This window comes from Stenotrophomonas sp. 01N47 (assembly GCF_056399165.1).
The window spans coordinates 285,091-371,056 of sequence record NZ_JBFTQU010000004.1; the positions used below are offsets into that span (position 1 = coordinate 285,091).

At 65.5% G+C, this 85,966-nt stretch carries 84 protein-coding genes and 7 tRNA genes (1 of these 91 cut by a window edge); 58 read left to right on the forward strand and 33 right to left on the reverse strand.

Annotation, left to right across the window (positions count from 1 at the left end; genetic code table 11):
- On the forward strand, positions 1 to 229 hold the 3' portion of the coding sequence (glmM, locus tag AC1DKR_RS09365) for a phosphoglucosamine mutase (protein WP_312107818.1). 1,136 nt of this gene lie to the left of the window's left edge; 229 of the gene's 1,365 nt are visible here — the last part of the coding sequence; its start codon lies beyond the left edge, outside the window; the stop codon is at positions 227 to 229.
- 72 nt (positions 230 to 301) lie between these two features.
- Here glmM and galE read toward each other — a convergent pair whose 3' ends face one another.
- The 4 genes from galE to AC1DKR_RS09385 all read right to left on the reverse strand — a co-directional run bounded on the left by galE (position 302) and on the right by AC1DKR_RS09385 (position 5,273).
- Complete coding sequence (galE, locus tag AC1DKR_RS09370; RefSeq protein ID WP_312787078.1) at positions 302 to 1,309, reverse strand: UDP-glucose 4-epimerase GalE; 1,008 nt, start codon at positions 1,307 to 1,309, stop codon at positions 302 to 304.
- 70 nt (positions 1,310 to 1,379) lie between these two features.
- Positions 1,380 to 2,237, reverse strand: coding sequence for a polysaccharide deacetylase family protein (locus AC1DKR_RS09375; RefSeq protein ID WP_312787077.1), 858 nt, complete (start codon positions 2,235 to 2,237; stop codon positions 1,380 to 1,382).
- Positions 2,230 to 3,369 carry a glycosyltransferase family 4 protein gene (locus AC1DKR_RS09380; RefSeq protein WP_478032488.1) on the reverse strand — a complete coding sequence of 380 codons (1,140 nt, stop codon included), beginning with the start codon at positions 3,367 to 3,369 and terminating at the stop codon, positions 2,230 to 2,232. Before AC1DKR_RS09380 ends, AC1DKR_RS09375 begins: the two co-directional genes overlap by 8 nt.
- A gap of 20 nt (positions 3,370 to 3,389) precedes the next feature.
- On the reverse strand, positions 3,390 to 5,273 hold the full coding sequence (locus AC1DKR_RS09385) for a sulfatase-like hydrolase/transferase (RefSeq protein WP_478032491.1): 1,884 nt from the start codon (positions 5,271 to 5,273) through the stop codon (positions 3,390 to 3,392).
- 153 nt (positions 5,274 to 5,426) lie between these two features.
- Between AC1DKR_RS09385 and AC1DKR_RS09390 the strand changes: the two genes are divergently transcribed.
- From AC1DKR_RS09390 to pnp, 27 genes are all read left to right on the forward strand, one after another.
- The gene (locus AC1DKR_RS09390; protein ID WP_394196652.1) at positions 5,427 to 6,404 is read left to right on the forward strand and encodes an isopenicillin N synthase family dioxygenase; all 978 of its coding nucleotides are present in this window, start codon (positions 5,427 to 5,429) and stop codon (positions 6,402 to 6,404) included.
- A gap of 652 nt (positions 6,405 to 7,056) precedes the next feature.
- A complete protein-coding gene (tpiA, locus tag AC1DKR_RS09395) occupies positions 7,057 to 7,812 on the forward strand; it encodes a triose-phosphate isomerase (RefSeq protein ID WP_478032495.1) in 756 nt (251 codons plus the stop codon).
- A gap of 50 nt (positions 7,813 to 7,862) precedes the next feature.
- Positions 7,863 to 8,300, forward strand: a complete 438-nt coding sequence (gene secG, locus AC1DKR_RS09400; protein WP_025876192.1) for a preprotein translocase subunit SecG — start codon at positions 7,863 to 7,865, stop codon at positions 8,298 to 8,300.
- Positions 8,301 to 8,351: 51 nt separating this feature from the next.
- Positions 8,352 to 8,436, forward strand: a tRNA-Leu gene (locus tag AC1DKR_RS09405).
- Between the two features lie 112 nt (positions 8,437 to 8,548).
- Complete coding sequence (locus tag AC1DKR_RS09410) at positions 8,549 to 8,905, forward strand: NADH-quinone oxidoreductase subunit A (protein WP_005414075.1); 357 nt, start codon at positions 8,549 to 8,551, stop codon at positions 8,903 to 8,905.
- The gene (locus AC1DKR_RS09415; protein WP_025876198.1) at positions 8,896 to 9,450 is read left to right on the forward strand and encodes a NuoB/complex I 20 kDa subunit family protein; all 555 of its coding nucleotides are present in this window, start codon (positions 8,896 to 8,898) and stop codon (positions 9,448 to 9,450) included. The genes AC1DKR_RS09410 and AC1DKR_RS09415 overlap by 10 nt, the downstream gene beginning before the upstream one ends.
- Positions 9,451 to 9,483: 33 nt before the next feature.
- Positions 9,484 to 10,230: an NADH-quinone oxidoreductase subunit C gene (locus AC1DKR_RS09420; RefSeq protein WP_312786960.1), complete on the forward strand. Its 747-nt coding sequence runs from the start codon at positions 9,484 to 9,486 to the stop codon at positions 10,228 to 10,230.
- Positions 10,227 to 11,534: an NADH-quinone oxidoreductase subunit D gene (locus AC1DKR_RS09425; RefSeq protein ID WP_025876202.1), complete on the forward strand. Its 1,308-nt coding sequence runs from the start codon at positions 10,227 to 10,229 to the stop codon at positions 11,532 to 11,534. The genes AC1DKR_RS09420 and AC1DKR_RS09425 overlap by 4 nt, the downstream gene beginning before the upstream one ends.
- A 97-nt stretch (positions 11,535 to 11,631) precedes the next feature.
- Complete coding sequence (gene nuoE / locus AC1DKR_RS09430; protein ID WP_025876204.1) at positions 11,632 to 12,159, forward strand: NADH-quinone oxidoreductase subunit NuoE; 528 nt, start codon at positions 11,632 to 11,634, stop codon at positions 12,157 to 12,159.
- Between the two features lie 4 nt (positions 12,160 to 12,163).
- Positions 12,164 to 13,504, forward strand: coding sequence for an NADH-quinone oxidoreductase subunit NuoF (nuoF, locus tag AC1DKR_RS09435; protein ID WP_025876206.1), 1,341 nt, complete (start codon positions 12,164 to 12,166; stop codon positions 13,502 to 13,504).
- Entirely contained in the window at positions 13,501 to 15,735 is a 2,235-nt protein-coding gene (nuoG, locus tag AC1DKR_RS09440) for an NADH-quinone oxidoreductase subunit NuoG (protein WP_428705130.1), read from the forward strand. The genes nuoF and nuoG overlap by 4 nt, the downstream gene beginning before the upstream one ends.
- Positions 15,732 to 16,826, forward strand: a complete 1,095-nt coding sequence (nuoH, locus tag AC1DKR_RS09445) for an NADH-quinone oxidoreductase subunit NuoH (protein ID WP_478032499.1) — start codon at positions 15,732 to 15,734, stop codon at positions 16,824 to 16,826. The genes nuoG and nuoH overlap by 4 nt, the downstream gene beginning before the upstream one ends.
- A 3-nt stretch (positions 16,827 to 16,829) precedes the next feature.
- The gene (gene nuoI / locus AC1DKR_RS09450; protein WP_005417924.1) at positions 16,830 to 17,318 is read left to right on the forward strand and encodes an NADH-quinone oxidoreductase subunit NuoI; all 489 of its coding nucleotides are present in this window, start codon (positions 16,830 to 16,832) and stop codon (positions 17,316 to 17,318) included.
- A gap of 9 nt (positions 17,319 to 17,327) precedes the next feature.
- Positions 17,328 to 17,987 carry an NADH-quinone oxidoreductase subunit J gene (locus AC1DKR_RS09455; protein WP_478032501.1) on the forward strand — a complete coding sequence of 220 codons (660 nt, stop codon included), beginning with the start codon at positions 17,328 to 17,330 and terminating at the stop codon, positions 17,985 to 17,987.
- Positions 17,984 to 18,295, forward strand: coding sequence for an NADH-quinone oxidoreductase subunit NuoK (nuoK, locus tag AC1DKR_RS09460; protein ID WP_032951897.1), 312 nt, complete (start codon positions 17,984 to 17,986; stop codon positions 18,293 to 18,295). Before AC1DKR_RS09455 ends, nuoK begins: the two co-directional genes overlap by 4 nt.
- Before the next feature lie 7 nt (positions 18,296 to 18,302).
- Positions 18,303 to 20,462 carry an NADH-quinone oxidoreductase subunit L gene (gene nuoL / locus AC1DKR_RS09465; RefSeq protein WP_140226410.1) on the forward strand — a complete coding sequence of 720 codons (2,160 nt, stop codon included), beginning with the start codon at positions 18,303 to 18,305 and terminating at the stop codon, positions 20,460 to 20,462.
- Between the two features lie 23 nt (positions 20,463 to 20,485).
- The gene (locus AC1DKR_RS09470) at positions 20,486 to 21,994 is read left to right on the forward strand and encodes an NADH-quinone oxidoreductase subunit M (protein WP_312108567.1); all 1,509 of its coding nucleotides are present in this window, start codon (positions 20,486 to 20,488) and stop codon (positions 21,992 to 21,994) included.
- 15 nt (positions 21,995 to 22,009) lie between these two features.
- Positions 22,010 to 23,470: an NADH-quinone oxidoreductase subunit NuoN gene (gene nuoN, locus AC1DKR_RS09475; protein WP_312108565.1), complete on the forward strand. Its 1,461-nt coding sequence runs from the start codon at positions 22,010 to 22,012 to the stop codon at positions 23,468 to 23,470.
- A 127-nt stretch (positions 23,471 to 23,597) separates the two neighbouring features.
- A tRNA-Met gene (locus tag AC1DKR_RS09480) sits at positions 23,598 to 23,674 on the forward strand.
- A gap of 84 nt (positions 23,675 to 23,758) precedes the next feature.
- Positions 23,759 to 23,835 (forward strand) — tRNA-Met (locus tag AC1DKR_RS09485).
- Between the two features lie 356 nt (positions 23,836 to 24,191).
- Positions 24,192 to 24,782, forward strand: a complete 591-nt coding sequence (rimP, locus tag AC1DKR_RS09490; RefSeq protein WP_025876223.1) for a ribosome maturation factor RimP — start codon at positions 24,192 to 24,194, stop codon at positions 24,780 to 24,782.
- Between the two features lie 4 nt (positions 24,783 to 24,786).
- Positions 24,787 to 26,298, forward strand: a complete 1,512-nt coding sequence (nusA, locus tag AC1DKR_RS09495; RefSeq protein WP_099819062.1) for a transcription termination factor NusA — start codon at positions 24,787 to 24,789, stop codon at positions 26,296 to 26,298.
- Between the two features lie 92 nt (positions 26,299 to 26,390).
- On the forward strand, positions 26,391 to 29,033 hold the full coding sequence (gene infB, locus AC1DKR_RS09500; RefSeq protein ID WP_313250519.1) for a translation initiation factor IF-2: 2,643 nt from the start codon (positions 26,391 to 26,393) through the stop codon (positions 29,031 to 29,033).
- Between the two features lie 82 nt (positions 29,034 to 29,115).
- A complete protein-coding gene (rbfA, locus tag AC1DKR_RS09505; protein ID WP_025876229.1) occupies positions 29,116 to 29,499 on the forward strand; it encodes a 30S ribosome-binding factor RbfA in 384 nt (127 codons plus the stop codon).
- Positions 29,500 to 29,603: 104 nt separating this feature from the next.
- The gene (gene truB, locus AC1DKR_RS09510; protein WP_312109954.1) at positions 29,604 to 30,512 is read left to right on the forward strand and encodes a tRNA pseudouridine(55) synthase TruB; all 909 of its coding nucleotides are present in this window, start codon (positions 29,604 to 29,606) and stop codon (positions 30,510 to 30,512) included.
- Positions 30,513 to 30,690: 178 nt separating this feature from the next.
- The gene (gene rpsO / locus AC1DKR_RS09515) at positions 30,691 to 30,951 is read left to right on the forward strand and encodes a 30S ribosomal protein S15 (protein WP_005410445.1); all 261 of its coding nucleotides are present in this window, start codon (positions 30,691 to 30,693) and stop codon (positions 30,949 to 30,951) included.
- A gap of 148 nt (positions 30,952 to 31,099) precedes the next feature.
- A complete protein-coding gene (gene pnp, locus AC1DKR_RS09520) occupies positions 31,100 to 33,208 on the forward strand; it encodes a polyribonucleotide nucleotidyltransferase (protein WP_025876239.1) in 2,109 nt (702 codons plus the stop codon).
- A gap of 109 nt (positions 33,209 to 33,317) precedes the next feature.
- On the opposite strand, the gene AC1DKR_RS09525 is transcribed toward pnp, so the two are convergent.
- Positions 33,318 to 34,322: a tetratricopeptide repeat protein gene (locus AC1DKR_RS09525; protein WP_478032509.1), complete on the reverse strand. Its 1,005-nt coding sequence runs from the start codon at positions 34,320 to 34,322 to the stop codon at positions 33,318 to 33,320.
- A gap of 205 nt (positions 34,323 to 34,527) precedes the next feature.
- On the opposite strand from AC1DKR_RS09525, the gene AC1DKR_RS09530 reads away from it, so the two are divergent.
- Together AC1DKR_RS09530 and AC1DKR_RS09535 are read left to right on the forward strand one after the other, a co-directional pair.
- Entirely contained in the window at positions 34,528 to 35,718 is a 1,191-nt protein-coding gene (locus AC1DKR_RS09530) for a glycoside hydrolase family 18 protein (RefSeq protein WP_478032511.1), read from the forward strand.
- A 103-nt stretch (positions 35,719 to 35,821) separates the two neighbouring features.
- Entirely contained in the window at positions 35,822 to 36,214 is a 393-nt protein-coding gene (locus AC1DKR_RS09535; RefSeq protein ID WP_478032513.1) for a VOC family protein, read from the forward strand.
- A gap of 25 nt (positions 36,215 to 36,239) precedes the next feature.
- Here the strand turns inward: AC1DKR_RS09535 and AC1DKR_RS09540 are convergent, their stop codons facing one another.
- Genes AC1DKR_RS09540 through AC1DKR_RS09550 form a run of 3 tightly spaced genes read right to left on the reverse strand, consistent with a single transcriptional unit; the run spans position 36,240 to position 38,369 of the window.
- The gene (locus AC1DKR_RS09540) at positions 36,240 to 37,799 is read right to left on the reverse strand and encodes a PepSY-associated TM helix domain-containing protein (RefSeq protein WP_346602360.1); all 1,560 of its coding nucleotides are present in this window, start codon (positions 37,797 to 37,799) and stop codon (positions 36,240 to 36,242) included.
- A gap of 10 nt (positions 37,800 to 37,809) precedes the next feature.
- Positions 37,810 to 38,073, reverse strand: a complete 264-nt coding sequence (locus AC1DKR_RS09545; protein ID WP_025876252.1) for a hypothetical protein — start codon at positions 38,071 to 38,073, stop codon at positions 37,810 to 37,812.
- Complete coding sequence (locus AC1DKR_RS09550) at positions 38,073 to 38,369, reverse strand: hypothetical protein (RefSeq protein ID WP_025876254.1); 297 nt, start codon at positions 38,367 to 38,369, stop codon at positions 38,073 to 38,075. The genes AC1DKR_RS09545 and AC1DKR_RS09550 overlap by 1 nt, the downstream gene beginning before the upstream one ends.
- A gap of 419 nt (positions 38,370 to 38,788) precedes the next feature.
- Here AC1DKR_RS09550 and thrS point away from each other — a divergent pair, with 419 nt between their 5' ends.
- The 11 genes from thrS (at position 38,789) to AC1DKR_RS09605 (ending at position 47,245) form a co-directional block, all read left to right on the forward strand.
- Complete coding sequence (gene thrS, locus AC1DKR_RS09555; protein ID WP_025876257.1) at positions 38,789 to 40,690, forward strand: threonine--tRNA ligase; 1,902 nt, start codon at positions 38,789 to 38,791, stop codon at positions 40,688 to 40,690.
- Between the two features lie 49 nt (positions 40,691 to 40,739).
- Positions 40,740 to 41,282 carry a translation initiation factor IF-3 gene (infC, locus tag AC1DKR_RS09560; protein ID WP_025876259.1) on the forward strand — a complete coding sequence of 181 codons (543 nt, stop codon included), beginning with the start codon at positions 40,740 to 40,742 and terminating at the stop codon, positions 41,280 to 41,282.
- Positions 41,283 to 41,555: 273 nt separating this feature from the next.
- Positions 41,556 to 41,753 carry a 50S ribosomal protein L35 gene (gene rpmI / locus AC1DKR_RS09565; protein ID WP_002811096.1) on the forward strand — a complete coding sequence of 66 codons (198 nt, stop codon included), beginning with the start codon at positions 41,556 to 41,558 and terminating at the stop codon, positions 41,751 to 41,753.
- Positions 41,754 to 41,763: 10 nt separating this feature from the next.
- Positions 41,764 to 42,123, forward strand: coding sequence for a 50S ribosomal protein L20 (rplT, locus tag AC1DKR_RS09570; protein ID WP_005410435.1), 360 nt, complete (start codon positions 41,764 to 41,766; stop codon positions 42,121 to 42,123).
- Between the two features lie 194 nt (positions 42,124 to 42,317).
- Positions 42,318 to 43,313 (forward strand): phenylalanine--tRNA ligase subunit alpha, encoded by a 996-nt coding sequence (gene pheS / locus AC1DKR_RS09575; RefSeq protein ID WP_089236281.1) that lies wholly within the window; start codon positions 42,318 to 42,320, stop codon positions 43,311 to 43,313.
- Positions 43,314 to 43,398: 85 nt separating this feature from the next.
- Positions 43,399 to 45,780, forward strand: a complete 2,382-nt coding sequence (gene pheT, locus AC1DKR_RS09580) for a phenylalanine--tRNA ligase subunit beta (protein WP_478032517.1) — start codon at positions 43,399 to 43,401, stop codon at positions 45,778 to 45,780.
- 27 nt (positions 45,781 to 45,807) lie between these two features.
- Positions 45,808 to 46,107: an integration host factor subunit alpha gene (locus AC1DKR_RS09585; protein WP_005410432.1), complete on the forward strand. Its 300-nt coding sequence runs from the start codon at positions 45,808 to 45,810 to the stop codon at positions 46,105 to 46,107.
- The gene (locus AC1DKR_RS09590) at positions 46,088 to 46,444 is read left to right on the forward strand and encodes a MerR family transcriptional regulator (protein WP_005410431.1); all 357 of its coding nucleotides are present in this window, start codon (positions 46,088 to 46,090) and stop codon (positions 46,442 to 46,444) included. Before AC1DKR_RS09585 ends, AC1DKR_RS09590 begins: the two co-directional genes overlap by 20 nt.
- A gap of 67 nt (positions 46,445 to 46,511) precedes the next feature.
- A tRNA-Pro gene (locus AC1DKR_RS09595) sits at positions 46,512 to 46,588 on the forward strand.
- 118 nt (positions 46,589 to 46,706) lie between these two features.
- A complete protein-coding gene (locus AC1DKR_RS09600) occupies positions 46,707 to 46,910 on the forward strand; it encodes a hypothetical protein (protein WP_312786683.1) in 204 nt (67 codons plus the stop codon).
- Positions 46,904 to 47,245 (forward strand): low molecular weight protein tyrosine phosphatase family protein, encoded by a 342-nt coding sequence (locus AC1DKR_RS09605; RefSeq protein WP_223495870.1) that lies wholly within the window; start codon positions 46,904 to 46,906, stop codon positions 47,243 to 47,245. Before AC1DKR_RS09600 ends, AC1DKR_RS09605 begins: the two co-directional genes overlap by 7 nt.
- On the opposite strand, the gene AC1DKR_RS09610 is transcribed toward AC1DKR_RS09605, so the two are convergent.
- The 3 genes from AC1DKR_RS09610 to AC1DKR_RS09620 are packed head-to-tail and all read right to left on the reverse strand — an operon-like array spanning position 47,215 to position 48,583.
- Complete coding sequence (locus tag AC1DKR_RS09610) at positions 47,215 to 47,664, reverse strand: N-acetyltransferase family protein (protein ID WP_478032522.1); 450 nt, start codon at positions 47,662 to 47,664, stop codon at positions 47,215 to 47,217. The genes AC1DKR_RS09605 and AC1DKR_RS09610 overlap by 31 nt on opposite strands.
- The gene (locus AC1DKR_RS09615) at positions 47,661 to 48,014 is read right to left on the reverse strand and encodes a DUF6713 family protein (protein WP_312786685.1); all 354 of its coding nucleotides are present in this window, start codon (positions 48,012 to 48,014) and stop codon (positions 47,661 to 47,663) included. The genes AC1DKR_RS09610 and AC1DKR_RS09615 overlap by 4 nt, the downstream gene beginning before the upstream one ends.
- Positions 48,015 to 48,073: 59 nt before the next feature.
- Positions 48,074 to 48,583, reverse strand: coding sequence for a DUF3011 domain-containing protein (locus AC1DKR_RS09620; RefSeq protein ID WP_394196633.1), 510 nt, complete (start codon positions 48,581 to 48,583; stop codon positions 48,074 to 48,076).
- Between the two features lie 273 nt (positions 48,584 to 48,856).
- Here AC1DKR_RS09620 and AC1DKR_RS09625 point away from each other — a divergent pair, with 273 nt between their 5' ends.
- A complete protein-coding gene (locus tag AC1DKR_RS09625) occupies positions 48,857 to 49,225 on the forward strand; it encodes a hypothetical protein (protein ID WP_312786687.1) in 369 nt (122 codons plus the stop codon).
- 51 nt (positions 49,226 to 49,276) lie between these two features.
- Here the strand turns inward: AC1DKR_RS09625 and AC1DKR_RS09630 are convergent, their stop codons facing one another.
- Complete coding sequence (locus AC1DKR_RS09630; protein ID WP_478032527.1) at positions 49,277 to 49,969, reverse strand: aspartate/glutamate racemase family protein; 693 nt, start codon at positions 49,967 to 49,969, stop codon at positions 49,277 to 49,279.
- 161 nt (positions 49,970 to 50,130) lie between these two features.
- Here AC1DKR_RS09630 and AC1DKR_RS09635 point away from each other — a divergent pair, with 161 nt between their 5' ends.
- From AC1DKR_RS09635 to AC1DKR_RS09645, 3 genes are all read left to right on the forward strand, one after another.
- A complete protein-coding gene (locus AC1DKR_RS09635; protein ID WP_478032529.1) occupies positions 50,131 to 50,763 on the forward strand; it encodes a cation efflux transmembrane domain-containing protein in 633 nt (210 codons plus the stop codon).
- A gap of 99 nt (positions 50,764 to 50,862) precedes the next feature.
- Positions 50,863 to 51,501 carry a LysE family translocator gene (locus tag AC1DKR_RS09640; RefSeq protein ID WP_363732491.1) on the forward strand — a complete coding sequence of 213 codons (639 nt, stop codon included), beginning with the start codon at positions 50,863 to 50,865 and terminating at the stop codon, positions 51,499 to 51,501.
- Positions 51,502 to 51,605: 104 nt separating this feature from the next.
- On the forward strand, positions 51,606 to 51,779 hold the full coding sequence (locus AC1DKR_RS09645; protein WP_025876319.1) for a DUF1328 domain-containing protein: 174 nt from the start codon (positions 51,606 to 51,608) through the stop codon (positions 51,777 to 51,779).
- A gap of 25 nt (positions 51,780 to 51,804) precedes the next feature.
- On the opposite strand, the gene AC1DKR_RS09650 is transcribed toward AC1DKR_RS09645, so the two are convergent.
- The 5 genes from AC1DKR_RS09650 to AC1DKR_RS09670 all read right to left on the reverse strand — a co-directional run bounded on the left by AC1DKR_RS09650 (position 51,805) and on the right by AC1DKR_RS09670 (position 54,132).
- Positions 51,805 to 52,137 (reverse strand): SMR family transporter, encoded by a 333-nt coding sequence (locus tag AC1DKR_RS09650; protein ID WP_025876322.1) that lies wholly within the window; start codon positions 52,135 to 52,137, stop codon positions 51,805 to 51,807.
- Between the two features lie 10 nt (positions 52,138 to 52,147).
- A complete protein-coding gene (locus AC1DKR_RS09655) occupies positions 52,148 to 52,720 on the reverse strand; it encodes a TetR/AcrR family transcriptional regulator (protein ID WP_134832865.1) in 573 nt (190 codons plus the stop codon).
- A 77-nt stretch (positions 52,721 to 52,797) separates the two neighbouring features.
- Positions 52,798 to 53,553 carry a transporter gene (locus tag AC1DKR_RS09660; protein WP_312786690.1) on the reverse strand — a complete coding sequence of 252 codons (756 nt, stop codon included), beginning with the start codon at positions 53,551 to 53,553 and terminating at the stop codon, positions 52,798 to 52,800.
- A 70-nt stretch (positions 53,554 to 53,623) separates the two neighbouring features.
- Entirely contained in the window at positions 53,624 to 53,857 is a 234-nt protein-coding gene (locus tag AC1DKR_RS09665; RefSeq protein ID WP_025876328.1) for a DUF1653 domain-containing protein, read from the reverse strand.
- Positions 53,858 to 53,868: 11 nt separating this feature from the next.
- Positions 53,869 to 54,132: a hypothetical protein gene (locus AC1DKR_RS09670; RefSeq protein WP_033831612.1), complete on the reverse strand. Its 264-nt coding sequence runs from the start codon at positions 54,130 to 54,132 to the stop codon at positions 53,869 to 53,871.
- Between the two features lie 416 nt (positions 54,133 to 54,548).
- Here AC1DKR_RS09670 and AC1DKR_RS09675 point away from each other — a divergent pair, with 416 nt between their 5' ends.
- The 3 genes from AC1DKR_RS09675 (at position 54,549) to AC1DKR_RS09685 (ending at position 55,827) form a co-directional block, all read left to right on the forward strand.
- The gene (locus AC1DKR_RS09675) at positions 54,549 to 54,755 is read left to right on the forward strand and encodes a hypothetical protein (RefSeq protein WP_223495851.1); all 207 of its coding nucleotides are present in this window, start codon (positions 54,549 to 54,551) and stop codon (positions 54,753 to 54,755) included.
- 130 nt (positions 54,756 to 54,885) lie between these two features.
- On the forward strand, positions 54,886 to 55,449 hold the full coding sequence (locus AC1DKR_RS09680) for a DUF3011 domain-containing protein (protein ID WP_099784882.1): 564 nt from the start codon (positions 54,886 to 54,888) through the stop codon (positions 55,447 to 55,449).
- 174 nt (positions 55,450 to 55,623) lie between these two features.
- Positions 55,624 to 55,827, forward strand: a complete 204-nt coding sequence (locus AC1DKR_RS09685) for a hypothetical protein (protein WP_032978640.1) — start codon at positions 55,624 to 55,626, stop codon at positions 55,825 to 55,827.
- Positions 55,828 to 55,977: 150 nt separating this feature from the next.
- Here the strand turns inward: AC1DKR_RS09685 and dxs are convergent, their stop codons facing one another.
- The 8 genes from dxs to AC1DKR_RS09725 form a co-directional block, all read right to left on the reverse strand.
- On the reverse strand, positions 55,978 to 57,885 hold the full coding sequence (gene dxs, locus AC1DKR_RS09690; protein ID WP_363732921.1) for a 1-deoxy-D-xylulose-5-phosphate synthase: 1,908 nt from the start codon (positions 57,883 to 57,885) through the stop codon (positions 55,978 to 55,980).
- 105 nt (positions 57,886 to 57,990) lie between these two features.
- Positions 57,991 to 58,656, reverse strand: coding sequence for an HNH endonuclease (locus AC1DKR_RS09695; protein ID WP_025876340.1), 666 nt, complete (start codon positions 58,654 to 58,656; stop codon positions 57,991 to 57,993).
- Positions 58,657 to 59,071: 415 nt separating this feature from the next.
- Positions 59,072 to 60,862: an acyl-CoA dehydrogenase C-terminal domain-containing protein gene (locus AC1DKR_RS09700; RefSeq protein ID WP_025876341.1), complete on the reverse strand. Its 1,791-nt coding sequence runs from the start codon at positions 60,860 to 60,862 to the stop codon at positions 59,072 to 59,074.
- A gap of 65 nt (positions 60,863 to 60,927) precedes the next feature.
- Positions 60,928 to 61,404, reverse strand: a complete 477-nt coding sequence (locus AC1DKR_RS09705; RefSeq protein ID WP_223495842.1) for an LEA/WHy family protein — start codon at positions 61,402 to 61,404, stop codon at positions 60,928 to 60,930.
- Between the two features lie 163 nt (positions 61,405 to 61,567).
- Positions 61,568 to 62,119 carry a lipocalin family protein gene (locus tag AC1DKR_RS09710; protein ID WP_223495840.1) on the reverse strand — a complete coding sequence of 184 codons (552 nt, stop codon included), beginning with the start codon at positions 62,117 to 62,119 and terminating at the stop codon, positions 61,568 to 61,570.
- A gap of 100 nt (positions 62,120 to 62,219) precedes the next feature.
- Complete coding sequence (locus AC1DKR_RS09715; RefSeq protein ID WP_312786106.1) at positions 62,220 to 62,795, reverse strand: hypothetical protein; 576 nt, start codon at positions 62,793 to 62,795, stop codon at positions 62,220 to 62,222.
- A 99-nt stretch (positions 62,796 to 62,894) separates the two neighbouring features.
- A tRNA-Phe gene (locus tag AC1DKR_RS09720) sits at positions 62,895 to 62,970 on the reverse strand.
- A 42-nt stretch (positions 62,971 to 63,012) separates the two neighbouring features.
- Positions 63,013 to 63,088 (reverse strand) — tRNA-Phe (locus AC1DKR_RS09725).
- 338 nt (positions 63,089 to 63,426) lie between these two features.
- Between AC1DKR_RS09725 and AC1DKR_RS09730 the strand changes: the two genes are divergently transcribed.
- The 5 genes from AC1DKR_RS09730 to AC1DKR_RS09750 all read left to right on the forward strand — a co-directional run bounded on the left by AC1DKR_RS09730 (position 63,427) and on the right by AC1DKR_RS09750 (position 70,708).
- Positions 63,427 to 64,446 (forward strand): NADP-dependent oxidoreductase, encoded by a 1,020-nt coding sequence (locus tag AC1DKR_RS09730; protein ID WP_447945378.1) that lies wholly within the window; start codon positions 63,427 to 63,429, stop codon positions 64,444 to 64,446.
- A 141-nt stretch (positions 64,447 to 64,587) separates the two neighbouring features.
- Positions 64,588 to 65,874 (forward strand): MFS transporter, encoded by a 1,287-nt coding sequence (locus AC1DKR_RS09735; protein WP_312786104.1) that lies wholly within the window; start codon positions 64,588 to 64,590, stop codon positions 65,872 to 65,874.
- Complete coding sequence (locus AC1DKR_RS09740; RefSeq protein WP_312786103.1) at positions 65,871 to 67,106, forward strand: TetR/AcrR family transcriptional regulator; 1,236 nt, start codon at positions 65,871 to 65,873, stop codon at positions 67,104 to 67,106. The genes AC1DKR_RS09735 and AC1DKR_RS09740 overlap by 4 nt, the downstream gene beginning before the upstream one ends.
- Positions 67,107 to 67,232: 126 nt before the next feature.
- Complete coding sequence (locus tag AC1DKR_RS09745; RefSeq protein ID WP_312786102.1) at positions 67,233 to 69,515, forward strand: TonB-dependent receptor; 2,283 nt, start codon at positions 67,233 to 67,235, stop codon at positions 69,513 to 69,515.
- Positions 69,512 to 70,708, forward strand: a complete 1,197-nt coding sequence (locus tag AC1DKR_RS09750) for a Ca2+-dependent phosphoinositide-specific phospholipase C (RefSeq protein ID WP_312786101.1) — start codon at positions 69,512 to 69,514, stop codon at positions 70,706 to 70,708. The genes AC1DKR_RS09745 and AC1DKR_RS09750 overlap by 4 nt, the downstream gene beginning before the upstream one ends.
- Before the next feature lie 78 nt (positions 70,709 to 70,786).
- Here the strand turns inward: AC1DKR_RS09750 and AC1DKR_RS09755 are convergent, their stop codons facing one another.
- On the reverse strand, positions 70,787 to 71,314 hold the full coding sequence (locus AC1DKR_RS09755) for a hypothetical protein (RefSeq protein ID WP_478032544.1): 528 nt from the start codon (positions 71,312 to 71,314) through the stop codon (positions 70,787 to 70,789).
- 117 nt (positions 71,315 to 71,431) lie between these two features.
- Here AC1DKR_RS09755 and AC1DKR_RS09760 point away from each other — a divergent pair, with 117 nt between their 5' ends.
- Entirely contained in the window at positions 71,432 to 71,605 is a 174-nt protein-coding gene (locus AC1DKR_RS09760; RefSeq protein ID WP_478032546.1) for a hypothetical protein, read from the forward strand.
- A gap of 54 nt (positions 71,606 to 71,659) precedes the next feature.
- On the opposite strand, the gene AC1DKR_RS09765 is transcribed toward AC1DKR_RS09760, so the two are convergent.
- From AC1DKR_RS09765 to AC1DKR_RS09780, 4 genes are all read right to left on the reverse strand, one after another.
- Positions 71,660 to 71,735, reverse strand: a tRNA-Ala gene (locus tag AC1DKR_RS09765).
- Positions 71,736 to 71,869: 134 nt separating this feature from the next.
- Positions 71,870 to 72,784 (reverse strand): alpha/beta hydrolase, encoded by a 915-nt coding sequence (locus AC1DKR_RS09770; protein ID WP_478032550.1) that lies wholly within the window; start codon positions 72,782 to 72,784, stop codon positions 71,870 to 71,872.
- Positions 72,774 to 73,667 (reverse strand): alpha/beta fold hydrolase, encoded by an 894-nt coding sequence (locus tag AC1DKR_RS09775; RefSeq protein WP_478032552.1) that lies wholly within the window; start codon positions 73,665 to 73,667, stop codon positions 72,774 to 72,776. The genes AC1DKR_RS09770 and AC1DKR_RS09775 overlap by 11 nt, the downstream gene beginning before the upstream one ends.
- Positions 73,668 to 73,687: 20 nt before the next feature.
- Positions 73,688 to 74,743 carry a sugar phosphate isomerase/epimerase family protein gene (locus AC1DKR_RS09780; RefSeq protein WP_478032554.1) on the reverse strand — a complete coding sequence of 352 codons (1,056 nt, stop codon included), beginning with the start codon at positions 74,741 to 74,743 and terminating at the stop codon, positions 73,688 to 73,690.
- A gap of 101 nt (positions 74,744 to 74,844) precedes the next feature.
- Here AC1DKR_RS09780 and AC1DKR_RS09785 point away from each other — a divergent pair, with 101 nt between their 5' ends.
- Together AC1DKR_RS09785 and AC1DKR_RS09790 are read left to right on the forward strand one after the other, a co-directional pair.
- Positions 74,845 to 75,426 (forward strand): TetR/AcrR family transcriptional regulator, encoded by a 582-nt coding sequence (locus AC1DKR_RS09785; RefSeq protein WP_478032557.1) that lies wholly within the window; start codon positions 74,845 to 74,847, stop codon positions 75,424 to 75,426.
- A 162-nt stretch (positions 75,427 to 75,588) separates the two neighbouring features.
- Entirely contained in the window at positions 75,589 to 77,919 is a 2,331-nt protein-coding gene (locus AC1DKR_RS09790; RefSeq protein ID WP_363732521.1) for a TonB-dependent receptor, read from the forward strand.
- Positions 77,920 to 78,016: 97 nt separating this feature from the next.
- Here the strand turns inward: AC1DKR_RS09790 and AC1DKR_RS09795 are convergent, their stop codons facing one another.
- The 3 genes from AC1DKR_RS09795 to rnd all read right to left on the reverse strand — a co-directional run bounded on the left by AC1DKR_RS09795 (position 78,017) and on the right by rnd (position 82,810).
- Positions 78,017 to 80,083 carry a DUF4034 domain-containing protein gene (locus AC1DKR_RS09795; RefSeq protein WP_478032559.1) on the reverse strand — a complete coding sequence of 689 codons (2,067 nt, stop codon included), beginning with the start codon at positions 80,081 to 80,083 and terminating at the stop codon, positions 78,017 to 78,019.
- Positions 80,084 to 80,203: 120 nt separating this feature from the next.
- Positions 80,204 to 81,379, reverse strand: coding sequence for a serine hydrolase domain-containing protein (locus AC1DKR_RS09800; protein WP_478032563.1), 1,176 nt, complete (start codon positions 81,377 to 81,379; stop codon positions 80,204 to 80,206).
- Positions 81,380 to 81,730: 351 nt separating this feature from the next.
- Positions 81,731 to 82,810 carry a ribonuclease D gene (rnd, locus tag AC1DKR_RS09805; RefSeq protein ID WP_478032566.1) on the reverse strand — a complete coding sequence of 360 codons (1,080 nt, stop codon included), beginning with the start codon at positions 82,808 to 82,810 and terminating at the stop codon, positions 81,731 to 81,733.
- Between the two features lie 84 nt (positions 82,811 to 82,894).
- On the opposite strand from rnd, the gene AC1DKR_RS09810 reads away from it, so the two are divergent.
- A complete protein-coding gene (locus AC1DKR_RS09810; RefSeq protein ID WP_478032569.1) occupies positions 82,895 to 84,778 on the forward strand; it encodes an SUMF1/EgtB/PvdO family nonheme iron enzyme in 1,884 nt (627 codons plus the stop codon).
- Between the two features lie 102 nt (positions 84,779 to 84,880).
- Positions 84,881 to 85,771, forward strand: coding sequence for a M48 family metallopeptidase (locus AC1DKR_RS09815; RefSeq protein WP_025876363.1), 891 nt, complete (start codon positions 84,881 to 84,883; stop codon positions 85,769 to 85,771).
- The last annotated feature ends 195 nt before the right edge of the window (positions 85,772 to 85,966 follow it).

Sequence of the window (85,966 nt, forward strand, 5' to 3'; positions counted from 1 at the left end):
CAACGTGCGCCTTGGCGATGTCTCGGCCAAGGCCACCGTGCAGGCCGAGAGCGTTCAGGCTGCACTGACCGAAGCGCAGCAGGCGGTTTCCGGCCGCGGGCGTGCCTTCCTGCGTCCTTCCGGCACCGAACCGGTGGTGCGGGTCACGGTCGAGGCCGATGACGCGACGCTGATGCAGGACACCCTGGACCGGCTTTCGGCGGCGGTCAGGACGGCGGCCGCGGCCTGAGCCCGGGCGCTGGATCGAACCAACAACATGGCCGCTTGTGCGGCCATGTTGCTGTCTGCCGCAAGCAAGGCATCAGGCGCTGCGCGTCATCTCCGTCTGCCATTTCCAGGTGTCGCGGCACATGTCCGCCAGGCCGTGGCGGGCGGTCCAGCCCAGCTCGCGCAGGGCGAGGGACGGGTCGGCAAAACTCACCGCGATATCGCCGGTACGGCGACCGGTGATCCGGAATGGAATCGGCCGGCCGACGGTCTGTTCGAAGGCCTTGATCAGTTCCAGCACGCTGTGGCCCTGTCCGGTGCCCAGGTTCAGGGTGATGCTGCGGCGCTTGTCGCGCAGGTACTGCAGCGCCAGCACATGGGCCCGCGCCACGTCCTGCACATGGATGTAGTCGCGTACGCCGGTACCGTCGCAGGTCGGATAGTCATCGCCGAATACCTGCACTTCCGGCAGCAGGCCGGCGGCCACCTGGGCGATGTAGGGCATCAGGTTGCTGGGCGTTCCGTGCGGCAGCTCGCCGATCAGCGCGCTTGAATGCGCCCCCACCGGGTTGAAGTAGCGCAGCGTTGCCACATGCAGCGACGTATCGGCGCCGACCAGGTCGGACAGCAGCTGCTCCACCACCAGCTTCGAACGGCCATAGGGCGTCATCGCGCAGGTCGAGGCCGTTTCGGCCACCGGGCAATGGTCCTGGTCGCCGTAGACGGTTGCCGACGAGCTGAACACGAACGTGCCCACGCCGGCATCGCGCATGGCGCCGAGCAGGGCGAGTGTGCCGCTGATGTTGTTGTCGAAGTAGTCCAACGGCATCTGCCGCGATTCGCCAACCGATTTCAGCGCGGCAAAATGCAGTACCGCATCGATCGAATGCTCGCGCAGCACTGCGGTGATCCGCGCACGGTCGCGCACGTCGGCCTGTACGAACAGCGGCGCGATGCCGGTGATGTCGCCGATCCGGCCGATCACTCCGGCGTCGCTGTTGCACAGCGAATCGACGATGACCACCGCATGGCCCTGCTGCTGCAGTTCCACACAGGTGTGGGAGCCGATGAATCCCGCACCGCCGGTAACCAGAACGTTCATTTCCTGTATTCCTTCCACTCTGTTGGGGCTTCCTTGCCGAAGCTGCGTCAGCCCTGGCCCGGGGAAACCATCACGGCCCCGGCACCATCTTCTTCTGCCGCGCCTTGAAGCCGTTGAACAGGGGTGCGATCAGCGGGTTGTAGCTCCACGCGATGCGCTTGCGCAGCCAGCTTGCCGGCCGGTTGCGGATGGCGAAGCGGTAGATGCGCTCGGGATCGCCGCCAACCACGTTGCGTCCGAACGGATGGGTGGTATGCAGGTAGCGGAACCCCTGCTCACGTGCCACTTCGATGTAGTCCTGGTCGAAATCACCGTACGGCCAGCACAGCGTGTCCGACACCTCGCCCAGCTTCTCCAGCAGCACTTCCTTGGCCTTGGACAGATCGCCACTGATGCCGGCACGGCGCTGGGCGCGATCCAGGTCCTGGCGGCGCAGCCAGCGCGTGTGGGTGTGGGTATGGCAATGGATCTCGAAGGTGCCCGCCTCGATGGCCGCACGTGCTTCGCTCCAGCGCATCATCACCTCATCGCTGCGGCCCTGCTTGTAGATCAGGTCTTCGCAGGCGCGATGCTCGGGCGTTTCCGGCAGCGTGGCACCGGCGATGCCGGCATGCGGGCGTATCGGCCCCTCGTGCATCCAGCCGGTCACCACGAACACCACCGCGTGCATGCCGTACTTCTGCAGGATCGGATGGGCGTAAACCCAGTTGTCCAGGTAGCCATCATCAAAGGTGATCACGATCGACTTGCGCGGCACCGGCTTGCCGGCCAGGAAGCCGGCGTACTGGTCCAGCGTCAAGGACGTCCAGCCGGTGCGCGCCAGCCAGGCGATCTGGCTCTCGAAATTCTCCGGCGACACCGTGATCATGCCGGGCGAGTTGCTGACGTGATGATGCATCAGCACCGGTACGGTTCTGGCATTAGCCATGACCCAGCTCCTTCATCCATTGGTGGTAGTAGTGTTCGGTGGCTTCAGCGTGGCCTTCGGGGCTGAAACGCTTGGCGCTGCAGATCCACTCCCAGCCGGAACGACCCATCTGTCGGCGGCGTTCGGGATCGTCCACCAGCAGCCGCAGCGCGCCGGTGAGCGCGGAATTGTCGCCAAGCCGGGTGAGGATGGCATTGCTGCCTTCCACCAGCATTTCGGGCACACCGCCGACCCGATGCGACACGATCGGCAGGCCCGCCTGCGCCGCTTCCAGGAACACCGTGCCCGATGCTTCCTTGTGTGTGGCCAGGGCGAAGATGTCGAAGCCGGGCATCAGCTGGCTGGCATCGCTGCGGAAGCCCAGCAGATGAACCTGGCGCTGCAGATCGTGTTCGGCGCAGGTGGCCTGCAGGCGCTGCATCACGGCCTGGCCATCGCCGACCACCACCAGATGCAGGCGGGGGTTGGCCTTGCACAGCGGCACCATGGCCTGCAGCAGTTCGGCGTGGCCCTTGGGTTCGCGCAGCACTGCCACGCAGCCTACGACGATGTCCTGTTCCTCGAATCCGAGCTCGGCGCGCACGCGTGCGCGCGTCTCCTGCAACTGCTGCCAGGAGGGCTCATGCGTGGTGTCGGTTGGCGGAACCGCCATCGGCGGCACGATGCCGATGTGCTCGGCGGGAATTCCGCGGTCCGCCAGCAGTTGCTTGACGAAGTTGCTCACCGTGATGACCCGGTGGGGCAGGCCGGTGTAGGTCAGCAGCGAATTCACCGGGCTCATCAGGTGGCGCGAGCGCACCACCAGCGGTGTGCCGCCCAGGCGTGCGCCCGCGGCGGCAATCAATGCGTCGCGACGGCTGGTGGTGTTGACCACGTCGTAGCGCTCGCGGCGGACCAGCCGTGACACCGACCAGATGCCGCGCAGCAACCGGGCCATGCCACCCATCCGCAGCGTATGCACGGTGAAGCCATCGTCGCGGGCGCGCATGGCCAGGCGCGCGTCCGGTTGGCACAGCAGGGCGACATGATGGCCGCGCGCGCGCATCACCTGCATGTGGCGGAAAATGTAGATCTCCTGCCCGCCCATGCCTTTGGCGGCTTCGGTATGCAGGATGCGCAGCGGACGGTTCATGCGTGGATCGGTCCTTGGATTCAGCGGTTGCGGAAGCGGGTCAGCGCTTCCCATGCCGCGCGGATGCTGGCGGCGTCGGGGGTCTGTTGCGGCAACGGGCGGTAGCGCGCATCGAGCGCGGTGGCGTTGCCGAATTTGTCGAACACGTAGATCGCCTCGCCATTGCGTACCGCGCGCTGCGACCAGCTTTCCACCACCAGCGCACGCTTGCCGGTCGGTGCCGCCAGCAGGTCATGGCCGGTGCTGTAGTCGGTCAATGCGTTCTCGCAACCCAGCCCGTGGCGCATCAGTGTGGGTACCCAGTCTTCATGCGAGCTGACGCGTGCGTCGCGGCCGCCCTCCTGGCCAGGCCAATGCAGCACGAAGGGCACCTGCAACTGGTAGTTGGAGAAATTGCCGTTGTGGCCCCAGTAGTTGAGCTTGAGGTCGTTGAATTCCTCGGCGTGGTCGCCGGTCACCAGCACGATCGTGTTCTGCTCCAGACCCTGTGCGCGCAGGTCATCCAGCAGCGATCCAATCAGGCTGTCGGCGTAATGCACCGCGGTGTGGTAGCGGTTCAACTCCGGCGTTGGATCGTGCCCGGGGCCGAACTTGAGGAAATCGATGGCATCGGCCATCGGCGTGGCGAGCGGCGGATAGCCGGCCGGCATGTGGTAGGGCGCGTGGGTGGAATCGAGGAACACGAAACCGAACCACGGGCGCTGTGCAGCCTGGCTGGCGCGGATGTCCTTCTGCAGTCCAGCGACGATGGCGGCATCGCGGCCATCGGAGGTCAGTTCGGACGGCCCCTGGTGCAGCTGGTCGCGGACATCGGCGAACGCGGTGCGATCGAACTCCGGGCTGTACAGCGGCGCGCTGCCATACAGGTGCAGGTCATAGCCCTGCTGTCCCAGTACCTTGAACAGCTGCGAGCCGCGCTGCTCGTCGAGCATGCTCGGCCAATAGCCACCCGGCAGGCCGTACAGCAGCCCGAACAGACCATAACGGGTGGCGTTGCCGGTGCTGAAATGATGCTCGTACACCCGCGAGGACCGGGCCAGCGCCGAGGCGTTGGGCATGAACTGCGGGGTGAGCACGTCATGGCGCAACGACTCCAGTACCACCATCAGCACGTTCGGCCGCTGGTGGCTCTGGCAGCGCAGGGGTTGCAACGGATAATTCAGCTGGGCATGGCGCGGATCGGGCAGGCCGACCTGGTGCTGGCTGACCACGCCGAAGCGACGCATCGCGCTCTTGGCGGTGATCGGCTGCGCCCATGGCAGGTAGTTCCATTGGCTGATCACTGCGCGTTCGCCGAGCGCGTCGTAGTAGGCAGTGGCGACCTGGCCGCCGCCCATCAGCAGGGCAACCACCGCCCAGGCCTGCAGTACCCGCCGCCGGCGCGGCGCTGCGGGCAGCAGCTTCCAGCACGCCCAGGCCAGCAGGCCCTGCGCGGCGAAGATTGCCGACACCAGAGCCGTCACCTGCAGCCAGGTCTTCCAGGACAGGCTCACCTGATCCTGCAGGGCGCCGCCGAACACCATGTTGGCGACCATCGCGTTGAGGTGGAAGCGATACAGCGCGAAGACCTTGGCATCCACCAGCAGCAGGCACAGCCACAGACCCTGGCAGATCACCGCCGAGACGCTCAACGCGCGCGCGCTGCGCGGCCACAGGCCGATGGCCAGTGGTAGCAGGCCGGCCAGTGCACCGAACGCGAGCAGGTGGCCTGGCAGGGCGAACGCCAGGTAGGCCAGGCCGAGTGTGCCGCCAGGGTTGTCGCGCAGCGGCACGTTGCCCAGCGCGATGAACGCGGCAAGCACCGCGTTGGCCGCGATGAACAGCGACCACCAAGCCAGCCTGCGCCAGCGTCGGGCGGGCCCGGGAAGAACGGCGGCGGTGGCGTCGGGCAGAGCGGCGTCCATGGGAGAGGCGGGTTCAAGTGGGCAGCAAGGGCGTTTCCCGGCGTGACGAAGTCGTTAAACCGCGCGCGGGTGGCGCATTGTATCGGTTTGTTTCAGTGTGTCGGTGGCATGCCCCGATCTATCTGTCACAATGTTCAGATCGGTCGCCATGACATGGCGGGCCCGTACCGACTCAACGACAAGCCAGGAACCGCTGTGAGCCAGATCCCCACCCTCGACATCACCCGTTTCGACAGTGACCGCGACGCCTTCGTGGCCGAGCTGGGGGCGGCGTACCGCCAATGGGGATTCGCGGGTATCCGCAACCACGGCATCCCGCAGGCCGACATCGACGCGGCCTACGACGTCTTCAAGGCCTTCTTCGCACTGCCTGATGAGACCAAGCGCAAGTACCACGTGGCAGGCAGCGGCGGCGCCCGTGGCTATACCCCGTTCGGTGTGGAGACCGCCAAGGGCTCCAAGCACTTCGACCTGAAGGAGTTCTGGCACATCGGCCGCGAGATCGCCGACGACTCCAAGTACCGGGAAGTGATGGCGCCGAACCTGTGGCCGTCCGAGGTCGAGGGTTTCCGCGAGCGCGGTTACGGCCTGTACCAGGCGTTGGACAACCTCGGTTCGCGCGTGCTTTCGGCCCTGGCCCTGCACATCGGCCTGCCGGAGCACTTCTTCGCCGACAAGACCAATTTCGGCAATTCGATCCTGCGCCCGATCCATTACCCGCCGATCACCACCGACGACATTCCGAACGTGCGTGCCGGTGCGCATGGCGACATCAACTTCATCACGCTGCTGGTCGGTGCCAGCGCGGCGGGCCTGGAAGTGCAGTCGCATGACGGGGACTGGGTGCCGTTCACCTCGGACGCGGACACCATCGTGGTCAACATCGGCGACATGCTGCAGCGCCTGACCAACCACGTGTATCCGTCGACCATCCACCGGGTGGTCAATCCCCCGGGTGAGCTGGCCCGCCAGCCGCGCTATTCGGTGCCGTTCTTCCTGCACCCGAACCCGGACTTCCTGATCGACGTGCTGCCCTCGTGCATCACCGAGGAAAACCCGAGCCGGTACCCGGAGCCGATCACCGCGCACGGCTTCCTCGAAGAGCGCTTGCGCGAGATCAAGCTGAAGTAATGAGAAGGCCGCCGAAAGGCGGCCTTTTTCTTTGCAGGGTTGCACCCTGCACCCGCAGAGGCCGGAGCCAAAGCCAAAGCGGTTCTGGAATGTTCCGTGAGGAGGCGGGGAGGTGTCGGATGGCGGGGACGCCGTAAACCCATCCATGGGGGCTTGGCCGCGGCATCCATGCCGCGGACACCCCGCCATCCGACACCTCCCCGCCTTCGACAGCTCCCTGCGGCTGTTGGTAGGTGTCGACCTTGGTCGACACGATCTATCCAGGTCATGCGTGGATGAGATCTGTCAGATCTCGAAGCAGGGGAGGGGGCCAAAGCTCCGCTTTCGCTTTTGCTTTTGATCTTCTTTTTTCTTTCCGTGGCGGGCGGACCGCCGCAATGTGTCATGGGCCGGGCGGGTGGGGCTGGCGAGGGTGTCCGCGGCATGGATGCCGCGGACAAGCCCCCAGGGATGGGTTCACGGCGTCCCTCGCCGGTCCCGCCCGCCCGGCCAACCCCACAAATCCAGCCGGGGCTCTCCGCGACCAACCCCCAACCCCCGCCACGAGGGGCTGCGCCGTTGGCTGAAAATCCATGTAACCGCTTACACGGAAACGGTTTTTTGCCGCAGCAGGTATCATGGGCGGCTGAGTTCACACAGGAGCCACCCGCTCATGCGCCGCAAGATCGTCGCTGGAAACTGGAAGCTGCACGGCAGCCGTCAATTCGCCACCGAACTGCTGGGGCAGGTCGCTGCCGGGCTGCCCAAGAGCGGGGTGGAGGTGGTCATCCTGCCGCCGATGCCCTATCTGGGTGAGCTGGTCGAAGACTTCGGCGAGACCGGCTTGGTCTTTGGCGCACAGGACGTCAGCAGCAACGAGAAGGGCGCCTACACCGGTGAGGTCTGTGCGGCCATGCTGCACGAGGTGGGTGCCCGCTATGGTCTGGTCGGCCACTCCGAGCGCCGCCAGTACCACAACGAGAGCAGCGAACTGGTCGCGCGCAAGTTCGCCGCCGCCCTGCATGCCGGCCTGGTGCCGGTACTCTGCGTCGGTGAAACCCTTGAGCAGCGCGAGGCCGGGCAGACCGAGGCGGTCATCGCCAGCCAGCTGGCCCCGGTGCTCGAGCTTGTCGGGGCCGCAGGCTTCGCCAATGCCGTGGTCGCCTACGAGCCGGTCTGGGCGATCGGAACCGGCCGCACCGCAACCAAGGAGCAGGCGCAGCAGGTGCACGCGTTCATTCGTGGCGAAGTCGCGCGCATCGATGCTAGAATTGCTGATTCACTGCCCATTGTTTACGGCGGTAGCGTGAAGCCCGACAATGCCGGGGAACTGTTCGCGCAGCCGGATGTCGATGGTGGGCTGGTTGGTGGTGCCTCCCTGGTGGCCGCCGACTTCCTGGCCATCGCAGAGGCGGCGGCAAACAATTAGTTACGGTTGCCGGCTAGCCGCCGGCACTCTAGTCCGAGGGCGGATTTCCAATGCTGATGTTGATCCTCAATGTCGTCTACGTGCTGGTTGCCGTAGCCATGGTCGCGCTGATCCTGATGCAGCGTGGCTCGGGTGCGGCGGCAGGTTCGGGCTTTGGCGCTGGCGCCTCGGGGACCGTGTTCGGTGCGCGTGGCGCGTCCAACTTCCTGTCCAAGTCGACCAAGTGGCTGGCCGTGGTGTTCTTCGGCATCAGCCTCTTCATGGCCTGGTATGCCGGCCATGGCAACCGCCCGGCCGCCGATCAGGATCTGGGTCTGATGTCCGCCCCGGCGGCCAGCGCTCCGGCCGCTCCGGCGGGCGAATTGCCGGCCGTTCCGAAGGCCGATGCGGTCCCGGCCGCCCCGGTTCCGGCCGCAACTGTGCCGGCTCAGGCGGAATCTTCGGTTTCTGGTGAAGAAAAGCCTTCGGAAGGCTCCCAGAAAGACTGAAGCCGGTTACAATACGCGGCGCATCGGGAAGATAGTCTGATGTGATCGTTTGCCCAGGTGGCGGAATTGGTAGACGCACTACCTTGAGGTGGTAGCGACTTAGGTCGTAGGGGTTCGAGTCCCCTCTTGGGCACCATTTAGTAAGTAAAGCGGGTTGGTCTGGCGCGCAAGGCGCCAGGCAGCTTCCCGTCCACTCCCCCATGCCAAAGCGCCTGCAGGCGCAGCGGCAGAGGCAAGAGAGAATCGCTGTGCTGGCCGAATATTTGCCGTCTCTGCTGTTTCTGATCGTTGCCACCGGTATCGGCATTACGCTGATGCTGGTTGGTCGATTCCTCGGTCCCCGCCGCCCCGATCTGGAAAAGCTGTCGCCGTACGAGTGCGGCTTCGAAGCCTTCGAAGACGCGCGTATGAAGTTCGACGTGCGCTACTACCTGATCGCGATCCAGTTCATCGTCTTCGACCTGGAAATCATCTTCATCGTGCCGTGGACGCAGGTCTTCATGGAGCTTGGCGCGCGTTCGCTCGTCACCATGGGTCTGTTCGTCGGCATGCTGTTCCTCGGTTTCATCTATGTCTGGAAGAAGGGAGCGCTGGAATGGGAGTGATTCAGACTCTCGATGGCCTGATGACCAATCCTGTCCCGGAAGGGCGGGTTGACGACATCCTGCGGCCGGAAGGCGACAACCCGCTGCTGGAAAAGGGCTTTGTCACCACCAGCGTCGATGCGCTGCTGAACTGGGCACGCACCGGCTCGATGTGGCCCATGACCTTCGGTCTGGCCTGCTGTGCGGTCGAAATGATGCACGCAGGTGCGGCGCGCCTGGACCTTGACCGCTACGGTGTGGTGTTCCGCCCGTCGCCGCGCCAGTCCGACGTGATGATCGTCGCCGGCACCCTGGTCAACAAGATGGCCCCGGCGCTGCGCAAGGTCTATGACCAGATGCCCGACCCCAAGTGGGTGATCTCCATGGGCAGCTGCGCCAATGGCGGTGGTTACTACCACTATTCCTATTCTGTGGTGCGCGGCTGTGATCGCGTGGTGCCGGTGGACGTCTACGTCCCGGGCTGCCCGCCGACCGCCGAGGCGCTGGTGTACGGGATCCTGCAGCTGCAGAAGAAGATCTGGCGTACACAGACCATCGCCCGCTGACCCCTTCACCTGACAAGAGCGCGCCAAGCCCCCATGGCAGAGCAAGCATCCTTCATCGACCGACTCTCCGCACGTTTCGCTGGTGCGAAGGTCATCGTGGTCGAACCCCGCGGCGAAGTGACGCTGGAAGTGCCTGCCGCTGAGTGGCACGCCACCGCCCTCGCGCTGCGTGACGAGTTTGGTTTCGAGCAGGCCGTGGACCTCTGCGGCGTCGATTACCTCGGTTATGGCTCCGACGAGTGGGACACCGCCGACGTGTCCTCGCAGGGCTTCAGCCGCGGTGTCGAGGGCAAGGCCCAGGGCCGCTTCGCCTGGGGCGAATTCCCCAGCGAAGAGAGCGCCGACGGTGCCCGTCCGCAGCACATGCCGACCCAGCGCTTTGCCGTGGTCGCACAGCTGCGTTCGTACCAGCACAACCTGATGATCCACCTGCGCTGCTTCGCGCCTGACGAAGCGCTGCCGGTGGTGTCCTCGCTGACCAGCATCTGGCCGGGGCTGAACTGGTTCGAGCGCGAAGCGTTCGATCTGTATGGCGTGATCTTCGAAGGTCACCCGGACCTGCGCCGGATCCTGACCGACTACGGTTTCGTCGGTCATCCGTTCCGCAAGGACTTCCCGCTGATCGGCAACGTCGAAGTCCGCTACGACGAAGAAAAGAAGCGTGTCATCTACGAACCGGTCACCTCGGTGGAGCCGCGCGTCGGCGTGCCGCGCGTGATCCGCGACGACGCCCGCCTGCAGACCGCTGCCGGCGAGCGCTCGCAGGAGGCAGTGAAGTGAGTCACGTACACCAGGCCGGCGAAGCATTCGCCAGCAACGCTGCCGAAAGCCGGCAGGAAATCCGCAACTACACCATGAACTTCGGCCCGCAGCATCCGGCCGCGCACGGTGTGCTGCGACTGATCCTCGAGATGGACGGCGAGACCATCATGCGTGCCGACCCGCACGTGGGTCTGCTGCACCGGGGCACCGAGAAGCTGGCCGAATCCAAGCCCTTCAACCAGTCGATCGGCTACATGGATCGCCTGGATTACGTGTCGATGATGTGCAACGAGCACGCCTACGTGCGCTCGATCGAGACCCTGATGGGCATCGAGGCGCCGGAGCGCGCGCAGTACATCCGCACGATGTTCGACGAGATCACCCGCATCCTGAACCACTTGATGTGGCTGGGTTCCAACGCGCTCGATCTGGGTGCGATGGCGGTGATGCTGTACGCCTTCCGCGAGCGCGAAGAGCTGATGGACTGCTACGAAGCGGTCTCCGGCGCGCGCATGCACGCGGCGTACTACCGTCCGGGCGGCGTCTACCGCGACCTGCCGGACCACATGCCGAAGTACAAGGAATCGCGCTGGCACAAGGGCAAGGCCCTGAAGAACCTCAACGCCTCGCGCGAAGGTTCGCTGCTGGACTTCCTGGAGAACTTCACCAATGAGTTCCCGGGTCGTGTCGACGAATACGAGACCCTGCTGACCGACAACCGTATCTGGAAGCAGCGTACCGTCGGCATCGGCGTGGTCACCCCGGAGCTGGCCCACCAGTGGGGCATGACCGGCGTTATGCTGCGTGGCTCGGGCGTCGCCTGGGATCTGCGCAAGAAGCGCCCCTATGCGAAGTACGATGCCGTCGATTTCGACATCCCGCTGGGCAAGGAAGGCGATTGCTACGATCGCTACCTGTGCCGCGTTGCCGAAATGCGCGAGTCCAACCGCATCATCAAGCAATGCGTGGCATGGCTGAAGGCCAACCCCGGCCCGGTCATGGTCAAGAACTTCAAGGTCGCTCCGCCCAAGCGCGAGGACATGAAGGACGACATGGAAGCGCTGATCCATCACTTCAAGCTGTTCAGTGAAGGCTATTGCGTGCCGGCCGGCGAGACCTACGCCGCGGTTGAAGCGCCCAAGGGCGAATTCGGCTGCTACCTGGTTTCCGACGGCGCCAACAAGCCGTTCCGCGTACACCTTCGTGCGCCGGGCTTTGCCCACCTGTCCTCGATCGATTCGATCGTGCGCGGCCACATGCTGGCCGACGTGGTGGCGATGATCGGTACCTACGATCTGGTGTTCGGCGAGGTTGACCGGTAATGCCGTCCGCCACGCCAACGCCCGCTGCAGGCAGCCGGCGCAAGCCGGCGCCGCAGTTTCTGCAATTTCACGTTATGCATTTCGCTGAGGTCGGCCGATGAAGGCGACAGGTAATTTCGAGGCGGCGCGCGACGTCGACCCGATGGTGGTGTTGAGCGACAAAACCCGCGCTCACATCGATCACTGGCTGTCCAAGTTCCCGCCGGACCGCAAGCGCTCTGCCGTGCTGCAGGGTCTGCATGCTGCCCAGGAGCAGAACCAGGGCTGGCTGACCGACGAGCTGATCGCCGGCGTGGCCAAGTACCTGGACCTGCCGCCGGTGTGGGCCTACGAGGTTGCCAGCTTCTACTCGATGTTCGAGACCGAGAAGGTGGGCCGCAACAACGTGGCCATCTGCACGAACATCAGCTGCTGGCTCAATGGCGCCGAAGACATCGTGCGCCATTGCGAGAAGAAGCTGGGCATCAAGAACGGTCAGTCGACCGCTGACGGCCGCGTCTACCTCAAGCGCGAGGAAGAGTGCCTGGCCGGCTGCGCGGGTGCACCGATGATGGTCATCAATGGTCACTACCATGAGCGTCTGACCCTGGAAAAGGTCGACGAGCTTCTGGACGGGCTGGAGTAAGGGCATGGCACATCACCACGAATCCAAGGGTCCGGTCGGCCCCGCGCCGCTGCCGCACCAGGTGGTCTACACCACCCTGCATTACGACACCCCGTGGTCGTACGAAAGCTATCTGAAGACCGGTGGCTACGCTGCCCTGCGCAAGATCCTCGAAGAGAAGATCCCGCCGGAGCAGGTCATCGAGATGGTCAAGGCCTCGGGCCTGCGCGGCCGCGGCGGCGCCGGTTTCCCGACCGGCCTGAAGTGGTCCTTCATGCCCAAGGGCAACGTGCAGAAGTACATCCTCTGCAACTCGGATGAATCCGAGCCGGGCACCTGCAAGGATCGCGACATCCTGCGCTACAACCCGCATTCGGTGGTCGAAGGCATGGCGATTGCCTGCTACGCCACCGGTTCGACCGTGGGCTACAACTACCTGCGCGGTGAATTCCACCACGAGCCGTTCGAGCACTTCGAGCAGGCCCTGGCCGATGCCTATGCAAACGGCTGGCTGGGCAAGAACGTGCTGGGCTCGGGCGTGGATATCGACATCTACGGCGCCCTGGGTGCCGGCGCCTACATCTGCGGCGAAGAAACCGCGCTGATGGAATCGCTGGAAGGCAAGAAGGGCCAGCCGCGCTACAAGCCGCCGTTCCCGGCCAATTTCGGTCTGTATGGCAAGCCGTCGACGATCAACAACACCGAGACCTACGGTTCGGTGCCGGCGATCATCCGCAATGGTCCGGAATGGTTCAAGGGCCTGAGCCTGACCGCCAATGGCGGCCCGAAGTGCTTCTCGGTGTCCGGCTGCGTGCAGAAGGGCGGCAACTTCGAAGTGCCGCTCGGTACCACCTTCGACGACCTGCTGGAAATGGCCGGCGGCCTCAAGCCGGGTCGCAAGCTCAAGGGCGCGATCCCGGGCGGCGTGTCCATGCCGGTGCTGACCGCGGCCGAGCTGAAGGGCCTGCCGATGGACTACGACACCATCCGTGCGCTGGGCTCCGGCCTGGGCTCCGGTGCGGTCGTGGTGCTGGATGACAGCGTCTGCTGCGTCAAGTTCGCCTGCCGCATCAGCCAGTTCTTCCACAAGGAATCCTGTGGCCAGTGCACCCCGTGCCGCGAAGGTACCGGCTGGATGCACCGCGTGCTGGAGCGCATCGTCGCCGGCAAGGCCACGATGGAAGACCTGCACCAGTTGAAGACCGTGGCCGGCCAGATCGAAGGCCATACCATCTGTGCGTTCGGCGAAGCGGCGGCATGGCCCATCCAGGGCTTCCTGCGCCAGTTCTGGGACGAATTCGAGTACTACATCGTCAACGGTCATTCGATGGTTGACGGCAAGAAGGTGGAGGCAGCCGCTGCATGAGCGCGCAACCCATAAATCCCAGCGTGCCACCGGACCACGTCACCATCGAGATCGATGGCAAGTCGCTGGTCGTGCCCAAGGGTTCGATGATCATCCAGGCCGCCGACAAGGCGGGCATTTCGATTCCGCGCTTCTGCTACCACGAGAAGCTGCCGATCGCTGCCAACTGCCGCATGTGCCTGGTGGATGTGGAAAAGTCGCCGAAGCCGGCACCGGCCTGCGCCACGCCGGTGATGGAAGGCATGAAGGTCGCCACCCGCAGTGAAAAGGCGCTGAAGTTCCAGCGCTCGGTGATGGAGTTCCTGCTGATCAACCACCCGCTGGATTGCCCGATCTGCGATCAGGGCGGCGAGTGCGAACTGCAGGACGTGTCGCTGGGCTACGGCCGTTCGGTCAGCCGCTTCAACGAGCGCAAGCGCGTGGTGGCCGACGAGGACATGGGCCCGCTGGTCGCCACCGAGATGACCCGCTGCATCCAGTGCACCCGCTGCGTCCGCTTCACCGCCGACGTTGCCGGTACCTATGAACTGGGTGGCATGTACCGCGGTGAAAACCTGCAGATCGGCACCTACGACGGCAAGCCGCTGACCACCGAGCTTTCGGGCAACGTGGTCGACGTGTGCCCGGTCGGCGCGCTGACCAACAAGGTGTTCCAGTTCCGTGCCCGTCCTTGGGAACTGACCGCGCGCGAATCGCTGGGCTACCACGACGCGATGGGCTCGAACCTGTTCCTGCACGTGCGTCGCGGCGAAGTGCTGCGTACCGTCCCGCGCGACAACGAGGCGGTCAACGAGTGCTGGCTGTCCGATCGTGACCGTTATTCGCACCAGGGCCTGTACAGCGAAGACCGTGCGGTCAAGCCGCTGCGCAAGGTCAATGGCGAGTGGAAGGAAGTGAGCTGGGCTGAAGGCCTGGCCGCGGCCGCCGAGATCCTCAAGGCAAACCAGGGCGACAACCTGGGCGTGCTGGTGCACCCGTCGACGTCGAACGAAGAGGGCGCACTGCTGGCCCGCCTGGCCACCGGCCTGGGTTCGAGCAACATCGACCACCGCATCAACAACCGCGACTTCTCCGACGCCGCCACTGCCGAAGTGTTCGGCCTGCCGTTGGCCGAGATCGAAGGCGCGGACCGCATCGTCGTGCTGGGCAGCAACATCCGCCACGAGCTGCCGTTGCTGCACGCCCGCCTGCGCAAGGCGCAGACCCAGAACGGCGCGAAGATCCACGTGGTCAACCCGGTCGACTTCGACTTCGCGTTCAGCGTTGCCGGCAAGCAGATCGTGGCGCCGTCGAAGTTCGCCGATGCGCTGGCCAACGCCGAGCTGCGTTCGGCGGTGCAGGGTGGTACCAATACCGTGCTGATCGTCGGTGGCATCGCCGAGAACCATCCGCAGGCTGCCGCGATCCGCGCCGCTGCGCGTGATTTCGCCGCCGCCACCGGTGCCAAGCTGTGCCGTATCCCGCAGGGCGCCAACGCGATCGGCCTGAGCCGCGCCGGCGTGCTGCCGGCCGGCAAGGACGTGGCCGCGATGCTGGCCGATCCGCTCAAGGCCTACGTGGTCTACGGTCTGGAACCGGGCCTGGACTTCGCCGATGCTCCGGCCGCGCGCAAGGCGCTGGTCGGCGCACAGGTGGTGGCCTTCAGCCAGTTCGCCTGCGCCTCGACCCGCGACGTTGCCGACGTGATCCTGCCGATCGGTGCGCTGCCGGAAATCGATGCCACCCTGACCAACCTCGATGGTCGCGAGCAGTCGGCGCGTGCCGGCGGCAAGCTGCCGGGCGAGGCCCGCGAGGGCTGGCGCGTGCTGCGTGCACTCGGCGGTGAGCTGGCCGTGGCCGGTTTCGAGTTCATCGACCTGGCCGGCCTGCGCGCCAGCCTGGCACCGGTGAACGTGCAGGTGTCCGCTTCGGCACAGCCGGTGCAGGCGGGCGAGGGCATGGAAGTGGCCTCGACCGCTGCGATCTACCGCACCGATGCGGTGGTCCGTCGCGCCCCGGCGCTGCAGTCGCATCCGCTCAACAACGCCCCGCGCATCGTGCTCAACGCTGACGATGCCGCCCGCCTGCAGCTGCAGGAAGGGCAGATGGCCAAGGTCGGCACCGATGCCGGCAAGGCCACCCTGCCGGTGGTGGTCGACGCCCGCGTCGCTGCGGGTTCGGTCTGGATTGAATCGGGCCACGGCGCAACCGCGCCGCTGGGTGCCGCTCGTGTTTCGGTGGTGGCTGCATGAACGAATTGCTGATTAACGCGGTCGATCCGCTGCACCAGTGGCTGCTTGGCCTGGGTGACATCGGCGCGCTGATCTGGATCATCCTGAAGATCCTGGTGATCACCGTCCCGGTGATCGTCTCGGTGGCCTTCTACGTGGTCTGGGAACGCAAGCTGATCGGCTGGATGCACGTCCGCCACGGCCCGATGTACGTGGGCATGGGCATCTTCCAGGCCTTCGCCGACGTCTTCAAGCTGCTGTTCAAGGAAGTCCTGCAGCCCAGCAGCGCCAACAAGGCGATCTTCCTGCTGGCGCCGCTGATCACCCTGGCCCCGGCCTTTGCGGCGTGGTCGGTGGTGCCGTTCGACAACCAGCTGGTGCTGTCCAACGCCAACGCCGGTCTGCTGTACCTGCTGGCGATGACCTCGCTGGGCATCTACGGCGTGATCCTGGCCGGTTGGGCCTCCAACTCGAAGTACGCGTTCCTCGGTGCCATGCGCGCCTCGGCACAGATGATCAGCTACGAAATCGCGATGGGCTTTGCCCTGGTCGGCGTGATGATCGCTTCGGGCAGCCTCAACCTCAGCAACATCGTGGCGGCCCAGGCCGGCAGCTCCGGCTTCTTCGACTGGTTCCTGATCCCGCTGTTCCCGCTGTTCATCGTGTACTGGGTGTCCGGCGTCGCCGAAACCAACCGCGCGCCGTTCGACGTGGTGGAAGGCGAGTCGGAAATCGTCGCCGGCCACATGGTCGAGTACTCCGGCGGTGCGTTCGCACTGTTCTTCCTGGCCGAATACGCGAACATGATCCTGATCAGCTTCCTGATCTCGATCTTCTTCCTCGGCGGCTGGCTGAGCCCGATCCAGGGCTGGGTCAACCCGGGCGAGATCTCGCCGTTCATCGACTGGATCTGGAAGGGCGGCTGGCCGTGGCTGTTCGTCAAGGTCTTCTTCTTCGCCAGTGCCTACATCTGGTTCCGAGCAAGCTTCCCGCGCTTCCGCTATGACCAGATCATGCGCCTGGGCTGGAAGGTCTTCATCCCGCTGACCATTTTCTGGATCGCGGTTACCGCCGTCATGGTGTTCTTCGGCGTGATTCATAAGGGCGTCTAAGTGATGAACAGGATTACCCATTACTTCAAGAGCCTGCTGCTGCTCGAACTGCTGGCCGGTCTCTGGCTGACGCTGAAGTACAGCTTCAAGCCGAAGTACACGATGATGTACCCGATGGAGAAGTTCCCGCAGTCGCCGCGCTTCCGTGGCCTGCATGCCCTGCGCCGTTATCCCAACGGTGAAGAGCGCTGCATCGCCTGCAAGCTGTGCGAAGCGGTGTGCCCGGCATTGGCCATCACCATCGATTCGGCCAAGCGCGAGGACGGCACCCGCCGTACCACCCGCTACGACATCGATCTGTTCAAGTGCATCTTCTGCGGCTTCTGTGAGGAAAGCTGCCCGGTGGACTCGATCGTCGAGACCCACATCCTCGAGTACCACTTCGAGAATCGTGGCGAAAACATCGTTACCAAGCCGCAGCTGCTGGCCCTGGGCGACCGTCTCGAATCCGAGATCGCCGAGCGTCGTGCCGCCGATGCCGCTTACCGCTGAGGTCGAGAGATGGATTGGGTAAATATCGCTTTCTGGGTCTTCGCCATCGCGGCAACGGTTTCGGCCGCTGCGGTGATCAGCGTGCGCAACCCCGTGCATGCTGTCCTGTGCCTGGTGCTGACCTTTTTCTCCATCGCCTGCGTGTGGCTGCTGGTCGGCGCCGAGTTCCTCGGCGTGGCACTGGTACTGGTCTACGTTGGTGCGGTGATGGTGTTGTTCCTGTTCGTGGTGATGATGCTCGACATCGATCCGGACAAGCTGCGTGAAGGCTGGGTGCGCTACCTGCCGGTCGGCCTGATCGTGGCCGTGGCGATGCTGGTGCAGATGCTGATCCTGATCGGCGTGAAGGGCAGGACGGTCAACCCGTTCCCGGCCGACAACGCCGCCGCGCTCGCCGCCGACAGTTCCAACGTCACCTGGCTGGCACGCAGCCTGTTCACCGAGTACCTGCTGCCGTTCGAGTTCGCCGCCGTCATCCTGACCGTGGCCGTGGTCGCCGCGGTGATGCTGACCCTGCGCCGTCGTGAAGGCCTGAAGACGCAGAACCCGTCGCAGCAGACCATGGTCAAGGCGCACGACCGCCTGCGCGTGGTCAAGATGGACGCCGAGCAGCCGCAGATCCACAGCAACACCAAGCCGGTCGCGGGCGACGAGGAGACCAAGGCATGATCTCGATCACTCTGGGCCACATCCTGGCGCTGGGCGCGGTGCTGTTCTGCATCAGCCTCGCCGGCATCTTCCTCAACCGAAAGAACATCATCGTCCTGCTGATGTCCATTGAGTTGATGCTGCTGTCGGTCAACATCAATTTCGTCGGGTTCTCGCGGGAACTGGGGGACACGGCCGGCCAGCTGTTCGTGTTCTTCATCCTGACCGTGGCTGCTGCCGAGGCCGCCATCGGCCTGGCGATCCTGGTGACCCTGTTCCGTACACGCCGAACGATCAATGTCGGCGAAGTCGATTCGTTGAAGGGCTGATCCACAGATGGAAATCACTCTCTCCAAGAGTCTGTTGATCGCAGTGGTGCTTGCACCGCTGTTCGGCAGCATCATCGCCGGCCTGTTCGGTCGCCAGGTCAAGCGCTTCGGTGCGCAGACCATCACGATCCTCGGTGTCGCGGTTGCCTGCGGCCTGTCGATGCACACGCTCTACCAGCTGTTGTGGGGCGGGGCGCAGCCTTTCAACCAGAACCTGTACACGTTCTTCGAAGTCGGCCAGTACTCGGCCCACGTCGGTTTCATGGTCGACAAGCTGACCGCGATGATGATGGTGGTGGTGACCTTCGTGTCCCTGCTGGTCCACATCTACACGATCGGCTACATGCAGGACGATCCGGGCTACCAGCGGTTCTTCAGCTACATCTCGCTGTTCACCTTCTCGATGCTCACCCTGGTGATGAGCAACAACTTCCTGCAGCTTTTCTTCGGCTGGGAAGCAGTGGGCCTGGTGTCGTACCTGCTGATCGGCTTCTGGTTCAAGCGGCCGACCGCGATCTTCGCCAACATGAAGGCGTTCCTGGTCAACCGCGTCGGTGACTTCGGCTTCCTGCTGGGCATCGCCGGCGTGCTGTGGGTGTTCGGTACCCTGGACTACTCGCAGGTGTTCTCGCAGGCTGGCATGCTCGCCGACCCGCGCGCACAGCTGCAGATCTGGGACGGCACCATGTTCGGCATGCAGCTGCTGAACGAGCCGGTGATCTGGTCGATCGCCACCGTCATCTGCATCGGCCTGTTCATCGGTGCCATGGGCAAGTCGGCCCAGGTTCCGCTGCACGTCTGGCTGCCTGATTCGATGGAAGGCCCGACCCCGATCTCGGCACTGATCCACGCCGCGACGATGGTGACCGCCGGTATCTTCATGGTCACCCGCATGTCGCCGTTGTTCGAGCTGTCGCAGACCGCGTTGAACTTCATCCTGTTCATCGGTGCCACCACCGCGTTCTTCACCGGCCTGATCGGCATCGTGCAGAACGACATCAAGCGCGTCGTCGCGTACTCCACGCTGTCCCAGCTGGGTTACATGACCGTGGCGCTGGGTGTGTCGGCATACTCTGCTGCCGTGTTCCACCTGATGACCCACGCCTTCTTCAAGGCGCTGCTGTTCCTGGGTGCCGGCTCGGTCATCATCGCGATGCACCACGAGCAGGACATGCGCAAGATGGGCGGCCTGCGCAAGTACATGCCGATCACCTTCATCACCATGTGGATCGGTACCCTGGCGCTGGTCGGTACGCCGTTCTTCTCCGGCTTCTACTCGAAGGACACCATCATCGAGGCGGCCGAGATCCATGCTCACATGCAGAACAGCTGGGTGGCCACCTATGGCTACTGGGCGGTGCTGGGTGGCGTGCTGGTGACCAGTTTCTACAGCTTCCGCCTGCTGTTCCTGACCTTCCACGGCAAGGAACGCTTCCGCGACGCGCACGATGACCATGGTCATGGCCATGACGATCACCATGCTGCCGACGCCCACCACGCTGATGCGCATGACGACCACGGTCATGGCCACGGTCCGCATGAGCCGCATGAAACCCCGTGGGTGGTGACGCTGCCGCTGATCCTGCTGGCCATCCCGTCCATCGCCATCGGTTTCTTCAGCATCGGTCCGATGCTGCATGGCACCGACTGGGCCGGTCACCACGCCCATGCGGCGATCAAGGGCCAGGTCAACACGTTCTTCACCGGCATCGTCGATTTCTACGATCCGGCCAAGAACACCGTGGCCTTCCTGGGCGAAGAGTTCCATGGTCCGGTGGCGTTCGCGCTGCACGGCATGATGCTGCCGCCGTTCTGGCTGACCCTGGCAGGTTTCCTGCTGGCCGCGTTGTTCTACCTGTGGAAGCCGGACCTGTCGGGCAAGGCACGCAAGACCTTCGCCCCGGTGGTGTCCGTGCTGGAAAACAAGTACGGCTTCGACAAGCTGTGGATCGATGGCTTTGCCGGTGGCAGCGTCAAGCTGGGCAAGGTCTCGCGCTGGATCGACAGCAACATCGTCGACGGCGTGGTCAATCTCTCGGCACGTGTTGTGGACGTCGCAGCCAGCGTGCTGCGCCGTACCCAATCCGGTTTCCTCTATCACTACGCCTTCGCGATGATCATCGGCCTGATTGCCCTCCTGGGCGTGCTGATGCATTACCTGCGTTGATGACCTGTACGGAATAAGAAGACGTGTCGAACTGGCCTCTACTCAGTGTCCTCATCTGGCTGCCGATCCTCGGCGGTGCCCTGATCCTTGCGATCCGTGATGCGCAGACCGCCCGTTGGGCGTCGCTGGGCGTCGCGGTGCTGACCTTCGTTGCGAGTCTCTCGCTGCTGGGCGGCTACAACCCGGGCATCGACGCGCTGCAGTTCGTCGAGACCCACGCCTGGATCCCGACCTACAACATCGGCTACAACCTGGGCGTGGACGGCATCGCCGTAGCGCTGATCCTGCTGACCACACTGGTCAGCGTGCTCGCCCTGATCGGTGCCTGGAGCGCGATCGACAAGCGCGTGAACCAGTACGTGGCTGCCTTCCTGATCCTGGAAGGTGTCACCGTCGGTATCTTCTCGGCCACGGACGCGATGCTGTTCTACGTGTTCTTCGAGGCGATGCTGATCCCGATGTTCCTGATCATCGGTGTCTGGGGCGGCCCGCGCCGCATCTACGCCGCGCTGAAGTTCTTCCTGTACACCTTCCTCGGCTCGGTGCTGATGCTGGTGGCGCTGATCTACCTGTACATGAAGGGCGGCAGCTTCCAGCTGGCCGACCTCTATGCACTGCAGCTGTCGGGCAAGGAGCAGACCTGGATCTTCTTCGCCTTCCTGATCGCTTTCGCGGTCAAGGTGCCGATGTTCCCGGTGCACACCTGGCTGCCGGACGCGCACGTGGAAGCGCCGACCGCCGGTTCGGTGATCCTGGCCGCCATCGCACTGAAGATCGGTGGCTACGGCTTCCTGCGCTTCAACCTGCCGATCGTCCCCGATGCCTCGCAGGAATGGGCATGGCTGGTCATCGCGCTGTCGCTGATCGCGGTGATCTACGTCGGCCTGGTCGCCCTGGTGCAGGACGACATGAAGAAGCTGATCGCCTATTCGTCGATCGCGCACATGGGCTTCGTCACCCTGGGTACCTTCATCGCCCTGTGGCTGGTGCGTGAAGCCGGCAACGTCGATGCGGCCCGCCTGGGCCTGCAGGGCGCCATGGTGCAGATGATCTCGCACGGCTTCGTGTCCGGCGCGATGTTCTCCTGCGTCGGCGTGCTGTACGACCGCATGCACAGCCGCCGCATCGCCGATTACGGCGGCGTGGTCAACGTGATGCCGTGGTTCGCCACGTTCGCCATGCTGTTCTTCATGGCCAACGCCGGCCTGCCGGGCACCAGCGGTTTCGTCGGTGAGTTCATGGTCATCCTGTCGGCGTTCCAGCGGAACCCGTGGATCGCCCTGGGCGCAGCCACCACCCTGATCATCGGTGCGGCCTACACCCTGTGGCTGTACAAGCGCATCTTCTTCGGTGAGGTGGCCAACAGCCACGTCGCCGAACTGAAGGACATCAACGGCCGCGAATGGCTGGTGCTGGGCGTGTTCGCCATCGGCGTACTGGCCCTGGGCATCTACCCCAAGCCGCTGACCGACCTGATGGAGCCCTCGATCGCAAAGCTGGCGATGCAGATCGCATCCAGCAAGCTGCTGTAATTCCAGGATTTGATGATGACCACCTCGCCGCTGCTGCCACTGACCGCCGCTGACCTGCCACCGCTCGCTCCCGAGCTGGTGCTGATCGGCAGCGCCTTCGCCCTGATGATCCTCGACCTGTTCGTCAGCGAGCGGAACAAGATCGTCACCCACCTGTTCTCGGTCGCCGCACTGGCCGTGGTGCTGTTCATGCTGGCTACCGGCGTGGGCGGGCAGGGGGAGGTCTTCCATGGCATGTTCGTGCGCGATACCGCCGCGGACGTGATGAAGACCGGGATCGTGCTGCTCAGCGGCCTGACCCTGATTTACGGCTGGGGCTACCTGCGCGAGCGCAAGTTGTTCCAGGGTGAGATTCCTGTGCTGATCCTGTTCGGCACCGCCGGCATGATGATCCTGGTGTCCGCCGGCAGCCTGCTGATGGTGTACCTGGGCCTGGAACTGCTGGCCCTGTGCTCCTACGCGCTGGTCGCCAGCAACCGTGAAAGCGGCCTGGCCTCGGAAGCGGCGATGAAATATATCGTCCTCGGCTCGCTGGCTTCTGGCCTGCTGCTGTACGGCATGTCGCTGATCTACGGCGCCACCGGCAGCCTGCACCTGGACGCCATCCAGGCCGCCATCCCGCACTCGGAAGAGCGCGTGCTGCTGATCACCGGCGCGGTATTCATGATTGCCGGTGTTGCCTTCAAGCTGGGTGCCGCACCGTTCCATATGTGGCTGCCCGACGTGTACCAGGGTGCTCCGGCTCCGATCGCGCTGTTCATCAGCTCGGCACCGAAGCTGGCCGCCTTCGGCATGGCCTACCGCCTGCTGGAAATGGGCGTGGGCCCGCTGTCCACCGAACTGCAGCTGCTGATCGCCGGCCTGGCCGCGGTCTCGTTGGTGATCGGCAACCTGATGGCCATTGCGCAGAGCAACCTCAAGCGCATGCTGGCGTTCTCCACGGTCTCGCATATCGGCTTCCTGCTGATGGGCATCGCCGGCGGCGGTTCGCAGGGCTATGCGGCCGCGCTGTTCTACGCCCTGGCCTACGCGATCATGTCGACCGCGGCCTTCGGCGCGATCATCGCGCTGTCGCGCGCCGGTTTCGAGGCCGAGAACATCGAGGACTTCAAGGGCCTGAACGCCCGCAACCCGTGGATGGCCGGCCTGGTGCTGTGCATCATGGCGTCGCTGGCAGGCATCCCGCCGTTCCTCGGTTTCTGGACCAAGCTGGCCGTGCTCGGCGCAGCCATCAACGGCGGCCTGCTGTGGCTGGCGATCCTGGGCGTGCTGTGCGCCGTGGTCGGTTGCTTCTACTACCTGCGCGTCATCAAGGTCATGTACTTCGATGAGCCGGTGGGCGAGGCCATGCCGCGCAGCAAGGACCGCGTGTTGGGTGTCGTGCTGGGCGTGAACGCACTGGCACTGCTGGCGCTTGGCCTGGCCTGGAACCCGATCATGGTCTGGTGCCAGCAGGCATTTGCGCATCTTGCATAAAAGTTGACACAAAGCTGCGCGATTCGTGTAATATACGCAGCTTGAGTTGTCACTGCAGCGGTTCAGCCAGAACATCGTTGCGGAGCGCCCCCTCTCCAGAGTGGGGCAGCAGTTCAAACACTTCCGGTGCGGGGTGGAGCAGTCTGGCAGCTCGTCGGGCTCATAACCCGAAGGTCGCAGGTTCAAATCCTGCCCCCGCTACCAACACATCGAATCGGCGCCAACCAGTTCGATGAATGAGGAAAAGCTTGCAGGTTTTGAAGTTATCCCTCATAATTCCGCTTCTGATGCGGGGTGGAGCAGTCTGGCAGCTCGTCGGGCTCATAACCCGAAGGTCGCAGGTTCAAATCCTGCCCCCGCTACCAAGTAAAGAATGCGCCTTCGAAGCTCTGCTTCGAGGGCGTTTTTCTTTGCGGCTTCCGCCGATCCGCCGGGCCATGCCTGGCGAGCGCAGCGAAGGGTTTCAGGACGGCCGCAGCCTTGCACCAGAGCGGTGCAGGGGCTATCATCAGCGGCCTAGAAGTACCCCTGACGGCGGCGCTCCCCATCGGAGAACCACCCGGAAGGAGGGCCGCAACACGCTTGTTCAGCGCGTTGCAACCGGAATCCAGTCACCGGAGTCTTTCCGGAAAAGGGGCCCAGCGGGCCCTTCGTCGTTTTCGGGGCGTCATGTTTCCATGCTGGCCAAGGCCGGCACCCAACCAAGAGATCAAGGCAGGCTGTGAGCGACAAGGCAACCGACATCGCGAATCTGCTCGCCCCGACCGTTGTGTCGCTGGGCCTGGAGCTGCTGGGCGTTGAGTATCTGCCGGCCCCCGGCGGTGCGACCCTTCGCCTTTACATCGACGTGCCGCTGGCGGAACAGCCGGAGCGCATCATCAATGTGGACGACTGTGAGCGGGTAAGCCGCGAAGTGTCCGCACAGATGGACGTCGAAGACCCGATCAGCGGCAATTACACGCTGGAAGTGTCTTCGCCGGGCGTGGATCGCCCGCTGTTCAACCTGGAGCAGTTCGGTCGTCACCTCGGCGAATCGGCCAAGGTCACCCTGAAGCTGCCGCAGGAAAACCGCCGTCGCCTGCAGGGTCGCATCGAAGCGATCGACGAGGCGCAGGGCAGCATCACCTTCATCGTCGACAACGCCGCACTGGTGGTGTCGGCCGACAACATCGACAAGGCGCGGATCATGCCTGACTGGGTGGCGCTGGGGCTGGCCCCGAGCAAGCCGACCGGTCCGGCGCCGAAGCGTCCGAAGCCGAACAAGAATTCTTCTTCCAACGAGCCGGCGGCAAAGAAGCCGCGCGCGGAGTGAGCCAATGAGCAAGGAACTGTTGCTGGTAGTGGACGCGGTCGCCAACGAGAAGGGCGTGCCGCGTGAAGTGATCTTCGATGCCATCGAGGCCGCCCTGGCCTCGGCAGCGAAGAAGCGCTATCCCGACGAGGAAGTGCTGACCCGCGTGGTCATCGACCACAAGGACGGCAACTACGAAACCTACCGCCGCTGGGAAGTGGTGGCCGATGACGTAGTGATGGAATCGCCGGATCGCCAGATCCGCCTGATGGACGCCATCGACGAAGCCGAAGGCGTGGACGTCGGCGATTACATCGAAGAGCAGATCGAGAACCCCGACTTCGGTCGCATCGCCGCCCAGGCCGCCAAGCAGGTGATCGTGCAGCGCGTGCGCGAAGCCGAGCGCCAGCAGGTTGTCGATGCGTGGGCCGACCGTGTGGGCGAGCTGATCACTGGTGTGGTCAAGCGCGCCGAGCGCGGCAATATCTATGTCGACCTTGGCGGCAACGCCGAAGGTTTCATTCCGAAGGACAAGGGCATTCCGCGTGATGTCCTGCGTGCCGGCGACCGCGTCCGCGGTTACCTGGCCGAAGTGCGTTCGGAGCCGCGTGGCCCGCAGCTGTTCATCAGCCGCGCCGCGCCGGAATTCATGATCGAGCTGTTCAAGCTGGAAGTGCCGGAAGTTGGCCAGGGCCTGGTGGAAATCAAGGCGTGCGCCCGCGATCCGGGCGACCGCGCCAAGATCGCCGTGCTCGCCCACGATGCCCGCACCGATCCGATCGGCGCCTGCATCGGCATGCGTGGTTCGCGCGTGCAGGCCGTGTCCAACGAGCTCAATGGCGAGCGCGTGGACATCGTCCTGTGGAACGAGAACCCGGCCAACTTCGTCATCAACGCGATGGCACCGGCCGAAGTGCAGTCGATCATCGTCGATGAAGACAAGCATTCGATGGACCTGGCCGTTGCTGAAGACCGTCTGGCCCAGGCAATCGGCAAGGGCGGCCAGAACGTGCGCCTGGCCAGCCGCCTGACCGGTTGGCAGCTGAACGTTATGACCCAGGACCAGGTGACCGCCAAGTCGGAGGCCGAGCAGGCTTCTGCCCGCCAGCTGTTCATGGACAAGCTGGAAGTGGACGAGGAAATCGCTGGCATCCTGGTCAGCGAAGGCTTCGGCACGGTCGAGGAAATTGCATATGTACCGGTCGGCGAACTGCTGGCCGTGGAAGGTTTCGACGAAGACATCGTCGAAGAGCTGCGCGCACGTGCCCGCGATGCGCTGCTCAATGAGGCCCTGGCAGTCGAGGAAGGCCTGGAGGACGGCCAGCCGGCGCAGGACCTGCTGTCCCTGAAGGGCATGGACGAAGCCACCGCATATGCGTTGGCCGGCCACGGCGTGCGTACCAGCGAGGACTTGTCCGACCTGGCCGCCGACGAGGTCATGGACTTCGGCATCGAAGGGCTGGACCAGGAGCGCGCCGCGGCGCTGATCCTGGCCGCGCGTGCCGAGGAAATCGCCCGACTGGAACGCGGCGAATGAGCCGGCAATGAACAGGGCCCTGAGCCGATCAGGGCGTAGAATCCGCGCCACCTCCAGATGCGGGGGGGCGCCCACAAGATCATAGGATCCGAATGTCGCAGCAAACCACCATCCGCAAGCTTGCTGAACTGGTCAATACACCGGTCGAAAAACTGCTGGAACAGCTGGCTGGTGCCGGCATGAAGTTCAGCGGTCCCGACCAGGTCGTGACCAGCTCCGAGAAAGTGAAGCTCCTGGGCTTCCTACGTCGCTCGCATGGCAAGCCCGAGCAGGCCCCGGAAGAGACTGATCAGTCTGCCAAGAAGATCACCCTCAACCGTCGCAAGCAGCAGGAAGTGACGGTCAATTCCGGTCGCAGCAAGACAACCGTGAACGTGGAAGTGCGCCAGAAGCGCACCTACGTCAAGGCCGATGGTGGTCGCGCGATGACCCCGGACGAAGAGCGTGCCGACATCCTGCGCAAGCTGGAAGAGTCGCGCGCACGCAACCTCGCCGAGCAGCAAGCACTGGCCGAGAAGGACCGCCTGCGTGACGAGGAAATCGTCCGCAAGCGCGAGGAAGAGGTCGCTGCCAAGGAGCGTGCCGAGGCTGAGAAGAAGGCGGCCGAGGAAGCTGCGGTCGCCGCCAAGGCTGCCGAGGCGTTGGCTGCCAGCCAGCCGAAGGTGCGCGCACCGATCGACGAAACCGCGCCGCGCCCGCCGCGCGCTCCGGCTGCAGCCCCGGCTGCTCCGCGTAGTGCGCCGCCGCGCAGCGACGACCGCAACAATCGCAACGCGCCGCGCAACGAGCGTGGCCCGGGTGATCGCTTTGCCGGTCAGATGCACTTGTCCGCCGCCGATCGTGCGCGCCGTGGCAACAGCAACAACAGCAACAACCGTGGTCGCCCGGGCAGCCGTCCGACGTCCGGCCGTCGCGACATGTCGCGCGGCGGTGGCAACTCCGGCCCGCACGCCTTCGAACGTCCGACCGCACCGGTCGTGCGTGAAGTGGCGATCGGCGACACCATCACCGTGGCCGACCTGGCGCAGAAGCTCGCGCTGAAGGGCGGCGAGGTGGTGAAGGCGCTGTTCAAGATGGGCGTGATGGCCACCATCACCCAGTCCATCGATCACGACACTGCCGCACTGGTCACCGAAGAACTGGGTCACAAGGCGATCCGCGCCAGCGACAACGACGCCGAAGACGCGCTGTTGGCATCGGCGGGTGAGAACAAGGGCGAGGCCGTGCAGCGTCCGCCGGTGGTCACCATCATGGGCCACGTCGACCACGGCAAGACCTCGCTGCTGGATTACATCCGTCGCACCAAGGTCGCCACCGGCGAAGCCGGCGGCATCACCCAGCACATCGGTGCGTACCATGTTGAAACGCCGAAGGGCGTCATCAGCTTCCTGGATACCCCGGGCCACGCCGCGTTCACCTCGATGCGTGCCCGCGGTGCCAAGCTGACCGATATCGTGGTGCTGGTCGTGGCTGCCGATGACGGCGTCATGCCGCAGACCAAGGAAGCGATCCAGCACGCCCGTTCGGCGGGTGTGCCGCTGATCGTGGCGATCAACAAGATCGACAAGTCCGGTGCCGACCCGATGCGGGTCAAGAACGAGCTGCTCTCCGAGCAGGTCGTGGCCGAAGACTTCGGTGGCGACACCCAGATGGTGGAGATCTCGGCCAAGACCGGCCTGGGCATCGACGATCTGCTGGAAGCTGTTTCGGTCCAGGCTGAACTGCTGGAACTGAAGGCGGTCGACGAGGGTCGTGCCAACGGCGTGGTCATCGAATCCTCGCTGGACAAGGGGCGTGGCCCGATCGCCACGGTGCTGGTGCAGCAGGGCCGCCTGAAGAAGGGCGATTACCTGGTGTGCGGTATCCAGTACGGCCGCGTGCGTGCGCTGTTCGACGAAACCGGCAAGCAGCCGGAGTTCGCTGGACCGTCCATTCCGGTGCAGGTCCTGGGCCTGTCCGGCGTGCCGGAAGCCGGTGACGACTTCGTCGTCGTCGACGACGAGCGTCTGGCCAAGGACGTTGCCCAGCAGCGTGAGACCAAGCGCCGCGAGTCGCGCCTGGTCGCCACCGCTGGCAGCCGCATGGAAGACATCATGGCGACCCTGGGCAAGGGCGAGGGCCAGCAGGTCCTCAACCTGGTCATCAAGGCCGACGTGCAGGGTTCGGTGCAGGCGTTGAGCCAGGCGCTGGTGGCGCTGTCCAATGACGACATCCGCATCAACGTGATCCACTCCGGCGTGGGCGGCATCACCGAGTCGGACGCCAATTCGGCCGCCGCTTCGAAGGCCACCGTCATCGGCTTCAACGTGCGTGCGGATGCTTCGGCCCGTCGCATCATCGAATCCAACGGCGTGGACCTGCGTTACTTCTCGATCATCTATGACGTGATCGATCAGGTGAAGCAGGTGGCCTCCGGTCTGCTGGGCGTGGAGATCCGCGAAGAGATCATCGGTATCGCCGAGGTCCGCGACGTCTTCCGCAGCTCCAAGCTGGGTGCCGTCGCCGGCAGCATGGTCATCGAGGGTGTGGTCAAGCGCAACAAGCCGATCCGCGTCCTGCGCGACAGCGTGGTGATCTTCGAAGGCGAGCTGGAATCGCTGCGCCGCTTCAAGGAAAACGTCGAGGAAGTCCGCAACGGTACCGAATGCGGTATCGCGGTGAAGGCCTACAACGACGTCAAGCCCGGTGACCAGATCGAGTGCTTCGAGCGTATCGAAGTGCCGCGCACCCTGTAATGCTGCAACGGACCGGCCCTCACGGGCCGGTCCTGTTTCAACCCGTAGACTGCAACAACGAAACCCAACAAGAGCCTGCCGCGTGCCCAAGACTTTCCATCGAACCGACCGTGTCTCCGCCCAGCTGCGCCGTGAACTCGGCACCCTGGTGCACAACGCCGTGCGTGAGCACGGGTTGCCCTCGGTGAGCGTGTCCGACGTGGAAATCACCCGCGACATGGCCCACGCCAAGGTGTTCGTCACCGCGCTGATGCCGGAACGTTCGGTTGAAGCCGTGAAGGGCCTGAAGGAACTGGCCTGGGGCCTGCGCATGGAGCTGGCGCGCGCGATGAAGCTGCGGCACGTGCCGGAGCTGCATTTCCACTACGACGACTCGGTCGATCGTGGCGAGCGCATCGACAACCTGTTGCGCGACCTGCCCGATACCGTGGCCGCCGAAAAGCGTCGCGAAGGCGACGAAGAATAAGGTAGCGCCGGGCCATGCCCGGCGTCTTTCCATTCCGGCAACGCGAAGCCCATGCGGGCCGCGCTGCGGCAGCCGAGCATGGCTCGGCTCTACCAAATCCTGTCATGACCCGAATTCAGTTCCGCCGCCTGGATGGCATCCTGCTGCTCGACAAGCCGACCGGCATGAGCTCCAACGCCGCGCTGCAGGTCGCCCGTCGCCTGTTCCGTGCGGAGAAGGGTGGCCACACCGGCAGCCTTGACCCGTTGGCCACGGGCCTGTTGCCGCTGTGCTTCGGCGAGGCCACCAAGATCGCCGGCCTGCTGCTGGGCTCGGCCAAGGCCTACGACGCCGAGATCGTGCTGGGCCAGACCACCGATACCGACGACGCCGAGGGCCAGGTGCTGCTCGAGCGGCCGGTGCCCGTGATCAGCGCCGAGGCCCTGCAGGCGGCGATCGCGCCGCTGCTTGGCGACATCCTGCAGCGTGCGCCGATCTATTCCGCGCTCAAGCAGGGCGGGGAGCCGCTGTACGTGAAGGCCCGCCGTGGCGACGCCATCGAGGCGCCCGAGCGTCAGGTCAAGGTCCACGCCATCGAGATTCTGGAGCAGCAACCCGAGCGGCTGCGGCTGCGGGTCACCTGCGGCTCGGGCACCTATATCCGCAGTCTGGCCCGTGACCTTGGTGAAACGCTGGGCTGTGGCGCACACATCAGCGCCCTGCGGCGCCTGTGGGTGGAACCGTTCCACGAACCGGCGATGGTCACTCTGGAGCAGCTGAGGGCCCTGGTGGAAGCCCAGGACGAGGCCGCCATGGACGCGCTGCTGCTGCCGCTGGCGGCGGGTCTGTCCGAGTACCCCCGGGTCGACCTGGACGCCGAGCAGGTCCAGCGCTTCTGCGTAGGCCAGCGCCAGCGCGACCCCTCTTGGCCGCGTGGCCTGGTGGCCGTGTTTGGTCCCGGATCGGCGGTGCAGGGCCTGGGCCAGGTCGATGATGGCGGTCTGCTGGCCCCGCAGCGCCGCTTCAACCTCTGAACGAAGAAGCCCGGTTCAGCCCCGGACCTTGTTCCAAAGCCCCCTGGCCGTTACAATTTCGCGGCCGTTTTACGGCAGCCTGCCGAAAGCGGGTTTCATCCATTTGTTGGTTCACGGCGAGCCAGGCGGTGCGCGAAAGCGCGTTCCTGCCGGCCACGCATCACAGAGAAAAAAAGACATGTCGATCGACACCCAGAAGGTCATTGAAGACAACAAGCGCAGCTCGGCTGATACCGGCTCCCCGGAAGTCCAGGTTGCACTGCTGACCGCCCGCATCGAACTGCTGACCGGCCACTTCAAGACCCACAAGAAGGATCACCACAGCCGCCGTGGTCTGCTGCAGATGGTCAACCGCCGCCGCAGCCTGCTCGACTACCTGAAGAAGAAGGACGTCGAGCGTTACAAGGCCCTGATCGAGAAGCTTGGCCTGCGTCGCTAAGCAACGAATCCCCCGCGGCGCAGCGATGCGCCGCGGTTTTGTTTTGTAGCACCGCAATACCTTTTTCAGATCGGAACGACCGATCATCCGTTGGCGGCAAGGGTCGCCCTCGGTCCATTCGCAGACAGCATCCCCAAGGACACCCTCCGTGGCAAAAATCACCAAAACCTTCCAGTACGGCAAGCACACCGTCACGCTTGAGACCGGCGAAATCGCCCGCCAGGCCGGTGGCGCCGTCATCGTCAAGTTCGACGACACCGTGCTGCTGGTCTCCGCCGTTGCCGCCAAGAGCGCGCGTGAGGGCCAGGACTTCTTCCCCCTGACCTGTGACTACCAGGAGAAGTTCTACGCCGGTGGCCGTATCCCGGGTGGCTTCTTCAAGCGCGAAGGCCGCGCGACCGAGAAGGAAACCCTGATCTCGCGTCTGATCGATCGTCCGATCCGTCCGCTGTTCCCGGAAGACTACAAGAACGAAGTCCAGATCATCGCCACCGTGATGTCGCTGAACCCGGACATCGACGGTGACATCCCGGCCCTGATCGGTGCCTCGGCCGCGCTGTCGCTGGCCGGCACCCCGTTCAAGGGGCCGATCGCCGCCGCCAAGGTGGGTTACAAGAACGGTGAGTACATCCTCAACCCGACCGTGACCGAACTGAAGGATTCGGAGCTGGAGCTGGTCGTTGCCGGTACCGCCAACGCTGTGCTGATGGTGGAATCCGAAGCCGCGCTGCTGTCCGAAGACGTGATGCTGGGCGCCGTGACCTTCGGTCACCGCGAAATGCAGAAGGTCATCAACGCGATCAACGAGCTGACCGTGGAAGCCGGCACCAAGCCGTCGACCTGGGTCGCCCCGGCCAAGAACGACGTGCTGATCAGCGCCCTGCAGGAAGCCATCGGCCCGCGTCTGGGCGAAGCCTTCCAGGTGCGTGACAAGCTGCAGCGCCGCGACGCCATCTCGGCGATCAAGAAGGACGTGGTCGAGTCGCTGGCCGGCCGCGTGGCCGCTGAAGGCTGGAACCCGGCCGAGCTGTCGAAGGAATTCGGCGAGCTGGAATACAGCACCATGCGCAACTCGGTGCTCGACACCAAGGTCCGCATCGACGGCCGTGCGCTGGACACCGTCCGCCCGATCGCAGTGAAGACCGGCATCCTGCCGCGTACCCACGGCTCCTCGCTGTTCACCCGCGGTGAAACGCAGGCCATCGTGACCATCACCCTGGGCACCGCCCGTGATGGCCAGGTCATCGATGCCGTCTCCGGTGAGTACAAAGAGAACTTCCTGTTCCATTACAACTTCCCCCCCTACTCGGTGGGTGAAACCGGCCGCATGATGGGCCCGAAGCGTCGCGAGATCGGCCACGGCCGTCTGGCCAAGCGCGGCGTGCTGGCAGTGATGCCGTCGCTGGAATCCTTCCCGTACACCATCCGCGTCGTCTCGGAAATCACCGAGTCGAACGGTTCCTCGTCGATGGCGTCGGTCTGCGGCTCGTCGCTGGCCCTGATGGACGCCGGCGTGCCGGTGAAGGCTCCGGTGGCGGGTATCGCCATGGGCCTGGTCAAGGAAGGCGATCGCTTCGTCGTCCTGTCCGACATCCTGGGTGACGAAGATCACCTGGGCGACATGGACTTCAAGGTTGCCGGTACCGCTGAGGGCATCTCCGCCCTGCAGATGGACATCAAGATCGAAGGCATCACCGAAGAGATCATGAAGCAGGCTCTGCAGCAGGCCAAGGCTGGCCGTCTGCACATCCTGGGCGAAATGGCCCACGGCCTGACCGCCCCGCGTGAGGAGCTGTCGGACTACGCGCCGCGCCTGCTGACCATCAAGATCCACCCGGACAAGATCCGCGAAGTGATCGGCAAGGGTGGTTCGACCATCCAGGCCATCACCAAGGAAACCGGCACCCAGATCGACATCCAGGATGACGGCACCATCGTCATCGCTTCGGTCAATGCCATCGCTGCCCAGGCCGCCAAGGCCCGCATCGAGCAGATCACCTCGGACGTCGAGCCGGGCCGCATCTACGAAGGCAAGGTCGCCAAGATCATGGACTTCGGTGCATTCGTCACCATCCTGCCGGGCAAGGACGGCCTGGTCCACGTGTCGCAGATCTCCAGCGACCGCGTCGAGAAGGTCGGCGACGTGCTGAAGGAAGGCGATGTGGTCAAGGTCAAGGTGCTGGAAGTCGACAAGCAGGGCCGTATCCGCCTGTCGATGAAGGCCGTCGAGGAAGGCGAAGGCGCCACCGCCGAGTAATCGACCGCAGGTCGATTGCGGTAGGTGTCACCCTTGGTTGACACGCCAAAATGAAAAAGCGGGCTTCGGCCCGCTTTTTCTTTGCCTGCAACACCCGCCAGGCACGACGCTACGACGACTGTTCCTCTGCTTCGTCTTGTCCCAGCCACCAGACCTGGCCGGGCTCCGGGTCCGGAAGTGGATGCTCGCGTTGTTCAATCGCCTCCAGCACGCGCCCACTGCCTGCTGCTGTCCATACCGCCATCAGCTTCTCCACTGCAGCGCGGCCCTGCGCGGCGATGCCGAGGTTGCGTTCGCTCTCCCAGTGATCATCATCACGGGTTTCGCCATCGCTGTGGTCGTCATCATGCTGGTGCGGTGTGCCATAGCTGCAGCGCAGGCACAGGTGACGTACCGAATGGGTCCAGTCTTCGACCAGGCCGATGCCGGGCAACGTCATTGCGCGCAGCGCGGCAATGTCCTCCGGCCCTTCGCACTGCACGAACACGGCATGGGTCGCCATGTCCGACTGCTGCAGGCGCTGCATGGCATTGAACACCGGTACTTCGCGCTCGCCGTAGGTCCGGCGCCCGGTGGAGGCACCGTCGTGCAGCACGATGTCGCCGAAGCGGAACCCGCTCTCCGCAAGCGGCACGTTTTCCAGCCGCGCGCGCACCGGATCGAGCCGGCGCATGTACACGGTCTCGCCGCTGGACCACGGATTCAGGCGAACACAGGCAACGCCGAAATTGCCGTTGATCGGGCCTTCGCCCTCGGGGAGGGTGATGCCGCAGCGGGTCCATTGCCGGCGTGCCTCGGCCCAGTCGCCGGCGCCGGTGGCGGCAATTCCCGCATTCCACGCGGTCGCCTCATCGACTTCATCGCGCAGCTGCTCGGAGCGGAGGTTGTCCTGCAGCGACAACGCCCACTCGCGCAGGTACTTGTGTGCCAGCCCGCGCATGTAGTGCAGGTGGGGGATGTCGGGTGTCCATTCGACGAGCTGGCCGAACAGGATTGCTGCGTCAGCAAGGTCGCCCGCATCAAAGGCCGCATAGGCGCGGGCCTCCAGCGCCTGCAGCCTTTCGAGGGTTTCGTCGTCCAGCAGTTCGCCGTCTGCGTCGTGGTCTGCGGTCATGTCCGTGTGCCAGTGAAGATCCAGCGCCACCTTAGCTCAGGCGGGTCGTGTGTTGTCCTGCAGCGAAGTGCTTTCGACGTTGTGCAGCCACGACCGTGTCAGCTTCCAGCGGCACACCACTGTCCAGCGGACGACATGCACGGACATCCGCACCACGGGCCGATCTGTTTGCTAACGTGGCTGCGCCTTCGACCCGGGAGTTTCCATGTTCCGCCAGACCATGGCCGTACTTGCAGTGCTGATCGCCAGTGCCCTGCCCATCGCAGCGCAGGCAGCGCCAGCGCAACCGCCGATCTTCGGTGCGTACTATCCCGGCGGTTCTGCCGAGCGCTATCCGGTATCGAGCATCCCGGCCGAACGACTCACTCATCTGTTCTATGCGTTTTCCACCATCGAAGACGGACGCTGTGCGATCGGTGCCGAGGCGCCAGCCAACTTCGCCGCGTTGGCCGAGCTCAAGCGCAGGCATCCGCATCTGCGCACGTTGATTTCGATCGGGGGCTGGGGCGCGGGCGGATTCTCCGACGCTGCGCTGACCGATGCCAGCCGCAGGCGCCTGGTTGATTCGTGCATGGCGTTGTTCTTCGAGCGTCATGCCGGCAGCTTCGATGGCGTGGACATCGACTGGGAGTTCCCGGTCAGCGGTGGCCCGAAGGAGCTGGAGCACCGCCCGCAGGACCGTGCCAACCTGACCAAGCTTGCGCAGGCCTTCCGGCTGGCGCTGGATGCCCGCGGCAGAAAGGCGGGGCAGCCGATGCTGCTGACCGCCGCGCTGGCCGCTGGCCGTCTGCAGACCGATGGGCCGTACGACCCCGCCGCCAGCTACGATCTGCCCGCGTTGGCCAAGGTGTTCGATTTCATCAACCTGATGAGCTACGACATGGGCACCGGCTTCTCGTCGGTGTCGACCTTCAATGCCCCCCTGCATGAAGTGCCAGCCGACCCGCTGGCGCCGGAGCTGCGGCGCTGGAACAACGTGGCCGGTGCCGTGCAGTACTACCGCGAGCATGGCGTGCCGGCGGGCAAGCTGGTGCTGGGCGTGCCGTTCTACGGGCGCGGCTTCAAGGTCACCGGCGAGTCGGCGGACGGCCTGTACCAGGCCTACAGCGCGCCGGCCGATGCCGGTGACTGGCGGGTGATCAAGGCGCGCTATCTCGACCAGCCGGGTTGGACGAAGCATTGGCAACCGCAGGCGCAGAGCCCGTGGCTGTACAACCCGGCGCAGAAGATCTTCATCAGCTACGAGGATCCGCGCTCCATCGGCCTGCGTGCGCAGTTCGCGCGCGAGCAGGGCCTGGCCGGTGTCTTCATGTGGGAGCTGACCGGTGACGATGAGCAGGCCAGCCTGCTCAACGCCATGCTCGCTCCATGGCAGAAGGCCCGCGTCGGCGACTGACCGGTTCAACATTTCCTGCCAGGGGCCGGTCCGGCGGTGACGGGCAAACGCTGTGGCCGGAAACCGCACATCGGCGCCATGCACGCAGCGCTAAGCTGCGTGCATGATCATCATCGACCGCCTGGACCATCTGGTGCTTACCGTTGCCGACATCGAGCGCAGCTGCGACTTTTACCAGCGCGTGCTGGGCATGCAGGTCGTGCGCTTCGGCGCCGGCCGCGTCGCCCTGCAGTTCGGCCAGCAGAAGATCAACCTGCACCCGGCCAGCGCGCCGTTGCAGCCCCACGCGCTGCTGCCGACCCGAGGCAGCGCCGATCTGTGCCTGATCACCCCGCTGGGCGTACAGGCGGTGCTGGCCCACCTGCAGGCCCAGCAGGTAACGATTGAAGAAGGACCGGTGCCGCGTACCGGAGCGCTTGGGCCAATCGAGTCGGTGTACTTCCGTGATCCGGATGGGAATCCGATCGAAGTGGCCCGCTACGTGGAAGCCATGTAAACCCGCGTGCTGCGAGCGGGCTTGGTCAGTTCGCCCACACGCTGTTGGGGTCACCGTTGCGGGCCCGCCGCTGGCTCGCATACGCCAGCCGGGCAAAGCCAAAGGCCATCGCCAGTGCCATCGCATCGATCCAGAACAACGGCCAGTGGCCGCGTGCGGCGGCCAACCACAGCCAGTCACCGTTGAGGGCGCCGTGCGCCACCGGCACCAGCGCGGTGCTGATCGCCGCAGCCCACAGCAGTTCGCGCGCCGCCTGTGCCGGGCGGCGCAGGGCTGCCCACAGCGCACACGCCGCCCAGGTCACGAAGCAGGCCCAGCGGATGCCGTGGTCGACCTGGGCAGGCGCTACCCGCTCCAGCACCAGCGCGGCCACGAAGGCCACCGAGATCGCCACGCACAGACCGATGCAGACGCCCACCGTGGCCCGCGCCATGTTGACGGCCGCGCGCGACTGCTGCGGCTGACGGCGCTTGCGACGCGACTCGATCCACAGCAGGTTGCCCGAATAGAACAGGAAGGCGCCGCCGAGGCCCAGCAGGAAGTACAGCCAGACCACCACGCCGTTGCCGAACTCGCCGAAATGCAGGGCGTAGGCGGCACTGAGCGTGGCGTGATTGGCATCGCGCTGGCCGGGCAGCTGGCTGGCCAGCACGCGGCCGCTTTCGACATCCAGCGCGACAGCGCCGAGCGGGCCAAGCGTACCGCTGGCCTCGCCGGTGATTTCGATGGTCGCGTTGGCATCACCGCCATTGGCCAGTTTCAGGTAGGCCGGTTCGAAATTTGCCACACCCTGCGCGCGGGCCACTTCCAGCGCCCGTGCGTGCAGTTCGCGCAGGCTGCCCGGTGCCGCAGGGATGCCACTGGCTTCGCGCAGCGGCGCGGTGTCCATCGCCGTCGGTACCGCCTGCAGCGCCTTGCCGTCGTAGATCAGGGGATCGAGTACGGCCATCTGCATGAACACCAGGCAGAGCAGGGCGCCGGTCACCGCGAACATCAGGTGGAACGGCAGGCTGAGCACGCCGATCACGTTGTGCGCGTCCTGCCACTGCTGCTTGAGATTGCGGCCCGGGCGCAGCGCGAACAGATCGCCCAGCAGCTTGGGCAGGTGGATCACCAGCCCGCTGAGCAGGGCCATGCCGTACAGCAGGCTGACGATGCCCATCACGTAGATCCCGGCCACCGGCAGGCCCAGGCTGTAATGCAGTTCGTTGACCAGTTCGGCCAGCCCGGTCTGCGGTGGCGTCGGACTGCCGCCGGTCTGACCCGGCCATGCATAGCGCCAGCTGCCATCTTCGGCCTGCCAGTAGGCCAGCGGTTGCGGATGATCGGCGCCCGGGAAGGTCATGCCGACGTGGCGACGCGCTTCCGCATGCGTGGCCAGTACATCGTCGAGCAGGTACTGGGCGTCATCCAGGCCGGCCGGCAATGCGGTTGCCGCGCCAGGCGTCTGCCACAGCGGGAGGTCGTGGTGGAACAGGGTCAGTGCGCCGGCATAGAACGCCACGAACAGCCCGAAGCCGGCGACCAGGCCGACCCAGGTGTGCAGGGTGGTGAACGTGCGCAAGGTCTGTGAACTGAATTTCATGCGGTCGATCTCATTGCACTGCGCCGGCCAGGCGCAGCAGTCCGAGTACGGCGAAGCCAAGGGCCGCGCAACCGGCCAGGGTCAGCCAGGCGCGCAACGGGCTGCGGAAACTGAAGGCCCACAGCGCGGCCAGCATCCACAACGGGACAAACGCGATCAGGCTCGGCACCAGGGCCTTCTGCCAGGGGCCCGGCGGCAGCCATGCGACCAGGCCGGTCGCCGCAGCGGCAAGGAAGAAGCCGGCGAAGATGCCGGCCAGTGCGCGCGACCACATCAGCGCGGCTCCACATCGGGGCGGTGCCACGCGGCCAGTGCTGGCAGCAGCATGGCGGCCAGCATCCAGGTGCACAGCATCGCCACCAGGCCGGCGGCAAAGCCCAGTTCGGCCATCCACAGCCACAGCGCAGCGACTGCAGCGACCAGGCCGATCTGCCGGCCCAGGCGCCCGGCACGGCGCAGGCGTGGCCAGCGGCAGTGCGGGGAGGCGGCATAGAAGGCCAGCGCGGAGAACATCGCCGACAGCATGCCGAGGCTGCAGAAGCCCAGGGTCGACAGGCCAACGGTGATCATCGGGGGCTCCGGGCCCGGCATACGGCCGGTGAACGCGGGGCACGGGCGGGACCGGCAGGCGCCGGTCGGGGCGGGTGGCGCATTGCAGGATCCTGGGGGGAAGCGGGCAGGCCGGCACGGGGCGGGCTGCGCGGACATGGTAATCATTGCGTTTTCACGCCGCCAGCCAGCGCCATTCAGGCACCGCTTGGGCTTTGTCCGCCGCTGGTTTAAGATCACTGGCAATCACATCCTGGAACCAAGGTGGCCCGCGCACTGCGCCGGCCGAGCGTGCGACATGAGCACTACCACCGCCCACTGTTGACCTGCCCCGAAGGCCCTGCATTCCAGGCGCCCTCGCGGCGCTTTTTTATTGCCCGGACGACAGCCCGGGAGCGCTTTCCAGCCCGCCACGACGGGCCCCGCATGAAGCCATTGCAATGATCACGATTACCCTTCCCGACGGCAGCCGCCGCGAATTCGAAAACCCCGTCAGCGTCATGGACGTCGCCCAGTCGATCGGCGCCGGCCTGGCCAAGGCCACCATCGCCGGTTCGGTGGATGGCGTGCTGGTCGATGCCAGTGATGTCATCGACCACGATGCGTCCCTGCGCATCATCACCGCCAAGGACGAGGAGGGCGTGGAAATCATCCGCCACTCCAGCGCCCACCTGGTCGGCCACGCGGTCAAGCAGCTCTATCCGGACGTGAAGATGGTGATCGGCCCGGTGATCGCCGAGGGCTTCTATTACGACATCTACTCCGAGCGTCCGTTCACCCCCGAAGACATGGCGGCGATCGAAAAGCGCATGGGCGAGCTGATCGCGCAGGACTACGACGTCATCAAGAAAGTGACGCCGCGTGCGGAGGTCATCGAGATCTTCAAGGCCCGTGGCGAGGACTACAAGCTGCGCCTGATCGAAGACATGTCGCCTGACATCCAGGCGATGGGCATGTACTACCACCAGGAATACGTGGACATGTGCCGCGGCCCGCACGTGCCCAACACGCGCTTCCTGAAGGCCTTCAAGCTGACCCGCATTTCCGGCGCCTATTGGCGCGGCGACGCGCAGAACGAGCAGCTGCAGCGCGTCTACGGCACCGCCTGGGCCGACAAGAAGCAGCTCGATGCGTACATCAAGCGCATCGAAGAAGCGGAGATGCGCGACCACCGTCGCATCGGCAAGCAGCAGGACCTGTTCCACCTGCAGGAAGAGGCCCCGGGCCTGGTGTTCTGGCACCCGAAGGGCTGGGCGCTGTGGCAGGTGGTCGAGCAGTACATGCGCAAGGTGTACCGCAGCACCGGCTACGGCGAAGTGCGCTGCCCGCAGATCCTGGACGTGTCGCTGTGGCAGAAATCGGGCCACTGGGACAACTACCAGGACGCGATGTTCTTCACCGAGTCGGAGAAGCGTACTTACGCGCTGAAGCCGATGAACTGCCCGGGTCACGTGCAGGTGTTCAACCAGGGGCTGCACAGCTACCGCGATCTGCCGATCCGCTACGGTGAGTTTGGCGCCTGCCACCGCAACGAGCCCTCCGGCGCGCTGCACGGCATCCTGCGCGTGCGTGGCTTCACCCAGGACGACGGTCACGTGTTCTGCACCGAAGACCAGGTCGAGGCGGAAGTGACCGCGTTCCACCAGCAGGCGCTGGCGGTGTACCAGCACTTCGGCTTCGAGGAGATCCAGGTCAAGATTGCGCTGCGCCCCGAATCGCGCCTGGGCGATGACGCCACCTGGGACAAGGCAGAGGGCGCGCTGCGCTCGGCGCTGTCCAGCTGCGGGGTGGAATGGCAGGAGCTGCCGGGCGAGGGCGCCTTCTACGGCCCGAAGATCGAGTACCACCTGAAGGACGCCATCGGCCGCACTTGGCAGCTGGGCACCATGCAGGTCGATTTCATGATGCCCGGCCGTCTGGGCGCTGAATACGTGGACGAAAACAGCCAGAAGAAGCATCCGGTGATGCTGCACCGGGCCATCGTCGGCTCGATGGAGCGTTTCCTGGGCATCCTGATCGAGCACCACGCCGGCCAGTTCCCGGCCTGGCTGGCGCCGACCCAGGTGGTGGTGGCCAATATCACCGATGCGCAGGCTGAATACGTCTCTGCGGTGACCAAAAGCCTTGCGGATCAAGGCTTCCGCGTCAGCGCCGATTTGCGTAACGAGAAGATCGGCTATAAGATTCGCGAGCACACGCTGCAGCGCGTGCCGTACCTGCTGGTCATTGGTGACCGCGAGAAGGAAAACGGCGCTGTGGCGGTGCGTACGCGTTCTGGCGAAGATCTCGGCAGCATGAGCCTTCAGGCCTTCACCGAGCGGCTCCAGGCCGAGGGCGCGTAAACAAAGGTCCGGCCCGTGCGCATTGGCGCCCGGGCCGGGTTCGACACCCTTGGGAGATCGCAATATCAGTACCCCTGACAACAAACAGAACCGCAAGAATCAGGAAATCCGTGTGCCGCGCGTCCGCGTGATCGGCAGTGACGGAGAAATGATCGGCGTGTTGACGCGAGACGAAGCGTTGTCCATGGCCGAAGATGAAGGTCTGGACCTGGTCGAGATCCAGCCGCAGGCAGACCCGCCGGTGTGCAAGATCATGGACTTCGGCAAGTTCAAGTTCGAAGCCCAGAAGAAGGCCAGCGAGGCCAAGAAGAAGACCAAGCAGGTCGAGATCAAGGAAGTGAAGTTCCGTCCGGTCACGGACGAGGGCGACTACCAGATCAAGCTGCGCAAGATGCGCGGTTTCCTTGAAGAAGGCGACAAGATCAAGGTCAACATCCGTTTCCGTGGCCGTGAAATGAGCCACCAGGAACTGGGCCGCGAGATGGCAGGCCGGATCGAAGCTGATCTGGGCGAGGACATCGTCATCGAATCCCGTCCGCGCCTGGAAGGGCGTCAGATGGTGATGATGATCGCGCCGAAGAAGAAGACCTGAGGCCTGACGGGCTGCCTCGCGGGGCGCCTGGCGGCTGAATGGATCAAGGTGAAGGGGCGCCGCTGGCGTCCTTTTGCTTTTCCGGGGCGGGCAGGGCCGGTCTCGGTGTGAAAACGGTGTGGGGGCTGGTTACAGGGCGGATTTGCCTGTATCATGCCCGGCTCGACCCACCCAGGACGGGTCGTACGCCGATCATGGCAGGACGGAAAGAGCGGCCCAGGCCGCCGCCAGATCAGTCAGAAACCAGGGTCATATCCCATCAAGGACATTGCAATGCCCAAGATCAAGACCAACCGGGCAGCGGCCAAGCGTTTCCGCAAGACCGCCTCGGGCAAGTACAAGTGCGGCCACGCCAACCGTAGCCACATCCTCACGAAGAAAGCGACCAAGCGTAAGCGTAACCTGCGTCAGACGAATCACGTCCGCGCAGAAGACGCAGGCCGTCTGGACCGCATGCTTCCCTACCTCTGAGGACTGATACATGGCACGAGTAAAGCGTGGCGTACAGGCGCGTCGCCGCCACAAGAAAATCCTTGATCTGGCGAAGGGCTACTACAATGCCCGTCGCAAGGTCTTCCGCGTCGCCAAGCAGGCGGTCATCAAGGCACAGCAGTACGCCTACATCGGCCGTAAGCAGAAGAAGCGCAACTTCCGTTCGCTGTGGATCACCCGCATCAACGCGGCTGCCCGCATCAACGGCCTGAGCTACAGCCGTTTCATGAACGGCCTGCTGAAGGCTGGCATCACCCTGGACCGCAAGGTTCTGGCTGACATCGCCGTGCACGACGCAGCTGGCTTTGCTGCACTGGCCGAAAAGGCCAAGGGCGCACTGGCGGCATAAGTCCTTCCCGATGCCGTTGCCGTTCACGGAGAACGGTGTCAGGTTGAGGCAATGCATGGGGAAGGGCGCAAGTCCTTCCCCATTCTTTTTTGTGCCGGGCGCAGCCGTGCAGATGGCGGGCGACCGGCAAGCGGTTGCGACGGCGCGGCCCTTCGCGCATCGCGATGGCAGACCGACTGGAGTTCCGGCTACCCATGAGCGACATCCAATCCCTCACTTCCCAGGCGCTGGCCGACGTGGCCGCCGCGCAGAGCCCGGACGCGCTGGAACAGCTGCGCGTGGCCCTGCTTGGCAAGAGCGGCAGCATCACCTCGCAGCTCAAGCAGCTCGGTGCGCTGCCGGCCGACGAACGCAAGGCGGCCGGTGAGGCCATCAACCAGGCCCGCGACGCGCTGAGCAGCGCGCTGGGCGAACGCAAGGCGGTGCTGGAAGATGCTGCGCTCGATGCGCGCCTGGCTGCCGAGGCGATCGACATCACGCTGCCGGGCCGCAGTGGCGAACGGGCCGGCCTGCACCCGATCACCCGTACCCTCGAGCGCATCACCGGCATCTTCGGCCGGCTGGGCTACGAGTTGTCCGAAGGGCCGGAGATCGAGGACGACTGGCACAACTTCGAGGCGCTGAACTTCCCGCCGCACCATCCGGCGCGCGCCATGCATGACACCTTCTACTTCGGTGACGGCCGGCTGCTGCGCACGCATACCTCCGGTGTGCAGGTGCGCTACATGGGCGAACACCAGCCGCCGCTGCGCATGATCGCCGCCGGCAAGGTCTATCGCAGCGACAGCGACCAGACCCATTCGCCGATGTTCCACCAGGTCGAAGGCCTGCTGGTCGACGAGCACTCGACCTTCGCCGACCTGAAGGGCACGTTGTCCGAGTTCGTGCGCGCGTTCTTCGAGCGTGATTTCGAGATGCGTTTCCGCCCCAGCTACTTCCCCTTCGTCGAACCCGGCGCGGAAGTGGACATCGCCTGGCAGCAACCCGATGGCAGCACCCGCTGGCTGGAAGTGCTCGGCTGCGGCATGGTCCACCCGAACGTGCTGCGCAACGTCGGCATCGATCCTGAGCGCTACACCGGATTTGCCTTCGGCCTGGGCGTGGAGCGTTTTGCGATGCTGCGCTACGGCGTCAACGACCTGCGCGCGTTCTTCGAGAACGACGTGCGGTTCCTGAAGCAGTTCGCGTAAGCCACAACCAGTAGAGCCGGGCCATGCCCGGCTGCACTTGAATCCGAAGCCCAGGCGCATGCGCCGGGCCCACCAGGGTGACCCCATGAAATTCTCCGAAAACTGGCTGCGCAGCCACGTCCCGACCACTGCCTCGCGCGATGAGCTCAGCGCGGTGCTGACCGCCATCGGCCTGGAGGTGGAAGACGTGACCGCGCTTGGCGATGGCCTGCAGCACGTGGTCGTCGCGCGTATCGTCGAAGCCGAGCGCCATCCCGAAGCCGACCGCCTGCAGGTGTGCAAGGTTGATGCGGGGCAGGCTGAGCTGCTGCAGATCGTCTGTGGTGCGCCGAATGCGCGCCCAGGCCTGGTCGCGCCGCTGGCGATGGTCGGTGCGCAGATCGGTGAGTTGAAGATCAAGCCGGCCAAGCTGCGCGGCGTCGAATCCAACGGCATGCTCTGCTCGGCCAAGGAGCTTGGCCTGGACAACGATGCCTCCGGTCTGCTGGAACTGCCGGACGACGCGCCGGTCGGCCAGTCTCTGGTGGAGTACCTCGGCCTGCCGGACGCCAGCATCGAGATCAAGCTGACTCCCAACCGCGCCGACTGCTTCAGCATCCGCGGCATCGCTTATGACGTTGCTGCAGCGACGCGCAGCGAAGTACTGGATTTCATCGCAGAGCCGATCGCCGCCCGTGGCAGCCGCGAGCTGGCGATCCAGCTCGATGCCGGTGCCGAAGCACCGCGCTATCTCGGTCGTGTCATCGAAGGTGTCAACGCCGCGGCGAAGACTCCGTTGTGGATGGCCGAGCGCCTGCGCCGCAGTGGCGTGCGCCCGGTGTCGCTGCTGGTCGACATCACCCAGTACGTGATGCTGGAGCTGGGTCAGCCGATGCACGCCTACGATCTGGGCACCCTGCAGGGCACGATCGGTGTGCGTCGTTCGCGCGCCGGTGAAAGTCTGAAGCTGCTGGATGGCCGTGACGCTGCGCTGGACGACAGCTTCCTGGTGGTTACCGATGCTGACCGCGCGGTCGGCCTGGCCGGCCTGATGGGCGGCTTTGATACGCGCGTCACCGATGCCACCACCGCCGTATTCCTGGAAGCGGCGCACTTCGCGCCGGCCGCGATCATGGGCCGTGGCCGCAAGCTGGGCCTGCACACCGATGCCGGCCACCGCTTCGAGCGTGGCGTCGACCCGGCGCTGCCGCGTACCGCCATCGAATACGCCACCCGCCTGGTGCTGGACCTGGCCGGCGGTGCCCCGGCGCCGGTGACCGAGGCGGTACATGCGGCCGACCTGCCGCAGCCGGCGACGATCCTGCTGCGCCGCGCACGCATCACCCGCGTGCTGGGCATCACCATTGAAGACGCCGAAGTCGAGCGCATCCTGCGCGCGCTGGGCATGCAGGTGGCGATCGCTGGCGATGGCTGGCAGGTCACTGCGCCGAGCCGCCGCTTCGACATCGCCATCGAAGAAGACCTGATCGAGGAGCTGGCCCGGATCCACGGTTACGAGCAGATCCCGACCACGCTGCCGGGTGGCGCATCGCGTGTCGCGATGCCGTCCGAGACCCAGCTGGACACGCTCAGCGTGCGCCGCCAACTGGTTGCCCGCGACCTGCAGGAAACCGTCAATTTCGCCTTCGTCGACGACGCATTGCTGAGCCAGTGGCAGCTGCGCGATAACCTGGTGCCGCTGGCCAACCCGCTGTCGGCCGAGCTGGCAGTGATGCGTCCGGCGCTGCTGCCGGGCCTGGTCGCCACCTTGGGCCGCAATGCCGCCCGCCAGCTGGGCCGGGTGCGCCTGTTCGAACTCGGCCGGGTGTTCGCCCGGCAGGCCGGAGACGGCCAGCCGGCGCCGCTGGAAACCCCGCGCGTGGCCGCTGCGGTCTGCGGTGAAGCGCAGGCGGTGCAGTGGGGCCTGCCGACCCGCAAGGTCGATTTCCATGACCTGAAGGGCGACCTGGAATCGCTGGCCGCTGCCAGTGGCGCGGCACTTGAGTTCCGCCCGTCCACCCGCGGCTACGGCCATCCGGCGCGTTCGGCCGAGGTCTTCCGCGACGGCGTGGCGATCGGCTGGATCGGCCAGATCCACCCGCGCCTGGCCAAGGCGATGGACATCGACGTGGACGTGTACGCCTTCGAGCTGGATCTGGAAGCGCTGTCGGCCCGTGCGCTGCCGCGCGCCGGTGAACTGTCGCGCTACCCGGCAGTGCGCCGCGACCTGGCCTTCCTGGTGCCTGAACAGGTGGCTTGGAGTGATCTGGCCGCGACCATCCGCCAGGCTGCCGGTCCGCTGCTGCGCGAGCTGAACCTGTTCGATCGCTATGTCGGCCAGGGCGTCGAGCCGGGATTCAAGAGTCTCGCTATGGGCTTGATTTTGCAGGACAAGTCGCGCACTCTGACGGACCGCGACGTGGAAGCGGTAGTGGCCGAGGCGGTCACTGCCATCGAGCGTGAACACCACGCCCGGATCCGCGGCTGAGCGGGCAGCACTCGGGGGTAGCAGGCAATGGCATTGACCAAGGCGGAGATGGCGGAAAAGCTGTTCGACGAAGTCGGTCTGAACAAGCGGGAAGCCAAGGAATTCGTCGACGCGTTCTTCGATGTGCTGCGTGAAGCATTGGAACAGGGACGTCAGGTGAAGCTGTCGGGCTTTGGCAATTTCGACCTGCGGCGCAAGAACCAGCGCCCGGGTCGCAACCCCAAGACCGGCGAGGAAATTCCGATTTCCGCCCGTACGGTGGTTACCTTCCGTCCGGGCCAGAAGCTCAAGGAGAGGGTGGAAGCTTATGCTGGATCCGGGCAGTAACCGCGAACTTCCGCCGATTCCGGCCAAGCGCTACTTCACCATCGGTGAAGTCAGCGAACTGTGCGACGTCAAGCCGCACGTGCTGCGCTACTGGGAAACCGAGTTTCCCAGTCTCGAGCCGGCCAAGCGCCGTGGCAACCGTCGTTACTACCAGCGCCACGACGTGCTGATGGTGCGGCAGATCCGCAGCCTGCTGTACGAACAGGGCTACACCATCGGTGGCGCGCGCCTGCGCCTGGATGGTCCGGATGCGCGCGAGGAATCGGCCTTGAGCAACCAGATCATCAAGCAGGTGCGGATGGAACTGGAAGAAGTGCTGCAACTGCTGCGTCGCTGACCCATTTCCGCCGTAATCCGCTATACTTCACGGCCCGCCGCACTGGCGGGCACATCGCAGCATCAGTCGGGGCGTAGCGCAGCCTGGTAGCGCATCTGCCTGGGGGGCAGAGGGTCGTCGGTTCGAATCCGGCCGTCCCGACCACTGTGATGTAACAGACAAGCCTGCGCAGCGATGCGTGGGCTTTTTTGTTGCGGCGTTGTATCCTGCGCGCACTCGTACTACCGCGGCTGCTGAACCCGGTACTCACGAGAACACGATCATGGAAACGCAAAGGAACCGCGCCTGGAGGCGCTCGCAGTCGCGCCATCACGGTGGCGACCACACGGCAGCACCGTCGATCTTCAAGCCGGAAAAGAACTGGAAGCTGATGTATACGCGCGGCGACAAGCTGCTGCGGGCGCGCCAGCTGGGTTTCACCTATCCAGTCCTCAGCCCGCGGCAACTGCTGGACCAGGAATGTTGAACCTGTTGTTTGTCTGCAGTCGCAACCAGCTGCGCAGCCCCACCGCTGAAGCGATGTGGCAGCGCCGGCCAGGTATCAGTGCGCGCTCGGCAGGCACCAGCCCGCATGCGCGCCGGCCCATCAGCCCAGCGGATATCCGCTGGGCTGATGTCATCTTCGTGATGGAGCCCAAGCACCAGCATCGGCTGCAGGCGAATTTTGCCCGCCTGCTTCAACACACGCCGCTGCACTGCCTGGATATACCCGACGACTATCGCTGCATGGATCCGGCGCTGATGGCGCTGCTTGAAGCGAAGGTCGCGCCTTACCTCACATCGTCAGTGGCGAAGCGGTAGATCAACTCCGGATCGCCTTCGTCGAGGCCGTGCACGATGCCGCACTGATGGAAACCAGCGGCTGCCAGCAGCCGCTGCATGTTGGCGTTGGATTGATTGGTGGAGGTGAAAAGCTTGGCGCCTGCGCTGCACGACGTAGCATGCAGAAGCAGCGCGCTGCCGACGCCGTGTCCGCGCAGTGGCGCGGCGACCATCAGCATCTCGATGAAGGCTTCACCGAAGAAGTGCCGGTGCTGGACCCGGTAGCCGGCCAGCGTGTCGTCGAGTTCGGCGACGTGCATGTGGCCGTCCGCCAGCCACTGGCCGATCTGCACGGCACGCCGTGGGTCATCGGCCGCAACGCTGTCCAGGGCGATCAGTGCCGGAAGATCCGTGCACACGGCCGCGCGTATCCGAACTGCTGGAGCCCGCACGTTCATCGCCGACGGCTGCGCAGCAGCAAACCGCTGCCGCTGACCAGGCAGGCCAGAAGCGTGAGCAGCGACAGGGGCAGGTGGAATTCATCGCGACCGGCCGCAGCGAAGCCTGCATGGATGAGGGCTGTGCCGATACCCAGCGCACCGCATAGCAGTGCGTAGCGGCGCGCAGAGCCCAGGCCGAGTACGACCTGACGGTAACCGTGCAGCAGTACGCCGATGGCAAGCAGATTGAACAGCAGGTATCCCTGGATGCCGCCGGGCACCTGGAACATCCGCCACTCTTGCCAGAACGCGGCATCGATCTGATGCAGCAGCAAGGACATCATCGTTGCCAGGTACCAGCGTTCCATGCGGTGTCTCCTGCTGCGGGAGCTTCATTCTAGCGATGATGGGCCCGCAGCCATCGCACTCAGTAGACGCGGAATTCGGCGCGGCAGCCGTCGCTGACCCATACACCGCGTCGGTCCCAGCCCCAGTTGCGGTCCTCGGTGCAGGTGGTGACCGATTTCTGCTTGACCAGCCGCACGTCATGACGGACGCGGATGCGGCACTGTTTCTCCTTGTTCTCGTAGGATTCGCAGACCAGGCGCTCGCCATCCCGATCACGGTCACGCCCACGCCCGGGCCAGCGGCTACGCCCGCGCTCTTCGGCGACGAATTCGGCGCGGCAGCCGTCGGTAACCCACAGCATGCCGCGGCGCTGTCCCCAGTTGTCATCTTCCACGCATCGCGTCACTGACAGCTGCCGGGCCAGTCGCGCGCGTCCTTCGAACGGGCATTGTTGGGTCTTGTTGAAGTGTGATTCGCAGGTCGTGCGCGGTGACGATTCGCTGTCGTAATCCTGGGCCGAGACGGTGGTTGCGGCCAGCAGCAGGGCAAGCGCAGAACCGCCCAGGGGCAGCAGCAGACGAAGGCTCATTGAAACCTCGGATTGGGAATGGGACGCAAGAATGGCGCACGTGCGGCGCTCTGCGACGACCGGGGTCTGCGCTGGCTCAGGACGGATTTATAAGTGTCCGGCGGCGCATGCAGGGCGTTACATCCCGTATCATCCCGGGCACATCCGATTGCATCGGTTTACAGTTTTTTACACGTTCCAGCGCTTTCGGACGCGGCTTTCGGGCCTCGCCCGTGGCTGCTGGCACGGGTGCGGACAAGGATGTGCGGACCACGACGACCACAGGGGGTTGCGTTGATCAGCAGTATCGTCATTCATCGGTCGGCCGGCACGGGCGCGGTCGAAGTGCAGGTCCTGGACACGACGTTCAAGGGCAAGCGTGTTTTTGTTGCCTGGGGCCTGCGTGGCCTGGAATTGACCCGCGAAGCCGAGCCGGAAGATACGGTTGCGGCTCGCCATGCCTTACGGCTGGTTTCCCGCCAGGCCGATGGGCCGCGCAGCAGCGAGATTTTCATCGCCAGCCAATCGGGCGTGGCGATCAGCGTCTACCGGATGCTGACCGAAGCACGCAGCGGCGACGCCGTGTTCTTCCTGTGCGATTCGCCACCGGTGGTGGAATGGTTGGTCACTTCGTTGGAAGTGCAGCCCGAATCGCCTGCGTGACCGGATGCCTGACCGTGCAGTCGAGCCTGCTCGACTGCACCCCGCCGTGGGTTACGCCAACGCTGCGTCCACTGCCGCGCGCGCATGCAGGGTCGTGGTGTCGAACAGCGGCACCGGGCTGTCTTCGGCGCGTACCAGCAGCATGATCTCGGTACAGCCGAGGATGATCGCCTGGGCACCGCGGGCAACCAGGCGTTCAATCACTTCGACGTACATCTGCCGTGATCGCTCGTTGACCACCCCGGCGATCAACTCCTCGTAGATGATCGCGTGTACATCGCGGCGGTCATCGGCCTCCGGAACCAGTACGTCCAGGCCGAAGCGCTCGCCCAGGCGGCCACGGTAGAAGTCTTCCTCCATGGTGAAGGCGGTGCCGAGCAGGCCGATGCGCTGCAGACCGGCCTGCACGATCGCCGTGGCGGTCGGGTCGGCGATATGCAGCAAGGGCAGCGGGCAAGCCGCTTCGATCTCAGCAACGAGCTTGTGCATGGTGTTGGTGCAGATCAGCAGCAGTTCGGCGCCACCGGCCTGCAGCCGCTGTGCGGCATCGACCATTTCGTTGCCCAGGGCATCCCAGTCGCCGTCGTGCTGCAGCTGCTTGATGCGGGCGAAATCCACCGACCACATCAGCAACTGCGCCGAATACGCGCCGCCCAACCGCGCGCGTACCTCTTCGTTGATGAGGCGGTAGTACTGCGCCGAACTCTCCCAGCTCATGCCACCGATCAGGCCAAGCGTCTTCATGCGTGTCTCCGTGCCGGGGAAGGGCCATTGCAGCACATCAGAGGCCGGGATGCTGCGTGCCGGCTTGCCCGGCGCACGCAATCGTTGGTTGGCCCGTCGCAACCGCTGCCGACGCGCCTGATCGGCGCGATAATGGGCCAAGACAGGTAGAGGGCAGGGCGATGGGCGAATGCTGTGGCTGCGGCAAGACGCTGGATGTGGCGGCCATGCAGGCGCGCCACCGGCGCGTGCTGTGGATCGTCCTGCTGATCAACCTGGCGACCTTCCTGCTGATGGTCGGCGCGTCCTGGTACAGCCATTCGTCCTCGTTGCTCTCCGGTGCGCTGGACAACCTGGGCGATGCGGCGACCTATCTGCTGAGCCTGCTGGTGGTGGGGGCCGGCGTGGCGGCCAAGGCGCGGGTTGCCTTGTTCAAGGGCGTGCTGATCCTGGCAGCGGCGGTGGCAGTTGCGGTGCAGATCGGATGGCGGCTGGCGCATCCGCAGGTTCCGCTGTTCGAAAGCATGGGCCTGGCTGCGCTGCTGAACCTGGCCGCGAATGGCTTCTGCCTGTGGCTGCTGACGCCGTATCGCAATGACGACGTGAACCTGGCATCGGCCTGGGAATGCGCGCGCAACGATATCTTCGAGGGCGTTTCGGTGGTGCTGGCGGCGGGGCTGGTGGCGCTGTTCGGTGCCGGTTGGCCGGACCTGCTGGTCGCGGTCGCGCTGCTGGTCGTGTTCCTGCGCTCGGCGCTGCGGGTGCTGCGCATCGCGATGGCCGAACTGCGTGCGTCGCGCGTTGCCAGCGGCTGAGCCGCAGCCGCTGTATCCGTCGAATCGACCCGGGACTGTGCATGGTGGTAACAGCCGCTGCGCACTATCCTTGCAGGGATTATTCCGGTGGACGAAGTGATGGCCCTGCATACCTGGTGGTGGTTCCTGGCGACGGTGTTCGTGCTGTGCGGCACGCCGGGTCCGAACATGCTGCACATCCTGGGACGCAGTGTCGGCCTGGGCTTCCGTCGCAGCGTGCCCGCCATGGCCGGTTGCCTGCTGGCGATGCTGCTGGTGCTTGCGGCGTCCGCGGCCGGCCTGAGCGCGGTGCTGCGCTCGTCGCCGATGCTGTTCGATGTGCTGCGCTATCTGGGTGTGGCCTACCTGGCCTGGTTGGGCATCAAGGCCTGGCGGGACAGCTACCGGCAAGCGCCGGTGGCGACAGACGTCGATGCAGCGCTGGCGCCGGTGCACGGCGCCTGGGCGGTGTTCCGTGGTGGTCTGCTGGTGGGGCTGAGCAATCCCAAGCTGCTGCTGTTCGCCGCCGCGTTCCTGCCGCAGTTCGTCGACCCCGCGCGTGGCCAGGCCGTGCAGTACACGGTGTTGGTGGCCACCTTCGCCACCTGCGAACTGTTCTGGTACGTGATGTACGCCGCAGGCGGACATGGGCTGCGCCGTTGGTTGGCAAAGCCCTTTGCAAAACGCTGGTTCGAACGCCTGGTCGGCAGCGTGTTTCTCGTCTTTGCAGTGGTGCTGCTGCGCTTCCGGCCGCGCTGAGCCGGATCGTTTCACGTCGCGCCTGCGACCTGTTCACGCGTGTGGCATCGCGGCCTGCCTAACCTGATCGCACCTTCAGTATTCCCGTCAGGGAGAGGATCGACATGATCAAGTGGGCCATCATTTTCGCCATCATCGGCCTGATCGCCGGTGCGTTGGGTTTTGGCGGCATCGCCGGCGCTGCCGTGGGCATCGCGAAGTTCCTGTTCTGGGCCGGCATCATCATTGCCGTCGTACTTTTCGTGCTCGGCATGACCGTCGCGAAGAAGGTCGCCTAGCCCAGCAGTTCGTGCAGCGGCGCGCTCAATGCGCGCTGCTGTGCGAGAACAGGTTGATGACCAGCACGCCGGCACAGATCAGGCCGATGCCGATCAGTGCCGGCGCATCCAGACGCTGCTTGAACACCAGCAGGCCGATCAGCGAAATCAGCACGATGCCGACGCCGGACCAGATCGCATAGGCAATGCCGGTGGGAATCGACTTCATCGTCAGCGACAGCAGGTAGAAGCACACGCCGTAACCGGCGAGCGCGCCCAGCGTGGGACCGAGCCGGGTCATGCCTTCGGATGCCTTGAGCAGGGACGTGGCGATCACCTCCAGCACGATCGCACCGGCCAGGTAGACATACGGGTTCATCAAATCCTCCTCATGCCGGTTCGCACAGCTTCAGTGCCTCAAGGGCCATGGCCTGGGCATTCTGGCGCTCGTTTTCGTCCAGCGGCCGCCCATAGGCGGTGGCCCAGTAACCATCGGCAACGCAACGCGCGGCGTACAGGCGCGGATCGCTGGCTTCATCCGGGAACTCGGCGAGCATGCCGCGCAGCCACGTGCGCCAGTAGACCAGAAGCGCCGGCTCCAGCATGTTGCCCATGGTGAGCCCGATGTCGTTGATCTGCTCCTGCTGCAGCAGATGCTCGAAATTCACCTGCACATAGGCACGGCTGAAGCCGCCATGGCGGCGCGGGGACTGTCGCAGCACCGCACGCACTCTGTCCTCGAAGTCGGCGATGAGCGAGGTCAGCGTCGCCTCGATCAGGTCCTGCTTGCTGCTGAAGTGATGGAACAGCGCGCCCTTGCTGACACCGGCGGCATCGGCGACATCCTGCACGGTGAGGGCCGCCAGCCCATTCTGGCCAAGGGTATGGGCGGTCGCGTGCAGCAGTGCCTGGCGCACGCTGTCGGGCGCCTTGCGGCGGGAGCGGGGAGGGGATTCTGTCATGGGGGGACGAAACCGACTGGACGGTATGATTGTAGCGCGGGGGCGATGCGCCCGGCGCGCACGATCAGGTCTTGAGCTCACTGCAGATAGAACGCGATGCCGGTGCCGAGCTGCAGGTCGGGGCTGTTTCCATTGAGGCCCAGGTCGAACGAGGCGTCCAGCTGCACGTTCGGCCGCAGCATCCAGGTCAGCCCTGCGCCGGCAATGGCCTCGTCGGGCTGCTGGTTGGCGTGGGTGAAACCGGCTTCGAGATAGGTGCCAAGCCGCTCGGTCACGCTCAACGAGAGGCTGGGCGACCAGGTGGTGCTGCGCTGGCCGGCGCCACGCTGATGACTGCCATACAGCGCGCCGCTCCAGCGGTCGTTGAAGCTGTGCTCGACGCTGGCGGCCAGCGCGTACTGGCGGCCGTCGCTGAAGGCTGCATCGCCACGCGCGATCACCCCGCTGGCCAGCAGCGCCCACGCCGTGCGCTCGGTACTGCCGGGACCTGCCCATTTCAGTCCGACGGTGCTGTCGCCGGCGCCGCGCTGCTGCGTGCGCGGCAGGTCGGGGCCACGTTCTCGCTGACGCTGCCATGGCGTGGACGCCAACTGCAGTTCCCAGCCCGGAGCCAGTCCGGTGCGCAGCAGCAGGTCGCTGGACAGCGTCGTCGTGCGCAGGCCGTCGCGATCACGCTCACGTTGATAGCTGGGCAGGCCCAGTTCGACGGCAAGGTCGCCACGCGGCACCGTGTCGGTGCCGAAGCCGATGCCGGGACGATCGAAGCTGGGAGGTTCCGCGCCCAGCACCGGGGTACTGGCCAACGACAGGGCGATCAACAGGGTGTGGCGCATGCGGGTTCCGTCTCGCAGGGGGTCTTCAGCATGCCCGGCGATACCGTGCGCGCGGCGTGAGCCGCACCGCTCAGTCGCTGATGCGGGCGAAACGCGCCTGCGGGCCGTGCTCGCCGGGCACCTGCTCAATGAACATCGCATAGGGCCGTACCCACAGACCGCCCTCGCCATACAGAGCGCGGTAGAGAACCATCGGCTGCAGCGTCTCACTGCTGCGGACGATGTCGATCACTTCGTACTCGCCACCTTTGAAGTGGCGGTAGCGGCCAGGTGCCAGCGCGGGCAGCGGGGTCAGGTCGGTCATTGGTGGGCCCGTTACCTGCGTGCCGGCGACGCCGGGGTGGCGCAGTAGGCATCGATGGCTTCGGCGGTGTTGGCCAGGCCCTGCGCCTGTGCCAGTTCCCACGGGCGCTCGCAGCGCTGGCTGCGTTCGCACCACTGATAGCCGGCCGAACCGATGCAACCGTGCGCATCGCGATCGCCACCGACCACGGGTGTGGCGGCGTCATGGGTGACTGGTTTTTCCGGGCTGGCACACGCGGCCAGAGCCAGCAGCGGGATCAGCATCAGGACTTTCATGGGCGCGGCTCCGTGCCGTAAACCGACAGTCTGTTCGGTCCCGGCAGCAGCGGCAAGCATCGCTGGCCGATCCTCAACTCAGCGATGCGCGGACCAGTTCCTCGATCAATACCACGTAGCTGGCGGCGAAATAGAACTTCAGCAGCGTCGAACGCTGCAGTGGAAGCGAGGTGCGCATGTGGAAGGGGCCCCTGTTGATGACGATAGTGTGAAGCGCAGCTGACTTCGTGACAAGGGTCACGGAACGGGTTTCCTAAATGGCCTCAGGGATGTGATGGGGGGCGCTTTCTGAGGCGATGGTGGGGAGTTTTCGGATAAATCCGATAGGTCTTCTCCGGGGCGCTGGCTAGGCTGGTCGGGCATCGGAGATCGGCCTTGCGCCGGTCCCCGATTTCCCAGAACCGCAGGAGCCCATCATGGTCATCACTGTCCAATGCAACGCCCAGCGCTGGTCCGTGCTGGATCCGCAGACACGCTCCACCCAAATGTTCAGTAGCGGCGCGGCTGCCTTCGATGCCGCTGCCTCGCGGGCCAGCGAGCACCACCGCCGTACCGGCCAGCACAGCACCGTGCGCGTGGAAGCACTGGGCACCGCGGTGGACGCGCTGCACTTCGGCCTCTGAGCCGCCGCAGCCGCAGTCAGTTGCGGTTGGGTTGGTTGAATGGGGGAAAAACCACCTTCGCAGCTCCCTCTGTGCGCCACGCCGGGAATCCCCGATGCTTGCCTCCACCGTATTCACCTGGAGACGAGGGATGGGCAAGGGACTGACTTGGCGCACCGTGGCGTGCACCCTGTTGCCGATGATGGCTGCCGCTGGCGGCGTGCAGGCGCAGAACTATGGCTACGACGATCGCTACGATGATCGTGGTGGCAATGGCATCGTGCGCTGCGAATCGATCAAGAACCGCAGCAACGAGTGCCGGCTGGAAGGGCGTGCGCGCATGATCCGCCAGTTGTCCGGCTCCCCCTGCGTGGAAGGTGAGACCTGGGGCCAGTCCCGTTATGGTGTCTGGGTTACCCAGGGCTGCCGTGCCGAATTCGTCGGTGAATACCGGCGGCCGGGCGGTGGCGGCGGTGGTTGGGGTGGCGGTGGTGGCAACGGTTGGGGCGGAAGCCAGTGGGGTGGTGGTGGCCAGGTGATTGCCTGCCATTCCAATGACCGGCGCCAGCAGTACTGCGATGCGCAGGTTCGTCGCGGCGTGCGTCTGGTACGACAGGAATCGCGCAGTGCCTGCATCGAAGGCCAGACCTGGGGCTGGGACCGCCGTGGTATCTGGGTGAGCAACGGCTGCAGGGCCCAGTTCCAGGTGAACTGAGCGGTCGACGCAATCAGTTCAAGATCAGAGAAATCTGATAGCGATCACACTTCTTTCCTCGTATTGTCGACCCCCGGGACGCCTTGCGCGTCCCGGTTCGCACTGGCCATTCCTGTCGCGCCTGGTGCGGTCATTCCCTCGTCGTCGATACGCTGTTCAAGGAGTGAGCAACGCATGTTGATCCGACTGCAATGTGAGCAGCGCCAATGGCGCGTGCTGCACCCGGACAAGCCGGAGCCGATCGAGTTCCGCGATGGCGTCCGTGCCTTCGATTTCGCCGAAACCCTGGCCCGCCTGCATTTCACCGATACCGGCCAGCGCGCCTCGGTGCGGGTGGAGTCCAGCGGTGCATTTGTCGAGGCGATCAGCTACGGCTGAGCGCGCCGCGTGTCGGCACGGTCCGCGCCATCCACGCATGGCGTGGATCTGCTTTTGCGCCACCAGCAATCTGGTAGATCCACGCCATGCGTGAATGAGGAACCTAGGGAGCCACGCATGGCCTGGCCCCACCAGACCCCTGCAACGCTCTCAGCCCGCCGCGCTCAACGGCGGGTTGCCGGCGGCCAGCTGCGGCCAGCGCTTGAGCAGGGCCGCACGGATGCCGGCCGCATCGATGCCGGCCTCGGCCAGCAGGTCCTCGCGGCTGGCGTGATGCTGGAAGGCATCGGGCAGGCCCAGGTGCAGGATCGGACGCAGCACGTTCTCGGCATTGAGCAGTTCGGCCACGGCCGAGCCGGCGCCGCCCGCCACCACGTTGTCTTCGACCGTCACCAGTGCGTCGTGCTGGTTGGCCATGGCCAGTACCAGTTCGCGATCCAGTGGCTTGATGAAACGCATGTTGACCACGCTCAAACCCAGGTCGCGGCCCACCTGTTCGGCGGCGGCGACGGTGCTGCCGAAGGCGAGCAGGGCGACGCGGCTGCCCTGCAGGCGCAGCTCGCCCTTGCCGATCGGCAGGGTCGACAGATCGCTGCCGGCATCCACGCCGGTACCGCTGCCGCGCGGGTAGCGCACCGCAGCCGGGCCGGGGTGCTGCAGACCGGTGCTGAGCATCTGCCGGCACTCGGCCTCGTTGGAGGGTGCCATCACCACCATGTTCGGCACGCAGCGCAGGAAGCTGAGGTCGAGGTTGCCGGCGTGGGTTGCACCATCCGGGCCGACGACGCCGGCGCGATCGATCGCGAACAGCACATCCAGGTCCTGGATGGCCACGTCATGCACCAACTGGTCGTACGCGCGCTGCAGGAAGGTGGAATAGATCGCCACTACCGGTTTGCCGCCCTGGGTGGCCATGCCTGCGGCGAGGGTCACCGCGTGCTGCTCTGCGATGGCTACGTCGAAGTAGCGCTGCGGATATTCCCTGCTGAAGCGCACCAGGCCCGAGCCTTCGCGCATTGCCGGAGTGATGCCATACAGACGCGGCTCGGCCGCGGCGGCGTCACACAGCCAGTCGCCAAACACATCGGTATAGGTTGGCTTCTTCGCGCCGGTCTTGGCCACCAGGCCCTTGTCCGGATCGAACGGGCCCACCGCGTGGTAACCGATCTGGTCGCCTTCGGCCGGCTCGTAACCCTTGCCCTTGGTGGTCATCACATGCAGCAGCTTCGGGCCCTTGGAGGCACGCAGCGTCTTCAGCGCGGACAGCAGCGCCGGCAGGTCATGGCCATCGATCGGGCCGGTGTAATGGAAGCCCATTTCCTCGAACATCGTGGACGGCACGAACATGCCCTTCCAGTGTTCTTCCCAGCGCTTCACGAAACGCGCGGGATTGTTCTTCTTGTCGCCGAGGATCTTCTTGCCGCCTTCGCGCAGCGCATTGAGCGTGCGGCTGCCGGTGGCGCGGCCGAGCATCTTGGTCAGCCCGCCCACTGCCTCGGAAATCGACATGTTGTTGTCGTTGAGGATCACCAGCAGGTTCGGTTCCGGTTCCATGCCGCCGGCGTGCATCAGCGCTTCGAAGGCCATGCCGGCGGTCATTGCACCGTCGCCGATCACGGCCACGACCTTGCGATCATCACCTTCGGTCTGGCGCGCGATGGCCATGCCCAGTGCCGCCGAGATCGAGGTCGAGGAGTGGCCGACGCCAAAGGTGTCGTATTCGCTCTCTTCGCGCTTCGGGAACGGCGCGACGCCGTCCTTCTGCTTGACGGTGTGGATCTCGTCGCGGCGACCGGTGAGGATCTTGTGCGGATAGGTCTGGTGGCCGACGTCCCAGACGAGCTGGTCGACCGGGGTCTGGTACAGGTAGTGCAGGGCCACGGTGAGCTCGATCACGCCCAGGCCGGCGGCGAAGTGGCCGCCGCTTTTGCCAACCGATTCGATCAGGTAGGCACGCAGTTCATCGGCAACCGCCGTCAGTTCGGATTCGTCGAACGTGCGCAGGTCATCCGGTGTCTGGATGCGCGCGAGGCGGGGATAGCGGGCAGAGTCGATCATCATGTTCGCACTTGTTCTGAACGCCCATTTTCGCCCTCAAACGGGGGTGGGGCAAGCAAACGCCGCCGTCCGTGACAGGACGGTGAGGGTTGCATTCCCGGGAGTTCAGGTGCAGAGCTTGGAACGCTTGGGCAGCTGGGCTCTCAGGAACGCCATCTGGTCGGCCAGGATGTTGCGGTTGGACAGGATCAGGTGCTCGATCCAGCTCGGCCGGTACGGCACCGCCAGCAGTGGCATGCCGGCCTGTTGCGGGGTGCGGTCGCTCTTGCGCGAATTGCAGTGGAAGCACGCGGTGACTACGTTTTCCCAGGTATCCAGGCCGCCTTTGGACAAGGGCATGACATGGTCGCGGGTCAGGGTCGGGCGTCCAAACTGCTGGCCGCAGTAAAGGCAGAGGTGGGCGTCGCGGGCGAACAGGGCCGGGTTGGTCAGGTTCGGTGTCGGGTCCAGCGCGCGTGAGCGGGCATGGCCGCGCGCGGCGATGATCGGGTGCAGGTCCATCCCGCTCTGCATGCCACTGCGACGATTTGTCCCACCGTGGATGTGCAGGCAGGGGTCGCCGAGTGTCCAGGCGACCGCGTCGCGGGCATAGAGGCAGGCTGCGTCCTGCCAGGTGATCCAATCCAGGACCCGCCCGTGACCATCCAGTGAGAGCAACCGGACCGTGCCGGGGCGATGCAGCGTCGTGGCGTTGGGCGATGCTTCGGCGCCCGGAGCAGAAAACGGAGCTCCGGCTTCGATCAGACCCAAGCGTGTAGTGTCTGTCTCCATCGGGAAAACAGCTTATACCTGAATGTTGACGATTTGTGTATCGCCCAGCGGGCGATACACAAATCGTCAACATTCAGGTCCACGCATTCCTCCTATTCCCCGCGCCTTTGGCGCGCCCCCTTTAACAAAAGGGGGCTTTTCTCCAGATGGATTCCGGGGGTTTCTGGATCTACGTGTCGACCAAGGTCGACACCTACCAACAGCCGCGGGGAGTTGTCGAAGGCGGGGTGGGTCCGGTTGCGGGGGCGTGAGCGCCATGGATGGCGCGACCGAGGCTACAGGGACGTACTTGCGCCGTCCCCCGCAATTTGACCCACCCCGCCATCCCGCAGGAAACCAGCTGTTGCTGTTGCTCCAGCTGTTGCGGTTGCCGGCCAGCGGCCGGCACTACCGTGGGTGCCGGCCGCGGCCCGGCTCAGGCGCCGAAGCGTTCGTCGTCCATTGCCATCAGCGGTGCGGCACCCGCCTGGATGGCGGCGGCGTGGCTGAGGGTGCGCGGCAGAACGCGGGCGAAGTAGAAACGTGCGGTCTCGCGCTTGCCCTGGGCGAATGCTGCGCCGTGTGCGCTGGCATCGGCGGCGGCAACGCTGCGGGCCCACCAGTAGGCCAGCACCACATAACCCGAATAGAACAGGTAGTCGTAGCTGGCTGCGCCCAGTTCGTCCGGATTGGCGGCCGAACGCTGCAGCACGTCCATCGTCAGCTTGCCCCATTCGGCGGCCTTGGCGCGCAGCGGGCCGATGAACTCGGCCAAGCTCTCGTTGCCTTCATTCGCCTTGGCGAACGCCTCGATCTCGGCCAGCATCAGCTTCAGGCCAGCGCCCTGGCTGGACGCGGTTTTGCGGCCGATCAGGTCCAGCGCCTGGATGCCGGTGGTGCCTTCATACAAGGTGGTGATGCGGGCATCGCGGGCCAGCTGTTCCATGCCGTGTTCGCGGATGTAGCCGTGGCCGCCGAAGCACTGCAGGGCGTTGTAGGTGTTCTCGATGCCCCATTCGGTCTGGCAGGCCTTGGAGATCGGGGTCAGGAAGCTCACCAAGGTGTCAGCGCGCTCGCGTTCACCGGCATCGTCTGCATGGTGGGCGACGTCGATCAGGGTGGCGGCGTGCAGCGCCAGCAGGCGGCTGCCTTCCACCAGCGACTTGATGGTCAGCAGCATGCGACGCACGTCCGGATGCACCAGGATCGGGTCGGCCGGCTTGTCCGGGAACTTGGCGCCGCTGAGCGAACGCGACTGCAGGCGCTCGCGGCTGTACTTCAGCGCGTTCTGGTAGGCGCGCTCGGACAGGCCGATGCCCTGCAGGCCGACACCCAGGCGAGCAGTGTTCATCATGGTGAACATCGCCTGCAGGCCCTTGTGCGGCTGGCCGACCAGGTAGCCCTGCGCGCCATCGAAATTCATCACGCAGGTGACCGAGCCCTTGATGCCCATCTTGTGCTCGATCGAGCCGCAGCGCAGCGCGTTGCGCTCACCGACGTTGCCGTCGCGGTCGACCTTGAACTTCGGGGTGACGAACAGCGAGATGCCCTTGGCGCCTGGGGGAGCATCGGGCAGCTTGGCCAGCACCAGATGCACGATGTTGCCGGTCAGGTCGTGCTCGCCGGCGGTGATGAAGATCTTGGTGCCGGTGATCGAATAGCTGCCATCGGCGTTCGGCTCGGCCTTGGTCTTGAGCAGGCCCAGGTCGGTGCCGCAATGCGGCTCGGTCAGGCACATGGTGCCGGTCCAGCGGCCTTCGATCAGCGGCTTCAGGAAGGCCTCGTGCTGCCAGGCTTCGCCGTGCTGCTTCAGCGCTTCGATGGCGCCGTGCGACAGCAGCGGGAAGTTGCCCCAGGCCAGGTTGGCGGCGTTGATCATTTCATTGAGCGGCACGCCCAGCGTGTGCGGCAGGCCCTGGCCGCCCAGTTCCGGCGCCGCGGTCAGGCCGGTCCAGCCGCCGTCGACGAACTGGTCGTAGGCCTGCTTGAAGCCGGGTGGCGTGGTCACTTCGCCGCTGGCCTGGTCGAGCACGCAGCCGATCTCGTCGCCCACGCTGTTGAGCGGGGCCAGCACGCTGGCGCTGAAGCGGCCGGCTTCTTCCAGCACGGCATCGACGACATCGGCGGTGGCGTCGGTGAAGCCCAGGCGGGCGAACAGCGGTTCGACCTTCAGCACATCGTGCAGGCCGAAACGAAGGTCGGAAAGCGGGGCGGTGTAGCTGCTCATCGGTGCGTCTCGATTTGATCAGTAACAGGGGGAGCGGCGCGATGCGTCGCGGCGGAAAGCGGAGATCAGCGCAGCACGCCCGGCAGGCCCGGGGCCTGGTTGAGCGTGCTGCGGCTGCTGATATCGAAGGTGCGTTGCTTCTTTTCCTGCGGCGTGGCCGACACCGTGCCCTTCAGCCCATAGGCGAGGGTGCGGTTGCTGGCCAGTGCGTCGGCGATCACCAGGCGTGCGGCCGGGCTGGGCTTGAAGTTCACGTTGATGACATCGGCGGAGACGCCGCCGATGGAGATGCCCGGCTTGGCTGACAGGGGGCCTGCTTCGGTGTCGCCGATGGTCAAGACCAGTGCGACATCGTCGAAGCTCATCGGCATCGAACTGTAGTTCTGCAGGCGCAGGGCGACAGTCCAGTCGCCATTGGCCTGCACGGTCAGCTGCTGCAGGCTCGCGGCCGGTTCCGAAACACGCTTGACGATGCCATCGCCGCAAGCGACCAGGGCCAGGGTGCACAGGACGATCAAGACGGTACGGAAGCGGTGGAGCATGGGCGCAGGTCCTCTGAGGGCAGTGCGTGGGATAAGCATACTACGGCGTATGGTGGAATGGAGCGCCTGCGGCGACCCGCCACAGAGGGTAGCGCGTGAAGATGCACGCGAGGCGTGCGTGATGCCGGATTGCGAGCGTGGCGTGCGCCGGTTGGGCAGCGCCTCAATCGGCGGGGGTGTCGCGCAGGGGCGCCATCATGCGCAGCGGTGCGAGGTCGTAGCCCATCGCTTCGGCCTTTGCCTTGAGCCGGTCGAACAGGGTGCGGTCCATCTCCGGCAGGCGCGCGAGGATCCACAGATACTTGTGGCCGGGCTCACCGACCATCGCCCACTGGTAGTCCGGGTCCAGCGCGATCACCCAGTAGTCGGCCCAGACCAGGGGCACCCAGCTCAGCCAGTCGGGAACGAAGCGCACCTGCAGCTGGCCGGGCTGTCCCGCAACGGGCCGCGCCACGCCTTCGGCGACAACCCGCTCGCCATCCACCTTGCGGCAGGCATTGGTGACGCTGATGCGGCCATCGCGACGCAGCCCGTAGTTGGCGGTGATCTCGCCCACGCACTGCTTCTGGAACGACACCGGCAGATGGGCGATCTCGTGCCACTGGCCGGCATAGCGATCAATGTCCAGTTCGCTGACGGCGCGCACGGGCTCGGCAGCGAGTGCCGATGCGGCGAAAAGCAGCAGGCAGGCGAGCAGGGCAGGGCGCAGGTGCATGGGGCGGCTCCGGGCAGGAGGATTGGAGCTTAGGCCAGCGGCGGCATTCCGGTGTAAAAGTTCCATGCGGCGCCGGATCGCGCCTGCCGCCGGCGGTCAGCTACAGGTCGAAGGCGCGTTGGCTGCGCTCGTCGCCATCGTAGGTAAGGGTACGTGTGTGCAACGTACCGTTGGACATGTCCCATCTGAAAGTGTCCATGCCGCCGCCGCCGGAGCCCTTCGAATGCAGGCGCACCACGCCACGGGTGAGGTTGTCGGTCAGCAGCAGCTGGGCCGAGCCATCGGCGTCCACGCGCAGCCCGGCGCGGTCGCGCCAACGGGCGTCCCCCATGCCCAGCGGGGCGTCCAGGGCGAGAGCAGTGCTGCCGTCTTCAAAGGTACTCAGGCCCCCACGCTCGACACCACTGCGGTCGAAGATGAGCAGGCCCGCGGAGCGGCTGCGTCGGTCGCCGTCGTTCGCATCCTGGCCGATCTGCACACGTACCACGCCGCGATCGTCCAGTACCTGCAGCCTTTGCGTGCTGATGCTGTCGGCATGCAGCGGAGCGTTCCGCTGCAGCAGCAGCCAGCCAGTCACGCCGGCGAGTAACAGAAGCAGGGTGGACAAGGCGCCAACAAGGTATTGCAGGCGGCGCAGTGACTGCTGCAGGCGGGGCAGAGTGGGGGTGTCGTCCATGCCATCGGTGCTCCATGCGGTGAACCTCGGACGGTACTACAGTGCCGGCGGCAACAAGCGCCCAAAAAAAAGACCTGCATTTCTGCAGGTCTTCGAACATGGTGGCCGAGGACGGAATCGAACCGCCGACACGGGGATTTTCAATCCCCTGCTCTACCAACTGAGCTACTCGGCCATGTAGAAAAAAAAGACCCGCATTTCTGCAGGTCTTCGAAAGTGGTGGCCGAGGACGGAATCGAACCGCCGACACGGGGATTTTCAATCCCCTGCTCTACCAACTGAGCTACTCGGCCACTTGTTTCGTTGCAGCGATGTCGCTGCCGAGGACGCGCATATTACGGACGTAGGACAGGTTCGGCAAGCGTTTTGGAAAAAAACCTTCACATTGGTGTCTGCGGCCGGCGGAAGGTCGTGCAAGTGATTGATCCTGCGTTGAGCCGGCCTGACCGGGAATGCCGGAGGCGGAAAACAGCGGCCCGCCGCTGACGCCAAAGCTGACGGGGCAAGCGATGCAGCGGCGGAGTGGCGAAGGCGCCGATGGAACGCTGTTTTCATGGCACCCATGAGGGCAGGACGCGGCGTACTGTCGCAGTTCCCCTCCCCGAAGCTGCCCGCAGCAGAGCCATTGGACATGTCCGATTCAACCACCCGCATCGTGCTCGCCTCGCGTCCGCAAGGTGCGCCGGTCGCCGCCAATTTCCGCCTCGAACAGGCGCCGCTTCCGGCGCTTGCACCCGGCCAGGTGCTGCTGCGCAACCGTTACCTGTCACTGGATCCGTACATGCGCGGTCGCATGGATGATGGCCCATCGTACGCACCGCCGGTGGCAGTGGATGCGGTGATGGAGGGCCAGACCGTGGCCGAAGTGCTGCAGTCGCAGGCGCCTGGCCTGGCGGTCGGCGACCTGGTGCTGGCCCCTGGCGGCTGGCAGACCCATGCCGTGGTGGCGGGTGATGCGATCAGCCGGCGGCTGGATCCGGCCGGGCTGCCGCTGAGCACGGCGCTGGGCGTGTACGGCATGCCGGGGTTCACCGCGTACTCCAGCCTGATCGAAATAGGCAAGCTGCAACCCGGTGAGACCCTGGTGGTCGCGGCTGCCAGTGGCCCGGTTGGTGCCACCGTGGCGCAGTTGGCCAAGCTGCAGGGTGCGCGCGTGGTCGCCATCGCCGGTGGCGAGGCCAAGCGTGCGTACCTGGAAACACTGGGTGTGGACGTGGCGCTGGACCATCGCGCCTCCGATTTTGCAGCGCAGCTGCGTGCTGCCGTACCGGATGGCATCGACGTGTATTTCGAGAACGTGGGCGGGCACGTGCTCGACGCCGTATTGCCGCTGCTCAATGATTTCGCGCGCATTCCGGTGTGCGGCACCATCGCCACCTACAACGCCCGCGGCGTCGCGCAGCCTGGGCCGGATCGGCTGCCCGCGCTGTTCAGCCAGATCCTGCGCCAGCGGCTGACCGTGCGTGGCTTCATCGTCCACGACTTCAAGCATCGGTGGCCGGATTTCGAGCGCGACATGCCGCAGTGGCTGCGCGATGGGCGCATCCAGTACCGCGAGGACGTCGTGCAGGGTCTGGAGAATGCACCGGAAGCCTTCTTTGGCCTGCTGCAGGGGCGCAACTTCGGCAAGCTGGCGGTGAAGCTGGATTGAGCCCCAGCGCTCACCTGGCCGGCTGGCGCGAAGGTGCCACCGGCCGCTGAGGTACCTCGGCGGAATGTGTCATCGGCGCGCCATCTGTGCCCCCGACACTGCCGTACCCGGCAGTGAGCCATGGAGAGAAGGCGGATGGAAATGGCGCCGCCCCTCCTTGCCGGCGGACAGCCCGGCGTGGATCGTGCCTACGCAGCCGCGCACTTCGGCAAGAGCCTGTTCTGGCAGGCCGGCGAGCTGCTGCTCGCCTTCTTCCTTACCGAGGCCGCGGGGCTGCCGCCCATCGCGATGGGCGCGGTGATCGCCATCAGCCTGCTGGCCAGCGCCGGCAGTGATCTGCTGGTGGGCCAGCTGTGGCGACACACCCTGGCTTCGGTCAGCGGCGCCGCGCGATTGCAGTGGCAGGGGGCATGGGTGGCCGCATTGGCCCTGGTCGGCCTGTTCTCCACGGCGCATTTACCGCTCGACGCGAGGTTGCCGTTCGCGTTGGCGATGGCGCTCCTGTTCCGTATCAGTTACAGCGTCTACGACACGCCACAGAACGTGCTGCTTGGCCTGGCCACCGTCGATGCTGCAGCGCGCAGCCGTATTGCGGCCATGCGGGTGGCGGTAAGCAGCTTGGCAGGGTTGTGCCTGGCATTGGCGATCGTGCCGCTGCTGCAGGCGCAGGGGCACGATGAGCGGGCGATGCGTTTCATGCTGCTGACCCTGCTTCTGGCGGTGGTGGCGGTCGCCAGTGCGACGTACCTGCGACATGTGCTGGTTGATACGCGGGTGCCGTTGATCGCCGCAGCGACGCAGGACCGGTCAGGGCATCTGCCGCCATTGCCGATCCCGTTGTTGCTGGCGATGTTCTTCGTGCTGCTGGCCGGCGCCCCCCTGTTCGCCAAGCTGGAGCCGTATTTCGTGGCACATGTGCTGCGCTCGCCGGCCTGGGGCGGTGCGCTGCTGGTGGCCGGCTCGCTCGGTACGCTGTCCGCGCAACCACTGGTACATATCGTGCTTGCACGGCAGCCACGGTCGCCGGTGATCTTCGCGGGCAGTCTGTTGCTGATGCTGGCCGCCCTTGGATGGTGGTGGCTGGCGCCGGCCACGTGGGCCGCAGTAGCCTGCGCCGCCATGATGGGGCTGGTGGGGGGCGTGCTTGGCATGACGCTCTGGGCAGCCTTCGCTGATGCTGCCGCGTGCATGCCACCGGCACGGGTCGGCCTGGCCTTTGGCCTGCTCACCGCCACCAGCAAGTCAGCGCTGGCCTGCGGTGCTTGGCTGCTGGGGCAATGGCTGGCGGGTTTGGATTATCGTGGCGAAGACAGCGTGCACTTGCCGAAACTGATGGCGATGGGGCCGGCAGCGGCGGCAGCGGCCTGCCTGTTGCTGGTAACCGTGGGTTGGCAGGTGCTGCGCAGAACGCAAGGAATGAAGGCATGAGTGAACGAAGTGGAGTTGCAGCCGCCATCGACGCAGAGACGCTGCCGATGGCCGCGCGACTGCTGCAGGTCGCCCGGCGCGAGCTGGCAACCGGCGGTACCCGCGCGCTGGGATTGCGCCGTCTTGCGGCAGCAGCAGGGGTCACCCTGGCCACGCTCAGTTACCACCTTGGCAGCAAGCCACAGCTGATGCAGACGCTGGTGGATGCAGAGCGTGAGCGGGATCGCCGCTGGCACGCCGGTTGGCTGGAGCGCATGGCCGCGGTGCCGCGCTGGGACGCTTCCGCACTGGCTGCGGTAGTGGAACAGTATCTGGATGCCGCACGGACCGACGATGTTGATGACGACGCGCGGCTGACGGCGCTGGTGTGGGCGGAGCTGGCGCTGCATGCCGGCGTCGATACGGCTACGGCCGGGTTGTTGCGGCCGTGGCTGCAGGAACGTCGTGTTTTCTGGCAGCAGCTGTTGTCCGGCCGGATCGAGGATGCAGACCGTTGGGCCGAAGCGCTGTTCGCCTATGCCAGCGATGAAGGCGTGCACACGTTGGCGGTGGGCACGCTGCAGGACTATCGCTTGCTGCGCCGGCTAGCGATCGAGCGCCTGGTACATGGTCTGCATCCGCAGCATCGGCATGGATTGACGCAGACCACGGCGGTGTTCGAAGTGCTTGTGCAACGGCTGGATCCGGTGCTGGGCCTGGCGACGCCGGAGGGAGTCACGCCGCTGCTTGAGCCGGGCCGGCGCCGCGATATCGCCGTGGCCGCCTGCGAAGTGATCCTGGAGGAGGGCGCGCAGGCGCTGACCCATCGTGCGGTTGGTGAACGCTTGGGCATTCCGGCGTCCAGCGTCGCCTATCACTGCAGAAGCGGCGCCGACCTGTTGTTTGCCGGGCAGGAAATGGTCTACCTGGTGGCGCAGGGGCGCATGCCGGCGCCACGCGATGATTCGCCGGCACAGCGGCAGCGGGTGACCATGCGCGGCACGCTGTCGATCAGCCTGGCCGCTGCACGTGATCCCGCGTTGCGCCCGCAGGCGGTGGACCTGCGCAGGTTGCGCGGTGAGAACCTGGCCCGGCTGTTGCGCGATGGCGGGCATGCCCTGGCCGATCGCCTGGATGCGCAGGCAGCGGCGATCGTCGGCTTGGGTGCGACTGCGTTGACGGATGCCGAGGGTGCGGATCAGGCGGTGCCAGCCGCACTTCTGGATTGGCTGCTGCGGGACCTTGTTGGTTGAACAAGTGTTCTGTGCGACCTTTATGTCTGCATGGTAAGTGAATATATTTACCGTACAGGCGTAATGCGACTGTCATTGCGCCCGCCTAGGATCGCGCCCTGAACCTACCACCCAGGGGATCCACCCATGCTGTTTCATCCGTTCCAGCCCAGCGGCCTCAGCCTGGCTCTGGCAGTCGCGCTTGGACTGTCGAGTACTGAACAAGCGTCTGCACAGGCAACCGATACCGCAGCCACGCCGACCCAGCTCGATGCAGTGACCGTCACCGCGCAGAAGCGCGAGCAGTCGATCAAGGATGTGCCGATCTCGATCGCGGCAGTGACCGGCCAGGACATCGAGAAGCAGAACTTCACCGACTTCGAGCGGTTGTCGACCCGCATTCCCGGTTTCTTCGTGCAGCAGCAGACCGACAGTTCGGCCAGCTTCGTGATGCGTGGCATCGAGGCCGGCAACTCCGGTGCGGTGTCCGAGCCGAGCATTTCCTTCTTCCTCAATGATGTGGACACCAGTCGTTCGCGCGGCATGCTGAAGGAACTGTTCGACATCGAGCGGGTGGAAGTGGCGAAGGGGCCGCAGGGCACGCTGTATGGCCGCGGCGCGCAGATCGGCGCCATCGCTGTGTACACGCGCAAGGCCGATCCTTCCAACGTGGAATGGCAGCTGGAAGGACAGCTCGGCAACCATGGCCTGTACAGCGCCACGGCCATCTACAACACGCCGCTGGTGAAGGATGAGCTGGGCCTGCGTCTGGCCGTACGCAAGCGCGAGCGCGATGGCTATGTAAGCAACCTGGCCGGTGGCCCGGAGTTGAACGACGACGACATGGGCGCGGCGCGCATGTCGCTGCGCTGGCAGCCTTCCGACGCCCTGTCGATGGATCTGATCGTGGACCACCAGGCCGACGACGATGGCTTCGTGATGACCAAAGCGATCAACGTTGCTTCACCGGGCGGCGACACCAGCCCCTTCAGTGATGCTGCGCAGAACAGCTACGATCCACCGCAGCGTCGTCGCCAGACCGGGGTGACCCTGCTGACCGACTGGAATCTGTCAGATGCCTGGCAGCTGCGTTCCATCAGCGCCTGGCGCAAGGTGGAATTCTCCGAATCATGGGATATCGACGGCACCACCTATCCCTTCCTGATCGGCCGCAACCTGGCCGACAACCAGCGCATCCTCAGCCAGGAGTTCCGCCTGGGCTTCGATGATGGCGGCGTGTTCCGTGCCAACGTCGGTGCAGGCTACTACCAGGACAGCACCTACAACCTGGCCGAAACGGTGATCAACGAGCAGTACCTGCTGGCCGGCTTTCCGCGCGTGACCACACCGGTCACGCGCTACCTGGGACGTGCGGTGACCGAGGGCGTGGCGACCCGCACCTCCACCCGCAACCGGCGCGGCAGTGCGTCCGCCTACGCCAATGTATCGTGGGATCTGCTGCCGGTAGTGACCCTGGACGCCGGCGTGCGCTATACCCGCGACCAGGCCCGCGTGCGCAACTGGGCGCGGGTGTCCACCATCGACGGCGTGGCGCCGATCGCCATGCCCAACGGCCTTGGCAATTCGCTGGGGCAGGAGTTCAGCACCGACGGCGACTTCAATCTGCTGCAGCCACGCGCAGCGTTGACGTGGAAGCTCAGCGAGCAGATCAACCTGTATGCCGGCGTATCACGCGGCCTGCGCTCGGGCTATCCGCAGATCAGCTTCGCCGCTCCGGTGAACGGAGAACCGCGCCCGGTGTTCGGCAAGCTGGGTACCGAGGAAGTGCTCAACTACGAAATCGGTGCCAAGGGCACGGTGGGCAAGCGCCTGTACTTCGACGCAGCAGCGTTCACCTACGACTACAAGGACTTCCAGACCCGTGCCAGCGACATCACCGTCGGCATGGTCAATGCCGGCAAGGCCTCCGCACAGGGCCTGGAACTCAGCGGTGCATTGCAGTTGACGCCGGAGCTGACCCTCTCGGCCGCCTATGCCTACCTGCATACGCGCTATGACACCTTCAACGAGGTGGTCAACGGCGTGCTGGTGGACCGTTCCGGCAACGTGTTCCGGATGGCGCCCAAGCATACCGCCAGCCTCAGCCTGGACTGGCGCGCGCCGGCGTTCGGCCGTTGGGAAGTATTCGCCAACGGCAACTATGCGTGGCGCTCCCGCTACTACCTCAACAACGACAATCTGGACAGCGAGAGCCAGAAGGCATTCGGCCTGCTCGACCTGCGGGCCGGGTTCGAACGCAATGATGGTGCGTTGCTGGTCGAAGCCTACGTGGAAAATGCGCAGGACCGCGAGTGGGTGCGCGATGTCGGCAACGGTGGCAAATTCTTCGGCGTGCCAACCGCCATCCGCGCCAATCCACGGATGTTCGGCATCCGTGTGCGCCTGCAGGGCTGGGGGGAAGCGCGATGATCCGTCTCCTGTTGCCGATGGCGCTGCTGTACACGCTGGCTTTCAATGCACTGGCGTCGGAGCCGCGCTTGAACCAGATCCAGGTCATCGGCACCCACAACAGTTACAGCCAGCCAGCCGATGCGCGCGTGTTCACCGTGATGGACCCGCTGTTGAAACCGATCATCGACGGCATGATGAAGCAGATGCCCGAGCAGATGCGGCAGGCCTTTGCCGATGAACACCCACATGCCTTCGAGGGTGGCCTGCAACCGGCGCTGGAGTATCGCTTTCCTACCTTGGATACACAGCTTCGATCCGGTCTGCGCAGTGTGGAGCTGGACTTGAATGTCGACCACGAAGGTGGACGTTTCAGTGATCCGCTTCCGTATCGCCTGCTGCGTGCACAGGGCGTGCATGACCTGGAACCGCTGCACGATGCCGCGTTGCGCGAACCGGGATTGAAGACGCTGCACATGGTTGATGTCGACTTCCGCAGCAGCTGCCCGACCTTCCGCCTGTGCCTGCAGCAGCTGCGCAGCTGGTCCGATGCCAACCCCGATCACACGCCAGTGTTCGTGCTGCTGGAACCGAAGTTCTCCAGCTTCACCACCGCGGTGACCGGTGCCACGCCGGTGCAGCCCTTCGATGCGCGCGCATTTTCTGAAATGGACGCATCCATCGCCGGCATTCTCGGCCGGGAGCGTGTCATCACACCAGACGATGTCCGCGGCCAGCAGCCGACCCTGGAAGCGGCTGCACGTGCGGGCCAGTGGCCGATACTTTCGGCCGCACGCGGCAAATTCGTGTTCCTGATGATCGTGCCGGGCCTGAACCTGAAAACGTTCGAACCTTATCTGCAGGGGCACCCGAACCTGGAAGGACGCATGGCCTTCGTGCAGGGGCGGCCGGGCATGGACCACACGGCCTTTGTGATGATCGACAACGCACTGACCCGCGGTGATGAGATCCGCACGCTGGTGGGCGAGGGGTACCTGGTGCGTAGTCGCGCCGATATCGATACCGGCGAAGCGCGTGCGAATGATACGTCGCGGCGGGAAGCGGCACTGGTCAGTGGTGCGCAGATCATCTCCACCGACTACCCGTTCACGCCGAACATCTTCGGCAACGACTATGTGGTGAAACCCTTTGCCCAGGGGCTGCGGGCGAACCCGGTGAATGGTGCTGCGGGCATCGCCCAACCGCGTCCATAGCGCTGCCGGCTGGCGGTTGCGATTCCTTTCCTTGCGGTCGAGCCGCGCCCGCTGCAAACGGGCGCGGCAGGCGCCTGCTCAGGGAGCGAAACGGAGCTGATTGGCGTCGCGGATCTGGATCTGGGTCTGGTAGTAGTACTTGTCGCTCTGCCGGCCGTTCGAATCGATGAAGGCGATGCGTACCCGACCCGCGGTACCGCGTGCCAGCACGCGCCGGTTCTGCAGCTGTTCGAGCTTCATGCCAAACGCCTTCTCCAGTTCCGGGCGCAGCGCGGCATCGATGTTGAGCGTGATGTTGAGCGGGTGGCGGTAATCGCGCTCGCTGTTCAGGTAGATTCGCTCGCCTTCGGTACCGGTGGCCTGCACGGTCAGCGCGAAAACGCCGGAGATGCCGCGAGAGGGATCATCCTGCGCCGCACGCACCGCTTCGTAGTTGCCGATGTAGCCTGGTGGCGGCGCTGGTTGCCGGTCAAGGCGATGCGCGCAGCCAGTGGCGAGCAGCAGTGGGATCAACAGGGCAGACATCAGGGCATGGCGATACATGGCGCATCCTTGTGCGAGGTGATCCGCCGATTGTGGCCACGCGACGATGACGATCACAAGCATTGAAGGGGCGTGATGGCTGCACGCGCTGTTCGCAGGCAGCCGACCGCCGCATCACGCAGGCGCGGCTAGCGTTGTCGGCGTCGCGTCGGCCTGTTGCCGGCGCCGAGGGAGCGATTCATGACCGAACACGACAAGAAGCCCTCCAACGCACGCGAAGGTGTGCAGGAGAGTCGGCAGGACCGGCAGCAGGATGAAGTGGCCAAGCAGCGCCCCGGCCAGCAGGACCAGAAAGTGCGTGATGCACATTCGCGCGCACCCGTGCGCAAGGACGGCGGGCAGGACCCGGCCTGAGCGTCTGGCCAGAACATAAAGCCCCGGCAGTGCCGGGGCTTTATGTTTTTCATATGGTGGAGCCAAGGAGGATCGAACTCCTGACCTCGTCATTGCGAACGACGCGCTCTCCCAGCTGAGCTATGGCCCCATGTGGGTGTTGCATCCCGTGGGCAGCGGAGCTGGCGCCACGTGACGGCCCTAGCATAGCGCTGGCCGGTGCCGGCTGCAAAGGGGCGGGCCGGACACAGCGGCGCAGGTGCTCTGCGCCGCTGCAGGCCGGGCTCAGGGCAGCAGTGCCGCCGCGCGCTGGATCGCGATGTCGGTCGCCGCCGACACGCCATGCAGGTGGATGCAGGCGTGGATCATCCCCGGCAGGCGCTCCAGCGCACAGTCCACGCCCGAGTCGCGCAGCTGCGCGGCGTACTGTTCAGCTTCGTCGCGCAGCGGATCGAACTCACAGCTCAGCACCGTGGCCGTCGGCAGGCCACGCAGATCGCGGGCGTGCAGGGGCGAAGCCAGCGCCTGTCGGCGGTCACTGTCGCCCAGGTAGACCTGCCAGCAGCGCTGCATCAGTCCGGCGCTGAGGTAGTAGCCGTCGGCGAACTCGCGGTAGGTGCTGCTGGCCATGGTGCCATCCAGTGCCGGGTACAGCAGCAGTTGATGGGATGGCAACGGCAGTCCCTGATCGCGCAGCAGCAGGCAGCACGCGGCGGCGAGATTGCCGCCGGCGCTGTCGCCGCCGATGACCAGACGCGCTGGATCAAGACCCAGCGCGGCGGCATGGGCCTGCAGCCACAGCCACGCGTCGGCGACGTCGTGCAGCGGCGTCGGGAACGGATGCTCCGGCGCCAGGCGATAGCCGACGGCAGCGACGACATGGCCGCTGGCATTGGCCAGGGCCCGGCAGGGGCCGTCATAGACCGCCAGCGAACACTGGAACCAGCCACCGCCGTGGGCGAACAACAGGGCCGGGCGCGGTTCCGTGCTGATGGCTGCGGGCGTATACAGGCGCACGACGAGCGCATGGCCGTCGCGCGCGCTGACGACGTGCTCCACGACATGCGATACCGCCTCGGTGGCACCCTGCAGCGTGGGCAGCGCCTGTTCGCTGAGTGCACGCAGTTGCAGCAGGTCGTCCGGCAATGGTTGCGCCGCCACCGCATCGACGAAAGACTGCAGCGCAGGTTCAAGCGGCATGACCAGCCTCCAGCAGGAACGGCAGCAGCTGGGCGAGGAAGGCGTGCGGTGCTTCTTCCATGATGAAGTGGCCACAACCCGGCACGACGCTTCCGCGCAGGTCATCGGCGTGCGGCTGCAGGGTCAGCATCGGCGCGTTGCCAGTGGCGTGCTCGGCGCCGATGGCCAGCACCGGCATCGTCAACCGGCGTTGTGCGCGGAGCTGGTTCTGGCGGATGGTTTCCGGAATCGCGCGGTACCAGGCAAAGCCTGCACGCAACGCGCCGGGGCGGCTGTAGGCGGCGATGTAGGTTTCGCTGGCCACCGCATCGCGCCGGTATGACCAGCGGTCGAACATGAAGTCCAAGTAGGCACGTTCGCGACCGGTGATGAGGGCCTCGGGCAGATCGGCCACCTGGTTGAACATGAAGTGCCACAGGAAGATGTTGTCGGCTGGCGCGGCGAAGATGCCCGGCTCGGGTGCCAGCCCGGGAATCACCGCCTCGGTCACGGCCAGGCGTTGCACCGCCTGCGGCTGGTCGCTGGCCAATGCATAGGCGATCCACATGCCGATGTCATGGCCGACCACCTGATAGCGCTCGTGGCCCAGCGCCTGCATGGTCTGGTGCAGTACCGCGGCGGCGCTGCCGGTGTCGTAGCCGTGCGCAGGGCGATCGGATTCGCCGATGCCGGGCGGGTCGACCGCGATCGCCTCGAAGCCGGCCTCGGCCAACGCATGCAGCACGTGGCGCCAGGCGTACCAGGTCTGCGGCCAGCCGGGAATCAACAGCACCGGTTGACCGCTGCCGGCGGAGACGCAATGCACGCGCTGGCCGTCGATGCGCAGGTAGTGGTGGCGCAGGGTGTCGTCGCTGGGGATACCAGCGGTGGGGAAATTGGTCATGGGGATGTTCCTGTGGGGGCTCAGGAGATGCCGAGCATGTGCTGCATCTGGGCGGCGCTGATCGGCGCGCCGGCGAAGTCGTCGAAGATCTTGTCGGTGACCGGGATGATGTGGTCGCGGATGAAGGCGGCACCTTCGCGCGCGCCGGCTTCCTGGTCCTTCAGGCAGCACTCCCATTCCAGCGTTGCCCAGCCGGCGTAGTCGTACTGCGCCAGCTTGGAGAAGATCGACTTGAAATCGACCTGGCCATCGCCCAGCGAGCGGAAGCGGCCGGCGCGATCGGTCCAGTCGGCGTAGCCACCGTAAATGCCCTGGCGGCCATTGGGGCGGAACTCCGCGTCCTTGACATGGAACATGCGGATCAACGGATGGTAGATGTCCAGGAACTGCAGGTAATCCAGCTGCTGCAGCACGAAGTGGCTGGGATCGAACAGGATGCGGCAGCGCTCGTGCTGGCCCACACGCTCGAAGAAGCGTTCGAAGCTGGTGCCATCGTGCAGGTCTTCGCTGGGATGGATTTCGTAGCAGAGGTTGATGCCGTTGTCCTCGCAGGTATCGAGGATCGGCCGCCAGCGGCGCGCCAGCTCATCGAATGCGGCGTCGATCAGGCCCGGCGGACGCTGCGGGAAGGGGAACAGGTAGGGCCAGGCGAACGAGCCGGAGAAGGTGCCCATGTCCTGCAGCCCGAGCCGGCGCGAGGCGCGGGCGGCCAGATGCAGCTGCTGCTGTGCCCATTCGCTGCGTGCCTGCGGATTGCCGCGCAGCGCTTCCGGGGCGAAGCCATCGCACAGTTCATCGTATGCCGGGTGCACGGCCACCAGCTGGCCCAGGATGTGGGTGGTCAGCTCGCTGACCTGCAGGCCGTGCTCGGCCAGGGTGCCACGCAGGTCATCGCAGTAGTCCTGGCTGTCGGCAGCGGTGGCCAGGTCGAACAGGCGCGCGTCCCATGCCGGAATCTGCAGGGCCTTGAAGCCATGGCCGGCGGCCCAGGCGGCGATGCCGGACAGGCTGTCGAACGGCGCCTGGTCGCCAGCGAACTGCGCCAGATGCAGGCTGGGGCCTTTGAGGGTTTGCATGTGTTGCTCCAAATGTTTGTCGGTCGACAAAGAATAGGCGCGTGCATCGGGATGGTCAACACCCGCGTTACACTGCGCGCCTCAGAACGGCAGGCAGGCAGATGGCAGGGCGACCGCGCGAATTCGACAGGGACCAGGCATTGCGCAAGGCGATGCTGCTGTTCTGGCAGCACGGCTATGAGGGCACCTCGATGTCGGCCCTGGTCGAGGCGCTTGGCATTGCCTCGGCGCGCATCTACGCCGCGTTCGGCAGCAAGGAGCAGCTGTTCCGCGAAGCGGTGGCGCTGTACGAGGAAGGCGAGGGCGGCTTCGCGCCGCGCGCGCTGGAGCAGGCGTCACTGCGCGATGCGATCGGCAGCATGCTGCGGGATGCCGTGTTGACCTACACCCGTCGCGGTCGTCCGCATGGCTGCCTGGTGGTGTCCTCGGCCAGCAGCGTGTCACCGGATGGCGAGGGCGTACGCGACTGGCTGGCCAGCCACCGCCGCCAGCGCACGGCGGCGATCATCGCGCGGCTGCAGCAGGCGCAGGCGGCTGGCGAGCTGGCGGCCGATCTATCCGTGCAGGCGCTGGGCGATCATTTCGCCACGGTGCTGCATGGCATCTCGGTGCAGGCGCGAGACGGCATCAGCCGCGAACGCCTGCTGGCGATGGTCGAGGTCGCGCTCGCGCCTCTACCGTAGGACGGCTGAGGCCGGACTGTGCCGAAAACGGCTTGATGCCCCTGCTGTCTGCCGACGCAACGAAATTGTAACAATTTGGAGGATAATGGCCGCTTGCGCAGTTTTCCTCCTATTTGCCGCCCGGCCAGCGCAGGCCGCACGGACGCCTCCTCAGAGCTTTCGATGCCTTCCCATTCCGATTCCCGCCGTTCGTCGGGCATGTCGTCCTCCTTCGTTTCCTTCCGTCGCCATCCGCTGGCCCTGGCCTGCGCAGGCCTGGCGCTGGCTGCCAGCTTCGGTGCTGTCGCGCAGGACAGTGCACCGACCCCGACCGGGCTGGACACCATCACCGTGACCGCCGAGCACCGCGAGCAGAACCTGCAGGAAGTGCCGGTGTCGGTAGGCGTGGTGCAGGGCGAGCGCATGCGCGACTTCACCGCCGGCGGCGACGACACCCTGCTGGCGTTGTCCGGCCGCGTGCCGAGCCTGTATGCGGAAACCACCACCGGCCGCATCTTCCCGCGCTTCTACATCCGCGGCCTGGGCAACATCGATTTCTACCTGGGTGCCTCGCAGCCGGTGTCGATCATCCAGGACGACGTCGTGCTGGAGCACGTGGTGCTGAAGTCCAACCCGGTCTATGACGTGGACCAGGTTGAAGTGCTGCGCGGTCCGCAGGGCTCGCTGTTCGGCCGCAACACCACCGCCGGCATCGTCAAGTTCGACACCCTCAAGCCGACCCAGGACTACAGCGGCCGCGTCAGCGCCAGCTATGCCTCCTACAACAGCGTGTCGATCGACGGTGGCTTCGGCGGCCCGATCAACGACATCGCTTCGTTCCGCGTGTCGGCGCTGTACCAGCACCGCGACGACTACGTCGACAACACCTACACCGGCCCCAGCGCCGACGGCACGGTCAGCCCGAAGAAGAACGCCATGGGCGGCTTCGACGACCGCAACGTGCGCGCGCAGCTGCTGCTGACCCCGAGCGACCAGTTCTCGATCCTCGCCTCGGCCCACGCCCGCGACTACGAAGGCACCTCGACCCTGTTCCTGCGCAATGCGCTGACCAAGGGCTCGAACAAGACCGACGTACCGCGCGACCAGGTCGCCTACGACGAGGCCGACAACAACCCGCAGGCGTACAAGACCTACGGCGGTTCGGTGAAGGCGCGTTATGACTTCGGCGCGATCGACTTCACCTCGATCACCGCTTACGAGACCACTTCCGGCTACAGCCGCGGTGACACCGACGGCGGCGCTGCGGTCAACTTCCCGGTCAATGGCGTGCCGAACGGCTACGGCCAGTCGATGGGCCAGATCCGTGACCTGGACCAGTGGACCCAGGAGTTCCGCCTGGCCAGCCATGACGACAGCGCCCTGCAGTGGCAGGCCGGTGCGTTCTACTTCAACGGCAGCGACACCACCGACTTCTACCAGCGCGCCTGGTTCCTGAAGGGCGCTGCGCGCAACCCGAACAACTGGGTGCGCCTGCGCAACAAGAACACCTCCTGGGCCGGTTTCGGCCAGCTGAGCTACGCCTTCACCGACAAGTTCACCGTCACCGCCGGCCTGCGCCAGACCCGCGATGAGAAGCACACCCGTCTGTTGAAGACCGCCGACACCGCCGCTGGCGCAGTCACCTACAAGGGCCGCACCGACGTCAAGATGACCGACACCACCCCGAGCTGGGATCTGAGCGCGATGTATCAGATCACCCCGGACGTGAGCGTCTATGCGAAGGTCGCCCGCGGCTTCCGGGGCCCGACCATCCAGGGCCGTTCGGCGGTGTTCAATGCCGACTTCACCACCGCCGATTCGGAGACGATCCTGTCCTGGGAAGCGGGCGTGAAGAGCAGCCTGTGGGACAACCGCCTGCGCCTGAACGCCACCGCGTTCACCTACACCGTCAACGACATCCAGCTCAACGGCAACGATTCGGACGGTAACGGCGTGCTGTTCAACGCCGACAAGGCCAAGGCCTACGGCTTCGAAGCGGACATGGAGCTGCGCCCGATCCAGAACCTGACCCTGAGCGCCGGCCTGAGCCTGCTGCACAGCGAGATCAAGGACAAGCGCGTCTACGCGCAGGTCTGCGGCCTGAACGGCCAGGTGGTGTGCACGGTGAACGATCCGACCATCAAGGTCGGTGCCAACACCTTCGCCCAGATCGATGGCAACCCGCTGCCGAACGCACCGAAGTACAACATCAACCTGGCAGCGCGTTACGACTTCCCGGTCAGCGACGCGGCCACGATGTTCGTGTCCACCGACTGGAACAAGCAGGGCTACACCAGCTTCGTGCTGTACGACAGCAAGGAATTCAACTCCAAGGGTGATTTCGAGGGTGGCCTGAAGATCGGCTACTCGGGCAACTACGGTGCCTACGAAGTGGCGCTGTTCGCGCGCAACATCACCAACGAGAAGAACCTCAAGGGCGTGATCGAGAACTACATGGCCGCGGTCTACAACGAACCGCGCACCGTGGGTGTTTCGCTGAACATGAACTGGTAAGCCGCATCGGCCGGTATCGCACGCGATACCGGCACCCTTGCACTTCCCTGCAGACGCCCTGCCTGTGCAGGGCGTCTGTCGTTGGCATGCCGCTGGTTCAGACCGGCTGCACGTCGTGCCGGTCCGGGACTGCATCCAGGCCGAAGGTCAGCTGCCAGCTGCGCAGGTCCACTTTGTCGCGGTCGCGGGCTTGCTGGCGCGCCGCACGGCTGGCACCAAACAACTTGCCCTGCCCATCGATCAACGGGCGCATGCGCAGCACCTCCGCGTTGTCCGGCTCCGCATCGGCGGCCCGGTCAAGCCAGACCTTGGCCAGGAAGGCATTGGCAGGCACACCGTTGCCGAAGTGGAACACATCGGCCAGGAAACCGGCCGCCCATGCCTGGGTCGCGCTGTCGCCACGCCACCACAGTGGCCCCAGCAGGTCGAACACCGCTTCGCGTTTGTCGATGTCGTCCTCACCCTGGTACAGCAGCACCGCAAGGTTCTTGTGCGCCGGGCGCCATACCCGGTCATGCGGCTCAGCCTCGTCCACGCAGCGCCGATACAACACGCGCGACTGCTGCTGCAGCGCGGGGTCGGGCGTCTGCCTGAAGATCTCGCCCAGCTGCCAGGCGCGGTTGTAGATCACCACCAGGTCGCCGGCAGCAATCGCACGCTCGGTCCACAGCGCCTCCTGCACGGGGTCGGCGTAAGCGGGGAAGTCCTTGCCGGCCACACGCCCGCGGTACAGATCCACCAGCGATGCCATCGACCTCGGGTCGCCGGCGTGCGCGAGCTGCAGCAGCATCTGCAGACCGGCCGGCGCGGAAACCGAGCAGAACAGGTTGGCAGCCACCGTGGACAACTCCACGCCATCTTCGTCGGCCGTCGCCAGCGCTCCCTGCAGGTGCTGCGCGGCCAGGGCGCTGTCCGCGCTGAAGCCGAACAGGCCGGACTGACGACCGGCTGCCAACCACGCAAGGGCATGCGCGCTGTCGGTCCAGTCTTCGACACTGGCGAGCACCTGTGCGAACAGCGCGTCGGCGCCGTCGACGCGTGCAAAATGCGCACAGGCTTCCAGTGCGTTCATGCCCTCATCGACCACACAGCCGGGATCCAACGCGAACGCCTCTGCCAGGCAGTCACGGGCATGCGTCATCCGCATCGGGTCCCAGTTCACCTGGTTTTCCTGCGGTTCGTCGCGGCCGAGGTGGTAGTCCAGCATCGCCCGCCAGCACAGCACCTGTGCCCGCGTTGATGCATCCAGGTGCAGGTCGAGCAGGGCGCGATAGGCCTGCTCCTGTTCGGCGATGGCCTCGGCATCGTCGGCATCCGGGGCGAGCCAGAGCCAGTCGCGCTCCTTGACCACACGCAGTCGATTACGCTGCGGAAGCATCAATCGTGCTGCTTCGGGACCGTCGATGAAGTCCTGCATCAGCGCGTGGCTGCCGCCCCAGCGCGGATACAGGTAGTACAGATAGATCTCGAGCACGTCGGCATCATCGGCACGGAACGACAGCGCCAGCTGCAGCCAGTAGTCGGCGGCATACTCGAATGCTTCTTCGCTGCGGTGCGCCAGCACAGCGGGCAGGGCGGGAAGTTCATCCAAGGGGGCACCGTAGGGCGCAAGCAATGCGACCGCGGCGGCGAATGCTTCCGGGTCCTGGCGCTGCTGCGCGGTGTACAGATCGGCGCGTCCACCGCGTTGCAACTGCTGCAACCAGCGCGGCTCGCCCAGATAGCAGGCCATCCGCAGCATCCGCCCCAGTACGAAGGCGGGACGTGGATGGCGTGCGATGGTATGCAGCCATGCGGCCAGAGCGTGGTCGCGTGCCAGCGCAGCACCGTCCCATTGCGCCTGGCGGATCTTCTCGATGGTGTCGGTGGAACGGATGCGGCCGGCAACGCGGTCCCACAGCGTGCCCAGTACGGCCCACGCATGCGGGCTGTGTGGCTGCCGTGCACACCACTGCCGCGCCCGTTCAAGGCGGGCAGGCAGGTCCTGCGCAGGCTCAAGCATGGTGGCGAGCAGCCAGCCATATCCAAAGCGCGGGGTGCCACCGTCGAGCCACTGTTGCTCCACCTCCCCGAGCAGGCGGTCAACGTCATCGAAACGCTCCTGCTGCAGTGCATCGCGTGCTTCGCGGCGCAGGGCCATCGCTTCGTGGGGGGAATGCGGCATGGGGAACAGCGTCCTTGCAGATGATCGGACGCGCATTCTAGGCAATCCGGTGCATGCCTGTTATCGCCTGCAGTGGTGCGGCAGGACGACGCCCCGCAGGGGCAGGGCGTCGCGAGGAGTCTACCTGGCGGCAGGCGCGACAGCAGGGGCCAGTTCGGCGAACAGACCGCCGAGCACGCCCATGGTGGCTGTGTCGGCGCCCATGTCTTCGGCGGCGTTGGCAATGGCGATCACGCCACTGTTCTGTGCGGGGAACAGCACCACCCACGCCAGCCAGTTGCCATCAGAGCCACCGTGTACCAGCACCGGGCCCTGGCGGCCGGCGATCGACGGCTGTACGCCCCAGTCCAGACCGGATGGGCTGCCCGGTTGCGCGCTCTGCATCAGCGTGTAGGACGCCGGCGTCAACAGCGTGCCCCTGCCGTGGCTGCCGGCGAGCTGGTCTATGGCGAACAGTGCCAGGTCCTGCAGGCGCATGTGCAGGTTGCCGGCGGCGGTGTAGATCGGCGGTACACCATCATCGGCTTTCTGCGGCGCGCGGGTGACGGGCTTGCCGCCGCGGTGGCCCAACGGCTGCCCTGCCGTGGTCGGCCCGAAGCCGGCGCCGGTCATCTGCAGCGGTTGGAACACCTCACGTTGGATCAGCGTTTCCACGTCCTTGCCGGTGGCGCGCTCGGCGATCACCGCTGCGATCAGGAAGCCGCTGTTGCTGTAGGCGAATTCCGTTCCCGGAGGGTGGACCGGCGCCTCTGACAGCGCGGCCTTGATGTAGGCTTCGCGTTGTACGGGCAGGGCACGCGTGTCGGTGAAGAACGCATCCAGTGCGGCGCCATCGGTGAGGTTCTCCGGCAGGCCGGCGAGGTGCGACAGCAGCTGCACCAGCGTGACGTTGCGGTAGGCCGGCTGCATCTGTGCCGCCAGGTCGGGCAGCATCGTCGACAGTGGCGCATCCCACTTCAGCACGCCCTGTTCGACCAGACGCGCGATCATCGCCACGGTGATCGGTTTGCCGGTCGAGCCGATCATCCAGGCATCGCCGTTGTTGGCGGCCACCTTTTCATCATTGCGGCGTACGCCGCTGACGGCCTGCTCGGCGATCCTGCCGTCGCGGATCACCAGCACTCCCATCGCCGGTGTCGTGTTGCCCTGCAACGCCTGTGCGATGCGTGCCTGCAGGTCATCGGCGGCGCTTGCACTGGCAGCGACGCACAGGAGTGAAACGCCCAGCCATCGGCGCAGGTGGCGCATGGTCCGGGAGGAGGAAGCTGCGGTCCGTTCGGAGATGATCGTGTGCATGGGAGTCCTCTGCGCAGCAGCGTGGGCAAGACCTGCGCCGACGGCATCGGTCCTGCGGGATGCGTCGTCCACCAGCGCCCTGAGCAGGCGAACGAGGTGACGTGCGATTCACTCTTGCATGCTGCCGATTCGGGCGTATGTGTCTGCAGTCATGTAGGTAAACGGCGCGGCGCGATCACGTTGGCGTGCGTACAGGATCGCGGCGGGCACTGCGCCATGCGGCGATAGGCGCTGGATAGGATTCGAGGGGAAGCCGCGCGAAGTGTCGCGCGTTGCAGGCACGCACCAGATCTCAAGGCGATACCGGTGTCGGCCGTCGCCGCGCTGCATGCGCGACGACGGCAGGGGGGCTCAAGCAGCGGGCAACAGCGGTGCCAGCACCGGCTCCAGCTCCTGCTGGCGCCAGCCGGCCAGTGCGGCAGGCCACTGGCGATGCTCCAGATAGCTTTCCAGATGCTTGCGTGAGGCCAGCACGCCGTCGGCCAGGCCGAGCTCGCGGCTGCGTTCGGCCACCGCATCCTGCAGCTTCTTCAGCAGCTGCTTGCTGGCATCGCTGGCCTGCATCGCCAACGGCGCATCGGCTTCGTCGGCCAGCGGCGTGTCCAGCGCCTGCCATACCGCAGCGGCCAGCTTGCGCGGCGCCTTCGGGAACTGTTCGAACAGCTTGCTCACTGCAGCGGCATCGGCTGGCGGGGTGCGTGCCAGGGTGGCGGCCAGTTCGTTGTCCAGGATCCAGCTGCGCGGGCGGTCGCTGGCGCGCGCCTGCACGTCGCGCCAACGCAGCAGGCGCAGCAGGCGGCGCTGCGCGGGCGCGTCCAGGAACTGCGCCGAGCGCATGCCCAGGTGGGGCCAGCGGTCTTCGTCATTTGCCACGCTGGCCAGCAGGCGCTCGCCATCGTCGTGCAGCCACTGCTGGCGCCCCAGCGTTTCCAGCTTGGCGGAGATCGCGTCGTGCATCGCGAACAGATGCTCGACGTCGTCGGCGGCGTACTTCAGTTGTGAGTCCGACAACGGCCTGCGCATCCAGTCAGAGCGGGTTTCGCCCTTTTCCAGGGCCACGCCGGTGATCTCCTGCACCAGCTTCTGGTAGCCCATGCCAGCACCGATGCCGGCCAGCGCGGCGCCGATCTGGGTGTCGAACAACGGACGCGGCAGCACGCCACAGGTCCACTTGAACGCCACCAGGTCTTCGCTGGCGCTGTGCATCACCTTGGTGATGGATTCATCGGCCAGCCACGGCGCCAAGGCCTCGGGCATGCCGGGAATCAACGGGTCGATCAGCAGGATGTCCTCGCCGACGGCCATCTGCACCAGCGCCAGCTGTGGCCAGAAGGTGCGTTCACGGATGAATTCGGTATCCAGGCCGATGCGGGTCGGCCGCTGCTGGCGGTATGTGTCCAGCTCGGCGGGGGTGGTGATCCAGGTTGCCACGTGTCAGGGCCTACTACTCGGGTTTGCTCAGGCAGGGGAGAATAGCCTAACGTCGGTCCGCATCCGTGCCGAAGGAGGCCCTGCTTGCGTTTTCTGCTGTCGCCCGCGCTGTTTACCGCCTTGGCCGTGAGCCTGGCCGGTTGCACGCCGTCGCCCCCTGCGCAGACCGCCGGTGCCACCGCAGCCCCGCCGGCCGATGCCGCACCAGAGGCCGGTCCGGCGCGTGGTACCGGGCGGGGCACGGTGACCATTGCCGGTGACGACGCGGCCGAGGACATCCAGCAGTGGACGCCGCCGCGGGTCGATCGCCAGGGACGTACGCTGGCACAGCTGCGCCGGGCTGCCGACCAGGCTTTCGCGCGGGGGCATCTGTATGAAGATGGCGATGCGGCAGTGCCCCTGTGGCTGGCAGTGCAGGAGGAGGAACCCGATGATCGGCAGGCGCGCCTGGGCCTGCAACGCGCGAAACAGAAGCTGCAGCAGCAGGCCGATGCGTTGCTGCAGCAGCCATTGCAGCAGCGTGAAGCGCTGGCTGAAGCCGGGCGCCAGGCGCTGGTGCTGCTGACCCTGGCGCCGAAGGATGAGAAGGTGCGCGCGCTGCAGGGGCGGGTCGAGACTGCGCAGCGCGTGGTCGCCTACAACCGCGCGGGCGAAGACGATCTGCGTGCCGACCGGATAGGTGAAGCCGGTGATGGTGCGATTGGCAACTTCCGTGAGGCACTTGCGCTGGACCCGGCAAATCATCGCGCGCGGCAGGGTCTGGCGGCTGCGGAAAGTGGGCTGATCCGGCGTGCCGAGGATGCCGCGCGCATCCGCGATTTCGCCAGTGCGGGCGCGTGGTTGGCAGAGGCCAGTAAGGTGCGGGACTCGTCACCGACGATCGCCGATGCGTTCGAGCGCATCGAGCAGATCCGTGCAGCGGCACTGGTACAACTGCGCGATGGCGGCCTGCATGATCTGACCACCCCGCAGGGGTTGAAGCCTGCGCGCGAGAAGCTGGCCGAAGCGCTGCGCATCGCTTTGCCGGGCGACGCGGTGGTGGCGCAGCTGCGCGAGCGCATCGAACTGGCCACCCATTACGGCAGCTTCCGGCCGGGGCAGGTGTTCAGCGATGCGCTGCGTGATGGCGGCCGTGGACCGCAGATGATCGTGGTGCCGCATGGCGGATTCCAGATGGGCGCCAGTGATACCGAACCGGGCGCAACCGACGCAGAGCGGCCATCGCACTATGTGCGTTTCGAGCGTGGGTACGCGATGGCGATCACCGAGATCACCGTGGGTGACTTCGAGCGCTATGTGAAGGCGACCAATGCCCGCCCACGTGCGACCCGGCGTGGACATTCGGTGGTCTATGACGAGCGCAGTGGCAATTTCATCCGTCGCAGCGGCGTGGACTGGCGGTCCGACTATGACGGCGGGCGGGCACTGGGCAATTCGCCGGTGATGCACGTGAGCGTGCGTGATGCGGAGAACTACGCGAACTGGCTGTCCGAACAGACCGGCCGCAGCTACCGCCTGCCCAGCGAGGCCGAGTTCGAGTACGCGATGCGTGCCGGCAGCAGTGGCCGCTACCCGTGGGGCGATGCCGGGCTGCCACCGGAGGGCAGTGGCAATTACACCGGCAGCAAGGATGTTTCGCCTTCCGGCAGGCATTGGCACAACGCCTTCGTCGGCTATGGTGATGGGTGGTGGGGGCCGGCACCGGTCGCCAGTTTCCAGGCAAACGGCTTCGGGCTGCACGACATGGGCGGCAACCTGAGCGAGTGGGTGGCCGACTGCTGGCATGCCAGCTATCGGCGTGCTCCGGCCGATGGTGTGGCGTGGTTCAACCCGGGCTGCCGTGCACGGGTGATCCGTGGTGGCAACTGGGCCAATGCGCCGGAGCAGACCCGGGCGGCCTGGCGGCAATCGCAGGATTCGGATACCACCAACGCGCGCATCGGCTTCCGGCTGGTGCGAGGGATCTGACGGGCACGGCTGGATCGGCTCCGGTTTCACCCGCCGCAGGCAGCGCCGCACTAAGATTGCGCCGTACCCGCCGGCCGGCGGGGTCAGCCGGAAGACCAGCCGATGCGCAACGATCCTTTTTCCCGCTCGCCGCAGCAGCGGCGTGGCCTGTTCGGCAACATCCGCTGGTGGGTGCTGCTGCTGGCCGCTGGCTACGCGGCGTTCTACTGGTTTTCCAACCGTGCGGTCGACCCCTATACCGGCGAGAAGGTGCTGATCGACAGCAGCCTGGACGCCAGTCAGGAGAAGGCGCTGGGCCTGCAGGCCTACCAGCAGATCCTGTCGCAGGAACGCCCTTTGGGCCCGAATGAACAGGTCTCGCGCGACGTCCGCGCGATTGCCGAGCGACTGATCGCCAAAGTGGATGTTGTCGAAACCGCGTTGGCGCAGGAACACGGGTTGCAGCCGGCACACTTCGCACGCGACTTCGAGTGGGAAGTGAACGTGATTCCGTCCGAGCAGGCCAATGCGTTCTGCCTGCCCGGCGGCAAGATGGCGGTCTACACGGGGCTGATCCCGGTGGCGCGCACCCGCGATGCGATGGCGGTGGTGATGGGCCATGAGATCGCCCATGCGTTGCTGCGCCATGGTGCACAGCGGATGGCCCAGCAGAAGCTGACCCAGATCGGCCAGGTGGCCGGCGCCGCCAGTGGCATGGATGCGCAGCAGCAGCAGATGATGATGTCGGCGATGGGCTACGGGTACCTGTTGCCGTACGCGCGCAGCCACGAGACGCAGGCCGATGAAGTCGGCCTGATGCTGGCGGCCGCGGCGTGCTTCGACCCGCGCGAGGCGGTGCCGTTGTGGCAGCGCATGGGCCAGGCCGGTGGTGGCCAGTCGCCGCCGGAGTTCGCCTCGACCCACCCCAATCCGGGCACCCGTATCCAGAACCTGCAGGCATTGATGCCGAAGGCACTGGAGTATCGGCAGAAGTTCTGCGAGCAGGCCAGGTAAAGGGTGGTTCGGCAGGGCTGCGCCCTGCACCCGCCGAAGCGGTAGTGCCGGCCGCTGGCCGGCAAGCTCAACAGCAACAGCAGAAGCGGGCTATCCGTGGGGTGGCGGGGTGGGTCCGGTTGCGGGGGACGCTGCAAGTACGTCCCTGTAAGCTCGGTCGCGCCATCCATGGCGCTCACGCCCCCGCAACCGGAC

Bases quoted from the DNA above. Each gene is read 5' to 3' on its own strand.
- galE (WP_312787078.1), bottom strand. From the start codon at position 1,309: ATGAACGTTCTGGTTACCGGCGGTGCGGGATTCATCGGCTCCCACACC.
- AC1DKR_RS09375 (WP_312787077.1), bottom strand. From the start codon at position 2,237: ATGGCTAATGCCAGAACCGTACCGGTGCTGATGCATCATCACGTCAGC.
- AC1DKR_RS09380 (WP_478032488.1), bottom strand. From the start codon at position 3,369: ATGAACCGTCCGCTGCGCATCCTGCATACCGAAGCCGCCAAAGGCATG.
- AC1DKR_RS09385 (WP_478032491.1), bottom strand. From the start codon at position 5,273: ATGGACGCCGCTCTGCCCGACGCCACCGCCGCCGTTCTTCCCGGGCCC.
- AC1DKR_RS09390 (WP_394196652.1), top strand. From the start codon at position 5,427: ATGGCGGGCCCGTACCGACTCAACGACAAGCCAGGAACCGCTGTGAGC.
- tpiA (WP_478032495.1), top strand. From the start codon at position 7,057: ATGCGCCGCAAGATCGTCGCTGGAAACTGGAAGCTGCACGGCAGCCGT.
- secG (WP_025876192.1), top strand. From the start codon at position 7,863: ATGCTGATGTTGATCCTCAATGTCGTCTACGTGCTGGTTGCCGTAGCC.
- AC1DKR_RS09415 (WP_025876198.1), top strand. From the start codon at position 8,896: ATGGGAGTGATTCAGACTCTCGATGGCCTGATGACCAATCCTGTCCCG.
- AC1DKR_RS09420 (WP_312786960.1), top strand. From the start codon at position 9,484: ATGGCAGAGCAAGCATCCTTCATCGACCGACTCTCCGCACGTTTCGCT.
- nuoE (WP_025876204.1), top strand. From the start codon at position 11,632: ATGAAGGCGACAGGTAATTTCGAGGCGGCGCGCGACGTCGACCCGATG.
- nuoF (WP_025876206.1), top strand. From the start codon at position 12,164: ATGGCACATCACCACGAATCCAAGGGTCCGGTCGGCCCCGCGCCGCTG.
- nuoG (WP_428705130.1), top strand. From the start codon at position 13,501: ATGAGCGCGCAACCCATAAATCCCAGCGTGCCACCGGACCACGTCACC.
- nuoH (WP_478032499.1), top strand. From the start codon at position 15,732: ATGAACGAATTGCTGATTAACGCGGTCGATCCGCTGCACCAGTGGCTG.
- nuoI (WP_005417924.1), top strand. From the start codon at position 16,830: ATGAACAGGATTACCCATTACTTCAAGAGCCTGCTGCTGCTCGAACTG.
- AC1DKR_RS09455 (WP_478032501.1), top strand. From the start codon at position 17,328: ATGGATTGGGTAAATATCGCTTTCTGGGTCTTCGCCATCGCGGCAACG.
- nuoK (WP_032951897.1), top strand. From the start codon at position 17,984: ATGATCTCGATCACTCTGGGCCACATCCTGGCGCTGGGCGCGGTGCTG.
- nuoL (WP_140226410.1), top strand. From the start codon at position 18,303: ATGGAAATCACTCTCTCCAAGAGTCTGTTGATCGCAGTGGTGCTTGCA.
- nuoN (WP_312108565.1), top strand. From the start codon at position 22,010: ATGACCACCTCGCCGCTGCTGCCACTGACCGCCGCTGACCTGCCACCG.
- nusA (WP_099819062.1), top strand. From the start codon at position 24,787: ATGAGCAAGGAACTGTTGCTGGTAGTGGACGCGGTCGCCAACGAGAAG.
- infB (WP_313250519.1), top strand. From the start codon at position 26,391: ATGTCGCAGCAAACCACCATCCGCAAGCTTGCTGAACTGGTCAATACA.
- truB (WP_312109954.1), top strand. From the start codon at position 29,604: ATGACCCGAATTCAGTTCCGCCGCCTGGATGGCATCCTGCTGCTCGAC.
- rpsO (WP_005410445.1), top strand. From the start codon at position 30,691: ATGTCGATCGACACCCAGAAGGTCATTGAAGACAACAAGCGCAGCTCG.
- AC1DKR_RS09525 (WP_478032509.1), bottom strand. From the start codon at position 34,322: ATGACCGCAGACCACGACGCAGACGGCGAACTGCTGGACGACGAAACC.
- AC1DKR_RS09530 (WP_478032511.1), top strand. From the start codon at position 34,528: ATGTTCCGCCAGACCATGGCCGTACTTGCAGTGCTGATCGCCAGTGCC.
- AC1DKR_RS09535 (WP_478032513.1), top strand. From the start codon at position 35,822: ATGATCATCATCGACCGCCTGGACCATCTGGTGCTTACCGTTGCCGAC.
- AC1DKR_RS09540 (WP_346602360.1), bottom strand. From the start codon at position 37,799: ATGAAATTCAGTTCACAGACCTTGCGCACGTTCACCACCCTGCACACC.
- AC1DKR_RS09545 (WP_025876252.1), bottom strand. From the start codon at position 38,073: ATGTGGTCGCGCGCACTGGCCGGCATCTTCGCCGGCTTCTTCCTTGCC.
- AC1DKR_RS09550 (WP_025876254.1), bottom strand. From the start codon at position 38,369: ATGATCACCGTTGGCCTGTCGACCCTGGGCTTCTGCAGCCTCGGCATG.
- thrS (WP_025876257.1), top strand. From the start codon at position 38,789: ATGATCACGATTACCCTTCCCGACGGCAGCCGCCGCGAATTCGAAAAC.
- rpmI (WP_002811096.1), top strand. From the start codon at position 41,556: ATGCCCAAGATCAAGACCAACCGGGCAGCGGCCAAGCGTTTCCGCAAG.
- rplT (WP_005410435.1), top strand. From the start codon at position 41,764: ATGGCACGAGTAAAGCGTGGCGTACAGGCGCGTCGCCGCCACAAGAAA.
- pheS (WP_089236281.1), top strand. From the start codon at position 42,318: ATGAGCGACATCCAATCCCTCACTTCCCAGGCGCTGGCCGACGTGGCC.
- pheT (WP_478032517.1), top strand. From the start codon at position 43,399: ATGAAATTCTCCGAAAACTGGCTGCGCAGCCACGTCCCGACCACTGCC.
- AC1DKR_RS09585 (WP_005410432.1), top strand. From the start codon at position 45,808: ATGGCATTGACCAAGGCGGAGATGGCGGAAAAGCTGTTCGACGAAGTC.
- AC1DKR_RS09590 (WP_005410431.1), top strand. From the start codon at position 46,088: ATGCTGGATCCGGGCAGTAACCGCGAACTTCCGCCGATTCCGGCCAAG.
- AC1DKR_RS09600 (WP_312786683.1), top strand. From the start codon at position 46,707: ATGGAAACGCAAAGGAACCGCGCCTGGAGGCGCTCGCAGTCGCGCCAT.
- AC1DKR_RS09605 (WP_223495870.1), top strand. From the start codon at position 46,904: ATGTTGAACCTGTTGTTTGTCTGCAGTCGCAACCAGCTGCGCAGCCCC.
- AC1DKR_RS09610 (WP_478032522.1), bottom strand. From the start codon at position 47,664: ATGAACGTGCGGGCTCCAGCAGTTCGGATACGCGCGGCCGTGTGCACG.
- AC1DKR_RS09615 (WP_312786685.1), bottom strand. From the start codon at position 48,014: ATGGAACGCTGGTACCTGGCAACGATGATGTCCTTGCTGCTGCATCAG.
- AC1DKR_RS09620 (WP_394196633.1), bottom strand. From the start codon at position 48,583: ATGAGCCTTCGTCTGCTGCTGCCCCTGGGCGGTTCTGCGCTTGCCCTG.
- AC1DKR_RS09630 (WP_478032527.1), bottom strand. From the start codon at position 49,969: ATGAAGACGCTTGGCCTGATCGGTGGCATGAGCTGGGAGAGTTCGGCG.
- AC1DKR_RS09635 (WP_478032529.1), top strand. From the start codon at position 50,131: ATGGGCGAATGCTGTGGCTGCGGCAAGACGCTGGATGTGGCGGCCATG.
- AC1DKR_RS09640 (WP_363732491.1), top strand. From the start codon at position 50,863: ATGGCCCTGCATACCTGGTGGTGGTTCCTGGCGACGGTGTTCGTGCTG.
- AC1DKR_RS09645 (WP_025876319.1), top strand. From the start codon at position 51,606: ATGATCAAGTGGGCCATCATTTTCGCCATCATCGGCCTGATCGCCGGT.
- AC1DKR_RS09650 (WP_025876322.1), bottom strand. From the start codon at position 52,137: ATGAACCCGTATGTCTACCTGGCCGGTGCGATCGTGCTGGAGGTGATC.
- AC1DKR_RS09655 (WP_134832865.1), bottom strand. From the start codon at position 52,720: ATGACAGAATCCCCTCCCCGCTCCCGCCGCAAGGCGCCCGACAGCGTG.
- AC1DKR_RS09660 (WP_312786690.1), bottom strand. From the start codon at position 53,553: ATGCGCCACACCCTGTTGATCGCCCTGTCGTTGGCCAGTACCCCGGTG.
- AC1DKR_RS09665 (WP_025876328.1), bottom strand. From the start codon at position 53,857: ATGACCGACCTGACCCCGCTGCCCGCGCTGGCACCTGGCCGCTACCGC.
- AC1DKR_RS09670 (WP_033831612.1), bottom strand. From the start codon at position 54,132: ATGAAAGTCCTGATGCTGATCCCGCTGCTGGCTCTGGCCGCGTGTGCC.
- AC1DKR_RS09675 (WP_223495851.1), top strand. From the start codon at position 54,549: ATGGTCATCACTGTCCAATGCAACGCCCAGCGCTGGTCCGTGCTGGAT.
- AC1DKR_RS09680 (WP_099784882.1), top strand. From the start codon at position 54,886: ATGGGCAAGGGACTGACTTGGCGCACCGTGGCGTGCACCCTGTTGCCG.
- AC1DKR_RS09685 (WP_032978640.1), top strand. From the start codon at position 55,624: ATGTTGATCCGACTGCAATGTGAGCAGCGCCAATGGCGCGTGCTGCAC.
- dxs (WP_363732921.1), bottom strand. From the start codon at position 57,885: ATGATCGACTCTGCCCGCTATCCCCGCCTCGCGCGCATCCAGACACCG.
- AC1DKR_RS09695 (WP_025876340.1), bottom strand. From the start codon at position 58,656: ATGGAGACAGACACTACACGCTTGGGTCTGATCGAAGCCGGAGCTCCG.
- AC1DKR_RS09700 (WP_025876341.1), bottom strand. From the start codon at position 60,862: ATGAGCAGCTACACCGCCCCGCTTTCCGACCTTCGTTTCGGCCTGCAC.
- AC1DKR_RS09705 (WP_223495842.1), bottom strand. From the start codon at position 61,404: ATGCTCCACCGCTTCCGTACCGTCTTGATCGTCCTGTGCACCCTGGCC.
- AC1DKR_RS09710 (WP_223495840.1), bottom strand. From the start codon at position 62,119: ATGCACCTGCGCCCTGCCCTGCTCGCCTGCCTGCTGCTTTTCGCCGCA.
- AC1DKR_RS09715 (WP_312786106.1), bottom strand. From the start codon at position 62,795: ATGGACGACACCCCCACTCTGCCCCGCCTGCAGCAGTCACTGCGCCGC.
- AC1DKR_RS09730 (WP_447945378.1), top strand. From the start codon at position 63,427: ATGTCCGATTCAACCACCCGCATCGTGCTCGCCTCGCGTCCGCAAGGT.
- AC1DKR_RS09735 (WP_312786104.1), top strand. From the start codon at position 64,588: ATGGCGCCGCCCCTCCTTGCCGGCGGACAGCCCGGCGTGGATCGTGCC.
- AC1DKR_RS09740 (WP_312786103.1), top strand. From the start codon at position 65,871: ATGAGTGAACGAAGTGGAGTTGCAGCCGCCATCGACGCAGAGACGCTG.
- AC1DKR_RS09745 (WP_312786102.1), top strand. From the start codon at position 67,233: ATGCTGTTTCATCCGTTCCAGCCCAGCGGCCTCAGCCTGGCTCTGGCA.
- AC1DKR_RS09750 (WP_312786101.1), top strand. From the start codon at position 69,512: ATGATCCGTCTCCTGTTGCCGATGGCGCTGCTGTACACGCTGGCTTTC.
- AC1DKR_RS09755 (WP_478032544.1), bottom strand. From the start codon at position 71,314: ATGCTTGTGATCGTCATCGTCGCGTGGCCACAATCGGCGGATCACCTC.
- AC1DKR_RS09760 (WP_478032546.1), top strand. From the start codon at position 71,432: ATGACCGAACACGACAAGAAGCCCTCCAACGCACGCGAAGGTGTGCAG.
- AC1DKR_RS09770 (WP_478032550.1), bottom strand. From the start codon at position 72,784: ATGCCGCTTGAACCTGCGCTGCAGTCTTTCGTCGATGCGGTGGCGGCG.
- AC1DKR_RS09775 (WP_478032552.1), bottom strand. From the start codon at position 73,667: ATGACCAATTTCCCCACCGCTGGTATCCCCAGCGACGACACCCTGCGC.
- AC1DKR_RS09780 (WP_478032554.1), bottom strand. From the start codon at position 74,743: ATGCAAACCCTCAAAGGCCCCAGCCTGCATCTGGCGCAGTTCGCTGGC.
- AC1DKR_RS09785 (WP_478032557.1), top strand. From the start codon at position 74,845: ATGGCAGGGCGACCGCGCGAATTCGACAGGGACCAGGCATTGCGCAAG.
- AC1DKR_RS09790 (WP_363732521.1), top strand. From the start codon at position 75,589: ATGCCTTCCCATTCCGATTCCCGCCGTTCGTCGGGCATGTCGTCCTCC.
- AC1DKR_RS09795 (WP_478032559.1), bottom strand. From the start codon at position 80,083: ATGCCGCATTCCCCCCACGAAGCGATGGCCCTGCGCCGCGAAGCACGC.
- AC1DKR_RS09800 (WP_478032563.1), bottom strand. From the start codon at position 81,379: ATGCACACGATCATCTCCGAACGGACCGCAGCTTCCTCCTCCCGGACC.
- AC1DKR_RS09815 (WP_025876363.1), top strand. From the start codon at position 84,881: ATGCGCAACGATCCTTTTTCCCGCTCGCCGCAGCAGCGGCGTGGCCTG.